Genomic DNA, 115,343 nt, shown 5'->3' with positions numbered 1-115,343 from the left:
CGGTATTCGGCTCGCAATGCTCCGTGTAGATGGAGTTGTTGAGCCGGAACAGCCCCCGGTAGCGATCTGCTTCCTGCTGAGTCGGAAAGCGTTCTTCCTGGGTGCGGGTGACATACAGAATGTCCACGTTGTGAATCCCGCTTTCGAGATGGTCGTATTCCACCACCTCATGGCCACCCGTTTTCAGGTGTTCGAGAATGTCCGCGGACACACCCAGACCCGCGGGTGAAACCAGCTTATAGTGAATGCCATCGTACAGACTCAACAGCTTGCACAGTGAGTGCACGGCTCTGCCGTATTTGAGATCTCCCACCAGAGCGATGCGCAACCCGTCGATACCGGCGCCGCGACTCTCCATCTCTTTGCGAATCGTGTAAAGATCCAGAAGCGCCTGGCTGGGATGCTCGTTGGGCCCGTCACCGGCGTTGATCACCGGCACCCGACTCGCAGCCGCAAATTCCGCAACCGAACCCGCTTCCGGGTGCCGCATCACGATGATGTCGCTGTAGCCCGACAGTACCCGCGCCGTATCGTAGAGCGACTCTCCTTTGGCGAGGGAGGACGCCTTCACTTCGGTGGTTTCCCGGACATCCCCGCCCAGGAGGTTGAAAGCACAACCGAAGGAAATCCGGGTGCGGGTGGAAGGCTCGAAGAACATGTTGGAGACGATAGCCCCCTCGAGGACCCGGGTGATTCGCGCACGATCCGCATACACCCGCATGTCGTCCGCGATCCGGAATATATGCTCGATGTCCGAGCGGGAAAACTGCTCCACCGAGAGAATATGATTGCCAACGAAGTCCAAGCCTGCCCCCAAGCCCGATGACGCGATGTCTGTGGGCGGCAAGTGTACTCAAGAATCCGGGGTCAGATGAATTTCTCTATGGGCTGTGTCTCGAGCAGCGTACTGATTCGCGGGTCCAGCGCCAGCAGACTCACCGGCAGTTCGCCGATGTCACCGGCCGCCTTGAGCTCGGCCCTTGCCTGGGGCAGACGCCCGGCGGCGGCCAGAAACAGGGCGCTCTGCAGATGAAATTCCCGGGACCCCCAGCCATTGCTGCTGGCCCGGGCAAGCAACTCCAGTCCCCGCGCTGTGATGGCGGTGAACTCTTCTTCATTCCCGGTGGAGTGCAGTGCGACCAGCAGATACCCGAGCAGCTGCAGTGAGTAGGGCGGGTAGACGAAGGGCTCGGTATCGAGCACCGCCTTCAGTTCAGCGACGACGCCCTCATACTGCCCACGGCCGATTCGATCTATGGCCTGCCAGGTCTGGGCGAGCTTGCCGTACTTCGGCGACGACTCGATGGACGGCGCAAGGGTTTCTGCAAAAGCATCGAACTCCCGCGGATCCGGGAGGTACGTCCGGTGCTCGAGTGCCGCCAGGTAAATCCTGGCGTCCCCGGAGTCCTGCCGTGCCGCCGCGCGCAGGTGTCGCTCGGCACCGGGCAGGTCGTTCTGCGCACTCAACGCCCGCCAGCGCACCAGCTCCGCACCGACGGGATCATGGTTCATGTCCGCCGCAATCCGCATCACGCGCTGCCAGTTGCCCTGCTCCAGAGCCAGGTCCGCCAGCACCATGTGAATGCCGGGATTGGTGCTCGGGTAGCCACTGCCGATCTTTTCCGCGGCAGCATAGTCGCCCATCATCATCAGTGAGAGCAGATAATTCTGGGCGATGGGGGCCTGGCGGGGATCGAGCCGGTAGGCGCGCTCGTAGAGTTCATGACTTTCTGCCAGCTCTCCCCGGCTCAGCAACAGATTACCCAGCCACATCAGTGCCATTGTGTGGGTCGGCTCGAGATCGATCGCCCGCCGCAGTGCGGCTTCCGCCTGTTCGGGTCTGCCGTTGTGGGTCTCGAGAATGCCCAGTGAAGCATGCACGTCGGCCGAATCCGGATCGAGTTCCAGCGCGGTTGCCAGCAGCGGGGCAGCAAGGGACGCGGCTTCATCCCGGTCCCGACCGGAATAGCTGGCCTGCAGGAGGTAAGTGTCCGCCAGTCCAGCGTAGCCCCGGGCCAGGTCCGGGTCGAGGGCAATGGCCTCGTTGAACAGTTCGAGTGCCCGCTCCAGGCTTTCCGGTGCGCGATCATCCCAGTAATACCGGCCCAGCACATACAGATCGGGGGCTGCCAGGCCTGTCCTGGGCGAAGTGTCTGCAGGTAACAGGCGGGCTTCCGGGTCCTCCCGGATCTCCGCCAGTTGTGGCCGCAGAGGAGCGGCCGATCCGTAGAGCAGCCATGCGGCTGCGATCCCGAGAGTGCACAGGAGAGCGATCGCGACTGCAGATACGATCGGTCGTCCAGCCTGTGTGGCCTCCACACGCGGCAGCTGGAGGAGTCGATAACCGCGTTTCGGCACCGTCTGAATAAATGTTGGATCCCTGACGCTGTCACCCAGGGCCGAACGCAACTCTGAAATACAGCGGGTCAGTGTCTCTTCGCCGACGGTCCTGCCTTCCCAGACCTCGTCGAGCAGTTCCTGGCGGGTGACGACTTCGTCGGCCCGGCCCATCAGCAACGCCAGCACATCCATGACTTTCGGCTCGAGGCGCACTTCCTCCCCGGATCGCACCAGCGCATTGAGCGCCCGCCGGACCTCAATGTCGCCCAGGTATACCGTCTGCACTGCCGGTCTGGAGTGCCCGCGCATGGAGTGCCCCCTCTGGACTGGTCCCGGATTTTTCGATGTGTGTGCCGCAGAAAAGTTCAGTGGATCCTTGCGAACCCCGGATATTCCGGCCCGGGACATTTTCCTGAGCAATTTCTCTTTAAAGGATATGGCTTTCCTTGCCTGACCTTCAGGTATCCACCCGTTCTGAGGCCGATTCTCCTGCTCCTTGGAGTTCTGGAGAGAGTGAATGGGACGCTTCATGCGATTGTCATCCTGCAGCTGCTTCCTCTATTCGATGCTTTTGAGCCCCGTTGCGGTTGCGACCATTCCAACCCAGGTGCTGGATTGGCGCACCGACAGCCTGGTGGCGGGGCTCCTGCGGCTGAAAGACAAATTCCTGGACACTTCCACGCGAACCGATACCGAATATGTGGGTGCGGTCCTCCGGGATCGTGACGGTCGCTACCGGTTTACCGTCGGCAACGGCAAGCCGGGGCAGGATACGGTGACCTTCCGGGTCCGTTACCCGCAATCCTCAGAACTCGTGGGATTCTGGCACACCCACGGCGACGCAGGGCCACACCGGGACAGATTTTCCCGGGCGGATGTCGAACTGGTGCGGGATACCGGAAAAGCCTTTTTTCTGATCACAGCTGACGGACGACTGCTCGTGCTCACACCCGCAGCCGCCGAGGGCTCCGGTGGACTGTATACCGGTCAGGGATCCGGCCGCTCCCGCGCCACCAGAGGCAGTCGAGCGGGGACACCGGTATTGAGCAACGTGTGACGCTGCAACCTGCGGCTCTCCAACCTGTGACGGGGACCGGGGCCTGAACGCAATCTGGTCGGCAGTTCTGCACCCGGACCCGGGCATCGGTCAGGTGCGGGTTATTCCACCACCGCAGGTGCTGATATCATTCGAGCCCAGCCAGTGGAGCTCCTATGAGCGAATCAGCCCCGGGACAGATCATCCCTGCCGACCCTGAAACACAGGGCACCACCTTGCTGCCATTCGCCTTCGCAAAGCGCTTCGGGGTGCTCATCTGCACCGGCGGGCCCGACGGCAAGGCGGCTGTCGCCTACCGGACCCAGCCGAGCCTGACTACTCTGGCAGAGGTGCGCCGCTATGCAGGCAGGCCCCTGTCGCTGCGCGCAGTTGGCGACGAGGAATTCGAAGCCCTGCTCTCCAGCACCTATTCCCGGGATGCCTCGGAAGCCCGGCAGATGGTCGAAGACCTCGGCGATGAGCTGGATCTGGCGAGTCTCGCCAACTCCGTGCCGGAAACCGAGGACCTGCTGGAACAGGAGGACGATGCGCCGATCATCCGCCTCATCAACGCGCTGCTCGCCGAAGCCATCCGTGAAAACGCATCGGACATACACATCGAGACTTTCGAGCGGGATCTGATTGTGCGCTTCCGGGTCGATGGTGTGATGCGGGAAGTGGTAAAGCCGAAACGCCAGCTCGCCCCTCTGCTGGTGTCGCGGATCAAGGTGATGGCACGTCTCGACATTGCCGAGAAACGCATCCCGCAGGATGGCCGCATCTCGGTGCGGATCGGCGGCCGGGAGGTTGATGTGCGGGTATCCACCATGCCCGCGAGTAACGGCGAACGGGTGGTGCTGCGCCTGCTGGACAAGCAGGCCGGGCGACTGCGTCTGGAAAGTCTCGGCATGCTCGAGTCCGATCTGATCCGACTGCGGGATGTGGTGCACAAACCCCACGGTATTTTTCTGGTCACCGGCCCGACCGGGTCCGGTAAGACGACGACCCTGTACGCTTCGCTGGCAGAACTCAGTACCCGCACGATCAACATCCTCACCGTCGAAGACCCCATCGAATACAACCTGTCCGGCATCGGCCAGACTCAGGTCAACACCAAGGCGGACATGACCTTCGCCCGGGGCCTGCGTGCCATCCTGCGGCAGGATCCCGATGTGGTGATGGTCGGTGAGATCCGGGATCTGGAAACGGCGGAAATTGCTGTGCAGGCCAGTCTCACAGGACATCTGGTGATGTCCACACTGCACACCAACACCGCGGTCGGCGCCGTCAACCGGCTCATCGACATGGGCGTGGAGCCCTTCCTGCTGTCGTCGTCTCTGGTGGGAATGCTCGCCCAGCGCCTGGTTCGAGTGCTGTGCCCGGAATGCAAGCGACAGCGGGCGGCCAATGCGTCGGAACGGGACTTCCTCCAGGACGACCAGGCCAGGGTGTACGACGCGGTAGGCTGCGAATCCTGTCAGCAATCCGGCTACCGGGGACGTACCGGCATCTATGAACTGGTGGTGATGGATGATGGCCTGCGTCAGCTCATACACGATCGGGCATCCGAGCAGGAACTCACCGCCTTTGCCCGCCGGCGCGGGCCCGGGATCCGTGAAGACGGTAAGGCCAAGATCCTGCAGGGGGTGACCAGCGTGCAGGAAGTGCTGCGGGTCACGCTCGAAGATTGAGGCGCCCCGGCGCGAACATCGAGGTAACAGCGCCTTTTTAGCGCACATCATGGCGGCTTTTGAATACACCGCCCTGGACGCCCGGGGCAGACAGAAAAAGGGGGTACTGGAGGCAGACAGTCTGCGCCAGATCCGCCAGCTGCTGCGCGATCAGGGACTCATTCCTCTGCAGGTCGATGCGGCCAGCGAACGCAGGGTCCGTTCCAGCACCAGCAGCGGCGCCTGGCGCTTCAGCCGGCGTCTCGGCGCTCTGGATCGGGTCCTCTTTACCCGCCAGCTCGCCACACTGATTGCCGCCAGCCTGCCCATCGAAGAAGCCCTTGCCGCGATCGCTCAGCAGTCTGAAAAACAGCATGTTCGTTCACTGGTGCTCGGTATCCGCAGCCGCGTGCTCGAAGGTCATTCACTCGCTGCCAGCCTGGCGGAATACCCGCGCAGTTTCGCCGGACTGTACCGTTCCACGGTCGCCGCGGGGGAACAGTCCGGGCATCTGGACAAGGTGCTGGAAAATCTTGCGGACTATCAGGAGCGCCAGTTCGAGTCACAGCGCGATGTGCAGATGGCCATGCTCTATCCGGCGGTGCTGACGCTGCTGGCCTTCGCCATTGTCGGCGCTCTCATGGTTTATGTGGTCCCGGACATGGTCGGTGTTCTGGTCAATATGGGGCAGGATCTGCCCCTTTCGACCCGGTTTCTCATCGCTGCCTCGGAGCTGGCCCGGGACTGGTGGTGGCTGCTCATCCTCCTCGTGGTGGGACTGGTGATGTTCCTGCGCTGGCTGCTCTCACAACCCGGTCCCCGGCTGACCTGGGACCGGCAGAAGCTGAAAATTCCCTTAGTCGCGCGGATTGCCCGCAGCAGCAACGCCGCACGGTTCGCCAACACGCTCAGTATTCTCACCAGCAGCGGCGTGCCACTGGTGGACGCGATGCACATCGCCGCCGAAGTGGTCGCAAACGACTGGATCAAGCGTCGCCTGGCGGAGGCCACCCAGCGGGTGAGTGAAGGCTCCAGCCTCCGCATTGCCCTGGAAGGGGTCGGATATTTCCCCCCGATGCTGCTGCACATGGTGGCCAGTGGCGAATCGAGTGGAGAGCTCGACACCATGCTGGAAAAAGTTGCCATCTATCAGCAGGCAGAGGTGGAACGCATCGTCACCACCCTGGTCCGTCTGTTTGAGCCACTGATGCTGGTTGTGATGGGTGGCCTGGTAATGTTTATCGTAATGGCCATACTGCTGCCAATACTCAACATGAATCAATTGGTGTAACTGGATGAAAGGCAAGGCAAATACAGGATTCACCCTCATCGAAATTCTGGTGGTGGTGGTGATTGTCGGCATCCTCGGGGCCATCATCGTACCCAATCTCCTGGGTCGGCCGGACCAGGCCCGTATCACTGCCGCCCAGAGTGACATCCGGGCGCTGGCCAATGCCCTGGACATCTACCGCCTGGACAACTTCCAGTACCCGTCCACCGATCAGGGGATCGAAGCCCTCGCCAGCAAACCCAGCGGTTTTCCGGAACCGAAGAACTACAACCCAGAGGGCTATATCAAGAACCTGCCCACGGACCCCTGGGGTTCACCCTATGTTTATGAGCGCACCGAGTCCGGTTTCGCCCTCTTTTCCCTGGGCGCGGACGGCGCGGAGGGCGGGGAAGGACTGAATGCCGACATACGCTACGAAGACCTGTAGACGTTCCCGTGTTGCGCCAGCGGCGCTGGCCGGAGCAGGTTTTACCCTGCTGGAAATCCTGGTCGTGCTCACCATCGTGGCCATCCTGACCGGCACGGTCGTACTCGGCTTTACCGGCGCCGACCGGGCTCAGGATCTCAAGGGTGCCGCCCAGCGCCTCGCGACCCGCTTCGAGATGGCCCGCCAGCAGGCCCTGACCCGCAACCGGGAGTGGGGCGTGTACATCGAAAAGGACGACTACCACTTTGCGGAATTTGATCCGCAGGCAGCCAGATGGGTCATCCAGGAAGCCCGGCCCTTCGCGACTGCCGATCTGCCCGATCAGGTCAGCCTGCGGCTGCGCACGGAAGGCGTGGGCGAAATTCCGTTCGCCGAGGAACAGGACCTGCCCCAGATCCTGCTGTTTTCGAGCGGTGAGATCACACCCTTTTCGCTGTATCTCGAACCCGGAGAGCGGGCACCGGCCTGGCTGGTGGCCAGTGACGGTCTGTCCCGGGTGACTGCCAGCCGTGACGAGTCCGGCGCATGAGGCGCTGTCTGCGGTTGCTGGCGGGATCCACTTACCGCCCACCCCGGCAGCGGGGCTTTACCCTGGTTGAAGTACTGATCGCGCTGGTGGTTTTCGCCATTCTAGGTTTCACGGTGAGCAGCCGTGTCGGTGAGGTCGTGAATCAGACCTTCAGCCTCGAGCGTCGCACCGTGGCGCACTGGGTCGCCGAGAATCATGTCAATCGGATGAGAATCGCCAGCCTCTCCTCTGGTGAAGCGCTGCCAACCGGCCGGCGCAGCGAGCGGGCTTTCATGAGTGGTCGGGAATGGCGCATCGATGTCGACATAGCGAGCACTTCTCACCCCTGGCTGCATCGGGTCGGCGTGGAAGTTTTCGAGATCCGGGATGCGGAGGAAATCGGCCCCCTGGATCAGCTGACCGTGTTCGTGGGGCGGTACTGAAGGACATGAAGCGTAGCCACAGCGGATTCACCCTGCTCGAAGTCCTGGTGGTGTTGAGTGTCTTCGCCATTCTCGGCGTCATCGCCTCCCAGATTGTCGGGCGCGTCCTCGACAATGAGCGCACCCTGGCGGAACGGGGCGGGCGCCTGGCAGAGGTGCAGCGTGCCATGCTCATCCTCCAGCGCGACATCATGCAGATGAACAGCCGCGGCGTCCGCGATCAGCTGGGGGACCCGGTCGAGCCCCTGATCATCGACGCAGGCGGAATGGCAGAGTTCACTCGCGCAGGCTGGCGTAACCCTCTGGGCCATCCCCGCTCCGAACTCCAGCGGGTGGGCTTCGTGGTGGAAGAGGGCAAACTGTATCGAGCCTGGTGGCCGGTGCTGGATCGCTCCCCGGACACCCTGCCCGAGCTTCAGCAGCTGCTCACCGATGTGGAGAACGTCGAGTTCAGTGCCCTGGATATGAGCGGCAACGAGCACAGCTTCTGGCCCTTGCTCGGCGATTTCCGCAGCGATCCGAACCTGCGCCTGGCTGGAATAATCCTCAGGCTGGAAGTGGCGCCATTCGGGGCGATCGAGCGTTTGTGGACGGTGCCCGAGCTGTGAAGACATGCGCAGCAAAGACCCGCCCTCCCGGGGACGCTCTCCGGGTGCCTGGAGGGCATTGGCGGCCCACCCGCCAGTCGGGAGTGGTCCTGCTCAGCGTGCTGCTGATTCTCGCTCTGCTGTCAGCCATCACATATCAGATGGTGGGGCGACAGTCCCTGGTCGTCGCCCAGGCGCGCCAGACGTTCTCCGGAGACCAGGCGCTCGAATATGCCCTGGGCGGAGAGGCCTTCGCCCGTCAGATACTCTATGAGGACTGGAGCCAGACGGGGCAGGGAGTCGACAATCTGACCGAGGCCTGGGCCCAGCCACTCGCCCCATTCGAAGTGGAAGACGGCTTTCTGGAAATCCAGATTCGAGATCTGAACGGCTGTTTCAATCTCAACAGCGTGGCGCTCAACTCCGGCGGCAGCGGCACCCTCGGACTCGAGCGATTCCGCACTCTATTGCGCCACCTGAACCTGCCCGACACGATCGCCGATGCCTGGATCGACTGGATCGATCCGGACGAGGAGATTTCCGCCTACGGTGCGGAGGACGGCGAGTACCTGCTGCGTGAACGCCCCTATCGAACGGCCAATCGCAGTGCGGGCCATGTCAGTGAGCTCGCGCTGCTGCGGGATATGGAAGCCGAACAGCTCGAGCAGCTTTCCAGCGCAGTCTGTGTCATTCCCAGCGATCGCCTGCAGCTGAACATCAACACCGCCAGCGCGATCGCTCTCGCCGCCCTGCACCCCGCACTGAGCGAGGTACAGATGCTGGCGATCACCGAAGGTGTGCGGACCTATACCAGTGTTAACGAGATCACCTCACAGCAGGTCGAACTGCAGGGCGCCGTTGACGCGCTCAGCGTTACCAGCGAGTATTTCGAAGTACAGATCCGCGCCCAGGTGGGGGAGAGCATTACCGAGCTTGCCTCCGTACTGCGTCGCGCCCCGGAGGATGGTGTAATCACTCTGCTCAGCCGGGATTTCGGCCGGTCATTCCGGTCCCTGTTCAGTGCGGACGACGTCGAGGGTGACGGCGCCGCTCAGGAAGCCGGAACTTGAATTCCATGCCAACCCTCTTCATCCGCCTGAAATCCCCGGCCAGCCGCCACGAAGACGGCTATCGGCTGCAGTGTGAGTGGCTCATCGAAGAGAGCGATGGCAGCGTTCGCGCCAGTGGCACCACTGATTACCGGGGCTTGAGTGATCTGATCGACCCGTCCGCGGACTGGCTGCAGAATCCGGACAATCTGGTAGTGATCGTGCCGACCGAACACGTGCTGGCGGTAAGCTGTGATGTTCCCGGCCGCAGCATCGGCCAGATCCGGCGCGCGCTGCCCTTTGTGGTCGAGGAGTTTGTTGCCACAGACATCGACGGCATGCACCTGGCCCACGCGGCCATCCGCCGCGGACACCCCACCCGGGTGCAGCTGATCGCGCGCAGCTTTGTCGAAGACTGGCTGACCTGCCTGCGCGAACTGGGCCTCAATCCGGGTTACCTGGTCGCAGACGCTGAGTTGCTGCCAACGGAAGCCGGCACGGCCAGCGTGCTGCTCGACCACCAGACCGCGCTGATCAGAACGAAGGATCAGGCAGCGAGTGTGGACAGGGAGAATCTGATCCTGGCGGTATCGGCGCTCGAGGTTGAGCGGCTGCACTTCGTGCATGGCACACCGACGGATCTGGAAAGAGGACAGCTCGATCCGGAGCTCGAAGTTCAGCTGCCGGACGAGCACTACGCCGCGGCGCTGACCTATTTCGCCGCCAGCTGGCGCAAAGGCGCTGAGCGCCTGAATCTCCTCCAGGGGCCCTTCACGCCCGTGCGTCCAGCAAGTGCCAGTTTCGGCCGCTGGCGCGCTGTCGCCAGCCTGGCAGGGATCTGGGTGCTGGTGGGCTTCATCTCGATGATTGCCCAGGGGTTCTGGGCCGGGAGTCGTGCCAGTGCACTGGAAGCCAGCTCCGAAGATCTGTATCGGGAACTTTTTCCGGCCGAGCAGCGTATCGTCAATGTGCGCCGACAGATGCAGCAGAAACTCGGCCAGTCTGCCGGTGGCAGCGCCGGCTTCACCACTTTTCTGGGCTGGCTGGCCCAGGGTGTCGATCGCACCACCGGAGTCCTGAGCCTGACCTACACCGATGCCCGGGACGAGCTGGCAGCCGATCTGCTGCTGGGGAACTACGACGAACTGGAGAAGCTGAAACAGAAACTCGCCCAGATGGATGTGCGGGTGGAAATCACTTCTGCTGAGCAGCAGTCCGGCGGGGTACGCGCCAGAATCCGACTGCTGGGAGGGCAGGGCACATGAGCCTCATCTCTTCCGTGGGCACCTGGTTCGAAAACAGCGCTGCCCATCGCTGGTATCTGGGCCGGGAGCCCGGGGAGCGACCGCTGATACTGGCAGTGCTCACGGCGCTGATCCTGGTGCTCGCATGGTCGCTGCTGTGGAAGCCGATCAGCGACTGGCGCGATCTCGAGGCCAACCGCTACCAGAACGCACAGGAGCTCTGGGACTTCATGCAGGCCAACGAGGCAGCCGCGAGGGCCCGGGGCAGCCAGGCGAGTGGTGCCGGCAGCCAGCGTTCACTGCTCCCGGTGATCACCCGGACGGCAAACGTACAGGGCCTGCGCCTGAACCGGATTCAACCCGAGGCCGACGGTGCGGTCAGCGTGGTCATACAGGCGCAGGCCTTCAACACGGTTCTGTCCTGGCTCGGCGCCCTGCTCGAGAACAACAGTGTGAGCGTGCAGCGCATCTCGGTTGACGCAGAAGGGCAGCCCGGCATCGTCAACGCCCAGATCCGCCTGCTTTAGCGGGCCGCCCGACAGACGCCCAACGACGACAGAATAGGGCACAAATCGGCGCTTTATGACGCGGTTGGCAGTTTCGATCACCATTGATTCAATGTTTTCGACCGCTCATCCCCCTAGACTCTCCTGCGTACGGTTCAGCACAAGAGAGCGCGATGGGACAGCAGTTCGATCCCCGCAACGTCTTCACGGCTATGCATCACAAGGTGACAGGGGAGTTGCTGCATCTGATGGATGGCCTCTATTCAAACATCGAAGATGGCCTGTTTGAGCTCGCCTACCAGCACGAGGAAGACGAACGCCAGCAGCGCAGCTGTTTCGATCTGATGCGGGAAATGCGGTTCCGTCGCTCAAACCTGATCCAGGCGTTTGCCAAGCGCATGCAGCGCGGTCTGGACTACTGGTACGGTGAGAAATACGAATTCGATACCGAATACGATGTGGAAATGGATGCCATGGCCCGGTCCATGGCGGAGAAGTGCACGTCCCACTTCGGGCTGCTGCTGCAGGCGATCACCGAGCGCACCGCAGATGCCACGGATCGTAACGAGCGCAATGTCAGCATCCCGATCAGCCCCTATCAGATCTCCTATAACTTCCTGGCTTCGTGTCGCTCCCTGGACTTCGACAACAACGCCATAGCGCTGGTGCAGAGCCTGTTTGCCCGATTCGTGCTCGATCGCCTGGGCGGGGTTTACGGGGAATGCAATCAGCGCCTGGAGAAGGCCGGCTTCCACACCCGGGAGCAGCTGAAACTGGCTGCCAGCGCCAGAGCCCGCGCCCGAGCCTGAGATACGTGAGGCCAACTGAGCGGCCGTCAGCTCAGAGTCCTTCCGTCTCCGCTTTGAACCTCGCTTCCGCTGCCGCCAGTTCGGCCGCCTTTGCGGCTGCCGCCCGCGCCTCCTGAGCCTTCTGCGCACGAATATCGATCAGTGTGATATCAGTTCGGTCCCTGATCTGCCGCAGGGTGAAGTAGTTGCCGTTGACCCGGAAGATCCGATGACGATCCGTGTCTTTCATAGCAGCACCGAATTTTGCCTGCAGCGCCCCGGTAATTTTTTCGTAATGTCTGCCATCGGGATCCGGGATCGACCCCTCCAGCCTGATGGGCACATCTTCCGGATCCAGTGTCAGTTCGAAGCTGCCGGTGTCGAACGGCGGCGGCAGGCGCGGCGGCCGCATGGCGAAGGGTACGTCTGGCGTATGCGGTACCGTGGTCCTGAACGGTTCGCCGAAAATCAGACCAAGCCCGCCATCCAGGCGGAACTTCTCGCCGTGGGTGAAGGTGTCGGCATAGGCGCGCGCCTCTGCCCGCTCAATCCGCCTGGCCACTTCGACAAGACGCTGGGCCTCGGTCTCCCGCGCGTTTTCCAGCGCCACCTGCTCCGCCTGCCAGCGCCTGATACCTGATGGCAGGGTATAGGCCAGCACCAGATCCCTGCCGCAGGCGAGATCGACGCTCACACCATCGACCTGAAAACTGGCGGCCTGCAGGTAGGGCGGACGCGGCAGCACCGCCGGGTCATCCTTGATCGCGTATTTGCGGGTGAGCGAATCGACCAGCCAGGTATAGGTCTCATTGCAGCCATGGCCCACCAGTCGGGCCAGGATCAGCGCCGGCTGGCCGTTACCGGTCACCAGCACCTGATAACGGGCAGCACCCAGGGGATCCGGGGCGATGACAGGGGTGAAGTAGAACCAGCCGGCACGCTCCGGCGGGTATTCGTCAGCAAAGGGCCGATGGGGCAGATCAGCCGGTGCCAGCGTACTCGCGCCAAGCACCTGTTCGGGAACCGCAGCATCGAAGCGCAGACCGAAGGCGCCATCGAGGGTCTCGGCCGACTGAGCGGAGACGGGTGCCAGGATCATTAGCGCGCCAGCCAGCAGCTGACCAGGCAACAGCGCAGACATCCGCTGGATCAGCACACGTAACGACCCGCCTCACGACGTCGTTCGCACTCGCGCCGGTAGTTGTCGCAACTGATGGCGAACCCGGGCGACTGACTCGACTGGGTATTGCATTCGTGGACGTTGTCCTGGAGTTCGGTATCGCTCAGACCGGCCAGCCTGCTTTCGCAGCCCGCGACCATCGATACCAGAAAACACAGGCACAGAATTCGACCCGGGTGCATCGGTGTGACACTCGTTTGCTTCTGACCTCATTTCAAAAGGTAGTCGAGAAAGGATTATCCGTCGAACCGCGGGGGACAGACGGTCAGCCGGAATCGTCAGGCGGCATCCTGCGGGATTTGCGTCCGAGTTCAGAATTTACGTCATCGAGCTTTCTGTTAATTCCCTTGCCTGCCTTGCTGAGCCACGGATTACTCCGGGCCTCGGAAATGACCCGCTCCTTGAGCGGGGCTATGAAATCATCCGAAGTGCCCGAGTGTTTGCGATAACCGAACAGATTGATCCAGATCTCGGTGCGGCGGCCGAACTTCAGGACCTGGCGGAAGTACCGATAAGGATCGTCTCCGCCGCTGATGAGACCGAGAACGGCGGAGAAAAGGGAGAGGGGACTGAGGAGGACGTCCCGCAGACCGTCTGCTACCAGCTTGAACTGGAAGGCCAGCACATCCCACAGCAGGTGCAGGCGGGAGTCTGCGGTTGGGGCAGTGTCGGTCGAATCTGTGGTCGGGTCTGGATCTGCTTCTGCCATGGCGGCAAGTCTACCCCGATTTGAAGCCGCTTTTCGGCGCCCAGGGAACCTCCGGCCAGAGAACCCTAGCGGAGGATGGTGGGGTAGGGGTCAATGCCGCCATGTTCGCCCAGCGCCATCACTGACAGGGATTCCGGTGTCCTGTTGAGCAGTGCATCGACCAGTGCGCGGGCCAGCTGACGGTCGGTAAACAGGGGCACACCGTTGTCGATGGCCATCCGGCGGATGAGATAGCCGTCCGGCCGGCCCAGCTTGTCGTATTCCCTGGGTACATTGATCACCAGATCGATGGCACCCCGGTCGAAGAGATCGTTGAGTTCCTTCTGGTGCTCCTCGCCCTTGCCGATCACCGAGCAGGGGACGTCCAGACTCTGGAGTATCGCTGCGGTACCCGGGGTGGCATAGATCGTCAGACCGAGCCGTTCCGAGATCACCCTGGCTTCATCTGCAAACCAGTACTTGTCTTCAACGGGGCCAAGTGACAGCAGCACGCCCCGTTTCGGGAAGTTGAATCCCGTGGCGAGCAGACCCTGGAGCAGGGCTTCGTGGAAGTCCACGCCGATGCAGCCCACTTCACCCGTGCTGGCCATCTCCACACCAAGAAGCGGGTCGGCGCCTTCGAGCCGCGAAAAGGAAAACATCGGTACTTTGACACCGACATAGTCGAGATCCAGCGCGTTGACCGAAATCTCCCGGGAATGACCCAGCATCCGGCGCATCGCTTCCTCGGCGAAATTGGTCCCGGTGACTTTGGAGACGAAGGGCAGACTGCGGGATGCGCGCAGATTGCATTCGATGACCTTTACCGCGTTGTGCTTTGCCAGAAACTGGATATTGAAACTCCCGGTGATGTTCAGTGACCGCGCGATCGCCACCGCGATCTGCTTCACCCGGCGGATCGTTGCCATATAGAGGGTCTGGGGCGGCAGCACCAGAGTGGCATCGCCGCTGTGCACGCCAGCATCTTCCACGTGTTCGCTGATTGCCCACAGAATCAGCTCGCCGTCATCGGCAACCGCGTCGATCTCCACTTCCCGCGCGTGGGTTTCGAACTTCGACACCACCACCGGATGTTCTGCGGAAACATCTCTGGCACGCTCGAGAATGCGCCGCAGTTCGTTCGCTTCGTGAGCAACGCTCATCGCGGCACCGCTGAGCACGTAACTCGGCCGGGCGAGCACGGGGAAGCCGCCAAGATCGCCCACCGTTTTTTCGAGGTCATGCATGTCGGTGACATGAAACCAGGCCGGCTGATCGATGCCGAGGCGATCGAGCAGGGCGCTGAACTTGCTCCGGTCTTCCGCCCGATCGATGTTTTCCGGGTGCGTGCCGAGGATGTTGACACCGGCCTGATGCAGGCGCAGCGCCAGGTTGTTGGGAATCTGTCCGCCCATGTTCACAACCACACCTTCCGGCTGCTCGCGGGCATAGATATCCAGCACGGACTCGAGACTGATCTCATCGAAGATCAGTTTGTCGCAGACATCGTAGTCGGTGCTGACCGTTTCCGGGTTGTAGTTGACCATGATGGTCTCGTAACCCAGTTTACTCGCGGCATTCGCTGCGTTGACCGCACACCAGTCGAACTCGACACTCGAGCCGATCCGATAGGGGCCGGAGCCGAGCACCATGACTTTGCGCTTGCCGGAGGGCTGCACATCGTCCTGCAGGGCCGAGTAGGTTGAATAGAGGTAGTTCGTTTCCGCGGGAAATTCCGCCGCCATGGTGTCGATCTGGGAGAACCTCGGCAGAATGTCGTGCTGATAGCGGATTTCCCGGATCGCTGCGGCTTCGGAACCCACCAGCGCGGCAATGGCGCGATCGGAGAAGCCCAACTTTTTCGCTGCGCGGAGCGAATCGGCCGCCAGCGGATCTGCGGTCGTGCGCAGACGCTGGCGCTCTTCGACGATCTGTTTCAGTCCGTAGAGGAACCAGCGGTCGATCCTGCTCGATTCGAATATCGCATCGACGCTGACACCCGACTCCAGGGCTTTCGCGATGGCGAAAATCCGGGTCGGTGTTGGCGTGCCGAAATCCCGGTTCGCGGGATCCGGTGGATCAAAGGCATCCGGATCCAGGCCATCAACACCGATGTCCAGCATGCGCAGCGCTTTCTGAATGACCTCGGGGAAGGAGCGGCCGATCGCCATTACTTCACCGACACTCTTCATCTCACTGCCGATGCGCATTGAAGCACCGTGAAACTTGTTCAGATCCCAGCGGGGGATCTTGCACACCAGGTAATCGAGTGCCGGTTCAAAAAACGCCGACGTCTTGCGGGTAATCCCATTCGGAATTTCCGGCAGGGTATAGCCCAATGCGATTTTTGCGGCCACATAGGCCAGCGGGTAGCCGGTTGCTTTGCTGGCCAGCGCGCTGGAGCGTGAAAGCCGCGCGTTGACTTCGATCACGCGATAGTCGCGGCTGTCCGGATCCAGCGCGTACTGGATATTGCACTCGCCAACGATGCCCAGATGCCGGACCGTGTCGATGGCGATCGTCCGCAGCTGCTGATACTCGGCATCGTCCAGGGTCTGGGAAGGGGCGACCACGATCGACTCCCCGGTATGAATGCCCAGGGGATCAAAATTCTCCATGTTGCACACAGTGATGCAGTTATCCCGGCCGTCTCGCACCACCTCGTATTCAATTTCCTTCCAGCCGCGCAGACACTCCTCCACCAGAACCTGCGGGATGCCGCCGGCAAACGCACGACGCAGCGCGCGCTCGAGTTCTTCGGGTGTATTGACGATGCCGCTGCCCTTACCCCCCAGAGAAAAAGCACCGCGCAGCATCACCGGCAGGCCGATGGTTGTTGCCGCGGTCCGGGCCTCCGCGACGGTCGTGCAGGCATAACTGACGGCCGTCTTCACACCGATTTCGTTCAGCCGATCCTTGAACAGCTGGCGATCTTCGGTATCGAGAATCGACTCGACCGGTGTACCCAGGACTCTGACATTGAGGCGCTCCAGAGTACCGGCCCGGTACAGGGCAACACCGCAATTCAAAGCCGTCTGTCCGCCGAAACTGAGCAGAATGGCATCGATCTTTTCTTTGACGATGATGTCTTCGACGATCTGCGGTGTGACCGCCAGGAGATAGACCTTGTCGGCAAGATCCTTACTGGTCTGGATGGTGGCGATATTGGGGTTGAGCAGCACCGTTGCCACCCCTTCCTCTTTCAGCGCTTTGAGCGCCTGGGAGCCGGAGTAGTCGAACTCACCGGCCTGACCGATCTGCAGGGCGCCGGAGCCAAGGATAAGCACCCGCTCGGGCTTGCGGGGGACGAAGTGGCCGATCATGAGCGATCCCTCTGGGACTTGATCAGCCGGATGAAGTCATCGAAGAGGAACCCGGTATCTTCCGACCCGGGCTTCGCCTCGGGATGAAACTGCACGCCCCGGTAAGGGCCCGTCTTCGATCGAATGCCTTCGTTGGTGCCATCGTTGATGTTGATGAACCAGGGCTCCCAGTCGGCCGGGAGTGACTGGTCTTTCACCGCATAGCCATGATTCTGGCTGGTGATGTAGCAGCGGCGGGAGAGGACATCCTGAACCGGCTGATTCACGCCGCGGTGACCGTAGGGCAGCTTGTAGGTGGATGCACCGGCGGCCAGGGCGAGGATCTGATTGCCCAGGCAGATACCGAACACGGGCATGCGGCGGGGATGATGCAGATACCAGCGCACCTGCTCGACCAGAGGCAGCAGATCGGCAGGATCCCCCGGACCATTGCCGATCATCACACCGTCGACCTCTTCCGCATACTGCTTCAGATCCTGATGCCAGGGCGCCCGGATTACGGTGACACCCCGGCGCACCAGGGAGCGGACGATGTTGTCCTTGGCGCCGACATCGACCAGCAGGACTTTCAGCGACCCTTCGCCGTAGCGTTTCGTGCGCTCCGGTGCGACCAGCTTGAACACGTCTGACTGCATGTTGACGGACTCGGCAGACTGCCGGGCGTCGGTCAGATTCTGCTCCGACGGATACAGCCAGCCCTTCATGGTGCCGTGTTCGCGCAGCCGGCGGGTGAGGGTGCGGGTGTCGACGCCGGTGAGGGCAGGAATGTCTTCCGATTTCAGCCACTCAGCCAGCGAGCGACCGGCCGAATGGTGGCTGTAGCCATCCACATAGTTCTGCACGATAAGACCCTGGACCTGAATCCGATCCGACTCGAAAGGCTCCGCCAGATCATTCGGCGCTCGCTGCCCGGGGACACCGTAACTGCCGATCAGAGGATAGGTGCAGACGAGGATCTGGCCTTTGTAGGAGGGGTCCGTGAGAGTCTCGACATAACCCGCCATCGCGGTATTGAAGACCACTTCACCTGCGACGGTCCTGTCGGCGCCAAAGCCGGTTCCGTGGAGCGTCGTGCCGTCTTCGAGGACTAAAGCCACATGCATGTCGAAATCCTGACCTGAATCACGGAGTCTCAGCGGGCACCATCACCGATGAGGACCACCTCAACGGTTTGAAGTAAAATAATCAGATCCAGCAATAAGCTATTGTTTTTTAAATAATAAAGATCGTACTGCAGCTTCTCCTTAGCGTCCTCCACGGAGGCCCCGTAGGGATAGCAGAGCTGTGCCCAGCCGGTGATCCCCGGCTTCACACGGTGTCGGTGTTCATAGAAGGGAATCGAACGGGTCAGATCTTCCACGAACATGGGACGCTCCGGCCGCGGGCCGACAAAGCTCATTTCACCGCGAAACACGTTGAACAGCTGCGGCAGTTCGTCGATCCGTGTTTTTCGAATGACCGATCCGACCCGCGTTACCCGAGGGTCATTCTGCTGCGCCCACTGCGCCTTGCCGGCCGCCTCGGCATCGGTGCGCATACTGCGGAATTTGAAGACATCGAAGGGCGCGCCGTCCAATCCTGTGCGCGTCTGTCGATAGAGAATTGGTGCGCCTCGACCGCTTTCCAGCCGTATGGCGATGGCCGCCAGCAGCATGAATGGCCAGGTGAAGAGCAGCAGGAAAAGACTCGCCAGCAGATCGAAGGTGCGTTTTGTGAAGGCCCGCCAGGAATTCATGATAAATCCATCGGAGAACACGACCCAGGAGGGCCGCAACAGATCCACATCGATTCTGCCAGCCTCCCTTTCGATGAACTGCTGCACATCGCAGATCTGCACCCCGGCTACTCTGCAGTCCATCAGTTCTTCGAGCGGGAGACCGCCTCCCGCCGTGCGATTCCGACGCCGCTCATCCATGGCGACCACGATTTCGTCCACCCGATTGGTCTCGCAGAAGTCGGCCAGCTTCTGATCGGTGCGGATGATCCTGCCACCAAATGCAGACACTCGATCGTCGATCTCGGAATTGCTGGGATCCATGAAACCCAGCAGTTTGAAGGCCCTCTGGTCCACACGTCGTCTCATCCGCGCGGCTATCTTGGTGGCCCGCTCACCAATGCCGAGCACGACCACCGTCTTCTTGAATGAATCCTCATCCAGGACACTGAAGACAAGCCAGCGAAACAGGGTGATGAGTATGAATGCTTCGATCGCAGCAAACAGCAGCACACCGCGACCAATCTGGAGAGATGGAAAGATGTAGGACAGAACAGCAAGACCCGACGTGCCGAGCAGAAACACCGCAACCGCGGTCCGCAGAGACATCCCCGTCATGCCTTCACGGATCCGGGACTCATAGACGCCCATGGCGATCATGCCGGCGACGAAAACAGCAGAGAGCGTCAGCGCACTGTCAAGAAAAACCAGCGGCTCTGGAAACGACTGGAAGCGGGTGTAGTAACCGAGATACGCAGCGCCAATGCAGATCAGCGCCTCAGAAAAAGCAAGAATGACGAGCGAAGTATGCAGATAGTGCCGCAGGATACGAATATGTGGCACCGTGCAGATCCCTCGTCGAGCAACTGGAGTCCGCGCATTTTCCTACAACGGATGGTCTGGCGTTCCAGAAGTTTGTAAGGTGATGACAGGCAGGGGACTTATTGCAGGGATGAGTTGCTTACAAGGCCGTGATTGGCAGAGCTGTGGAGCATGGGGATGAGGAAATCCGGGAGTGGCGTGAGAATCAGCCTGAGAGGGGTTGGGTGGCTCTGGGATGTGTTCATATTTAACATAATATGTATTATGCGCAATAAGGTGGTGGTGGTTGGCTGATCTGATCGGGCACTTTGTGGTGCCATCGGGGGTTATGGTGGTGCTGCTGGTGGTTGCAGCCCTGCTTGCAGTCTTTCGACGCACCCGGTGGCTGTCCAAGGTTGCCGCCATTTCAGCCCTTGCCGTGTACGTGGTGTTCGGCTCGGGACCTGTTGCGTACTCTCTGCTGGGGCCGCTGGAGCGTGCTTATCCTTCGGTCACAGATATCAAGGACTTAGAAGATATTGATGTCATCGTGGTGCTGACCGGGTATGCGTCCGTTCTGGATAGCGTCTCGCCGCCAAGCTGGCTGAATGAATCGTCCGCCTATCGGGTGCTTGAACTGCTCCGCGTGGAAAACGTGCGTCCGGAAGCTCGGGTACTGGTCAGCGGGACTCTTGGATCCTCCATCACCATCCGAGACGTGCTCGTTTCACTGGGGATGAACCCGGCACAGATTCGCGTGGATCGCGATGCCATAGATACAGGAGTCAGTGCACAGGCCCTGATTGACAGTGTGCAACCCGGGGAACGCTGTGCCCTGGTTACTTCCGCCGGGCACATGCCCAGGGCCATGATGGCGTTCCATCACGCCGGGCGTGACTGCCTGGCGGTGCCGACAGAGTTTTACACGCCGTTTCCACTCGACCCGCTGGGATATCTGCCCTCCCCAGGCAAGCTCAAACTGTCTGATCTTGCGATCCACGAGTACCTGGGTATTGCCTGGTACTGGGTGCGCGGCCGCCTCTGAGCCTGAGTCAATCCCGCGCCCTGGCGAAAGCCCCTATCTCAGGATCTGCGGAATCGAACGCCCGTCCGTCGTAGTCAGAATCGGGCAGGAAGATTGGATCTGCTGAGATCCCGCGCGTCGGATTTCCCGGGCCCGGATGGAAATCACCCCTGGTCGGATCAACAAACAGCGTCTCAGGACTCAACAGATGATGCGTTCCAGCCGGCAGCTCCGCCGGGTCAACCTGGCGCCATTGGGATGCCCAGACGTTATCGATTAATCGGTGAGACTGTCCAGCGGCATCCGCTGAAATCCTCATTCCAGGCTTACGAAATATCCACAACGTATTGAATACAATAAGGTTTCTCGCGAAGATACCTCCACGTCCGGAAGCACGCTCAGCATTCTCCTGAACAATTGCGATCGCCGCCCGATCCTCGTGGACGATGGTATTGTTGACGACCAGGCAGGAATCACAGCCTGAGTAGACGACGGCGGCATCTCCAATGCGCTCAAAGACGTTGGCCTCGACAGTCACCCGGGCAGCCTCGAACTTCGCATCCAATGGTCGGAAATAGGGCTCACCTGTGTGTCCACCCAGATTGACGCCACGCTGGCCGATATCAGAAAACCGGTTTCGCGCCACGATGATGTCGCTGCTGCCACCCTTAGTCTGCACCCCCGTCCCGGGCATCCCCACAAAGCGGTTGGATTCGATGCGACCATGGTGGCAGCCCACCATGTCTATGCCCTCCCCCTGATCACACCCTTCGAAACGGCTTCCGGTGATCAGAAAATCATCAACGCCGGACAGCTTGAGGCAGTCACTGTTCCCGCCCTTCCCTACCCTGCGGATCGTTACGTTACGGAGAACGATACCTGAGGCTGGTGTCGCGTGATCTCCACCATCGTCGATGCTTATGCCGTGGGGGAAGGAATTTTCGATCACTATGTTCTCAAGAACAACGTGAGCAGCATTACCCAGGTGAAGAGCCATTGCGCCGTCGGCATCAATCACCGCATCCGGTTCGGCTATGAGCCGGATGGGCTGTTCTGGAGTGCCTCGCAGACCAGGAATAGAACCTATGGGACCGTGAATCCCCGAAGTCAAAAACAGAACAGAGCCTGGTTGTGCGGCACTCAGTGCGAGATGGATGTTATCCCCAGGTCTGAGGTGGATTTCTGCACTCCAGGTGATCCCAGGTAGCAGTAGAACCAGGACGCCGAGAAGACGGGCGCATTGACCTGCCAGATTTCTTCGGACCATTTGCTCTCTGGAAAATTGCGTGACCTGCCACGATGTACTGAGGTCATCGGCTACAGGTATTGAGATCAACCTAAAACTGATTCATAGATCGCCGAGTAGCGATCAGCCATTGCCGCAACTGTGTATTGGCGCTCGAACTTATTCCGGGCATTAACCCCATATGAATTACGACGGCAGGCATCACCCAGCAACAGATCCACTTTGTCAGCGATAGCCAATGCGTTCCTTGAAGGGACCACATAGCCACAATCAGAATCAACGACGTGACGGCTCTCGCCGACGTTTGTGGTAACAATCGCGCATCCAGCTGCCATAGCTTCCAGCAACACCATGGAATTCGCTTCCCACAGACTGGATTGCACAAACACGTCCAATGCAGGCAGGAGTTTACTCGCCGCACCGGGGAGCCAGCCGACAAACTTGACCACATCGTCTACGCGCAGCTGTTTTGCCTGCTGCTCCAATTCCGGACGGAGTGGCCCGTCACCAGCAATCAAGACGACAAAATTCGAGCGCCGCTGTTTCAGAATGCCGGCCGCATCGATCAGAAAACTCAACCCTTTCTGCTCGGTCAGCGTGGAAATCGATCCAATAATCAGCGGGTCGGTCAGGCCTTGCGTGAATTTGCCGACCAGTTCCGAGTCGTATCCACCGCCCGGAGCAGCGACACCATTGTAAACGGTAGAGACTTTTTCAGGAGAAATCTTCAGTGCATTGACGATCGCATTTTTCTGTTCAGTGCCAACCGCAATCAGCTGATCTGGAAATCGATTGAATACTCGCTCGAGGAACAGGTACTTACCGGGGAGATTCGGGTAGTTTCCAAAATGGAAGGTATGAACATGTTTTACTCGAGCTCCAACGGCCCGAGCCTGAGTAGCGTCTGCAAGGCAGGCAGTATCATGTGAATGGACCAGATCAACGCCTTCTTCTTTCAGCATCTGACGCAGGTACAGGAAACGCCGATACGGCCCCCAGCCGGGGCGCTGCTCTGGTACTCCAAACACCCGAACTCCATTCTCTCTCAGTTCGCGTCCAATATCTCCCAGCGCAACATGCCAGCAAACACTCACCTCAAAACGCTCTCTATCGAGATACTTAGTGAGATTAGCTACCACACGTTCAGCGCCGCCATGATGAAGCCCGGCGATTGTCAGCAAGACATGCCTGCGTGGACATGGCGTAGCTGCTCTTTTACGCAATCGCCGACGATCCAGGCTGAATATGCGCAGCTACCTTCTCGCTCTCAGGGGAAGAGGCGATATTTGTCGCGCTTTCGTCGATATGAAGCATTATCTTTACCGAAGACCCTTCCCGAGCTCTTTTCCAGGCCGTTTCGAACCGTTCCAGTGGATATGACTCATTAAGAAATACGCTGGTATCAATCTTCGGCAACGTCTCTATGGCCTCTGAAAAGTCCTGCCCACTACTACCAACCGATCCGACGATCGTCTGATCTGAGGCAACGACAGATTCGAAGCTGAATGCAGACTCGGCATAAGGTAAGCCCAACAGCAATACCGAAGCTCCCGTATCGGCTCTGGATAGAACTTGAGTAAGTACTTCCTGATTGCCCGTTGCTTCGATGATCCAGTCAAAACCCCGCAATTCGTCCATGACGTCAGAGGTCTCTGCAAAACTCCGGAGGTTCTCCAATCGCTTTCCGTTCCTATCGAACACCGTTACAGAATGCCCTCGAATTGTCAGAACCTGAGCAGCAATCTGCCCGATGGTTCCAGCCCCCACTACCGCGCAGTTTCTTCTGTGGGAGTCCGACTTCGAAGAGCCCAATCTACGCAGGCCTTTCAGAACGACCGCCACAGGTTCTGTCAGCGCAGCAGCGTCGAGACCCAGGTTGTCAGGAATCCGGTGTACGTATCGGCTGCGGGTAATCACATAAGCCGCATATCCACCATCCTGCCCGAATACCCCCACTTCCCTCCTATCGGAACATTGGATAGCACTGTCTGACGCACATGCCTCACATTCTCCGCAACCCTGAATACACTCAACAACTACTCGATCGCCCTCCTCCATATCCGTGACTCTCGGCCCGAACGCAACCACGGTGCCTGAAAATTCGTGACCAGGAACGATCGGATACTTTGCCAATCCAGAGCGGTAGTAGCCCAGCGATCCCTCCAGGATCTCGAGATCCGTCCCGCAGATTCCAACATAGGCGACTCGCACCAGCAGCTCTCCGGGTTTGAGGCTTGGAACCGCACGCTCTTCGATCTTCGCCCTGTTCGGCCCTCTGATGACGACTGCCGGAAAACCCTTTCGAAAATACATTTCAGATCTTCGAGCAGGATTGCTGAGACCTCGGCTATCGATAATTCCACCAACCGTACCCATCATCTTTTCGTATCTGAACCTCAAGATCTCGACAACCAGATTTCTATTCTGTCGAAAGGTCGGTGCCCGCCATAAATCCTGGAGACACCAAACAAACTCGCGAAATACTTCAATTGGAATGTGCCTTAGCAGACGAGTACCCACCCAACGTGCAGCCATCGCTTCGCGATAATATCGGCGACGAACCTGCTCCCAAGACTCCGTATGTACATGAATAACAGTAGCGTCTGGTTGATAGCTAACCTTCATGCCACGTTCGATCCAGTGTTTTGCCCAGTCAATGTCTTCCAGCCCAGGTAATCCTTCGTCGAATTCATACTGTTCCCAGCAAATCTTCTTCACTGCTGAGTTTGCGTTGTTTGCAAACGGGTGATCTTCATCAACAACCATAGGACTAAACGGAAAAGTCCTTTCAAAATCGACAAACTCGGGGAACTTTGATAGCTCATGACCTCGTTGACTACCGAAAACCATTGCGGTTTCGGGATCTCGAAGAGGATCTATCAAGCTGTTCAACCAATGAATATTCGCAGGGATAGCGTGTGCCGAAAGAATGGCCACAAACTTACCTGTCGCTACTTGGCACCCGAGATTGAGCGAATGACCGAACGTGAAATCCTCTGATCGAAGACGCACAATTCTCGCGCCAAAACTCTGGGCAATTTCCCTGCTCCTATCCACTGAGCCTGAGTCAACCAGAACAACCTCAAAATTCTGGTAACTTTGATCCTTCAGAGATTGAAACACTTCAGGCAGCCAACGCTCCTCGTTAAACGAACGAATGACTATCGTAGTTTCAGGACAACTACTCTCTGCCACTATTTGAGTACTCCCATTAGCATGAATGACATGCATTTAATGAGCGATGAGCCACTAGACCTAATAACATGTGTCGCCATGGAAATTCTCTAGCTCTGCAGTTAACTACATGAAACGGAATGCAAAATAGCAATCGTTATCTGCTTGCGATTTTTCATCTACTGACTGTCGTCCCTGTTGGGAAAAAACACTTCTGTCAGAAAGAGCTTAAGCGCAATAAAAATGGATTCAAGCGAATATCTCCAGTCCTTCCAATCGAGATCGTAGAACGCCAATGGAGGTTTGTACGAATGCAGCAACTCATTCCATCCCAATAGCCCTGCTCGTCTGTACGCAGGAATCGCTTTTCCGTCGGGACGCAGCATTATGTGCCGAAAGTCACGTGTCGAGGGTGCAACGGGGCGTACAGGCTGGCCTATCAAATCGAGATAATTGAGCCAACAAATATCTACTCCAGAATAGGGTGCGGCGTCTCCACCTCCGGATAATCTCGGATTGGCCTCTATTAGCTTCACTCTCCCATCTCGATCATCCCACTTCAATTCGATTTCGCAGATCCCCACATATCCAATCGAACGCAGGAATTCATCACACAAAGAATCAACCAATGGATCAACCACGGGTTCACTTACCGTTGCAGGACCGAACCCTACTGGATCGCAACGAAGTTCTCTAAACAACGCGTTCGCGATACGCGCTCCATTCCGATCGTAACAGGATAGATAGACCCTCTTATTTGTATCCGGTCCTTGAATGATTTCTTGCAGCACTACTTTCGGATTCAGCGTGGAAGCAAGGCGATATTTCGCTGTCAGGTCGGTTGGTGAATCCGAAATATGTATCTTCTTGTGCGAAAGCGGATGTCCAATCGGAAATCGCTCCCATTCCCGAAAATGACCAGGCTTCATCAGACAGGGAAACTGCGCTTTTTCGGCGAAACTTTGAACCGAATATTCATCCTCGACGATAGCAGTTTCTGGCATAGGCAATCTATGCATACCAGCCAGGTGATACTGAGTGAACTTGTCTGCGAGTTCTCCCTGAAGATCAACCCGAGGTGAAAACAAGAAACACTCTCTTAGACGTTCTTCACCCTTCGCAATCGCGCTCACATACCGATCTGAGCTAGGTATCAATACCGGCTTAATAGCGTACTGACAACCAACATTCAGAACGAAATCCATCCAGGACTCAAAATCAGTATCCGGATTGGGGCAGCGCAAAGCTGGCCCGTAAACGGAGCGGAAACCAGGCATCGACGAATCACAATCAAAGAGACTTGTCCTGACGCCGCGGCGCTTTAACGACCGGGCGCCGAGGACCCCAGTTTGAAAGGCCCCAGCAATAACCGCCGCAGGCCAATCCCGCTCCGCTTTTGTCGGATTGCCACAATGATCCTCTCTACCTAAAATGCTCATCACACCTATTTCCAGGCTCGTCGCAAATTAACACTTCTTGGCGCCGGCCGCGTACTCTGATTGCAAGCGAATTGCACCCAAGAATCAGAGTGCATTCGTTGGCCTAGATAGAGAAGTGAATTGGCGTCTTCGCGGTCGAAAATCAGTTGCAGAGAGCATCTGGAGATATACGGACTCACGCAATGCATCACGCCAGTACTCTGATTTACGCGATGCATCACTACAAAATGCAATAGCTGTATAGATCAGTTCATAGCATTTCTATTCCAGTCACGACATCCTAAGCGCGTTTTGCCTTCGACCGGTGAGCTGCCTCCTATTCCTTTGCGTACTCCAGAATCGCGCCAACATACTTGGAGAACGTATGGGAACCGAGGACCGTTTCCAAGGCAGATTTTGAGAGCTTCTCTGCTGTTGACACATCTCCCACTAACTCAATCGCACGCACCATTGAATCGACATCATCAGGATCAACCAGCAATCCATCGACCCCATCCTTTATGTAGTCTTCGGTCCCAAGTACTTTCGTACAGATGATCGGCTTGCCCAGCGCCATTGCCTCGAGCAGCGCAACCTGGCCAGACGAGTATGCATGCACCCGAAGTGGCACAACAACAATCCGCGCATCTTCTAGGAGCTCTCTGTATCGTTCATAGGGGACATCTACAAAAACTTCAACGTTTTCCGGAAAACATACTTGAGCACGATCGCTTTCTGTCATGACAACAACAAATCGAGTATTCCTGCACTTTTTCGCAGCAAGTGAAAGTGTCTTCCAGTCCCGCCCCGTCCTGCCAGCTGAAAACACATAGTTGCCACGCGTGGGAATGATCTTTGGTTCCACGATGTTTGTGTGCCAAGGAACAAAACGTATTTTTCCATCCGGCAATCGTAATCGTTCTGAATATATACCGATCTCTCGACGCGCGGAAACACACACAACATCGAACTCGGCGAAAGCAACTCGTTGGAAGTACAGCTTTAACGCCCACAGAATCCCCGGACGCGGATCATCAAACCTTGTCTCGAGAGAAATCAACCGAGGATTCCACTTCGGATGAATGGCCTTTAACATTCCTAACAAAGCAGCAACACGCACATTCCCTGTTATCAATGTATCTGCGTCATTGCTACAAGCCACGATTCTTACTGAGTGGAAGACTGAACCGATGATCCCACCGAAACGCTGCTGGGGAATTCTTTTTGTCAGTCTCTCCCACCGAGCTTCCTGTGAAATCACCACGTCAGTCAGGATATTTCCGCCACGCGCAGTAGATAAATATTCGATTCTGGATGAGTCACTCATTCGAGGGAGCCGCGGCAACACAGGCCGGCGCAGTTGAATTTAGCAACCCGGCAGCTAAAAGTTTCGCAGCCACCTCTATACCGTTTCGATTCCAATGAGTGTCGTCCGGCCAGAACGTGAACTCACCGGATTCGAGCAATACTCTTGAACGCTCCTCCAATGCTTTGGTGGAGTCTATCAATTCAATCCCTAAGTCGGAGGTGACTCTACGAAGCAAACTGAGTTGAGCATCTGGAAGCTGCTGAACCGGGCGATTCATAAGCGCGGAATACACTCTATACTTCTCCGGAATGAATAAAACCAGATCTGGTCTGCTGCTGGCCAATTGGTTTTCCAAAAAACCAAAATCATCATATTCCTCTCTTCTGGTGACTTCAGCATAACCGCTCAGGAAAGCCATCGATGTTCCACCAACTTGTTCCACAATAGTTTTACTTTCTGAAAGTAAGTTTCCACTGCTGGCCTGTGTACTTGCAATGCTCAAACGGATTTTTTCCAGGGATTGCGTATAAAGTCCGTAGAATACCTTTGATACCTCAAACCACTCCTTGAGCGTGGCCGAGTAGTTCTTGGCAACCGTACGCAACAGGGACGGTGTCATCTGCCTTAGCGCAAGGTCCTGCTTGTCGATTGGCTGGAAGTCATTTCCCTCGAAAAAGGCAATCACCAAACAGATATCGGGCCCAAAACGCGTTCGAGCTTCATCCGCGATCCTAGAGTATCCAAGCGGTCCGTTAGGGAACGCCATACTATAGGATGATATTCCTTGTTCCCTTCGCATGATCTCCGATAGAGAATCAGCTTGTGTATTACCGTTTCCTACTACAAATGAATCACCGATCAGGATTAGTTTCTCTCCTCCATAGTCAGTGACGTTCCTGTATCCAATCGAGTCTGTCTTGAATTCAAGCTGCTTCGGATACGCCAAAGCACGGTCCAATGTTGGATCGATAGCAAGTAGATCCCCATGAGGGGACAACATGGAAACGTCTTCGTTGGACCTGTAGCGATCCCCCTCCACTAGAAACTCATGCGGGCGATAGTATGGACTAGGCAGGACCCCGCCTGTTAGACGGAGCAATGCTTCCAGAATGAGGGTGCAAACTAAAGCGCTTGAAGCGAAAAGCACCCCATTTGCATAATTAAGTAGTAGTAATAATGCGCTGATCAAAGCAGCGATTAACATTCCAGACGCGGTTGATGGCATGTATATTACAAGAACGTTAAACAACAGAATCGACGAGAACACGCGCAGTAGTTTACTTTTCATCTACTAGATTTCGTTTAAACTGACTAAATGAGTATGGCTGAGCCTTTCCGACGCTTTTGCGATTTCTGAAGTAGTCATAGGTAAACAACCGATGCGTGCAACAAGTTGTTCTGCCACGTACTGGTGCCCAGAAAAAGAAAGGTGATCATCAAGCGTAAAAAACATACTAGGTTCAAATCCAGCCGATATATCCAGGATTTCCAGATGCGGAAGACGGTTTCTAAATACCCCTGATGTCAACTCGCTCTTCACCGCCAAACTAAACGAATTTGAATTCTTACCCCTCTAGATTCAACTGGTCGCTGCAACACTCTCTTGGAGCTTATCTGCCGGCGTTTGATACGCCAACCTTTTTCTCGGCCGCTGATTCAACCTTCTTGCGATAGCGTTGAGGTCGGACTGCGTGTGCACGGACAAGTCCGTTTGCTTCGGCAGGTACTGACGAAGCAAACGGTTCGTGTTTTCGTTGGTACCACGCTGCCACGGACTCTGCGGGTCACAGAAATAGACGACCACATCTGTCGCCACAGAAATTTTCTTGTGTTGAGCCATTTCTGATCCCCGATCCCAAGTAATTGTCTTCAGAAGCTCATCCGGCAGCTTTTTGATTTGTCGGATGAGCGCACTCACGACACTGTTCGTATCCTTGCCTTCTACTTTGACTAACAAAGTGAAGCGAGATTGTCGCTCAACCAAGGTGGCGATGTGTGTGTTACCGGAACCACTGATCAGATCACCTTCCCAGTGTCCTGGGACCGCTCTGTCCTCAACCTCCGGGGGACGTTCTCGAATCGATATAGCATCAATGATTCGACCTCTCGGCTTTCCCTTCGTCGAATATCTTTTCCCATGCCGCATGACCCGCCTGGATCTCAGATGCTTCATGAGCTCTTTCTTCAATACCCCCCGAGTCTGAACAAACAAGCTTCGATAGATTGTTTCATGAGACACATGCATACCGGCTTTCATTGGGTAGCGCAGTTTCAACCAACCAGAAATCTGTTCTGGCGACCACTCAAAGCTCAGTTTTCTAGCGACGATTCTCTGCAGTTTGATATTGTGAGCCAGCTTACAACGCTTCGGTCTGCTCCCGCGATTCCAGGTAGCTTCTTCCGCCTCCGAGGCCCGGTAGCGTCTGATTCCACCGTTTCTCTCAATCTCTCGTGATACGGTAGACGGTGCACGATTGATATGTCGGGCAATTGCCCGCATGGAGCAACCCGCCGAAACACCCCGAGAGATTTCTTCCCGTTCGCTCAGGCTCAATTGTGTGATTGCGCGGCTTCGAGGTGGGCTATATATCCCGCCGCCCGTTCTGAGCACCCCGAAAACTGAACCGGCATGTTTGCCAATTGCATCGCCAATTTCAGTGAGTGATTCGCCTTGCTTCCATCGTTCCCAGAGTTCGGCTCGCTGGGAAGCGCTTAATCCTGGTCTGCCGAGTCTCGTCATGTTGAACACCCCGTGTTGATTTCCAGATACTAAGGGTGTTGCACTGATCCATTGAATTCACCCCTTCCATTTATCCTGAATACGACGATACGCGTTCGCTTCGGGAAATCAAAAACGTTTGCCATCGCATTCAGGAAATAGAATGCTGCTTTTGACTCTTGAGATAGCAACGTAACTTCGTGAGTGTCTGTTCCTGAACTCATAAAATACCGGCTTACACGTTTGGACGACTTCCGAGCGAGAAACGGAATAAACTGAGCGACATGCTTTCCAGGATAGTAGGTTAAGCTGGAGACATGCTGTGATTGCATGTCGTGGAAATCCGATTCGCTCATAACCTGAAGTTTGTTCCCTCTTTCAAAATATAGTCTGTTTTCGTCGTAATCGTTGTCAGAATATTGAATAAACAGAGTAGTGAGAGCTTCGATGTTGATTCGTCTTAGCAGGTGAAGAGATCGCACTGTTCCATATGAGGAAATGCCGGCATTTAAGGTTTTAGTCTGGCAAACGCGTTCATATATGCTTGGGAACGAGTCTGATTGATTCACTCCCCAACCCATGGTGAACGAATCGCCCAGCATCACGACTCCTGGTCTATCAATACTTGCCTCATCATCCCGCAATCCCAAGCTATTAACGTCAACGGCCGTTTCAAAATCATAGTTGCTAAATTGGCACGATCCTGGACGAAGCACGTAGGCAACAACTCCATCATACTGAGCGCAATCTGGAAGTGCTTGCACTATGCGACGATCGTGTTCGGTGTAGTATGAACTAAGTACTCTGAGCAACGGTTTCATCGGCGGAGGCCAATGCAGGAGAGCAGCGATCATTCCTTCCATGAGCAACAGCACACCCATCAGCACCATTGCGTTTACTAGTATTGTGGCCGCTTTCGGTCTAACCAGTTCAGCCTTTGGAAAATCCACCTTTTCGATGAACTCACGTGAGAAATGTTTCTGTATTGACGCGCATTTCCAACCTATTTTTTGGGATCAATCCTCACCGCCTTTTCAAATGATGATCTCCACGAAGCCTTCGCCCGCACATCCGATTCGATTTAAGCAATATGAGTCGAACCCAAAGAGGCGAGGCATGAATCACCAATCAACACCGAATTGGAAGCGTTCTTGTCGCAGCCTATTGTCGGGTCGAATTACCATTCGCGAACTAGCAGGCTATTTGATGCGTGAAACGTTTAGCTGTTGCACCGCAATCAGGTCAGCATCAGGGCTACAACTTTACCTCCGAGCCATTGGATTTCTGTAATTCAGATGTGACGAATTAGCTTGAATATTTGAGCAAAAATCGCACTCTATCCAAATTTAGGATAGTAACTAAGGTCAAAATAGATTCGGGAGTATCGTGAACACCAACCAATCTATATCGGTTGCTATATCGGTTGGTCCAAACACGGCTTCCTGAGATTTGCTGGTGTGTGAGAACTGTTAAAACTATCCGAACGATTGTAACTCCAGCTCTGTATTCTGACCTGTTGAGATACCTGATTACTCAGCACCTGCTTTTAGATCATTACGCCGAAGCAACCACACTTTCATCGTCCTGGTGGTCGAGATCAGACCGACGAATTTCCGCCCCACCAGCCGATACAACTGCATGGATTTAGCTCAATGGCTTATCTTGCCGTACCAGGTATGGACTCTCCTGCCTCTTTCCAGACGAAGTTTCGTTGGGAATAGATCTGATGCTGGGAGATGTCTACAATCGAAAGTTTTCCTGCTCAGTTGGCTAGCTGACATTCCTGCGCATGTTACGTGACTAACTTTACAATTTCCGCTCTCAACTACACCTGTTGCGTTTTTTTTGTGAATCATATCGAAGCAATTTGTAACGGGATCTTAGAAGATTGTTTTCGACATGCTTGATAGGATTCTCATCCTTTTGTTCAGGGACCAGATTTGAAAATAATATTGACTAATGGGAAGTCCGGCAAACCCTCCAGAACAGCGATCAAACTTAGCTTTCTAGGGAGCTCATCGTGAACCGACGAAAATTACTAGTTTCTTCTTCTGGCATAGCTGCACTTCTGGCAAGCAAAGGTGTGTTAGCAGTCCCCATGCCGCCGGTAATAGCTGGCGGCAACATTGGGAATAGTGGGTATACGCCCACTCATTTCGCGAGTGCAAATGCAAACGGTGGAGGATCCGGATCCGCCAGTTCGCCATGGACGCTCGAAGAAGCGATGAGAAACGCAGTTGCTGGAAATCGAGTGCAGGTCGAACCTGGTATCTACGTCGGTAGAGGTACGGTAGGACGCTGGGCGTCTGCTTTCGCCCCTAGCAATAGCGGAACAAGCGATAATCCAATAGTCTTTTTCGCCGCGAATCGATCCGGACTCTCATACGTTGCTGGTCTAACTACGGAAATACGTTCTGGCGGAACCAGCGGCAGCAATGGGAGCCCTGCATTTGGGGCCCCAGACAGGAGCTATATCATTTTCGATGGTTTTTACACGGACAACAATGCAAACAACAACAAGTCGAGCAGAGACACGGGTCCAGTAAACCTGAACGGGTCGGTTGGATGCGAAGTGCGGAATTGTGTGATCAAAGGTGTAGAAAACCAGGTTACCGGCGATAACTACTGTGGTGTCCGATTGGAAGTTGCCGCCGACTGTATAGTATCGGATTGCTACATATCTGGGTTTCGAAGTGACGGGGGAAGCGTTAGTCAAAACCACGCTGGTGTAATGAGCTACGACGCGCGAAATTGTGTCGTAGCAAACTGCGAGATAGTCAATTGCGGGTGCGGAATTTTCTGGAAAGGGGATCATTCTGGTGACGGCGCGCCTCAGTATGGGTTGGACACGCATCACAATATTTTCAGAAACAATCGCTGGGCTGACGTACGCTTCGGAGGGGTATCAGGAGACGAGCAAAATCGCGTCTTTCAAAATCATTTTATTAGCGACGGTACACCGTCAAGCGGAGCGGTTGTATTTACGTCTTACGTCGCGGGGTCGCCTACTAACGTCTGGGTTGCAAACAATACTTTCGTTGGACACCACAAAGCGATCTTGACGCAAGCGACAACTCCCCTTTCAAACAGGATATACAACAATATTTTCTACGGTGTCCAACACGTCTACGGATCGTACTCCACATCCGACGTTCCCACGTTTTTGAATGCATTTTCTGCCATAAACTACAACCTGTATCGGGGCATATCCAATTTCAGCTATACAGAGGGGTCAGGTTCGATGACTCAACTGACTTTTACGTCGTGGCGCTCTTCATATGGTATGGATCAGCAGGGAATAATTGAACAGGATCCCAGACTCGCGTCAGTTCAGGCTGAAGATTACTCCTTGCTCTCAGGCAGCCCGGCCCAAAACGCAGGTCTTGATGTTCTCAATTTGCTTGGATTCGGTACAAGTAGCCAGATCAATATTGGGTCTGATATCGGTAATGGTGATGTTATAGGAAGGAGAGCCTCTTAGAAAAGATAAGACGAAATCCCGGACCAACAAGTTCGTCGTTCAATGTCCGCAACGCGGTGTTTTTTTGAAGCAGATTGCAGTTTGTCGCAGCCACAGTTCGCGACGAGATGCAGTAGGCGTCCCTTCGCCTACTTGCTCTGGCGGGAGCACTCACATTGGAATCGACTGATGGAACTTAGTGGATACGAATCCCAGGCTGCCTTGATAAGCGCGAAGGTTTGAAAGCGCGGGCAAATTTGAGAAAAGAGCCAGCCAAATCTCGCTCTTTTTTTTGAAATCATTGGTTTGCTTCAAAACGACCGATTCCGACGTCGCTATGGTAGTAGCACTCGTATACCATCCGGTGGATTCTGGACTCATTGCCCATCTCCATGAGTTCCCGCAGCACGCTCGCCTCTGCAGCTTCTAAATCATTAAGCACTAAGAATTCAGTTCCCTCAGTTTCGTCGTCGGATGGAAGATGTATAGCAACGGGGATCGTCCCAGCAGTCGCTTCTCCTTTCGTGAAAGCCCACATTCAGCGTCACCCTTTTACTTCCACTGTCCTTAACAGACGATCTAGGTTCCTCTAGAAAGGCAAGAGAGCGTCTCGAAACAATGTGCTCATCAGGCAGTTCCTGCGCTCTGCCATATACGAAGGAGCGAATCAACCGACCGACGTTTCGGTAAGTAATGCTCGCTGTCAGCTGAGTGGGTGTACATATTTCCAGAACCAACATCGTTCGCTCAGCATAATAAACCTGAAAATCTCAGATACCGTGGACTATAAGCGAAAGTTAGTGGCGACATTAATCCCGGATATTTATCCGATTGAACGCTGGACCCAAATATTAAGAGCCCACACTCGCCCCATGAAAATGCGCACCCTGCCTATCTGGAACCTGCGAATCGCCTCCTCGGATTATCACACCGATTCAGAGATCCCAAGATCGAGGAAACGACACGACTGCTCGATCAGTAACAAGATTACGGCTAGCGGTAGATCCAGTATTTCTTCATGTGACGCCATGGGGTCCAGCCGAAAGCTAGATTGGACATCGAATCCTAGTGACGACACTACAATGGAGCGCGTACGCATTCGAGTTAGAATAAATTAAAACCGGCAGGTTAGAGTCGAGAGCGATTGCGAACGCTCATAAACGGACGCTCGACCAGAGTATAGAATACGTATGCGACGACGATTGTACCCGAGATAGTTAATACCGGATATAAAACGCTGTTAGGTTTAGATATTTGACGCACAAACATCTCAGCAAGCGGATATACGCGCCCATGTATCAAGTACAGAGAATAACTGGACGCCCCAAGCATGGTTAAAGGCTTTAGTAGCAGCCTGTGCTTCTTCTCTGCCGCCTGAAAGGCGATAGAAAACCATAAGGCAAAGGCAGTAGCGAGCCCTGCAGTCAGGAATTCGATACTACCGGATAACAACGACAGCTCCTCTGCACCGATTCTTACCACATTCATCATGAACAGAGATCCCATCACAATGCCCGCAATCATGCTGCCGCTTATTACCGGAGCATACTGTTTGAATAGACTACGAGGCGTCATGTCTAACTCTTGCAAACGCCGTAAGATCACGCCCAGCATGAATACAGGCCAGTAGACAAGAAAAAGACCGGAGATCTGAAAGAAATGAATAAACAAGGCAACCATCGATATGACAGTGACGGCCCGCAAAACCATGCGCCAGTGCTTCCCACTCGCGACAGCCGCAGCCATCACTATATAGAACTGCACTTCGATTCCTAGTGTCCAGAACACTGCATTCACAGGACTGAAGGCAGCTTGCAGGTCTCCGTTCTCTGAAAAAAAAATGCGGGTAAGTGTCAACACCTGCAACCACTCGCTACCACCAAATTCAAGCCATCTGGGTTCAGGCGGTAAGTAGATACCGGATTTGAGTGCGCTAACAATTTCGATGACAAAGGGTACACTTATAGCGACAACAACTGCGCCCCAAAACGGAGGATAGATCCGTAATAGACGGCGTCTCATGAAAATTCTCCAGTTGCCACCTAGTCGGATCTCGCGTTCGGCAGATGCGGATATTGCATAGCCCGAAATCACAAAGAATATCGGAACGCCCAGGAACCCTTTCGCTGCAAGTAGTGCTAGGCTCGGACATGCCGTCGCAATCATCGATTGAACATGAAATGTGAATACCCACAACGCCGCCAATCCCCTACCGATCTCAAGCCTAGTGTTCATATTCTGAGTAAATCCGCTTTTCCCATAATGACCTTGTTGCGAGGTCTAAAATTTCACAAAATACCGACCTCCCGTTGATGCACCCGTTCTCCCGACTTGTTCTTAGACACTAATCTTGTAGCTCGCCTCCCTATTCTAGGGTACCGTGCGCACTCACTGGATACACAATAGTGCTACTTTTCCTCCGTACTCTGTTTATTTAACGTGTAAGATCTCCTTTTTGCTTTGCCTTAATGCAGGTCGCCAATCAGCTTGATCCAAGCTCCATGAAATCCTACAGCCTACCCCTCCCCGCCCTTTTATAGCGCTGCTCTATTCAGCGGATCTACGTCCCCATTACATTGTCCGCCACATCGAACACCTGACATAAAAAGGGGACAAACTTAAGCACCCTGGAACCGGCATCGGTGGGTTTTCTACTAGAGAATAGCTGCAAGCCTCAAGGGACCAAGAGAGAAGACCCCACGGTTCAAGGCGGGTTTGTTAGCAATGGAAATTCGCTCTATCGAAAGAGCCATCGGGGTGATTCACTGGGCGAGCTCGGCGCCACTTATATACTTAGACTCATGCAACGGGTGGGAAATGAGGCGATCGATCATCACCCGCCGAACGGGTCGGCTACATCGCTGCCACCGGCGTATTCCCAGTCGCCCATGTGGTCATGCTACCAACATACCGATTCAGCTCCTAGCACTTGGAATTACCAAGGTACCAATGAAACGCAGCTCAGTATTCCTGCTGACGGGAATTGATTGGGCGAGCCGACGACTGCTGACCGGCCAGATTCTATAGTTGTCAAACTAGAGGTCCCTGCCCACGGTTGCAGAGATCGGATGAACTATATACAAAGTCGAATTTCGCACTGCGCAAGAAGTACCATACAATCACAGAGCAGCGGCTGTGAGCCACAATGGCAATAGGCTAAAGTCAATGTCATCGAAATTAGAGAATAAGGTAGCCATTCTAGCCTCCATCATTGTGGTCACCCACCTCTTTCTATTGTACGGCCTTCCTCCTATTGTCTTCATTGTATTATTAGCAATCGCTGTTTGTCTTTTAATCTTTAGCGGCGGTCTCAATTCGGTACTGATTTCCCTATCGTTCTTAGTTGTCACAGCGGTACTTTGGTCGACGATCAAACTGACCGGCCTTGAAGATTCAATCTATTACCGCCCTCATGAAAAGTTCGCATATTTTGACAATGGACTTGGGAGAAAAACTTACTCAAAAAACGTAGACTTTGAAATGGACGTACCTTATGGAGACCTAATCGCTCTATCCAAACTGACCACCGTCCCACCGAAACCCAGGCGGGTGATATTCAAAACCGATTCTCAAGGCAATAGAAACGAACACGATTTTCATGGCCAAGAGTACGCGCTGGTCGGAGACTCTTTCATAGCAGGTAGCGGACTTTCACAGCAGCATACGATTACCAGTCAACTCCTGCAGATTTACTCAATCGACACCTACAACCTTGCCCATCCTGGCGATGTCCAGGACTACATTACGTATATCAAATCATTCAGAAAAAACGTTGAAAGCGATGATACAAAGTTTCTGCTGTTTCTCTTCGAAGGTAACGATTTTCCCAAGCATCACGCAGATACAGCGTTTCTTGCGCATTCAAACGAATATCTTGAATCAATGCGCTATGCAATGTGGCGCTACTACAAGGTTTTTAGCGATACATCAATCTATCGATTTATATACTCAACATCTCGAAGTGCGCTAGCACTAAACAAGGAAACGCAATCAGTCGTTGTAAAGGAAATAAATGGAAAACGAATTGCGTTCTTAGAGTCCTATATCAGGACCACGGTAAATGAAGAACTCTTAGTAAACCCAGAAACTGAAAACGCAGTTCGGAGTGTAGCAGACTCAGTATCACACCTAGTTTTTATCCCGACGAAGTACCGCGTCTATTACCAGCTATTATCGACTTCACAGAGCGGGGAGTTGTCCGACCTTCCTAACAAGCAGTGGGAGTATGTCCAAGTTTTGGGTAGGATGTTCGACATACCAACGATAGATCTGACACCGGACCTCTCCGCGAAATCCGCCGAACTGTTAGCAGACGGCAGCTTCACCTATTGGGAGGACGACACGCACTGGAACCAGAATGGCGTTGCCGTAGCAGCTAAAATTCTCTTTGAAAAAGTCTTTGCAAACCAAGTCTATCCAGACTAGCGCAATAATTATACGCGAATGCTTTTTTGTTGCCTTTTAGTGTACTCCGGAATGCACGCATTCAGAGAAACCTATTTGGTGAACTTTCTATCATAAGATCCTGGTGGGTCATTTCGAACACAACCACCGAATATGCTTCTGCCTGTTGAACATGAATGTAACTGGAAAAGCGGGGCCTGGTTTCATTGAGAAGAGTTCAAAGTGACCCAAACGAATAGTGATATCTCAAATACAAATGCTTGCGCATTGGTAGTAACCCTGGGACTACCCCATGAAAGACCTTGGTGGTGGAAAGACCTGGAAACCAACGGACAAATTGCACATGTTGGGTATGAAAGGCTGAACTTCCGCAACAAGCTATCACAGCAGATCTCGCTGATTGAAACTCCATTCTTTATGTTGAAGGTACTTGTTCAGCTACTCAAGTGGCGGGGTCGACACGAGTACGTTTTTTCGTTCGAGTGTGACCTTGTTGGTTTGTCTATCTGCTTTTGGCAAACAATTCTTAACATGAGCCGCCCAAAACACGTAATCCTGCACTTCATCATGAGGGAGAAAAATTCATCGCTAGCGTCTATTGCAAAATATCGGTTCTTACGGTTCGTCTTTTTTTCAGTTTGGCGGGTATTTGTGTCAACGCGACACGAAATCAACTACTACAAGGATGCGTTTGGTTGGGCAAAGGAAAAAACAGTATTTCTACCGCTCTTCACTGATCCCGAACTGCTCATTCGTGAACCAAGGGAAAGTCCAGAAAACTATGGAATCGCCGCTGGTCGAACATTTCGGGATTATGATACGTTAGTCAAGGCTGTTGAAGGCACCACCACAAAAATAGTAATCGTTGGTGGAGAGGGTACAGTCGAAAGGTATGGGAAGCACCCCAATATACGCGCACTGGAGAACATTCCATCAGCGGAATTGGACGAACTAATTTCACTTGCGAATTGGGTTGCTGTACCGCTCCATATGCGTGAGATCTCAATTGGCCAGAGCGTAATCCTTCAGGCTATGGCACTAGGAAAACCCGTTATCGCGAGCGAAGTGCCGGGTACGTCTGACTATATAGAAAGTGGCGTTGATGGGCTTCTTGTTCCCCCTTACGACCATCTTGAGCTCAGATCAGCAATCGCCTCTTTGGAGTCAATCGAACTCAGACAAAGAATTGGACAAGCCGCGCGCGAAAAAATAGCCCAAAATCACCTCCCCCACCATTTCACTGCCCAACTACGCTCGTATATCTCCACAACCTGAACGAGCAACAAGGCTATCCCATAACGCTCTAGAAAAAATCCGAGTCGTGCCAGTCAGTAGCCTTCCCTGATCGCGCCCAATCGACCGTTCTTCGAAAATCTCTGTTTGAGTACGGCAATAGAGAAATCAATCGACGTACAATCCGTTCGAATAGCTTTTGGGAGGGGATGAAATGCGTTCCGCCTAGATTTGCCAATAAATCGTACTGCCGATACGCAGCTAGAATCAAAAATCCTTTCTCAGATGCGAGCAACGACTGCCGCAGATACAATGCATCTCCGTGCATCAATTGCCCTCCGAAGGGTTGGTCTACGCGTGCGCTGTTTCGCCAGAAATCCCGACGTAAGCCGCGAAGAAAAAAACCGTGTGATCGGAGAAAGGAATCCACATCCGCGAAAAGCGGCTGATCCTTGTACATTTCTACAAATTCGACTTCTACCTCAATGGCAGTTACGTTGGATAGCAACTCCTCCGACCCTTCCAGGATCTCTAATTCCGTGCCTTGCGTATCAATCTTTATGACATCAGGCGAGACTTCCAAAATCGAATCTAAACGATTTACAGCCACCTCGACTTGTCGAACGACCTCAAGCTGTTTTCCATACTCAAAGCCGCTTAAAAATTCCGTATTGGGTATCAGGAGACTCGAGCATCCTGGCTGCCTTGTGATATGCAGTGTTCTCTTTTCCTCCTGGACAGCTCCTAAAGCATACGGAAGATATGTGATTCGATAGTCGTGCTCGATATCGTTCAACCGATCACACTCAACTGGATCCGGCTCGAAAGCGTAAATCGAAAGATTCCCGACAAAAGGCATCCACCGCCTATCGATACCGTCTCTCGCACCAATATCTACCAACACCACTCTATCGGCATCACTCACTGAACACTTCCAACCATATTAAATGAAAAACATACCCAATGAGTGGCATGGATACGATACCGAGACTCTAGAAAATCGTGCACATGCGTCACCTAGATTGCTACTAATCATCCTTTGTAGAGTTTGAATAGCGCTTCATCATACACTTCCTCAATCTTCTGAACATTTATAACATCCGTATAGCGTTCAGATACCCTTTTCATCCCAGCTATACCCATCTCCGATCTTTTCTCGTCCGATTCGAGCAAGTCTGAGATTCGAGCAGCTAATTCAATGACATTGCCAGGTTCAACCAAGTAGCCACTGACTCCGTTCAGTACTATCTCCGCAGGCCCTCCGAAGTTAGTTGCAATAACCGCCTTTCCACATGCCATAGCTTCAAGTATCACGATTCCAAACGGTTCAGGTTCAATGGAGGCATGTACAAACACATCAAATGCCGCAATATAGTCAATTGGGTTTTGGGCATACCCGGTGAAACGAACGCATTGACTCAATCCGTGTTTCAAAACGTAGCCCTCTAATTTCCGTTTGAATTCCAGATCGGCGAACGACCCTACGAAAAAGCAAACGAGATCCGGAAATTTCTTCAACAACAAAGGAAGTGCAGCCAACAAAACATCTTGCCCTTTCCACTCTTTGATATTTCCAACAATTCCAATAATTCTGGATTTCCGCGAAATTTCCCACTCTTTACGAATATCTACTATGTTTTCACTAACTCGAATTCGCTGCAGGCAAATTCCATCATCGATTCGAAATAAGCGATCTGACGAAATGCCACCATCTATCAGATTGCTGTTTACAGCATCCGAGATAGTGATAATGCGTTGAGGAAAACGAGAGAAGAAACGAGTTGAACCTGAAATCTCAGATTGAATACCTCGCTCGTGCACCACAAATGGTATTCCGGAAACTACACATGCTGTCATCAGATCGTGATCGTAACCACAGGCGTTGTTGAGATGAACTAAGTCAACCCTATTTCGTTTTAAGAACCACATCCATTTGGAAGATCGGAAAACATGCATCTTTGCAACATTGAGCAAAGACTGTAGGCCATGAATGGCCGCACTTTTCTGACTGCCTGGAACTTTGATAGGCCTCCATGCTGCAAATTCGAGTATTTTTACTCCAGCCTCCTCAAAAGCTGAATAGAGTGAATTCCTTTGGAAAAAGCATACTAAAGGTTCAAATTTTTCTCGGTTCAATTGACCAACTATATCCAGCAGGCAGCGATGTGAGCCCCCAATTGTTCCATCTGTATTGTGTTCTACGTAAAGAATTCGCTTCATGAGGAATACCGCCGGCTGCCAAGTGCACGCTTCCTTGTCAAGTGGAGACTAAGTGAATCATAAACTGGTTGAAGGCGTCTAACAGACTCTCAGCTTTGCTCAGAATCGACGTCAATCTCTGAGCTTTCAACCATTTTTCTAAAATCACTATTTCGGGAAAGCAGTTCCTCAAATGTACCCGAGGCTGATACATTTCCGTTCTTCAGCATGTGAATAACGTCACATCCGCGGACCGAACTTAGTCTATGGGCAATCAATACTATCGTTTTCTGTTTACCTAAGCTTCGTACTGATTGCATTACCTTCTGTTCGGTTATTGAATCTAAGGCGCTAGTTGCTTCATCAAGTATCAAAACAGCCGGGTCATGATACAAGGCTCTTGCAATTCCTATTCTTTGGCGCTGCCCACCTGACAGCCGAACCCCCTTCTCACCAACTCCTGTATCAATGCCATACGGCAATTCATCAACAAATTCGTCCAGCTGGGCAGAACTGGCAGCGCGTGCAATTGCATCAGAATCGATATCACGTTCTGATACACCAAATGCGATGTTACTCGCTATGCTCCCCTCGCTAAGTACTATGTTCTGTGATACGTAGCCAATTGTTCGCTGCCACGCTAATCGGTTGTCACCCGTTATTGTCTGTCCATCCACAACCACCTCTCCTACATTCGGCAGCAATAGTCCGAGTAATATATCGACCAAAGTGGTTTTACCCGCGCCACTTCCCCCAACAATGCCTACCATCGAATTCGCCTTAATGTCCAGATCCAAGCCCTCCAAGGCTGGTAAACTGGCTTGATCGTATTTAAAGGTGATACCGCGTAACTGACAAATCGTTCGCAGTCCCAAAGGTCTGGAGCGACGATCCATTCCAACCCTCTCTTTCCACGACTCAGTACTCGTTCTCAAGCCGATAAGATCGGAATGCAATGTATCCAGCGAGGGAAGATTGAAACGCATCTGAGAAAGATTCCGATAGATACCCTGCAACGCCGGCAACAAGCGATACCCAGCAAGCGCATAAATAGCTACTACCGGCATTGCATTCTGCAAACTACCGTAAGTAGCAATTAGATACAGGAGCAGCAAAATCATCCCACCAAAGACGAGTCCCTGAAGAACAAATGATGGCATTTCTGCTATCACTGCTCCCCTTACACTCGAATTCGCCATTCTCTGAGATGGGGAGAAAAACAACCCCAAAAATGTTTGTTCCAATCCGCTTGCCTTGACGTCTTTAATCGCTCCAAACGCTTCGTTTAATATTCTATAGCGTTCGTGATTGGCGCTAATTCTCTCCTCACCTATGCGCACCAACATACGACGTACGAAAAGGAATATCGCCCCATACATACCACCCAGGATTAGAAAAGATGCAAAGGCAAGCTGCGGGTCTACCAGGAAAAGAAATACTACAAGAAACAATGTTACCAACGAATTCGCAATGATCAGCATTGCAGGATAGAAAGCCCCTTGAAAAACATTCGTAACCTCAGACAACACTCTCGTACCTAGATCCGCGCTATGCCTGTCCAAAAACCAGGAATATGGTTGATGAAGATAGGTTTCCACGACACGACAAGCAGTGTTGTGTATCCCCATATTAGTAAAACGAAGCTGGGCCCATAGCGTAAGAGAACGGAACAGCACCGATGCCATCAGCGTCACAAAAGTGCCGATACCAAGAAAAATCAGGAATTGTTGCTGGCTACCAAAGCCAAGATATGCGTATGTTGATGCGAGAATACGGTTAGTAGACAGGATTTCCGGATTGGACAATACAGATATGAATGGCATCACAGAAGCAATTCCAATGGTATCCAGAATGGCCATAGAAAGCGTCAGCGCGACCAATCCCCACATTCCCTTTCTTTCGCTGGAACTTAGGAGTTCGTAGAGCTTGAAGTAAGGCGTAAACATCGGATTCATTTTGCGACTTTACCGCACGCGTATTTAACAATCATACAAATCAATATTCAGCCCTAGTCGAAAAAAAGAGATAGTTAGCGCCAATCTATAGTTTTCCCTATGGAAAATTACTCGCTTCGATTTCCCGAGAACTCAAGCGGCATCGCAGTTAAGAAATGTGGCAAGTGCCAGTGTGTTGAATCGTTCGCTGATTACCCGTTTAGAACAGCGCTTCCTATTCAACTGCATAAACTTTACAGCAATCAAATCCTGGCTTTGATGATTCAAGACCCGTCAGCCGCTCTCGGCAAACTCATTTCTGATCTCATTTTGTCAAACGCTCGACGATCATATTTTAGCGACGCAAATGCCGGATAGAACTGAAATGACGGTACGCGCCCAAAGCTTATCTTAGATGCAAAAAGTAAAACCAAATCCAGCGCCTGAAACAGGAAACCAGGCACCCATACTACTTTCAAATCCGGACGAGTTGCTCTAGATCTTTGTATTAGATCCACCCGTGTAGGTGCAGGAGATTCGATTACGTGGATGACTCGTGGAAACTCATTAGGGCAAGAAACTAGGTGAACAACTACATCGGCCGCGGTGTGTACATCGCAGACATTCAGTTCTGAGCTTTTTCGCCCCACCGCCAAGTAGATTGGTCCAAGTTCACGCCCAAGTCTTCCAGGCGGAACAAAGTTTTTGTAGTCAACCAAAGGACCTACACGCAGGGTGCAGACCTGCATCTTCTGGATCGCCATATGTTCATTGACTAAGTCTTCCTGGAGTGCTTTCGCAAAGACATATGGTCCACGAGAAGCATTGTTTAGATCAACGGGTGAAGTCTCAGACAGATTTTCCCTAGGGGATCTCGGCGGCTTCAAAACAGCCAAACTACCAATCTCGATCAGACGACTGACTCCCGCCAAGCTCATCGCGTCCAACAAATTCCGCGTTACCTGAATCGTATTGAGTTCATGTTCTTTGGTGCCTCCACTTGTCTCTGCGGCGCAATGAACCACCAAATCAATCCCGCCAAATATTGCTGGTGAAAATTCTCCGCTGAGATCACAGTGAAGATACTCAACGCCCGCCACCCGTTCAGAGTAACTCGGTAAGCGGCGGGCGGGTACAACAACGCGAAACCCTGCCACTCTCAATCTTTGCGATATCACACGCCCTAAAAATCCTGTACCTCCCGTTACCAGCACCGACTTACTGTCTTTCGCCAGCTTTTTCAATTCTCGCTCAGTACGTTCCAGAGACTGACGAGCCGACAGTTCAACTTGCGCTTCTTGTTCACGTAGCGCTTCAGTTATTGACTCACACAACGAGACAGTCTGCAAAATATCTGATGACGTTACTGGTATCCCCCGATCACCTGATACTCCTGAATAAAATTCCTCAAGCAATTCAACCAATCCCGGATAGCTCTTGTGTTTTTTAAACAATGTCCGAAAAACGTTCGCTATTGTGTGTACCGTTTTCTGGATGGCATGACTGAATGGCTGCAATACTACCGAGATAGCGGAATGGCCTGGGCCAAGATGGCTAGTCAATCCTGAAATGACAAAATCCGCGAGCAATGATCCATTGGTTCCGACGATCCTGAGATAGGATTCTATCGGCCGTCCTCGAAGCGATACCACCAACACACCAATACGCTCTCCGAATGAAATGACTGCTCTGATGTCGCCCATTACCGATACATGAGCAGATTCGAGCCTGAATGAATTCGTAGTATCACCGTCCGGATTCATTACGCTCAACAGCAGGTATACCGGATGCGGAAGTATGTCGATCAACTGATCGACAGTACTGATCCTGGCTTTGCCTGCGGTCCGAACCTGTCTGAATGAAAAGTAGCTCTCCACGTGTACAACGTCGCCAATGAGTCTGAGCGACTCACGAACTCGATAGCCAACATCCTGAAACAGCAACTGATGAGCTGCGCAGACTTTCAAACCTCTTTCTTCCGCAGCACGAATAACCAACTGTGCATCTGCAGCTGTTAATGCGAATGGCTTTTCAACGTACACATTTGCACCCAACCTGATTGCATGTAGAGCCAGTTCAACATGCGTCCGTGGCGGAGTGACGATATGCGCAACGTCAGGTTGAATACGCTCAAGCATCACGACCGGATCAGAAAAAAACTCCAGATCCTGTCCAAACTTTTCAGCCAACTCACTCACGGGCACGACTGGGTCAGCTACCGCAACAAGTCGAGCGTTTCTGCACAACGAGATAGCAATCGCATGCTGTTGGGCCATTTTGCCCCCGCCAATCAACACTACACGTAAAGTGCCATCGCTGGATTTGATCATTGAATTCGCCCTCTCGGGAGATCCATGTTCACTTTTGGGACATCAAACGCCTTTGCCCAATTGCTCAGGCTGAGCATTGTCCAGAGCAGATCAGAGTAATCAGCACTGCCTTCACGATGATCCAGATGGAGTCTGTTCAGCAAATCAGCACCGAATAGCGATGATATGAAGTCATCATCCTTCAGCGTTGAAATCATCGTACCCAGACCGCTGTCAGATCTGAACCAGTCGGGGAGAGGAACACCAAATCCGGATTTACGACGATAGATCAGGTTTTCAGGCAGGTATTTTTCCGAAAGCTTCTTAAGAATGACTTTGTTTTCCATAAACCCCATCTTGAATTTAAGAGGCAGGCTGTTAGCAAACTGAACCAATCTGGTGTCTAGAAACGGGACTCTTGATTCGATGCTGGCAGCCATGCTCATCTTGTCCTGACGATTCAGGATGGAAAGCAGGTACGTTTGCTGATCTAACAGCCCCAGTTTTTCTACCGGACCATAACTACCAGCTAACGCCTCAAGCAGCATACTCCGTACGGGAGTAACGCTGCGCCCGAGATTTCCTACTATTCCCTCAGCCTCATCCAGATTCGCAACCGCGGAATTCAGTAGAATTGCCATACTCTCAGACTGACGGCCGTATCGTTCGATCTTTGCTATACGATGATCCCCGGAGAATTTTCCAATGGACACAAGCATCTGCCGGAATACACGTGGAATCTTTAACCAGTACGATCGAACTGCCGGTACATGATATCGCGGGTAGCCACCGAACAACTCATCCGCTCCTTCACCGGTCAACACCACTTTCACATCTTGGCCCGCCAACTCGCTGATCGCATGAATATGAACCGAATTAGGGAAATTCAAAGGTTCGTCGTTATTCCAGGACAGCTTTTCCAGCTTTGCAGCAAATTCATCATTAGAAACAGTAAGTTCATGATGAGTTGTGCCATATTGCCTTGACACCTGTCTGGCGAACTTACTTTCATCGTAGTCGGATTCCGCAAAGGAAACGCTGTATGTGTTCAGACCACCATGTGCAATTTCAGATGCGATGGCTGTGACCAGGCTCGAATCCACACCCCCACTGCAGAACGTACCAAGCGGCACATCGCTGATCATCTGATCATGAACCGCTGTGCGAACCAGTCTATCCGTTTCACTCAAGGCATCGTCAAAACTACCTTTGAATCCGAAATCTGATCCGGAAAGCGTCCAGAACTGTCGACTGGAAATCGATTGATCATGCAAGGTTAACGTACACCCTGGAAGCAATCGTTTAACACCACGGAACAATGTACTCTCTCCAGCGATATCGCGGAAAACCACGAACTCAGCCAACACCTCGCAATTAAGCTCTGCTTGCACCAGGTTTGAAGCTATCAGCGCTTTGATCTCCGAAGAAAAAGCGAACCCAAATTGACCCTCGACATAGTAGAGTGGTTTCACTCCCATATGATCGCGCGCGAGATGCAATTCCTGTGATCTTGCATCCCAGATAGCAAAGGCGAAGATACCGTTTAATTTCTCGGTGCAGCCTATTCCTCGCTGCAGATAGAGATTCAATAGAACTTCAGTATCCGAATTTGTTTTAAAGGAGTATCCCTTGTCTACAAGTTCTCTTTTGAGCTCTCGGAAATTGTATATTTCACCATTGAATACAAGGCACACAGCCCCGTCTTCACTCAACATCGGCTGATGTCCGCCCTCTACATCGATGATGCTTAGACGTCTGTGACCCAGCCATACTGGCCCATCGATAAATTCCCCCGAATCGTCCGGACCTCTGTGAGCAATGGAGTCCAATCCGTTCTGCATTCGACTTCTGTCCACCATGAATGGTGCCTTCGCTATTACTCCTAGAATTCCACACATATAGGTTTCTCTGATATTTCGATGGGAATTCTAATGGAATCGGGGACTGCTAACGCCGATCAACTATTCGGCATTCGGATGGAGTTTTTTACATTAGATACCACCCACTTGAACTTCCCACTGGCTGTTCGCTCGATTTTTTCCACCAGTTTTACGGATACCGACACATTCTTTCCAAGGCGCTTACTGAACTCAGACAACAGGTGTTCGGTGTCTGCTGTGGAGTATCCTTCCCTTGGAACGATTCGGATTTCAATCGAATCTTGTGTGTTCTGAACAATCTGGCTTTCAGAAACGGAATGCATGGGCTTGAAAGGATGGGTCAACACCGACGGAGAAATGAGGCGACCATCCGACAGGGAAATTATATCCTCAGCTTTGGTCGTGACATCCGACATCAATGGCAGGGCCCTCCCGCAGGAACACGGGTTCTCCAGCAGCGAGGAAACATCACTTGTAGCGTATCGAATCAGCGGCATTGCCATATTGTGCAGTGACGTGCAAAGCATCAGGCCTTCGCTGCCCGCCGTGACTGGCTTGTTTTCCTTATCAGCAAATTCAGTGATGCCGTACTCGAGCGCAATGTGATGCCCTTCGTGACGGTCGCATTCCGTGCTGAATATCACCCTTTCAGCTGCAGCCAGATAGTCGAAAACTTTGCAGGAAAAAGCAGACTCAATCGCCTCACGTTGAAATTCATACAGTGTTTCGGATGCGCTGATCACCGCCCTGACCGGGAATACCAACCCGTTTTGAAGAAGGTACCTGGCCAGAACGTAAAGCGTCGACGGATAACCATCGACAATCGCCGGATTGAATCTTCGCATTTCTTCGATGTATGCGGGGATTGTAGTATCCGAAAGATGAAATGCAGAAAGAAGCAATTGATTGTGATATCTGTTGTATCGCCAGAACGGTGCAGATTTCTGACTCAATGGAACGATCACGTTACCCCGGAGAACGGCAACTCGATCTCCACGATGGCCGAATCGAGCACTTGCCCATCTATACTGCCGGTCAAGCATCGCGTAGGTCATCTGAGTGGTACTGGCGTCGTAGTAAACCTGCAACGGCGATCCCGTCGTACCGCTGGTATGCCCCATTGTGAGACTTGCTTTATCGGTGGTTACGGATATCAGGTCAGCCGCCCTTTCTATGACATCCTGTCGGGTCAGCACCGGTAGAAACTGCAGGTCTTCCTGACTACGCAGGTCGTCAGCAGTTATCCCAAGCGCACCATACCGCTCTCTGTACAACGGCACGTGGGCGATGGCATGTTTGACGATTTCCCTAAGCCGGGTATTCTGCCATTCCCATAGACGTTCGCCGCTCCACCACTGCGATTCTTCGAGAAACTGCACATACTCGCTGAAACGGCCGCTATAGCGTTTACGATCCAGCCACCAGCCATAGGCTGAAATCGCAGCATTCTGTACTGCGACAGGCAGTACGGAATAGGCTCCTTCAAACGGAACGGCCACGGTGCTCCAGAGTTATCTGTGCCGGTTTTTTCGAAATATACTGATATGCATCCACCAATCGCGCGGCAATCGGCCTCCAGGAATAGGAGGCTTCAGCCAGAAGCCGCGCCTGCCTTCCCAACTGTTGCCGATCAGTGCCGCTCGAGAAGAGCTCCAGGACCGTGGACGCAAACGACCTGGTGTCATCGGCGATACGGATATTCAACCCGTCCACCACATCGATACCTTCACATCCAACGCTAGTAGAAACAATTGCTTTACCCGACGCCAGCGCATCCAACACCTTGAGCCGTGTACCACCTCCGACTCTGATTGGAACAACGTAAACCGATGCCTGCTGGATGATTGGTCTGACGTCGTCTACAAACCCATGGATCTTCAATGATGTATCGTGTTTCGCCATTTCCACCAGTTCGGCCGGCGGATCCTGGCCGACTATGTGAAAAACAGCATCTGGTTGAGCATCCGCGATTACAGGCCAGATGGACCGAGTGAAATGCATCACAGCATCGCTATTTGCGAACATGTTCATTCCGCCTGCCCAGACCACGGAGTGACCTGCAGATTCAGTACCGGGTCGAAAGTAGTCCACATCGACACCGTTCGGAACCACAACGGTGTGCAACCCTGGCACATTTTCCTTGAGCACACGCTCATCGATCGCAGAAACGACAACATTCGCATCGAACTTCACGCACTGGTCAGATTCGTATCTCAACAGTTTTTTCGCCTGCAATGACGCATAGAAGTTGCGCGGCCACCGTTCATTTCTCGATCGTCGGGCCATGAGCTGGGACTCGATATTGTGATGGGTCAGTACGGACGGGATTTCGGGAGCAAGTTTCCGATAGTGTGCAAGCCCGATCGTGTCATAGTGAATGACATCAATATCTTCTTTCTCCAGAAGCTCTCTTATGTAATCCTCAAGATCGACGGATTCGTGCGCAATGGCACTGAAAGGCCGCCTGTCGACGACTCCCGCTATGACCGCAGCCCATTTGTACAGCGAAGAGCGTTTCGTCCGCAATTCGAAATATGTAATTGACCGGCAGTATGGAGAGAGAACTCGCTTACTTTCTGCTATCTGTGCTTCGCTGCAAAGTATGTCCGGATGATTGAATGCAACCAGATGAAGATCCACTCGGCTACCCAGTTCACGTATGAGGTTGAAACCGCGTTGTAGAACTCCTCCGTGCGGCGGATACGGAACTATTTGACTGATGAAAAGGACTTTCATCGCTGAAGTGCGCCGAGTCGCAATTCGGATACCTGCTTCCCAGCCTTCGCATCAGATGCTCCCGATCCAGCCTTTTCCGCCTCGAGCATTGCCTTCATCCGACTATCAACAATCTGATTTACCGCAAGACACAATCCACCCATGACATACAGATGCGGGTAATAGAACACCGACAGGAAAGCAGCCGCAATCGAGAATCCAATAAGACTAGCGTTCATATAAACCAGCAGGGATCGCTCCTTCTCCAGTTTCCCGCGCAAAGCCCATGGGTTCACATTTCTTATCTGACGTTGAATCATGCGATACGCATTGATGAGAAACATGAGAAGCATTACCAGCCCAACGTATCCATACTCACCCAGTACATGAAAATACATGGAATGCGCGGCTTTCGATTCCCCATGATGGTAGGCGGCGTGTCCCATCTGAAAACCACCGGCTCCGACACCAAAAACCGGATTATGATTAGCCATCCAGATGGCCGCCTTCCACGCTTCGATACGTCCTACAGCGGAGCCCTCCTGTTCGTACTGTGAGATCGTAGAGAGGCGACTCAGATAAACATCAGATGCAAAAACCAGGACTACGCCCACGACAAGTCCGCCGATCAGTATTCCAACTCCTTTTCGCCGGCTTTGCGTCCAGAGATAGATCCCCACACCTCCCAATGCCAGTGTCGCACCTCGAGATTGAGAGCCCATTATGGAAAACAGCAGCAATCCGCCGATAGAAAGCACCAGGAGTTTCAGAACTTTCGACCTCGATGAGGAAAAAATATACAGACACATAGGTATGACGATAACTACGGAAAGCGCAAAATCGTTTCCGTCACCCAGAAAGGCGACGTGCTGAATGTAGTCTCTGACATCCGGGCTGAGAACGATATCCGGATTTCGTGCGATGAGATAAACGTGAATCGCAATCAGCATGACAAACAGCCCTCTCACCCTTTCGGTACTGTCTATCGATTTTGCGACCAGAAAGAAGAGAAGTAGATAACCAAGAATGGTTGTAAACATCTCCTGGGCCATCATTCTGTTCCAGCCCAAACCGATTGCGAGCAGACTCATCAACAGAAAGACAATAAGCATCTTCGCCTGCAGCGAACTCCAAACCTGGGCATTGGAGATCCTGCTTCGCTGAAAACTGGCTGTAAGGAATAGAAGAATGGGAAGGACGGAATACAGCTTGATGGTCACAATAAAAGGCAGCAGATCATGAGGTCGTGTGTATTCCAGAAAGAACACGATCAGTAATCCAATATAGATCATGCCGGGGACTCATGGGCGCGACCCGTCAATGATGAATAGAGGTTTTTCAGCATCTGCACGCGGCGGTTATGATCGAAATCCTTTCGGATCCGAGCTCCGCCTTCGCATGCCATAATCCGGTGCCGATCGCGGTTTTCCAGAAATTCGCCCATCGCAGCGACTAAGGCGGACACATCTCCCGAAGGAATCAGTACCCCATGTTGCTGATTCACTATGATTTCCTGTGTTCCGCCAACCGCAGTGGCGATAACCGGAGTATTCAACAACAGCGACTCCAGTATGACGTTTGGCATGCCTTCCGTGTAGGAGCTTTGAACGACCAGATCGAGAGCCGGATACACCTGGCGCATGTCCTGAACAAACCCGAGAAAACGTACTTTCGCCAGTATCCCGAGCCTGCTGGCCAGTTCCCGCAGCTTAGACTCGTCCTGACCTATCCCTATTAATACCAGCCTGGCGTCTCTGCAACGCTTGAGAATCTGCTCGCCAGCATTCAGAAACAGTGCCTGACCTTTTTCCGGACTCAACCTGCCGATATTCGCGATCAACACATCGCTTTCTCTGAATCCGTTCTCCGCTCGAAATTGCGAAGCATCGTTGCCGGACAGATAGTTCTCGGTGCGCAGTGCATTGGGTATCACTATTGTCCTGGCCTTTGGAAAAGAATGGCCCAGCTTTTCACGGGTATCTTCGGAAACGGCGATGACACAATCCATTCTCCTCAGCAGCCGCTTATCCAGCCAGTTAATAAATCTGGCTTTTACCGAATTAGAAATCCAGCCATGGACAGTACTTACCAGAACAACGGGACGTCGGCGAGCCACAACCACTCCGAATAAGTCCGTCCTCGCATCATGTGTATGGAGTATGTCCACTTGATGCTTATCAATCAGGTGAATGATCTGGCGTGGTATCGAAGGGTCAAGAGGACCCGATTCGTGAATTATTTCCACAGGGAGGCCGCGTCTGCAGGCATCTGACGCATAGGCGCCGTTAGCCGCCGCCCCTCCATCAAAGGTACCGATCACTACTCGAACTTTGCCTGGATCCATCGACTCTGCACAATCAAGAATAGTACGCCCAGGACCGTCCACCCAGGGTGAGTCTCTCAGGTCCAGAACAGTGATTGGCCTGACATTCACCGTGACGGATCCAAAATTTTGCGATGCGATTGAATCCACGTTCCCAGAATGTCAAACAATGCCTTCTGACCAGCCAAATCAGACACAATGTGATTGGCGTTGGGAATGGTTCGTATCTGACAGAGGTCTCCCACTTCTGAAAGCTCCTGGGGAAATCGGGCCGAAAACTTCTCTTCGAATTCCCATGCCAGTCGATCTCCCCCACTGAATATCAGCAGAAGCCGCCTGTCCATGTCTGTGAATTTGAAGAAGGCTGGTGCGAACAGAGGATTACTGTTGTCTGCCCCCATGCCCGCTGTGTTGCGGGAGGGCGTGTGAGCAACCCGTTTACCGAATAATGATCGAACCAGCAACCGGATATCCGTCTTCATCGTAAGGAGCCGTATCCAGGATTTTGCGTCGAACACTTTTCGAAGATAGGTCCGCTTCAACTGATTTCTCTGCCCTTCAGTTATCGTACTGAACTGATCCAGATCGCTTCCATCAAGAATGACAGGGATACCGATGCCTACAAGTCCCAGAACGCCTTCAATTTTCTGACTTGCCAGAAGGCCGGTAATCGCCCCGCCACAAAGACCAGCCAGTAGAAACCGATCAATTCCGAGGTTTTCGCGAATCCAATCTACTGCCGAGACGACATCGGAACAGTAACGACCAAGTTGAACCTGGCGGTAAAAATCAGCCATCAGCCGCTCAGGCAAGCTCCCTTCGGAATCACCCAATCCATAAAAATCAAAGCGCAGTACCGTGAATCCCTGATCCACAAACCACTTCGACAGTTTATTGTATAGACGGTGGGGGGCTACCCTCATTTTCACGCCGGGGGACAACATCACAACAGCCACGTCGCTGCTGGCTGAGTGCGGCATTTCGAGCACACCGGTGAGGGTGATTCCATCGGCATTCTTGAAACTTACGGGCCTTCGATTAATCGACGAGTTCATCTAGCCAGCTTTGTGTCTGTCTATAAAGATCATCAGCCCTTTGATAAAAACTGCGGATTTCACGCCAAAAAGGTTCTTCCTTTGCAATCCGCAGGTCCACTCTGTGTATGCCATCAGCATTCAGGGATTCCGAAACCACCTTTTCATAGGCGGACGTTGTGCCTTTTTCTGACCTGTTTACATTAACGATCAGCAGCGGGGTGTCACCAAGAGCGGTAATGCTTTCTGCCAGCGAGATGCTCTCAATACCCACGTATAGTGGTAGGGTGATCTCATAGCCCTCAACGTTGACGTGCTTGCCTGACCGAAGATCTTCTACCAGCGCCTCCCTGTTTTTTCTTACCTCTCCAAACGTCGCCATTTGAGCCGCGATATTGGTACGCAGTATCTCCTGACTGTAACGTCCGCCATCAGTTATAGGCTCCCAGGCAACTACTGCATCAGCCCCATAACGCCGAGCAGCTCCAAGGGCATTGTTGGCACCCATCCTTAAGCCTAGAAAAACCACGCGTTTAACCCAACTACACTTATCTATCATGTGTTTCTTTGCATGATGAATTTCGTTGAGCATTGAGTCGACGGAAACCCCGGAAAAGTCGCCATCGCTGTCTCCGTGCCCGAAGTGGTCGAAACGCAAAGCCACTGATCCACCCGCAGCGAGTTCACGCGCGAAATTTACGAAAACTCGATGGCTCCAGAGTTTCTCCTCGGCCAAAGGATGACAAAATACATATCCGACATCGTTCAGCGGCATCTCAGGCAGGTGAGTAACGCCGAACAGATCGCCCTCCCCTCCGGGAAAAAATTCCATGGATTCAGTAGTTGATGGCTCTTTCATTACTGAACACTGCTATCCTGCGTTGCCAGGAATGGCGGTAGTTGCCGATTCGCCTGCACTGTCAGAGCCTGGTATGCGCTCTCAGTCAGATGACTTCCATCCTCCTGAGTATAGTTTGCCAACCTCGCCCCATGCTCGTCGCCAAGTATTCGCTCTATGTCCAGAAGTGCGATCTGTTCATCGGACGCGTATCGCCTTAGCCACTCGTTGGTTGCCAGTACATATCTGTTTACATGAACGGGGTAAGTAACCTTTCCCAGCAACTGATAGACGTAATGCACTATTCGCTGGTCCCAGGTTCGATAAAGCGACAAGGTAACTTCAGTAGCAAGAATTGGACGCGCACCGAAACTGGAGACGTTTTCCACAATCTTTAACAGATTCGCCTTCACAGTTTCGAGCTTTTTGTCCAGTTCGGTCGCGTCTGTCCGTGTGATGTCATTGATGAATCCCCAGATCAGCACTGCATCGGGACGCGTCTTCGCAAGTGCCTGATCCAATCGCGCCAGCATGTCTTCTGTCTCATCACCACCAACGCCGTGATTGATAACCTGGTATCCACCTATCGACGTAATCTTCCAATCTCCCGCATAGGAGGCCCCGATAACCATCAGCTTTTTCACTTGTTCACTCTCTCGCAGTGACGTGACACCGTTCGATTCGGCCAGCGCTGCTGAATCGCAGAAACTGAATGCAATAAGCAGGATGGAGCACGTTCGAATTAACCCGATTCTCATCAGATGTTCTCCCTGTCACAGTTGACCGAAGCTAGCGCCTGTTCGTCGGTTGCCAGATTTCGATCCTTTGACCACTCAAAAACATCAGCCATGCCTGCAGAATTGCAACATTAGAAGAGATAAAGAATGTCAGTATTCGCACGGGATGGTATCGCTCGACGTCTATCACTCCCACCCATGCGGTAAATGCAATGCCATATGCAAATACCTGTGTCAGGAAGCAGGCTACCCAGAAAAGCCCACCCTCCATAGCCAGGATCATACTGCTGACAAAGGCAACGATCATGAATATTGGAACCAGCCAACGAATGAGCTTGTGAGACAGCAATGAAATCGAGAACCGAAGACGGCCTGGAAGAAACAGCGCAGTTCGAAAGTCCCAAAGCATCGCCATTCCGCGAACCACAGTCCGCACTTTTCGCTCAAATTCCTTGTCGGTTGATACGGTAGCGATCATTCTGCCTCTGGCTTCCGGACAGGTAACCGCACGATATCCACTCTTCACGGTTTCCAGGACCGAGAAGAAATCCGGTGCTACACCTTCTGGGAAAGCCTTTGTTGTCTCAACTCGCTGCGCGTAAAAGCAGCCACTGGCGCCAACTATGGAATCAACCTTCGACTCAAGATTGCGCAACCAGAGCTCATAGCGCCCATACATACCTTCTCCACTGCTACCCAGGATGTGGTCCTCTCCTGATACACACCCGATTTTCTCATCTGCGAAAGGCGCGACTATTGCGCGCAATGCACCTTTTTCCAGCATGATGGAAGCATCGCTGAAGACGATGACATTTCCGTCAGCAACTTTCACGCCCGCATTCAGCGCTTTTGCCTTTCCACCACGCTCCTGCAGGGCGACAAACTTGAATCGATCACCATCCTCATACTCGCGCACGATGTCGTTGGTCGCGTCCTGAGAACCATCTGAAACCACGATGATCTGACGAAGTCCAGCTGGATACTCCAACGACAAGGTGTTTTCGATCTTTTGGCGCAGGACCATCGCCTCGTTGTGCGCTGGAATTACAATTGAGACTCGCGGGAGCGAATAAGCAGAGGCCGCCTTACGGGTATTTACCGGCCATCTGGACATGACTACCAGTACAAGGGGATAAAACGCATACGCATAAACTACGGATAAAAACGAAAACCAGAACGCGGTTGCAGCAATCACGGAATACTCTTCGCTATAATTGGTCCAATCGTTCGCGTGGCAAACAGCGGCAGTTTCTTCCAGAGTTCTATCGCACCCGAAAACCTGGGATTTCCTGTATTCAGATTTGGCATTCGGTCGCGCTTTACCAGATCGTAGTACCAATAAAGCTGCTCCGGCACCGCATTCCACTTTTTCTTGAACACTTCGCCACCGGAATCAGCGCTCGATCTTCCAAGATGGAATGACTTTCTCCCCTGCAGGCAGGCGTCTTTCACCATCTCCCAATAGAGCACATAGCTGTATTGAAGGTGTCGCCCCGCAGGCTCAGCGCCTGCCCACATACCTTCAACGGTGCCTTCATGAACACCATTCATCGCGACCGCAATTGGCTGGTTACCATGCAGACACAGGAATATTTCTATCGAGTCCTGGAACTCATCCAGAACGTGACCAAAGAAAGAGCGTGAATAGAAAGGTGTGCCAAGAGATCTCCAGGAAAGCGCCATGAGTCGATAGTAGTCTTCAAGTAATTCAGGCCCACCTTTCTCCACTCGAAGTTCGTTCTTATAGGCACGCCTCACGCTGGTACGATGCTTCGAACTGAATGCGGTCCAGAGACGTTCTGGATCAGAATCGAGGTCAATCGTCATGCTCACTTTGTGCGTGGAAGGCTGGATTCCTTCGATGGGTAGCTTGTGTCTGGACCGAAGCTCCAGGAAATCCACATTGAGCTCGCGGGCCAGACGACGCGCTGATTCAATCAGCAGGCTTTCCGCGGCATCGGAGGTCGCAACCGGGCCACCATAGTTCAGAAAAGGCATGGAACACATGATCCGGCCAAAGAGCCGACTTTCTATCAGTACCAGGGGCAGGACGCCCTGCACATCCCGCTCATCCTCGCACAGCAGCGGATACACATCGTGCCCGAACGCCTGACTGATCACCCGCATCCATCCGTAACGATGGTAAAACGACGCTCTATTGAAGCGCCGGACAAACTCATCCCAACGCGGGGAGTCCACGTCGGTTGCCTGCCGAACAGCCAGTCCGTTCATTCGTTGCATACTGTTACTGGATCAACCACGTTCTGAATCAGGCCGGATGCCACCCGGCTCTGCCCTGTTCCTGCAGCTCCGAGTGCAGGCGGCACCTTATCACCACCCCAGCTGCGTCTTGTTTCGGACATGTAATACCGGCCCTGCCGGAGTGGTTTCAGGTGCTATGCTTCTCCGCTTTAGGCTCGCCACGAACAGCATGGCCCACAACCGCCTCGTCGCACCGGCGGGAACTCCCGTCGACCCTCGGGAACTTCTCAACGCGCTCCGCTGTGCCGCGCTCTCGCAGTACAATCCGACGCTGCTCGAGCAGACGATGTCGCCCCTGGTTGGTGATGGGCGACAATTCTATTTCAACACAGGACGCTCTGCGTTAGCCGTGATGGGACGCGCATTGCATCGGTATCTGGCGCAGAGCGGCAAAAATGATCTCCAATCCGAAGTTATTCTGCCTGGCTACACTTGCTATTCCGTACCTGCCTCACTGCTCCGAGCAGGCCTCAGGTTACGTGTTTGCGACGTGGATCCGGCCACACTCGACTACTGTCCGCAAGCGCTTGAGCGGCTTGATACGAGTCGGGCATTTGCCATCGTCAGCTCGAATCTGTATGGACTTCCCAACGACCTGCCTGCTCTGACCGCCTTTGCGAAGGAGCGTTCGTTACTCGTTATCGACGATGCCGCTCAAAGTTTAGGCGCCAGAATCGGCGGTGGCCCATCGGGAAGCTTCGGGGCAGCCGGGCTGTTCAGCTTCGACAAGGGCAAAGTCGTGACATCGATCCAGGGAGGTGTACTCGTCGTCCGGGATCCAACTCTTGAAAAACTGCTGTCTGAAGAGTACGAAAAGACTCGTCGCCCCCATCGCCTCCAGGTTGGGCTTGATCTTGCCAAGTTCATTGTCTATGCACTGATGCTGCCGCCCAATCGCTACTGGCTTACTCAGCAACTGCCATTTCTCGGACTGGGAATTACGCGATACGAAACTGACTTTCCGATCACGCGGTATAGTGCCCGATTATCCGGACTGGTGTTGACCCTGCTGAAGAAACTCCCCGCTTTGCAGCAGGCACGATGTGAGAATGCCAGACGCTGGACGCTGACTCTCTCTGACACAGAGCTGACACCACTGCAGACGCCGCTCTCAGCCAAGCCGGCATGGACCCGATATCCGGTACTGGCCAAGGATGCTGAGCGGCGTGACCGGATCATTTCGCAACTGCTCGATATCGGAATCGGAGCGAGCCGGAGCTACCCGAACAGTCTTGTGGATGTTCCGGAGCTGCAGAGTGCGCTGAGCGACAGCGCTGATACACCTGGCGCCCGGGAGGTGTCTGAGAGACTGCTGACCCTGCCCACGCATCCCTACCTGCAATGCCAGGATCTGGATCGCGCGCGCGAAGTGTTAGCATGGCAGTCGAGAAGATAATTGACAGAGTCAGCTACTCAACCCCAGCGAGAACTGGTGATGGTCACCGACTGGCAAAGTCTGCCGGTAACTCCACGTCAATGGGATCAAATTGCAGAATCAGGCTCGGTCGCGACGGTGTTCCAGACCTGGGACTGGCACGACACCTGGTTGCGATGTTTTAAAAAAGGGCGCGAACTAAAAATATTCGTCGGCTTTGAAGGGGGCGAGCCTTTTGCGATCGCGCCGCTCATCTCATCCGAGTCGGACCCCAGGGTCGTGGAACTCATTGGCATGGGCTACGCTGATTACCTCGATATGATGTGCCCACCCGATCACCTCGATGATTTCCTCTCGAGCACGCTCACGGCACTTGACGCATCTGCCGGTCAAATCAGCCGGGTGAATTTCGTCAATATTCCGGACTATTCACCGACAAACGACTTTCTTGCTTCCGCGCCACCAACGCTTGGCTTCCGATATCTCAAATATGCGAGCGTCCCTTGCCCGACACTGCTCATTCGTGATCATGAAGTCGAAGTAAAGAACTTGCTTGCTAAATACAGCATGAGAAGGCCAGAAAACATTCTGCGGCGTTCGGGACAGCTGCAGACGCTGGAGATATGCGGCTCAGAGAACATCGCGTCGCATCTGCCAAAGTTCTTTGAACAGCACGTCAAGCGCTGGCAGAACACCAACACGCCGAGTCGTTTTGAGAGTTCGGAGTACAGGAACTTCTTTGAACAGCTGGCATTTCAGCTCTCCCGGAAAGGCTGGCTCAGCTTTTCAACGACCACATTGAACGATCAACCCATCGCGTATCATTTTGGCTTCGCATATCAGCATCGCCTGACCTGGTACAAACCGAGCTTCGACATCTCACTGAAACAGCGCTCACCCGGTCTGGTCCTGCTGCGCCACTTGATCAACTCCGCGTTGACCCGGGGTTTTCATGAACTGGATTTCACAGTGGGCGATGAGGAGTTCAAACGCCGCTATACCAATCACTGCCGTCAGAATCACTATTGGCAGGCTTACAACAGCAGATCGCGATACCAGAGCGCACTGCTTAAGAACGTGGTTCGGAGGACCCTGAAATCTATTCGGGGTGCATTAAGATCGGTCCTGAATCAGCAATTGGTTTTTAGACCCCAATCAACAAAAACCACACTCTGACAACCTCTGCTACGGAAACTGAAATTGCTGCCAATCGCGAAGTTTCTTCTGAAATTCCTTGCCGCTGGGCTGCTGCACTATTCCGGTGCGCTGTTCCTTTATGGGCAATTCGCACTCCGAGGACGAATAAGCTGCCTCCTCTACCACCGCGTGCTTCCGGAAGATCTGATTGCGACCAGTGACTCCAACCGAGGACTGATCGTATCAAGCGCGACCTTCGAAAAGCAGATGCGTTTTCTGAAGCGATGGTACCCGCCCAGTGATTCAGGCGTACTGGACGATCAGGGAAACCCGTCAAAAATATCAGTACTCGTAACCTTCGATGACGGATGGCAGGACAACTTCGATCACGCCGCGCCCATCATGAGGGCACACGATATCCCTGGAGTGATCTTTCTTGCAACGGACTATATCGGGACCGACAACCTGTTCTGGCAGGAAAAACTGATAAAGGCCGTTCGGCGTATCTGGTCAGCCAGTGGTGGAGAGGATCCCAGGTTGGAACGCATCATTCAGAGAAAATCCAGGTCACGAGAATCCCGTACCGCCCGCGCCTTGATCAGTGAATACGTTTCCGACCTCAAAACCCGAGGGGAAGGTGAGATTCGCGCAGCGCTCGACGTCTTCGGTGCAGCATCCCGCAATATTGTCGCTGCAGATGAAGTGGATCGATTCATGACCTGGAGCCAGGCCAGGGAACTCCTGGCATCTCAACGCATTGAATTCGGATCTCACACTGCAAGCCACCGTATGATGACTCAACTCGACGATGAGAATATCGAAGAGGAGTTATCTGTCTCTCGACAGAAACTGGAGAGAGAACTTAGTCGTGAAGGCATACTATTCGCATACCCTAATGGCGATAGGAATGAGCGGGTGGAACGGATCCTCGACGGATCGGCCTATCGCTATGCCTTCGAAGTTCGACCGGGTTTCGCGGATCCTGTTCGAGAGCCAGTCTCATTGAAGCGGATGATGATTCACGACGGAATCGCTCCGAATATCCCCATGTTTCATTGTCATCTGCTGGGAATTATCTGAGGCCAGACGGTCCTCAGATACCCGCCTTCCCGCTAATCCTGAACCATCTCCGGAACCTCGCCTACCAGATACGCCCTGGAGTGCAGATAGCGGGTCGTCTTGCGCTTCGTTTCTATATCGCGATAGACCAGATCCGCCTGCTGCTCAGTAATACCCAATGCAGGTGCGAGTTCCGCAGCTGACACCCCGTTGTTCAGACCCCAGAGCGCCATATCCATTTGCTGGTAGGGTAGCGCAAAGTAGAATTCGTCCTGACCCTGAGCGAGGCTGTACGTGTCCGTGGTGGGAGCTGCACTGCATATTTCATCAGGGAGACCCAGATGTCTCGCCAGATTGTAAACCTGGGTTTTGTAGAGATGAGCAATCGGTTTCACGTCCGCCGATCCATCACCATTCTTAACAAAGAAACCCTGATCATATTCGAGCCGATTTGGCGTCCCAACTACCGCGTAGTTCAAGCGATCAGCATGAAAGTATTCCAGTGTTTTCCTGATTCGCTGTTTGAAATTAGTCGCCGCGACAATCTGCAGGTAATCCCTCAGTGGGAGTCGCTTCTCGATCCTCTTTCCCTGTGGATCTTCAACAACCAGTTTGAAATGATTGATCTGCCCTTCCAGCCCGCCGGACAGGACGATCTTGTTGCGCCACCCTGCCGAATACTGCGGAAATACGTTCCGAATTGCTTCATCACGCCAGCTGTAGCAGCCGACTGCTTCCAACGCCGGCGCGATATCACATATCAGGTAATCGATGCCGAGATGTTCGGCGAGAGCCTTACCCCGACTCAGACTCTCGTCGGAAGAGTCTGTCTCAGGCAGGAGCAAGCCGAATACCTTTGAAGAACCCAGCGCACGCACTGACAACGCTCCCGAGACAGAACTGTCTATCCCACCCGAAAGCGCAACAACCAGCCCACGCCGGTGGAGTTTCGAGCGCAAAATATCTCGAAGCGAAGACCCAATTCGCTCAACTTCAGTCTCGAAGTCCATATCGAGAACTCTGGGATCAAGGATCTTACTGGCCATATAACTAAACTCGACTTATCTGTTGTCTATCTGGGGAGATCAGTGGCTTCTGTTCCACGGCTTTGAGGCTGATTCAGGAGGTGTCGCTGAACTTTCCCGGAAGAGGTCTTTGGAAGACTATCCAGGAACTCAACCTCTCTTGGCACCTTATAGAGCGCAAGTTGAGATCGACAATGAGCAAGTACGGCTTTGGCTGAGATGGATGAGTCGCGTGATCTGACAACACAGGCCTTAATAGCTTGTCCCAGCAACGGGTCTTCCACGCCGACCACTGCTGCTTCTTCGATTCCGTCCAGTTCCACTAGGACCTCTTCAATGTCCAGTGGGCTGACTCTATGCGCGCCCGTCTTGATCATATCGGACGAACGTCCAACGATAAAAAGAAATCCTTCATCATCCAGATAGCCAAGATCCCCGGTCTTCAACCAACCGTCTATCAGTTGATTCTGCGTCGCCTTAGGGTCCTTCCAGTACCCCATCATGACATTCGGCCCGCGCACCCAGATCTCTCCCGTCTGCTCACCAGCCACCCTGAGACCATCTGAATCGCGAATCTCGAGGCTGACCCCGCTCAACGGCAAGCCTACTGATCCCATTTTGTCCGTAAGCCTCTCCGGTGGCAGGTAGGTCAAACGTGCCGTGGCTTCTGTCTGGCCGTACATCACAAATATTCTGGAACTGGCAGGCAGTGCGGATCTGAGGCGCTGGGTCAGCGCTTTGGACATCGCACCACCTGCCTGCGTAACGTACCGAAGCGCGTGTAAATCGTAATCCTTCGGATTCACACGACTCAACAGGAGCGCGAACGTCGCCGGGACCCCTGCCAACCCGCTCACCTGCTCACGTGCCAGACCTTCCCACACTCTTGCAGGAAACGCTGCCTTGTTCTCAATGACGATACGCCCACCTGCCCAGAGATGCGTCTGTAGCACCGAGTTTCCGTACGAGTAAAAGAAAGGGAGTACATTGAGTACCGAATCGTTCTCGCCAATCTCCAGGTACTCGATGATGGCTATCGTATTCTTTGCGAGATTTCCATGACTGAGCATGATCCCTTTAGGAGTTCCGGTGGTTCCCGACGTATATAGAATTGCGGCCAATTCTTCAGAGCCGCGCCTCGATGTCAATTCAGTTGGATAAGATGATTCATATCCTGAATAGTCATGAACTTTATCCAACTCCACCACGCCTAGACCGGTTATTCCAGCCTTCACGTTGCTGGTCTCCGGATGGTCCTTATCGGCCATCAGCAACCGACTGTCTGAGTGTTTGATCCAGGCCTGAAGGTCCCGCGATCTGGTCTGACTGTTCAGCGGGACAACCACTCCTCCGGCATTCAGGATCGAACAATACGCTGCAATGTAATCCGGTGAATTTTCACTCAGAATCGCGACTCGGTCACCCTGGACCAGTCCCAGCTCAAGCAGTTCGCCGGTCAGCTCCAAAACGCGCCCCCACAACTGCCGATAGAGAACGTTCATCTTTCCAGCAGTGATCGCAACCGCCTCCGGGTTCCGTACTACATGGCCGGCAATTCGATCTATCAGGTGAGGGGAGCCGGACATCGTGTCGATCAGGCAGCTGAGGACTGCTTACTTTGAATGTAATTGACGATGCGAGAAACGGAATCGAGATTTTCCGGTATCATTTCCTCGTCTGCTACCGATACCCCGAATTCCTCTTCAATAAAGTAAATCACTTCGAGAATCCCGGTGGAGTCAAGAATCCCCTTGTCCAGGAAAGAATCCTCATTCCCCAGTGATGACTCATCGTCGCTGAAGAGATAGTTCTCAAGTATGTAACACCGGATTTTGGATTCTATTGACATATCAGATTTCCGCATATTTTCTGTTTGAATTATTCAGGCGCCTGTACCGCGTGAAAGGGACGATACAGAAACACCGTTCACAAAGAGCTCGTGCCACATCTGCGTGGTGAGTACTCCCATGAGTGCCATGCTGTCCCTATTGGATACAGCGCGTCCTCGCAATGCCTTCTGCAGCAACCGACTGACCTTCTGACCATTAAAGTAGCCTGCCCGATCCACAGCCAGCGGAGACAACAGATCGTTGGCCAACGCATGCTTCTTTGCTCCGAACAGGGTCTGTATATCGGGAGCACGATAGGGTTGCTTGTACCGATTCACAATTCCGCTCGGAAGCAGCTGAGAGACTGCGCGCTTGAGCAGATATTTCTCATTCAGTACTTTCATCTTGAGACGTGGATCCAATCTATTTGCAAATTCAATCAATCGATGATCCAGATATGGGAACCGTCCTTCGACTGAATTCTTCATCAGCATCCGGTCACCCTGCGAACTCAGCAGATAGCCAGACATCAAAGTGCGTGCTTCCAGATACTGCGCACGATTGAAGCTCTCCCATCTGGAAAAACGCTCTGGTAAAGATCCAACTAAAACTTCTTCCGCCGATCCACGCAACTGTTCACCAACAGAGTCAGAAAAAAACAGTTTGCAGTGAGAGGTGTTCAACGCACGAGGTAAATGAGAGAACAGCGGCTGCTCAGGATGTTCAATCCCGATTCCAAAAAATCGCTGCAGGTAGACTTCGTCCTGCTTCTTCGACAGATTGAGGTAAGGGTACAGGCGTTTGAGCAGAATGGGTCGAGACTTCGACTGCGGTTGTCCGGACCAGAATTTTCGAAGCTTGGTTTCCTTGAACAGATCGTAGCCACCAAATACCTCGTCAGCACCCTCTCCGGTCAGCACCACCTTGTAGCCCTGCTCTCGAACATGACCAGAGAGAATACCCATGGGTACCGGGGCCGTCCGCAGCATTGGTGACTCCGCATGCCAGACAACTGAAGGCAGGAGGTCAATTATATTCGAGTCTCTGCAGGTTACGGCTGTATGGTCAGTCGCAATATGCTGAACCATCGCCTGCTGATGAACACGCTCGTCAAGATCGGCGTTTTCGAACTCCAACGAGAAAGTTCTTAAATGGGAATCGCCATACTTGTCGATCAGCGCGACTAGAGCAGAAGAATCCAGCCCGCCGGAAAGATATGCTCCAACAGGCACATCCGCCCGGAGTCTTATTTTAACCGCATCAATAAGCAGGTCCCGGGCCCTGTTCGAGAGTTCATCAACGCTACCATTCAAGTAGTCCCCCGGAGCAGCAAATTCCCAGTCCCAGTAGCGCCGAGTCTGGATCCTGCCTCTTTCGACAATGAGCTGCGTACCCGGAGAAAGCTCCAGTACCCCATCAAAAAGAGTTGCCGGGCTTACGGGAGCCCAGAATGTGAACAACTGATCAAGTGCTGCAGCGTTCAGTCTCGGGCGGCGGCTCAACGCGGGAAGTATGCTTTTCACCTCAGACCCGAACAGCAGCCGGTTATCGTCTATGGTGTAAAACAGGGGTAGAATTCCAGCGCGATCACGGGAAAGAACCAGTCGTTGCAAACGTGCATCCCATAACGCAATAGCGTACTGCCCATTCAACTCATCCACGAAGTCAATACCGCGCTCTTCATAGAGATGAACGATGACCTCGGTATCCGATTCAGTGTAGAACTTGTGTCCTCTCTGCTTCAGCCCCTTTCGAAGTTCAACGTAGTTGAAAATCTCGCCATTGAACACAACCCAGATATCTTCTGATTCGTTGTGTATCGGTTGGTCGCCTGTTTTCAGGTCGATAATCGAAAGGCGGGCGTGCCCCAGCGCAATCGGCGGCTCAATCAGAAAACCGTCCCCGTCCGGGCCACGATGCCGGATCTGGGAAACCATACGCTCTACTTCAGCCCTGCTCGGGGGAGTGTTGGCCGGCTCGAGATTATGAATACCCGCTATACCGCACATGATGCCGGCTCAAGATTCCCGCTCACAAAAGCGCGAGCTGGAATCCCTGCAGAAACGAAATTGCAACAACGAGGTAGGCTGCGAACAACAATGCAATCGCCATGACGAACCGGAGGTCCATCCTCCACAGCGCTCCACTCGAAATCGCCAGAGCAGAGCTGACGCTGCCGATCACGGGCCGGCCAAAAACCTCCGCCAGTCGTGCAGTGGAGCCAATCACTGGATTGATCTGGCTCATAAGGAAGGCGACACCTACCCCGACCAGCATAGCCAGAAGGGTAGCCAAAGCGCTGAACATAAGACGGTTGGGGAAGAAAGGAACCGCAGGCAGGACTGGTGGTTCTACGATTCTGAAATTGACGTTCTGCCCTGTACGATTTGCTTCGGTTCGAAGTTCGGCGGACTCCAGTCGGCCAACGAGTTCATTGTAGTTCGTCTGGGTGATCTCGTAGTCTCGATTGAGAGCAGCCAACTCTGCTTCGATCTGCGGAAGAGTTTCCACCTGACCCTGGAGCGCGTCGATTCTGCGCAGATATTCGTCGCGACGAACGGTTATAGCCGCGATGTTAGCCTCTACCTGACCAAGCTGCAGGCGCAGCTCCTGATACATCGGATTGGTCGCTGACCCGGGACTTGAACTTGTCGATTCGGACTCAGCAGCTTTCCTCCGCAACTGCTCGAGTGAATTTTTGAGGCTGACCACTTCCGGATGGCTTTCGGTGTATTGAAGCAGCAGCTCGTCGAGCCGCTGTTCCATACTGTTTACGCGCTCTTCCAGAGGCGACAGGACGATCGTACCATCGGGTGACACGCTTCGTTGAACTGGATTGACCCCCCGCAACTGCGCCTGCAGAGAACGAAGTCGAAACTGCTGCTCCCTCAGCTCCAGTTCGGTGGTTGCCAGCAGTTCACGTTCCGACCTCAAGCGCGCAAAGTAGTCCTGACCACGTTCAGGCAGGCTATCCATATTCGCCTGTCTGAACTCGGTCAGGCGCTGCTCCGCTTTGAGCAAACGCACTTCGTACTCGGCGATTTGCTTTTGCAGAAATTCCGTTGCGGCACCCGTATCCTGCTTAGTGCTGCCGATCGCATCTTCCACGAATGCGTCCAGCAAAGATCTGACAATGAGTAACGCCCGCTCCGGATTCTCGTCCCTCGCTCCAAGAGTGTACAAATTGGGTGGGCGCGGCGGCCAGGAAACCCGGCTCAACTGCTGCGCTTCGACGTTCACTTTGCCGCGCAGGCTGGCGATAATCTCTCCCATTCCCGCTTCACCAGTGGTACTGAGCCCGAGATCTGAGTCCAGGGCTACCCGCTCCAGTACCGGTCTGCTCATCAGACGGGTGGCCACGAGCGCCATCTTCTCTCCGACATCCATTGAGTCGACGGTAATTCCTGCCAGGAGCGGTTCAAGAAAACTCTCTGTATCGACATATACCTTGGCAGTCGCCTCGTACTGATTGGGGATCGCAGCCACAACCAACCAACCCACAACCGCGACAATCCAAGCGGCGGCTGAACCCCACCACCGGAATCGCCAGCAGCCATGAAGCAGGCTGAGGTATCTGTCGAATGCTTCCTGCACAAAAAACTCCGTGAAACGGTTAACCGTAGCTGACCCGGATGTTACTGATTGCAGACGGGAAATTCAGTATTGGCTTGTAAGGATTCTCATTCCAGCAAAGCAAGCGCCTCAGTTACTGCATCTCTGGCTTGTGACCAGAATGTCACCAATCTGCCACGGGCAGCTTTCCGATCTCCCGAGTATGGGGTAGCCACGGTCAGAAACAGCACGCCATCTCCGCCCAGCAGTCTTTGCTCCAGCTCCATCAGCTTTGCAGTCAAATCATGGCTGGTTGCGCGGCCATCGACCTGATACCAGGCCCACACAATCACCCTTTCTCCCGCACTACTCTGAACGATGAGTTCTCTGACGTCTGTTAGCCCGTGCTCATCAACGAGCAGGCTTGTCGCTGGCTCGGCGTAAGACCATTGATTGACAGGAGCGAGTTCATGTTCACTGCTTACCGCTTCCCGACCCTGGGTCTGTACATAGTAAGCACCACCATTCAGGTACACCTCTTCACCTTCGGGACCCAAATAGGTCGCGCTGATGTACCGTTCCGGCATGGCAAACCTGGGCTGGTAGAGACTCCCACTGTCACGAATCCAATCCGTAACAACTACGGGCACCTGGACGGGATCCTGAATGGCTCTGGCGTCACTATCTGTGAATGAACCAGGCCCAAGCACAATCTGCAAAGCCGGTCCGAGGCAGATGGCCAGCAAGAGAAGTGCCAACCCCGATACAGCCTTCCGCTCTTGAGCTGGCGCGGCTGATTGCTCCCTGTCATGGAGGCGTTCCGGAACTGTCATTCGAGCCGCTATTCCCTGCGGAAGGCGCGCGGTAAGATACAAAAAGGCACCCATAAAGACTACGAACAGCACCCATCCCAGACTAATGTGATCATCGGTGACGAAATAGTGCTGCATTTCCGTGAGATACCCGGATACAACCACAATCAGAATACGAATCGTATTGACCAGGATCGCCAATACAATACCAAGACACGCGTACACGACGGACGCCCACCAGCGAAAGCCATTGAGATAAGCAGAGATCAAACACAATGGGATAGCGACCACAATTTGGCGCATGCCGGAACAATTTTCCGCCACCCGAAAAGTACCGGCAGGTACCTGCAGTACCACACCATCCTGCAATACCGAAAATCCCAGCAATTCCATGTACAGACGCACAGCTGATGCAGTCAATACCTGCAGTTGGCCCTGATTGAGGATGTCCCAGATTGGCACCGCGCAGATCGGCAGGGACAACGGTATCAGCAGCGTCTTCAGTCTCGACCATCCGTATAAAGCCCAGAAAAGCGCGGGTATCATGAGTAGAAACGCGAGTTGCTGGGCAACCATCACGTTGACCAGCCCACTCAACAGCCAGATTAGCGACAGCACGGCTACCGCGAGCGCACCAGACCAGCTATAGCGCAAACTCATTGGCGCTCTGCGCCATGCAAGCAAGAGAATAACGACGGAGGCGAAGAACAGCAGGAGACCGTGGGAATAGTCTGTGTTCTCAGATCCTGTCCAGACGAACAGGATGTCCTCAGCGGTTGAATGGTACAGAAAGGTGAGCACCAGCAGAGACAAGAGAAATATAAGCCAGTGAAGATGGATTGAAAGCGGAAGCGAGACGGGCGATGAACTGGTCACGCGCGGCTCCCACAACACCGCGCGGTGACCGCACGACCAGCCAGGGAGAGCAGGTTCGTGACGCCCGCAGTGGAGAATGGAAAATAAAGAACATTATGGAACTCATGAGCATCCGTCGTCCAGGCGCGAAGCCAGGGTTCACTGGAACCTAGAAATTCCACACCGTCCAATCCCTGGTCGAAGGCGAATCGAATAGCTTCCGTCATCAGATAATTTCCAGGAGAGGCTCTCGCCCATTCACTGTCGTACCCGATTTTGAGTATCCAGTATCGATTTCTGTTGAGCACTCCAATCTGCATGGCGACCGGATATCCAGAGACCCTCAGGAAGCCCAATACCAGCTCATTGTTCAGAGCATAGCGACAGGCAATCAACTCGAGAAACCTCTGCATAGACTCGGACTGGAGAATCGCTGTCCCGCTCGTCGATTTCCAGCTTCTAGACTCAACAGAGAAAGCGTCCAGGAGTGACTTCTCGAGCGAATCAACCGAGGGACGCTCAAAATCTACCGTTATCAGCCCCCCTTCCTTCAGGCGCCTGTTTGATCGACGATAATCATAGCGGCGCTGCGAACTCATGGAGGCATAGTAATCAGGCCAGGTACCGCTCAGTTCTAGTTTCGGTACCGATGGCCTGCCGGGATAGAGGAAAAGGCCGGCCTTTCTCACACGAGGACCGGTCGATGGATGAGAGAGTCCGCCAAACGCCACTTTCTCCAGTGCTATCGGGTGACCCAGTTGCCAGATGCCGACCAGGAGTAATCTCAAATCGTCGAGCGTGTCGTAAAGAAATCCGCCGGCTTCATAAGTCGCTGAAGCGCCGATCAACTCAAGCCAGGGGATCCCGTCTCGTTTGCATCTGGCGAGTGGTGCGATTCCCACAACACGCTCCCCTTTTGAAAGTACTGCGACGAATAACTTGCTCTCCGCATAGAAGCACTCTGCATTCGCCTGTACCCAGTCAAAATCGAGCATGGGAGCTTCCCAGGTTCGATTCAGCCCATTCCACGAAGATCGCAATTCGCGGAGTTGATGCAATTCTGTAATAACTGACAATCGCCCATCCCTAACTTGCGAGTTGGGCATCAATTCAATCATTCGAGCCTTGAAGCGCCCGCCGGGTGATTGCTAACGCTTCTCCTCCCCTTGGAAATGAAATCGCCGTGCGCAGTACATAGGATTTCAGCCCCGGCCTCCAGCCTGATTTTCGCATCGCGCCGAAGACCTCGATAGCAGATTCAGAGCGACCTGCGAGGGCATGCGTCCTGAACAGTGCTTCCTGCAGCCTACCCTGGGTTTCGAAAAGCTCAGAATTCAGAATTTCGTCCAACCGGGCGCTGCTCTCCCAGACGCGTTCGATCATGTCCAGCCGCTCACGAATGCGGATAGCAGCATCCGTTCGAGTAAGCCGCACATTATCGTGACTTCGATTGAGGGCAGTTTCGAGATCCACGTATACGGCTCCACAGGTGCGGGACATCTCCGCAAAAAATTGCCAGTCTCCACATATCGAAGTGAATTCGGGAAACGGACCGACCCTTTGCAGCGCTTCGCGCCTGCAGATAGCTGTACTCGGGAGTACAACCGGCTGCACCAGTGAAAGGCCATAGATATCGCAGAGATACGAAGCGACCGACCTTTCGCCACCTGCATCCAGATATTCGACACGAGGAGATTCAGCAAGGATTGTATCCATGCCCCACTCAGCCTCCTGCCAACCGCGCAACCCACCCGACGAACGCTTTTCGCCCCGCCAGACAAAAAAATCAGAGAAAACAAAACCAGCTTCCGGAAACCGGCTCAGCGCCTCGATCTGCACAGCGGATTTGTATGGCAACCAGACGTCATCATCGTCCAGAAAAGCCACAAGATGCCCACTCGATCTGGCGATGCCGAGATTGCGGGCCGCGTTGACACCTGCATTCGTCTGTTTCAGATAAGTCACAGCATCACCGAACTGTGCAATCAGGTCTGAGGTGTCATCCGTAGACCCATCATCAACGACGATTATCTCAAGTCCCCGTACCGTCTCCTGTCTGAGTACGCTGTTGATCGCCTCAACGAGCATGCCGCTGCGATTGAACGTGGGAATGATTACGGACAGCTCGGACATTGGTTAAAACGATGCCTGTTTTCAATTCACGACGATGTCTGCCCAGACAACGCTCGGGGGGTGGTGTATCGGGGGATACGGGCACTGATTGGTTCGGAGAACTTCACTGAGATTACAGGTACTTGTCGACACCGGCATTACCGAGGATGTAAGAACGCCCGCGCAGATTGCTACAGGTTCAAAACAGGCAACGATTGAAACGACACTATACTTTGCAGCTCCAGAATCGTAGACCCATAATCCCCGGAATGCCGATTTCGATGAATTCAGGCAGCACGGAAGTACACATTCTGCCAATCAGGAACCAGACATGAAGAAGCTCTTTCTGCTCCTTCTACTAGGAACAGTGGCCGTACTGACGATGATCGTCTACGAACGATTTATCGTTCAGGGTATGTTCGGGCCAACTTCGCAGCTTGCAGCAGTGCTGCTGACTGGCACAGCGCTTTTCCTCATCGCTTCGTACTGTTTTTACGACACGCAACACCGCGAGCGGGTGAGAATGACGTGGCTGGCCCTGATGTCCATTGTCGTCAGCTACCTGGCCATCGACCTGATTGCGGGTGCTGTATTGATTCAATCGCTGTCACCCCAGCTGGTGCCCGACGAAGTGCGGCACCACAAACTCGTGGCCAATGCTTACTCCAAATTCGAGCAGCAGGATTTTTCCTATGTTCAACGCGTGAACAACTTCGGCTTACGTGGCCCGGATATCACTTCTGAGAAATCGCCCGATCAGTACCGGATACTCACCATGGGCGACTCGTTCACGATGGGCAAAGGTGTCGAAGATCATCAGACCTTTTCAGCCCGGTTGGAAGCTGCGCTGAATGAAAATCGTCCTCAATCCTGTCCACGCACTATCCAGGTCCTCAACGGCGGCGTCGACAGCTACGCGCCGGTGCTCGAATATCTTTATCTCCGTCATGAACTGATGAGTTTGAACCCCGACATGGTCATCCTGAACCTGGATGTCAGCGATCTGGTCCAGGAAGCTGCATACCGGGCACAGGCGGTGTTCGACAATCAGGGAAATGTGCTCAGAGTGCCGGGTAGCGAGACCCGAAGGCTTCTTAACGAGCGGATTCGAACCTGGATCGACCAGAACCTGTATATCACCAGACTGCTTCTTTTCTATACGAACAAGTTGCTTGGCTATCGAGATCTGTCGGTACGGGGAGTTGTTACCCAGGCCAATATGGAGACTGCCAAACACACACTCGTTACTGATGACCAGGACCGTACCGAACAATGGCAGATGATTTTTTCAAGCCTCAGTCAAATTAAGCAGCTTTGCGATGAACAGGGTATCGAATTTCTGCTGACCATTTACCCATGGGGCCATCAGGTTTCCCCTGACGAGTGGGTCCCTGGCAGAGATTATTTTATTCCCGAAGGTGCGCAGCCTTCTGAGGCGAGCGAGCGAACGGTTGTCAGTCTCTCCGCGGAGCACGGTATCAAGCTACTGAACCAGTTCGATCTGTTTCAGACCTACACGGGGTCGGAACCGCTGTATTTCGACAATGACCCCCACTGGACGGTAGCCGGACAGCGGCTCATGGCAGATGGTCTGACCCATTATCTGCTGGACCAATATTCCGCAAACTGGTGCCGTTGAGCACCGCTGGACTGACCTGTCTGCTTTTCATCAGTCTTCAGTCGCTTGATCCAGATACCGTAAGGCGGGCATTACAGTTTCTGAGCCAAAACTCGTTAAAGTGTCGGATTTTCTTACATCCACTTCCGATATCGGACTTATCACTTTGATATTTAAAGTTTTTTCTACTTGGCACACTCCGTGCACAGTACTGTTCACCATAATCAAACTCACGGTCGCCATTCGACTCTGAGCGCCTCAAACCAGAAGGTAGTCAACAAAGATGTTTAAAAAGCTAGCTGTTTTACTGATTCCCGCCCTGATCGCCCCGGCGGCATCGGCCTTGCTTATCACAGACACTCATTGCCTCGATTACCCGACCTGCCACGAACCCGCACTGATCGATGCCGCGACAAGTACGACCTATTCGTACACCCATGATCTGACAGACGATGGCTTCACACCTGGTGTCGATTTTGCGAAAGAGGCCTGGCTCTCGATTGAGGTGCGCACCGGCAACAGCCCGGATACGGAGATCATCCGCCTGAATCTGGGCGGCGGCGTAGAACTCTCCGACTCGGTGCTGGTCGATCACACTCCTATTACGTTCAATGTGGGTATGTTCGCGATCAATATCATCAATGACACAGGCATGCTCGCGGTCACCGTGTCCGCAGACTCTGGATGGTTCGCATTCAAGCGATCTGATCTGACGGTCGCTGTTCCGGAACCGGGGACAATCAGTCTGCTGGGAGCAATGCTCCTGGGCCTGGGTCTGATCCGGCGCAGGGCGACTTCCTGAGTTTTCAACCCTGGTCGACAACCACGCCCACCTTCACCTGGGTGGGCGTGCGCTACCTCGAGACGCACCTTTCACTCCTGAAACCCACTGCCCTGGCCTGACCTGTCCACCAATCCATCCGATTTTCCGGGCAGCAGCCGCTTAACATCGAACTTACAGCCCTGCGCCCGTCAATCCAGTACTCTTCCCGCCAACGTAACATTCAGCCCTCTGGCTCTCTTTCTATGAAGGTATTCGTTACCGGTGGCGCTGGATTCATCGGATCAGCCCTGATCCGGCATCTGATCTCAACCACCGACTGTTCGGTGGTGAACATCGACAAACTGACTTACGCCGGAAACCTCGAGTCCCTGGAGTCAGTAGTCGGATCAAAAAAATATCTGTTCGAGCAGATCGACATATGTGATCGCGAGCGGGTGGAGCATCTCTTCAGCACGCATCAGCCAGATGCCATAATCCACCTCGCAGCAGAGAGCCATGTCGATCGCTCAATAGACGGCCCCGAAACCTTCATCGAAACAAATCTGATCGGAACCTTTCGACTCCTCGAGTGCGCCCGCAACTATCGAGACAGACTCCCGCAGTCACGGGCAGAGAGTTTCCGTTTTCTCCATGTGTCCACCGATGAAGTATTCGGCGATCTGGCAGAATCGGGTGAACGGTTCCATGAAACGACGCCTTACGCACCCAGTTCGCCGTACGCTGCCACAAAAGCGGGCTCGGATCACCTCGTCCGGGCGTGGACCCGGACCTACGGACTACCAGCTCTGATCACCAACTGCTCCAACAACTACGGACCTTATCAGTTCCCCGAGAAGCTGATTCCGCACATGATTCTCAATGCGCTCGCTGGAAAGCCGCTTCCGGTCTATGGAGACGGCAATCAGATAAGAGACTGGCTGTACGTGGAAGATCACGCCAGGGCGTTATGGCAGGTGCTTCAGAATGGTGATATTGGATCAACCTACAACGTGGGCGGAAAAAACGAAAAGAGAAATCTCGAAGTTGTGCAACTGATTTGCAAGGTGTTGAACGAGCTCGCACCTGCTCCGACCGGTCAAACCTGCTACGAGGATCTCATCACCTTCGTGAAGGACCGCCCCGGACATGATACGCGCTACGCGATCGATGCCACGAAAATCGAAATGGAATTGGGCTGGTCACCGCAGGAGTGTTTCGATACCGGTCTGCAGAAAACGATCGGCTGGTATCTGAAGAATCGCGCATGGTGGAGCCATGTGCTCGACGGCAGCTACAGACTCCAGCGCCTGGGAAAGTTGAAGAAAGCCTGATGAGCCGAAGAGGAATCATCCTGGCGGGCGGGTCCGGTACGAGACTGCATCCGATCACTCTCGGAGTCTGCAAACAGCTCCTACCCGTCTACGACAAGCCAATGATCTACTATCCCCTTTCGACCCTGATGCTCGCGGGAATAAGAGAGGTCCTGATCATCTCGACACCAATGGATACTTCCCGTTTCGAACAGATACTGGGTGACGGCAGCAACTGGGGAATGCACATCGAATACGCCGTGCAGCCATCTCCGGAAGGTCTGGCCCAGGCACTGATCATCGGCGAGCAGTTCATCGGGGGTCACCCCAGCACGTTGATTCTCGGAGACAACCTGTTTTTCGGGAGCGGGTTCAGCGGTCTGCTCCATCGTGCGGGCGAAAAGACTCAGGGCGCTACCGTATTCGCCTACCCGGTAAGCAATCCGGAATCTTTCGGGGTCGTTGAATTCAATGAGCACGGGAAAGCGGTTTCCATTGAGGAAAAACCGGGTAAACCACGGAGCCGCTACGCAGTCACCGGTCTGTATTTCTACGATGAACACGCCTCAGAAATGGCTCGTTCGATCAAACCCTCTGCACGCGGTGAGCTCGAAATTACCGATTTGAACAATCTGTACCTGAAAGGTGGAAATCTGGATGTGCAGATGATGGCTCGAGGCATGGCCTGGCTGGACACGGGTACACACGATTCACTCCTGGAGGCTTCTCATTTCATTCAGACACTCGAGAAGCGCCAGGGACTGAAAGTCGGCTGTCCGGAAGAGATCGCCTGGCGCCTGGGCTGGATCGACGACAGCCAACTGGAGCGCCTGGCGGCACCGTTACTGAAGAGCGGGTATGGAGATTATCTCAATGACCTTCTGGAGTTCCGTCATTGAAGATCAGCGAAACCCGATTGCCGGGCGTTCTCCTGATCGAACCCCGGTTGTTCGGTGATTCGAGAGGGTACTTCCTTGAGACCTTCTCTGCGGAGCGTTACAGGGAGCAGGCCGGGATTGATTTGCCGTTCGTGCAGGACAACCTCTCCCGCTCCCGCCGCGGAGTATTGCGTGGATTGCACAGTCAACGCGTGCATCCACAGGGCAAGCTGGTGCGGGTTGCGAGGGGTGTTGTGTTCGACGTCGCCGTAGACATCGATCCGGACTCACCAAACTTCGGCGTTTGGACCGGGGCAACTCTCAGCGACGAAAATCAGCATCAACTCTGGATCCCGCCGGGATACGCGCATGGCTTCGCCGTATTGTCGGAAGTCGCAGACTTCGAGTACAAGTGTACCGACTACTACCATCCTGAAGATGAGATCGGAGTCGTGTGGGACGATCCCGATCTGGCGATTCCGTGGCCGGTTTCGGCTCCTGAGATCTCTTCAAAAGACAGGGCACTTCCCCGGCTCCGGGAGTTGAAGGCAGCTCCATGAGCGTTCTGGTTCTCGGTTCAACCGGGCAGGTGGGTCAGTATCTTCAATCGATTCGCCCACAGGATACTTTCTGGACTCGCGATCAACTCGACCTTTCCCGAAATACGACAGTTGAGTCTGACATCGTGGATCACGCGCCTTCGCTGATCGTGAATGTTGCGGCGTTCACCGCAGTGGATCGTGCCGAATCAGAGTCAATTGAGGCGTGGCAGGTCAATGCGGAGTCGGTTGCAGCGATAGCACGAGCAGCACGGTCTCTCGATGTCCCGCTTATCCATGTCTCGACCGACTATGTATTCGGAGGTGAGGACACCTCAAAAGAACACCATCCAGGCGATGCAACTCGGCCTTCGAACACCTACGGCAGATCTAAGCTCGCAGGTGAACTCGCTGTAGCGACGCTTGCGTCCAGGTACTGGATATTGCGTACCAGCTGGGTTTTCGGCGCGTTTGGCAGCAACTTCGTAAAAACCATTCTGCGACTGGCCAGAGAGCGGGACTCTCTCTCCATTGTCGATGATCAGTGGGGGCGACCAACTTTCGCGGGTGATATCGCCTCTGCGATCGATTCTCTCATAGCGGCCTATCAGTCCGGGTCGTTCCCACCTTTCGGCACTCACCACCTGGCAGGAGATCCGGCAACGACGTGGTGTAGATTTGCAGTCGAAATCGTACACCGGGCTCAACAGATCGGGCTCATCGCTCGACTCCCGGAAATTCACGGGATCACTACCGACGAATATCCGACTCCAGCGAAGAGACCCATGAACTCAATGCTGGCTCTCGACCCGGAGTTCATCGCGCAATTGCAGGTCAATACTGACTGGCGGGAAGGACTGGAGCACACACTCCGCGCCCTGCACTAGTTACAACGCATCCAGAGGTGCGCAGTCTGTTCTCACTCCCAGACTCTACGGCTAAAGCCCCAACACCAGCTTCGCCATGATATTCCGCTGAATCTCATTGGACCCCGCGTAAATGCTCACCTTGCGCGCGTTGAAATACTCCTGCGCCACCCCGTTTGCATACCCGGGTCCCACTGGTTTGAAGTTGTCCCCTTCCACCGGCACCGACTGATCCAGGGGGGCTGCGTAGTATCCCACCGCCTCGAGTGCCAGTTCCGTCACCGCCTGCTGCAGCTCGGTACCCCGCGCCTTCAGCAGCGACGACTCAGGCCCCACGTTCTGCCCCGCCGCCAGCGCACCGAGAATGCGCAGCTCCGTGAACTCCATGGCCAGTACCTGAACTTCCACGTCGCGGATTCTTGCCACGAAGTCCTCATCCTGCAGCAGCGTGCCGCCATAACCGTCGGCCTCACTGGCCGCAATCGACCGCACATGGTCCAGTGACGCCTTCAGCGCTGGGGAATAGGCATTGCCCCGTTCGAACTCGAGCAGATACTTTGCGCAGGTCCAGCCCTTGCCCTCCTCGCCCACCAGGTTTTCCTTGGGTACCTTCACATTTTCCAGGTAGACCATGTTGATCTCCTGAAAGCCTTCCTGGGGCTGATCCAGTGTGATGATGGGGTTCACCGAGATACCCGGCGTCTTCATGTCGATCAGCAGGAAGCTGATCCCGAGCTGGCGGATACTTTCGGTGCTGGTGCGCACCAGGCAGAAGATCATGTCCGCATACTGGGCCATGGTGGTCCAGGTCTTCACGCCGTTCACCAGGTAGTGGTCGCCCTTGTCCTCGGCCCTGGTTTTCAGCGAGGCGAGGTCGGAGCCGGAGCCTGGCTCCGAATAGCCCTGACACCACCAGACATTGGAGTTGAGTATGTCCGGCAGGTATTTGTCCTTCTGGGCCTGGGTACCGAATTTCATGATCACCGGAGCGACCATGCTCATACCGAAAGGTATGACGCCAGGTGCGCCGACCCGTGCCCGCTCGAGATCGAATATGTAGTTCTGGGTGGCCGTGAAACCGGCGCCGCCGTACTCCTTTGGCCAGTTGACCGCCGCCCAGCCCTTCTCCGCCAGGCGCTTCTGCCAGCCGACGATGTCGTCTTTGCTGAGCCGCCCCAGCGCACTGCGCGCCTGGCGCTGGCGCAGCTCCTCCGGCCATGCCTGGGCAAGCCAGCTGCGGACTTCCTGTTGAAACCTGCGGTCTTCCTCGGTGAAGCTGAGATCCACGAATCGCCCTCTCGCCTGCTGCAAAGCCGGAATCATCGCAAATACTGGCGCTGCGGACCATGCCGGTGTCGGTATACTTGACCCCGCAGACACGCCCGCCTTCAATGTGGCGCCTGGTCTGACCAGATTAGACGATGATGCCGATGGATTGATTGCATGACTGACATCAGGAAACAGCCCACGATGCCCAAATCACAGCCCGATGACCTCGCAGCCTGGCAGGCCCAGGTCGAAGACGAACTCCGCGGCCGGCCGCTCGACTCCCTCTACTGGCAGTCCCCGGAAGGCATCCAGATCAAGCCGCTCTACACTCTGGCCGATCTGGAAGCGGCTGAACAGGTAAACACACTACCCGGCCTTGCACCCTACCTGCGGGGCCCGAGGGCGTCGATGTACGCCAACCGACCCTGGACCGTGCGCCAGTATGCGGGCTTCTCCACGGCCGAGGAATCCAACCGCTTCTACCGCGACAACCTTGCCGCGGGCCAGAAAGGCCTGTCGGTCGCCTTCGACCTTGCCACTCACCGCGGCTATGACTCGGACAATCCCCTGGTCGCCCAGGATGTCGGCATGGCGGGTGTTGCCATCGACACCGTCGAAGACATGAAGATCCTCTTCGACGGCATTCCGCTGGATGAAATGTCCGTCTCCATGACCATGAACGGCGCCGTGTTGCCGATTCTCGCCAGCTACATCGTGGCGGCCGAGGAACAGGGCATCGACCCCTCGAAGCTCTCCGGAACCATCCAGAACGACATTCTGAAAGAGTTCATGGTGCGCAACACCTATATCTATCCCCCCGAACCGAGCATGCGCATCGTGGCGGACATCATCGCCTACACCGCCGATCATATGCCGAAGTTCAACTCGATCTCGATTTCCGGCTATCACATGCAGGAAGCCGGGGCCAACTGCGTGCAGGAACTGGCATTCACCATCGCCGATGGCATTGAATACGTGCGTGCGGCCATAAAGGCCGGTCAGCCGGTGGACAAATTTGCGCCACGCCTGTCGTTCTTTTTCTGCATCGGTATGAACTTTTTCATGGAAATCGCCAAGTTGCGCGCCGCCCGGGTGCTCTGGCACGAAGCCATGGCCCAGTTCAATCCGAAGAACCCGGCCTCGAGCATGCTGCGCACCCATTGCCAGACTTCAGGCGTATCACTGCAGGAGCAGGACCCCTATAACAACGTGGTACGAACCACCATCGAAGCCCTGGCGGCTGTGCTCGGCGGTACCCAGAGCCTGCATACCAACGCCTTCGATGAAGCGATTGCGCTGCCCACGCCCTTCTCTGCCCGTATCGCCCGTAACACCCAGTCCATCATCGCCGAAGAAACCCAGATCACCCGGGTGGTGGACCCGCTCGGCGGCAGCTACTACCTGGAGAGCCTGACCCACGCCATGGTGGTGGAGGCGCGCATACTCATTGCGGAGGCGGAGGCCGCGGGCGGCATGACCCATGCCATCGAACAGGGCATTCCCATGCGTTATATCGAAGAATCCGCAGCCCGTCGTCAGGCCCGGATCGAACGTGGCGAAGATGTGGTGATCGGCGTCAACAAGTATCCGGTCAAGGACGACATGGAGATCGATGCGCTGGACATCGACAACTCCAAGGTGCTGAAGAATCAGATCCGGCGCCTGCAAGCCATCCGCGGCACCCGCGATCAGGCCGCAGTAGAAAAAGCCCTCAGCGCGTTGTCTGCAGCCGCATCAGATCCCGGCAAAAACCTCCTGGCGCTCGCCGTGGAAGCGGCCCGTCACCGGGCCACGGTCGGTGAGATTTCCGAAGCGCTCGCCACCCGGTGGCAGCGCTACCGCACCACAGCGCCCATCCGCGCCGGTATTTTCAACGAAGCCTACGGTGATGACCCCGGCTACACCCGGGTACAGGAAGAGATCAAGCTGTTCACCGAACTCGAAGGCAGAAAACCCGGCATATTCGTAGTGAAGATAGGCCAGGACGGCCACGATCGCGGTGCCAAGGCGATTTCCAGCGCCTTCAACGATACCGGCTTTGCCGTAACACTCAGCGAGCTCTTCCAGTCTCCCGCCGAAGCCGCCCGGCGCGCGGCCGAACTCGACGTGCATGTGGTGGGTGTGTCAACACTGGCAGGGGCGCATCGCACCATCGTGCCGGAACTCATCGAACAGCTCAAACAGGCGGGCTGCGAAGACACAGTGGTCGTGGTGGGCGGCGTGATTCCGAAGCGCGACTATCAGTTCCTCTACGATTGCGGCGTCAGCGGCATTTTCGGACCCGGCACCAATATTCTGGATGCTGCCAGCAGCATCCTGCAGATGATTCCAGGTAAAAACAGGTAACTCCATGATCGGAAAACTCAATCACGTGGCCATCGTGGTGCCGGATCTGGCCGCGGCGGCCGACCTCTATCGAACCAGCTTTGGCGCCGATGTCTCGGAGCCGAAAGACCTGCCCGCACAGGGGGTTACCACTGTGTTCGTGAATCTGCCGAACACCAAGATCGAACTGCTGCATCCGCTCGGGGAGAAATCACCGGTCGCGAAATTTCTCGACAGCAATCCGAAGGGCGGCATGCACCATGTCTGCTATGAAGTCACGGACATCCATGCGGCAATCAGCAAGCTGACCGCGGAAGGCTTGACCGTACTGGGGGATGGCAAACCGAGCATCGGTGCCCATGGCTTACCGGTGGTCTTCCTGCATCCCAAGGATGCATTCGGCACACTGGTGGAACTCGAAGAAGTCGGCTGAGCCGGGCGCCCTGCATCCTGCGTCGGTCGGGGGGTACGGGCGTACCCGACCGGCAAATTGCCAGGCGCCTGCGACGGCCGTCAATCCAGCTCGAACGCATCCTTGTAATCGATCTTCAGTGCCGGGTCCTGATCCGCCTTGTGCAGCACACAGTTGCCAACCGCCAGCACGTCCATTTCCGTACCCATGAAGCAGCGGAACGCATCTTCCGGTGTGCACACGATGGGTTCCCCACGCACATTGAACGAGGTATTCACCACCACCGGCACACCGGTAAGTTCGTCCACCTTGCGGATCAGCTCGTGGTAGCGGGGATTGGTTTCGGCGTGCACGGTTTGAATCCGGGCCGAGTAGTCGACGTGTGTTACCGCGGGAATCGTCGAGCGGGCCACATTGAGCTTTTCGATACCGAACAGCTCTTTCTGTTCGTCACTCATCGGAATCCGGCGCTCGTCGGTCACATCCTTCACGAGCAGCATGTACGGACTGTCGCCATCCAGCTCGAACCACTCGCCGACCTTTTCACGCAACACCGATGGTGCGAAGGGCCGGAAGCTCTCCCGGTACTTGATCTTGAGATTGATCTGCTTCTGCGCACTGGCAGACACCGCGCTGCCTATGATGGATCGCCCGCCGAGGGCCCGCGGCCCGAACTCCATGCGCCCCTGCATCCAGCCGATGACTTTGTCTTCTGCAATGGCGGCTGCACAGGTTGCAATCATTTCTGCTTCGGGCAACACACTGAATTTCGCCCCGGCGCCTGTCAGGGCCTGTTCGATCTCGCTCTGGGAATACTCCGGCCCCAGATAGCTGCCGGACATCGCATCGAGGGCCTTGTGATCGACCGTTCGCGGCTTGCCGAGGTGATGATAGTAGGTGGTTAATGCCGCCCCCAGCGATCCCCCGGCATCTCCGCTGGCCGGCTGCACCCAGAGGTTCCTGAATCCGCCAGCTGCTTCCACCTTGCCGTTCGCCACACAGTTGAGCGCCACCCCGCCAGCAAGGCACAGATTCGGGCAGTCGTACTCTCTCGCGAGTGCATTGACGATTTTCAGCACCACATCTTCGGTGACCTGTTGAATGGAGGCCGCCACGTCCATGTGGAACTGGGTCAGCCGACCTTCAGCCAGCCGTGCCGGTTCACCGAATATTTCGGCGAAGCGGTCGTTGGTCATGGTCAGGCCGGTGCAGTAATTGAAGTAATCCTGATTCAACCAGAAGGAACCATCCTCTTTCACGTCGACCAGATGCTTATAGATCAGATCGACATATTTCGGTGCCCCGTAGGGCGCCAGACCCATGAGCTTGTATTCCCCGGAATTGACCTTGAAACCGGTGTAGTACGTGAAAGCCGAATACAGCAGCCCCAGAGAGTGGGGGAAGTGGATTTCCTTGCGCACCTCGAGTTTGTTGCCCGAGCCAATGGCGACCGAGGTGGTCGCCCACTCCCCGACGCCATCCATCGTGAGCACCACGGCTTCCTCGAAAGGTGACGGATAAAATGCGGAAGCCGCATGGCTGAGGTGGTGCTCAGAGAAGAGCAGTTTGTCCTCCCAGTTCGTCGCTTCATCGAATTTTTTGAATTCATCGATCAGCAGACTTTTCTGGAACAGCTTTTCCCGCAGCCAGACGGGTACCGACAGATTGAATGATCGAAAGCCCTTCGGTGCGAAGGCGAGGTAAGTTTCCAGCAGCCGCTCGAACTTCAGGAAGGGTTTGTCGTAGAAGGCGACATGATCGATCTCCCCAAGCGTGCAGCCCGCTTCACGCAGGCAGTATTCAATCGCATGTTGCGGGAAACCACTGTCGTGCTTCTTGCGCGTGAAACGCTCTTCCTGGGCGGCAGCGACGATTTCACCGTCGCGAATCAGTGCCGCCGCGCTGTCGTGATAAAACGCGGAGATTCCGAGAACCTGCATCTGGGACTGCCCTTAGCCTGTTTAGAACAGGGTGTAGATGAATGGTGCGACCGCGGAGCCTTGCGTCAACACGATGAGTCCGCCAAACAGGGCCAGTACCAGCAGAATCGGGGCCAGCCAGAATTTCTTCCGCACCCGCATGAATTTCCACAGCTCACGCACAAACGACATAGTGTTTCCTCGCTCTAAAACTGATCTTTCAGGCTTTCCGGGGGCGGACCCGGCGGGGTTCGCTCGATCCAGTAACTCTCATGGGCGGCTTTGCGCTTGAGTCTGAGCAGGTCCTTACCCGATGCGCGCAGGATCAGGCCGATCGGCACGATGGACACCAGGTACACCAGAAACATGACCACGGGTGTAACGATGCGCCCGAGCAGCACACCTAAGTGAGTCCACGCCAGGTTGAGCGGGTGTAAAGCCCGCGGCAGGATCAGTCCCCCGGCGACTAACACAGTCCCGATACCCGCGAACCAGGGATACAGACTGTTGCCCGACCAGTACTGGTAGGCGCCGATCGCGGCGAGAATGCCGCCCACGATCAGGCCGAAGCTGCGATCGCTGCCGGGTTCAATGACATCATGTCTGACGATGGTTTCGTGACCGCTCACGCGCTGCCTCTCCATACGAAAGTCGCAGCCTACGGACTCCGCACCGGCAACCTCAAGGCTCAATTTGTATTTCTGTGCATGAATCTGTGTGCCACAGGATTCGGCGTCTGCCAGTGTCGACGGCACGAATGACCAGATTGATGACATTTCATCCCAGGATTGGCCGCGACAAAGGGCAGACGGCCCACTGCCATCGGATCGGGACGGCGGCGTGCCGACAAACTGAGGCGATTTGTTGACCGGCCGCTCACAACATTCCTGCTGAATGCGGGTAGTATGCCACGCGCATGGATGCAACCACCGTCAGCACGGCCTCGATCGTCAACGCCCTTTCCTTCGATGTGGAAGACTATTTCCATGTGGCCGCCTTCGATGCCGCCATCGATCGCGCATCCTGGAACGACCGGCCGCGGCGCGTCGACGCCAACACCCGCGGGCTCCTCGATCTGCTCAGTGAAGCCGGCACCAGGGCAACCTTCTACGTGCTCGGCTGGGTGGCGGAGCGGGAACCGGATCTGGTGAAGGCCATCGCCGCCGCCGGTCACGAAGTGGCCAGCCACGGCTACAGCCACAGGCTCATCTATCGCCAGGACCCGGCGGAATTCCGTGAGGAAACCCGGCGCTCGAAAGCACTGCTCGAGGATCTCACCGGTACGCCGATCACCTCCTATCGCGCGGCGAGCTATTCGATTACCGCACAATCCCTGTGGGCGCTCGATATTCTTTACGAGTGCGGCTTCCGCACGGATTCGAGCATCTTCCCCATCCGCCACGACCTGTACGGGCTGGCAGGGGGTCCGATCTACCCCCATCGCCTGCAGCTTGACGGCGGCGGTGAGCTGCTGGAATTTCCCATCTCCACCCTGAAGGTCGCCGGCTTGACCCTGCCGGTCTCCGGAGGCGGCTACTTCCGTCTGTACCCCTACGCCCTGAGCCGCATGCTGGCCCGGCGGGTCAATGCACAGCACCGGCCCTTCATGTTCTATCTGCACCCCTGGGAAATCGATCCGGAGCAGCCACGCATCGATGCCGGTGCCTTCTCCCGCTTCCGTCACTACAACAATCTCGAGAAGTGCCGCAGCCGGCTGGTGCGGCTGCTGCAGGACTTCCGCTTTTCCACGGTGAGCGACAGCATCGCCCGCAACTATCACGTGGCGGATCTGCCCGTGCACTCCTACTAGAGAAATTTCGCGCCTGGGCGCCCTGCCCTGCTTACCGAACCTGAGCCGATGACACCAGTTGCCAGCAGCACGGACGGAGTCTGTTCCCGAGCATCTGCAGCAGGCAGGGCGTCAGTTGCCGATCGGCTCAGTCACAATGCCTGTCGCGCAGTGATTCATAGTCGATCTTGGCGTTGGCCGTCTTCGGAACTTCTGCGAGCAGACCCACCTGATTCGGCACCATGTATCTGGGGAGGTTGCGGCGGCAATGCTGCAGGAGTGCCTCCACATCGACCGTGCCACCGGCGGGTGCGGACACAAAGGCGATGACCTGACTGCCCCACACCGGATGCGGTCTGCCGACCACCGCGGCATCCAGCACCAGACCGCTGCTGTGCAGCACCTCCTCGACTTCGGTCCGACTGACACGATAGCCGGCGGTCTTGATCAGATGGTCGACCCGACCCATGAAGTAGTAGAAGCCGTCTTCATCACGCCAGGCAAGGTCCCCCGATCGCACCCAGTCCGCATGCAGACCATCGGATTTCGTCGGCGCAAACTTGGCGCCGGTTTTCATCGCGTCCTGCCAGTAGCCGCAGGTTACCAGCGGTCCCCGCTGCACGAGTTCTCCCACTTCTCCGGGCGGCAGACTCTCGCCCGAGTCATCGATAATGTCGAATTGCGAATGGGGCACCGGTTTACCGATGGAGTCCGCGTGGGTGTCGAGCAGCTGCGGATCGAGAAAAGCGCCGCGGAACGCTTCGGTGAAACCATACATCAGGAATATGCGCGCATCGGGGAGCCGGTCTCTCAGGATGGCGAGGGTGCGCGGCGGCAGCCGGTCACCGGAATTGGTGATATAGCGCAGACTGCGGGCAACATCGCGCGGCCATTCCTGGGCGGCGAGCTGCACCCACATCGTCGGTACACCCGCAAGTGCCGTAATGCGTTCGCTCTCCACGGTACGCAGCACCTGTTGCGCGTGGAAGTAATCCAGAAGCACCGCACAGGCTCCCACAGCCACCGCACTGAGCAACTGATTCAGGCCGTAGTCAAAACTGAACGGCAACGAACAGAGGATTCGATCGGTGTGATCGATTCCGAGATACGTCACCACGCTGTCTACACCGAAAGCCAGATTGCTGTGGCTGACCATCACGCCTTTCGGCAGACCGGTGGTGCCGGAGGTATAAAGCAGTGCTGCAAGGGGTGAGGCGAGCTGGAAATTTTCCTCCCCGCCCGTACCGGTACGGTTGAGTGCCACCCAGGCATTGCCATCGCGACGCTCCGGACCCGAGGGTGAATCAACTCTCACCACCACGGGGCCCGGCGCTTCCGAATCCAGATAATGGGCAAGCCCTCCGGCACGATCTTCCAGTGTGATCAGAACTCTGGGTGTGCAGTTGCGGAGAATGTGCTCGACCTGGGCCGGCTTCAGTGCAGGATTGACCGGCACGAGCACCGCATCGGCGGCAAGCACGGCCAGCATCGACACCACGGTCTCTATCCGCTTCGGCAGAAACACGGCGACCCGGTCGCCGGATACCACACCCAGGCCGCGCAATCCGCGGGCCAGGTGCTGCACCTCCTCCTGGAGCTGCCGATAGTTGAGTTCCTTTTCGCCTGCGCGCACTGCCGGGCTTTGCGGCCAGCGTTCGACAGACCGCGCAAACAGCGCAGGCAGCGAACCCGGCGGCCCGGTTGCTTCAGCTGTCACGGCAGACTGCCCTATTGCCAATTGTTCTTCCTGGCATTCAGTGTGCTTTCTCAGTCGTATCCCGTTTCCAATGGCAGCCAGTTGCTGACCGGACCAGATGTTACAACGATACAGACCCGGATCATGCGGATTTCTCGGCATAACGGGTATTCGGTGATGTAAGTTGTCGCGGGCGGCTACACTAAGCGTCCGGTGCGGCAGCCGCACCAGAGCACTCGAAAGATGACCAGCAAAGCAGATCACCAGGACGATGAATAACATGCCCCCCGACATAAGCGCCGTGCGCAGCTACTTCATGAGCCTGCAGGATCGGATTGTCGAAACGCTGGAAGCGCTCGACACCCGTAACACCTTCCGCAGGGAGGATCTGCCCGGCCCCGGCGGCGCCCTGTCCCGGCCTCGCGTCCTGGAAGACGGCCTCCACATCGAAAAAGCGGCCGTCCAGTTCACCCACAGTCTGGGTGCTGCACTGCCCCCCGCCGCCACCGAGCGTAATCCGCAACTGGCGGGGCAGAGCTTTCAGGCCGCCGCCATCTCCCTGATCGTGCACCCGCGCAACCCCTATGTGCCGACAACCCACGCGAATCTGCGGTTTTTTCTGGTCGAGGCAGAGGAACCGGTGTGGTACTTCGGGGGTGGCTTCGATCTCACCCCCTGCTATGGCTTCGTCGAAGACTGCGTGCACTGGCACACGCAGGCCCGGGCCGCGACCGGCGATCACTACCCGCAACTGAAGAAAGCCTGCGATGAGTATTTCTACCTCGCTCACCGCCAGGAGTGCCGGGGCATTGGCGGTGTGTTTTTCGATGACTGGACCGAAGGCGGGTTCGAGCCCGCCTTCGCCCTCACCCGGGCTGTCGGCGATCACTTCCTGCCCGCCTACCAGCCCATCTTCACGAAGCGCATGAACACCGGATACGGCGCCCGGCAGCGCGACTGGCAGCTCTACCGCCGCGGCCGCTACGCGGAGTTCAATCTGGCCATCGATCGCGGCACCCGCTATGGGCTGCAGAGTGGCCGCCGGGTGGAATCCGTGCTGGCGTCGCTGCCACCACTGGTGGTCTGGAAATACGACTTCCAGCCCGAACCCGGAACTCCGGAAGCCGCCCTCTACACGGATTTTCTGCCGGCGAAAGCGTGGCTGTGAGACTTGTGGATAACTCTGGGGATTAAATCGGGGAGAAATGAACATCCGTGTAGCATGGGGTCAATTTCGCCAGTTTGGATTCAATTTATTTCTTATTTATTAATAAGTTATATATTTTTCCTCTAACAATTCTGACAACACCTCGGTAACTCGGCCGATTCCAGGAATGTGCATAACCCAGGTTCAGCGACCTGGTCTTCTGGTAACACTGCACCCCGAATCCCTGTTTCGATCAGTAACAGATCCGGCGTGTTTAACGAAACTGGCAGAGAACGCATCTGTCGGTTCCAACCCCCGACCCGGGCCCGCTAGAATGCGCGATCCCGCACTACCGGACGGATCCCGATGACAGAGCCCACCCTGGTCGCCGAAGGCCTGCGTTTCCCCGAAGGTCCGATCGCCCTGCCCGACGGCAGCGTGCTGCTGGTGGAGATCGCGCGGGGTACCCTGTCACGGGTGGTGGACGGTGAGGTGTCGGTCGTCGCGAGACTGGGTGGCGGACCCAACGGGGCGGCCATCGGTCCGGACGGGCGCTGTTATGTCTGCAACAACGGCGGCTTCAAATGGATCGAACTTCCGGATGGACGACTGCTCCCCGGTGAGGAACCGGAGAATTATTCCAGCGGCCGCATCGAAGCCGTCGATCTGGAAACCGGCCAGGTGGAGGTCCTCTACACCAACTGCAACGGCCAGCCGCTGCGCGGGCCCAACGATCTGGTATTCGATCGGACCGGCGGTTTCTGGTTCACCGATCACGGCAAGACGCGCGCCCGGGAGCGGGACCGCACCGGCGTGTATTACGCCAAGGCCGATGGCAGCGCGATCGAAGAGGTGATCTTCCCGCTCGAAGGACCGAATGGTATCGGCCTTGCACCGGCTGAAGACGAACTCTACATCGCCGAAACCACCACGGGCAGGCTCTGGGCTTATACCCTGTCGGCTCCGGGCGTCGTCGACAAAAGACGCCAGGACAGGCCGGATGGCGGCCGTCTGATTCCCGGTCGCAGCGGCTACTTTCTGTTCGACTCCCTTGCGGTTGATGCCGAAGGCCGGGTCTGCATCGCCACCCTCATCGACGGCGGGATTACCATTCTCGACCCACGGGGCGGTAAACCCGAACATATCCCCATGCCGGACATCCTGACCACCAACATCTGTTTCGGCGGGACCGACCTGCGCACGGCCTTCATCACCCTTTCTACAACCGGTAAACTGGTCTCGCTCCCCTGGCCCAGCGCCGGCCTCCCCCTGAATTTTCTGAACCGATGATGACCCCGGGCCGGGCCGAATTCCGGGCGGGGACTTTGCGCTTTTTTTAGCTGAGGAAATGACTGATGGCCTATCTCGACCGCGACGGTGTACGCATTTTCTACGAAGCAACAGGCTCCGGTCCCACCGTGCTGCTTTCTCACGGCTACAGTGGCACGGGCCACATGTGGCAGGGCCAGGTCGCCGCACTCGCAGACCGTTATCAGGTGGTGGTCTGGGACATCCGCGGCCACGGCCGTTCCGATTCGCCAACAGATCCGGCCTGCTACACCGAGGCCCACACCCTTGCAGACATGCAGGCAATTCTGGACGCGGTCGGCGCGCAAACGGCGGTGATCGGCGGCCTCTCGCTGGGCGGCTACCTGTCACTGGCGTTTCACGTGAAGCATCCGGAACGGGTTCACAGTCTGATGCTGTTCGACACCGGTCCGGGATTCCGTAAAGCGGAAGGCCGGGAGGGCTGGAACGAAATGGCCAGAGGCCGGGCGCGCTATTTCCGCCGCAGAGGTATCGATAGCCTCGAAGGTCAGTTCGAAGCGCACGGCGGACTGCACCGGAGCGCAGAAGGTCTGGCCCTCGCCGCCGAGGGCATCCTGCCCCAGGCGGATTCCACCGTCATCGACAGCCTGCCGGGCATTTCAGTGCCGACCCTGGTCCTGGTTGGCGCCGACGACAAGGCGTTCCTCGGCGCAACGGATTACATGGCCTCGCGTATCCCCGGGGCGGTCAAGGTGATACTCGAAGGCGCCGGTCACGTGGCCAACATCGATCAGCCGGAGCGCTTCAATCAGGCGGTTGGCCGCTTTCTGGAAGGCGTCTTCCCGGCCGGTGCGAGCCGGCCGGCCGATTGAACGGCTGGTCCGCTCTGAGCAAGCCTCACAGAGACTAGGCAGAGCGGATCGACCTCAGTACACTACATCGCTTGTTCGAGGGCTTTCGGGGGGAAAGCAGTGCGAAGACCATTCGGAAACAGCCGGGACGACGAACACGACGAGCAGATCAACCTGACACCCATGCTCGACGTGGTGTTCATCATGCTGATTTTCTTCATCGTGACCGCCACCTTCGTCAAGGAAGTCGGCCTGGATGTAAACCAGCCTGACGATGACAAACCCAAGACCGTCGACCCGAATAAAAAGAGCATCGTCGTACGGATCACCGACCGGGACCGGATCATCATCGCTCAGCGGGATGTGGACTTCCGCTCGGTGCGGGCCAACATCGAGCGTCTGCACGCCGAGAATCCGGAAGCACCGGTGATCATTCAGCCCCACCCGGACAGCCGTACCGAGACCATGGTTCACGTCTTCGACTCGGCGCGCCAGGCAGGCGTCTATAACGTGTCACTGGCATCCAACTGACGAGCCCGAAGATCTTAAGGAAAACAACTACCAGGCCGGGTTTCCCGGCCTTTTTTTTGTGTCGAATCAGAACAGGCGGTTACTGATCCGCAGCAATTGCCACCATCAGGCACCCTCATGAGCGACCACTGGATTGATCTGCGCAGCGATACCGTGACCCGGCCGAGTCCGGGCATGCGGGACGCCATGTACCGGGCCGAGGTCGGCGACGATGTGTACGGCGAAGATCCGACCGTCAACGCACTGGAAGCTCGCACAGCGGAAATGCTGGGGAAACAGGCCGGTCTGTTCGTCGCATCCGGTACCCAGTCCAATCTGATCGCCCTGCTCACCCACTGCCAGCGCGGCGACGAATACATCGCCGGCGCGACAGCGCACACGTTCTGGTATGAAGGCGGTGGGGCGGCCGCCCTGGGCGGTATTCAGCCCCAGACCCTGCCCTTCGCAGCGGACGGCACTCTGGACCTCGCCACTGTGGAAACACTCATCAAACCCGATGACGTGCACTTCGCCCGGACGCGCCTGCTCTGTCTCGAAAACACCCAGGCCGGCAGAGCCGCGGGCCCCGACTACTTTGCGCGGGCGCGCGCCCTGGTCTCGAAACACCAGCTCGCACTGCATCTCGACGGCGCCCGTTACTTCAACGCCGTGGTGGCAACACAAAGCGCCCCACAGGCCATTGCCGCGCATTGCGACAGCGTCTCGGTATGTCTTTCCAAAGGCCTTGGCGCACCCGTCGGATCGGTGCTGGTGGGTACCCGCGACTTCATCCGCGCCGCGCGCCGCTGGCGCAAGATGGTGGGCGGCGGCATGCGCCAGGCCGGTGTCATTGCGGCGGCAGGACTCTATGCCCTCGAGCACAATGTCCATCGTCTCGCAGAAGACCATGACAGAGCAGCACGGATCGCTGCGGTGATGAACGAACACCTGGCCGGATCGGCCCGGGCGCATACGAACATGGTATTCGTGAAATGCGCGGAAGCAGATATGCAGCGCCTCATCGCGCATTTCTCCCAGTTCAGTATCCGGATTCGAGGTCCAAGATGGGTCGTACACCTGGACGTCAGCGACGACGACGTCGCCGCGATCGAGGCAGCCATTCGCGCCTTTCCCCGGAGTGCAACCGGCTGCTAGATCAACCCCGCCAGTGCCACCACCGCGCCGGTAATGCAGGTAACAATAGTTCCTGATATCAACGTCTTAGGAGCTATGTTTAATATTTCACTGCGTCGTTCGGGGACGAGGGTATTGAGCCCGCCGAGCATGATCCCGAGACTGCCGAAGTTGGCAAAACCGCACAGACCGTAGGTCATCACCAGCACGCTGTCCTTGCTCAGGGTACCCTCGGGCAGCGCCGCCAGCTGCAGATAGGCGACCAGTTCGTTGAGAATCAGTTTGGTGCCGAGCAGCGCACCGGCAGCCTGGGCCTCGGCCCAGGGAATGCCCATCAGCCAGGCCACGGGCGCAAACACCCAGCCCATGATGCGCTCCAGTGTCAGCGGTGCGCCGAGCACAATGACTGACTCGAACGCCTGGTTCACCAGCGCCACCAGACTCACCAGCACGATCACCATCGCGCCCACGTTCACTGCCAGCCGCAGGCCGTCTGCGGTGCCCTGGGTGATCGCATCCATATTGCTCGAATAATGCAGGCCGGTCTCTGTTGCCTGGGCTGGCACCCCCGCCGGTGCCGGAATCATGAGTCGTGAAATGAACACCGCACCAATCACGTTGATGACCGAGGCGATGAGCACATGACCGAGCGCCCCCGGGATCACCGGAAGCAGGACGCTGGCGTAGAGCACCATGATCGAACCGGCAACGGTCGACATGCCACAGGTCATCACCGTGAAAAGCTCGGAACGCGACATGCTGGCGAGATAGGCCCGCACAACGAGCGGTGTCTCAACCATACCCAGAAACACACTGGATGCTGCCGCAGTACCCAGGGGGCCGCTGATGCCCATCAGCCGTCGCAGCACGGCACCAAAGCCCCGGATCACCGCGGGCAGAATGCGCCAGTACCAGAACAGGGCGACCAGCACACTGAAAAGCAGTATCTGGGGCAGAACCCGAAAGGCGAAGAGATACAGCGCGCCACCCGCCGTAACCTCGAACGGCTGCGGTCCACCACTGAGGTAGCCGAACACGAAGCTCGCACCCACCATGGTCGCCCGCTCGATCGCGTGCACCACCGAGTTGAGCAGCAGCAGCCACTCGCTGAAAAACGGCACCCGCAACAGCACAAAGGCGAGCAACAGCTGAATGACCAGACCCACTACGACCACGCGCCAGCGCACCTGTTCTCTGGCTTCGCTCAGAATCCAGGCAAGACCCACCAGAACGCCGACGCCGAGCACTGCCTGCATGTTTTCACGAATCCGCTGAACGATCAGCGGATGATAAACAGGCTCAGCACATAAGGCCCGCAGAACAGATAGCGGCCGCTGCCCTCCTCCATCACCGCGCTGGGGGTGTGATCTCCCAGATAGCGGAACCCGAAGCGTTGCTGCTCCTGGTCAATGTCGATTTCAGCATCCCGGAACGCGACAAAGCGCGGAGCCAGGGCACAGGTGGCTTTGTAGCCCGCCTCCTTGGCGCTGAACATCAGTCCCGCCAGGCGTCTGTCACCATCGATCGCACTCAGCTCCGCAGGCCGGAAGAGCTTCGGATAGAGCTCCGGACCGACCCGATCCGCAATCTCGATATCGATGCCCAGGGCGCGGCACTTTGCGCTGGTTGCGAGCGCTGCCACCGCGACCCGCTCGGCATGGGTCAGGCTGCCGACCACACCGGCAGGCCACACCGGCTGTCGCTGAGCGCCGCGCGGTATCGCAGCAGGTGCAATGCCCAGTTCGCCCATCAGTCTGCGCGCCAGTGTCCGGCCGGTGGCGAATTCCCGTTGCCTGCGCCCGATCGCCTGGGCCACAGCCACCTGCTCCTCCGGATAGAGCGCATCCACACAGTCGACGATGTCACCTGCCAGAAGCCGGCAGTCATCGATCGCTGAAAACGCTGCCGCGATGGCCTGATTGATCTGCTCCGCATCCATGTCTGAATTGTCGTCCAGGCCGCCAGCAGATACCATCCGAGGTCATGGGGGTCGGCAAAATCATCTTTCTCAACGGGTCGTCCAGTGCCGGCAAAACGACGCTGGCCATCATGCTGCAGCAGCTGCTGGACGAGCCCTATCAGCACATCGCTCTGGATCAGTTCCGGGATGGGATGCCGGGTCGCTATAGAGGTCTGAATTCACCCTCCGGCACTCCGGGACACCGCGGTCTGAATGTGGTGCCCATGGAAAAGAACGGCGAGCTGCTGACCCACATCCGCTTCGGAGATCATGGTGAACAGGTGCTGCGCGGGATGCGTCGGGCCATCGCCGCGTTCGCCAGTGCCGGCAACAACGTGATTATCGACGACCTGCTGTTTCGCCCTGAATATCTGCTGGACTACGCACGGGCATTGCGGGACATACCCACCTGGTTCATCGGTGTGCGCTGCAGCCTCGATGTGGTAAACGCCCGGGAGAAGAAACGCACCGGGCGCTTCCCCGGCACGGCAACTTCGCACTTCAGCGCCGTGCACGCCCACGGTGCCGGCTATGATCTGGAAGTCGATACCAGCAGCAGTACCCCGAAAGCCTGCGCACAGCAGATCGTCACCCGGCTCGGCTCTCCTCCTGTCGTTCTCCCCGCGCTGCTCTGTCAGGTTGCGGAGGACGAAGCCCGGCGCTGATCGACTTCGGTCAGCCGCTCAGCCGCGAAGTCCTTTACGCTCACCACGTTTGCGCCGCAGCATGCTGAGGCCGAGCAGCCCTGCACCGAGGAGCGCAAAGGTGTCAGGCTCGGGAACGGATACCGACCCGCAGGTGCCGCTGGAGATCGCCATATTGCCTACACCCCATTCAAAGGGCTCGGGGTCGATGACGATGCTGGTGATCCGCGAACAGGCACCACCGGCGGCTGCAAACACACCAAAACCCGGTGTCCGGGCCGGACTGCCGGTACCCACGGCGATGCCGCCTGCATAGAGCGAACCGGTAGCGCCGCTGTCATCTTCGAAGAACGCGCGTATCCACGCACTCGCCGGCATATTCGCGCCGAGATTGAACGCAAAGCCGAAAACATCCATGCCTTCAAAACTGATGGTGATGGTGTTTGAACCCGTGGTGAAGACCGGACCCGTGCTGTTCCACCATGCGGGTGACGTGCCGTCCGGGTTACGCATGGTCAGTCCGTCTCCGGCGACGTCATTGAAGCGGATGATGCCATCGGGTGCTTCGTGAACGTACTGCAGGAGCGGATCATCCGTCGGCTGAATGCCGACCATTCCGGTACGATCCGGATCGGACTGTATGGACCCGAATCCGCTGCTCGAAATGATCGTTGCGGACGCTGCACTAGCAGCACCCATACCACACAGAAAGACTGCAACTGCAAAACCGGCTCTCAGGTTCATTCAGACTCCAGGACTCAGATTCGAAAACAGTGCCGAAACCCTCGGATTCGACCTGTCTATGCTCTCGAATCGGAAGTCGGGAAGCTGTAGTACAGATGTAACCTGTCAGATTTTTCGACGCCCCGACGACACCCGCTCAACGGCTGAGTTTCGCCTCGATCAGCACAATCCGATCGTTGCCGAAATACATGTCATCACCATCGAGAAACAGGGTCGGTGAGCCAAACCCGCCACGCCGCACACACTCGTCGGTGCTCTCCCGCAATCGATCCTTGTATGGCTGGCTGCTGATCTTCGCAAGAAAGTCCGCTTTGCCCATGCCCGCGGCTGCCGCGATTTTGAGGACTTCTTCCTCCTGGGAAATGTCCGCCAGCTCTCCCCAGTACCGCTCGAATGCACGCTGCGCGTAGGCCTCCAGACACCCCTCTTCAATCGCCACGAAAGCCCCACGCATCACCTTCACACTGTTGACGGGAAACACGGGTGGCTGACCGATCTTCACACCTCCATACGCAGCCCAGTCCTGCAGGTCTTTCTGGTAGTAGCGCGCCTTCGCGGGCACCGGTTTCGAGCGGTTTTCATAGACACTCGGATTCACGCTGTTGAAGATTCCCCCGACCAGGATCGGCTTCCAGATCACCTCGATATCCGCCCGGGCCGCCAGCGGTCTGATGCGCTCGAAAGCGAGATAAGTCCAGGGACTGGAGCAGTCGAAAAAAAACTCGATACGGTGCATGGTGCGTCCTCGCCTGATGCAGTGAACGAGCATAGTTGACAGCATTTTCGAAAGCACGTTTGATCGCTACCCTGGGGGAGCCGCTATGAGTCACGACGAACTGGAAGACTTCCGGTCTCTGATCGAGACGTCCCGGCGCATTGTGTTTTTTACCGGCGCCGGTATCAGCACCGAGTCCGGCATCCCCGACTTCCGCAGTCCGGGTACCGGGCTGTGGACGAAAATGAAACCCATCCAGTTTCAGGACTTCGTGGCCAGCGAAAGCGTGCGTCAGGAATCCTGGCGCCGGCGTTTCTCCGGCGAACGCAGTATCGAAAAAGCCGTACCCAACAAAGGCCACTATGCGGTGGCGAGGCTGGTCGAACTCGGCAAGTCCCCGGCGGTAATCACCCAGAACGTGGACAACCTGCACCAGCATGCCGGGGTGCCGGACGATCAGGTCATCGAACTGCACGGCAATGCCAGCTATGCCACCTGTCTGTCCTGCGGCACCCGCTATGAACTCGCCGACCTCGAAACCCAGTTCCGGCAGCACCAGCGGGTAGAACCCTGCAGCCGCTGCGGCGGCATCATCAAATCCGCCACCATTTCTTTCGGTCAGGCCATGCCCGAAGACGCCATGGCGAAGGCACAGGCCGTGGTGGAAACCTGCGATCTCATGATCGTGGCCGGCTCTTCGCTGGTGGTCTATCCGGCCGCCGGTTTTCCCGAATACGCCAAGCGCCTCGGCGCCGGCCTGGTCATCCTCAACCGGGAAGAAACGCCCCTCGATGGCATCGCCGATCTGGTCCTGCATCGGGAGATCGGTCCGACCCTCGCCTACGTGGTCGGCATCAACTGATGGGCGTCTGAGACCTCCTTCGGCGTGCAGCCAGGCTTCGACCCGGGGCCTGCCTCAGCTTCAGCGGGTCGCGCTCAGCAGCCGGTCAGCGAACCGTTCGATATCCTGCAGATCGCGGCAGACGTCCACCCGCAGACAGTATGGCGCGTAGTGGGGCATCACCGAATCACCCTCCCCCCAGCGATCCCGGGACTCGGGGTTGAGCCAGAACACCTGCCGTACCCGGCGTGCCAGTCCGCGCAGTACGTCCACCCGGGGATCGTAGAAGTTGGCCCGGGCATCGCCGAGAAAAATGAGGGTGCTGTGCCGGTCCAGATCCGCGCCCACCTGGTTACGCAGATCGGTCAGCGCCGCACCGTAATCGGTGGCACCCTTGCCCCAGTCGAACATCGCCGCGGCCACCGCTGCGTCGACGTCGCTGCCGCGTAAGTCCTCACTGATTTCTCCGAGCCGGTTGGAAAACGCAAAGGCCCGCACCTGAGGCAGCGCGTCTGTCAGTCCGTGCAGCAGCAGCAGCAGAAAGCGCGCAATCCGGGAAACCGAGTTGCTGACATCACAGACCACATACACCGTAGAGGGCTGGCGATGGCGCTGGCGCCAGTGCAGATCGAACAGCGCACCGTCGTAGGCGATGTTTGCGCGCAGTGTGCGTTTGATGTCGAGATGGCCACGCCGGGTTTTCTTTGCCCTGGCACGGTGACGCTGACTCAGTCGCTGCGCAAGTTTGGCCACCACCCGATCCACTTCACGATAGTAGTCCGGTGGCAGCTGATCGAGATTACCCTTGAGCGCCGCCGCCAGGAGAGCGCGTCGGCCTGTCGCATCCACCGCCAGCTGATACTGGAGATCCACATAGTCGCGGACCTGCTCCTGAATGTACTGGCGCAGATAACGCAGCGCCGGCAGCTGCGCTGCGGGAAAGTCTTCAGATCGACTGAGCAGCTGCTCGAGCTCTCTGCCACCTAATGCAAGACTCAGCAGATCACCGATCCGGGCCTTGTCTCTGAGTGTCTGCATGCCGGATATCTGCAGGCGCTCTGCTTCCCGCTGCACCCGGTAAGCGAGTGCGGTGCGATCTCCGTGCAGGATTTCGTCGATGACCTGGCGGATCACCGGCTGTTTTTCCGGGTCCAGGATTTCCAGCAGCTTCGCAGAATCCAGTCCGCGCAGCGGTGAGCGTTTCGGCGCGCGCCGGAACGCCAGCTGATGGAAGAAGCGCTCGAAGCATTCCGCAAAGCGCTGCTTCTCCTCCCGGGTCTTCGCCAGGGTCAGGGCCAGCGCATCCTGCAGCAGGCGCGGATCCATCAGACCCACCGCCTGCACCACGGCAAACCCATCCAGGGTTTCCGCCGGTGAGACCTGCAGATCGGCGCTGCGCAGCGCGTGCACGAATCGGGTGAGGGTGACATCCATCGGCGCCGATTGTATCGGTCTCACCCCAGCGCTGCGACGCGCCGGACGCGCTAGACTCCCGGTCACCGAGAACAGGGCAGAGGTCCGCCGGGCCGATGGCAACACCACAGCTACCCGACACTGAGCGGGTTCGCAAAGAAATCGCTGCGCTTGTGCCGGACTGGCCACCTGCGGCCATCCAGTCCATCGCCCATCTGGACGGCGGCTTCAGCAATCACAACTTCCGTTTCCGCTGTGACGCTGTGGATTACGTGATCCGGGTGCCGGGCCGGGAGCGACCCTATGTCGACCGGCGCGCGGAACTGGAGCTGCTGCGCGGCGGACAGCTCAGCAGCGATCCCGCACTCGAGGCACCCAGCCTCATCGCTTTCGATCCCGACACCGGCAGCATGATCACCCGCTGGGTCGACGGCCAGCTGCTGAGTGAAGCACGGCCCGATGAAGCTGACCTCATCGGCTACCTCAAACGTCTGCACGCGACGCTGCCGGTGACTTCCCGCACCTATGACCCGCTGGAGTTGTCCCGTCAGCTGCTCGCCGGAGCCCGGGGTCCGCGCTGGCTGACGCGCCTGCTTGCCTCCCTCGCCTGGCAGCCCCGGAAGCTGGTTCCCGCACACAACGATCTCAATCCCTGGAATGTCATCCGCACCGTTACCGGGACCTGGTTGACCCTGGACTGGGAGTGGTTCGGCAACAACGACCCGCTGTTTGATCTGGTCACCCTGCAGCAGGGCCTGGGTCTGCCTGCGCAGCGACTGCACCCCCTGGCCGAGCGCCTCCTCGACCACAGCGTAGCGCAGGAGCGCATGGAACGCTGTCTGTGCCTGTTCTGGCTGCGGGAGTACGCGTGGGCCCATGCGGAACTCGCCCAGGGTCACGATCAGGAAGGCATTCGCGCACAGCTCACCCTCTCGACAGAGCGGCTGCGTCAGATGATGTGAACCCGAGCGGCCGCCGTCTTTTCAGACCAGCCCGGGGCCGCCAATCAGGCGCTCGAACTGGTGCAGCGCAGACTCGAGCCGGCTGTCGTCGAGACCTTCGACGATGCCGTAGCGAAACGGTCCCCGGGTCAGCTCCGACTCATGACGCGCAAAGAGCCGCATCCGGTCTGTCGGATTTTCGCGCAGCGGGTCCGGCTCCCAGGGCAGGTCCGGGTAGGTGAGCAGATAGATGCGTGGCGTGCGCGCCGCCATGCCCTCACGGATCAGGTCGGGCGCGGGTCCGAATTTCTCTTCCCACCAGATCTGCAGCACCAGCAGATCCGTATCACTGATCAGCAGCCCGTCATGGCTGCTGCGGGCATCCCGCTCCGCCGCTATCTGCAGCCGGGCGATCTCCAGAAGGTCTTTTTCCCCATAGCCCTGCCGCGCACCCAGGTAGTCGCGAGCCGCTTCGGCCACCATCGGCACATTGAAATGTGCGGCAAGCGAGCGGGCGAGGGTCGTTTTGCCCGTCGATTCCGGCCCCGTGAGGCACAGGGTCAAACGCCGGGTGCGCATGCCTGCTGCTGTTGCTGTTGCTGCAGCGTCTGCTGCCATGCGCGCCATCCGATTACCGCCATGCCGAGATAAACGCCGTAGAGCACCGCATACAGCTCGATGCCTTTCACCAGATAGATCCCGGTGGCGATGACATCCACCACCAGCCAGACGATCCAGTTCTCCAGATACTTGCGCGCCGTCATCCACATGGCGGCGAAGCTCATGCAGGTGGTGGCGCTGTCCCAGTAAGGCAGTTCGGCCCCGGTGCGGTTGTCGAAGAACCAGCCCATGGCCAGGGTGGCGGCCAGGATCCCCAGTCCCAACAGGACGAGCACCTGTCGCGGTGTACGGGTCACCGGCAGCTCATCGGTCTGCTGCCCCGCCGCCGACCCTGCGCCATGCTGCCTGCCACCATACAGCCAGTAGTACCAGCCATAGCCGTTCATGAGCACGTAATAGCCGGACAGCAGGACGTCTGCATACAGCCGCTGCTCGAAGAACACCGCCACCGAGACGAAGGAATAGATCAGGCCGATCGGAAAGGTCCAGACATTCTGCCGGATCAGCAGCCAGACACAGAGGAGACCGGAGCCGAGACCAACAGCCTCGAGCCACGCCATGTCCGCAAATGCGGCGGCCAGGGCATCCGGCAGGTAGTTCAGGAATACATCCAAAGGCCGGCAGGTCCTTGCGTCGGATCGGTCGCCTACCTTAGCGGCGGGTCAGTCGACCCGCAATCGCACGAACACATTCGCGTGAACGTATTCGCGTGAAGACGGTTCGCAGAGTCCCGGCAGGCTCAGGCGGGCTGTTCGATCTCGACGTCGCTCCAGCCATACTGTCCGGCGGGCTCCGCCAGACGCAGACAGGTGTAATGGCTGCGGAAAGGTACCAGATCGCCAAGACTCGCGCCGTGGCGTGCCACAAGCGCTTCACTGAACGGCACGAATACCTTGGCTGCGTGTACCTGGGTGGCGTGGTTTTTCCCCAGGGCGGCAACGCCGGTATTCACGGCGCTGCCCGATGGGGTCAGAGCACAAGTATCGAGGTCGTTGGTTACACCAGACATATCTACCGCATACCCGCAAAGACCAAAGTCAGAGTCGCTATTTGACCCTTCCCGGCTGGAAATGGGGTGCAGAAACAGTGGAGCGCTCCATGAGGTTCATGGAGAAAGCCTGCAAGGCCGGACGCTTTGCGATGCCGGGCACGGGAAATCTGAGCAGGAGGTCACGAATGGCCGTGGCGGGCGGAATCCGGCAGAATCCGGCCCGTACGAATCAACACCGAGAGCCCAATGGCCAAATCCATAGCCATCGTCGAAGACGACCCGGATCAGCGGGCCAACTACCGTGACGCAATCACCAAGAAAGGCTATCAGGTCGCCGCCTACGGTACCCGGGCGGAAGCCCTCGCGGGAATCGAGCAGGCCATGCCGGACCTGGTGATCCTCGACATCATTCTCGGCGACGAGGTCGATGCGGGATTTCAACTGTGTCGTGACCTGCTCGCCCGAGCGCCCGCCCTCCCGGTGATCTTCCTGACCGAACGCATCGACGAGATCGACAAGATCTCGGGACTGCGACTGGGCGCCTGGGACTACCTGCCGAAACCCATCAGCCTGGATTATCTGGCCGAGCGCATATCCTCGCTGCTGCGCATACACGAGTTCCGCAAGGATCAGGACCAGGTGGAGTCCCCGACCGCCAAAAAGATTGGAGACCTGACCCTGGACCAGGATGCCCTGCTGGCTTCCTGGCAGGGTCAGCGCATCGACCTCTCCGGTACCGAGTTCCGCATGCTCGCCAAACTGGTCCGGCAGCCGGGTCATGCGGTGAGTTACGAGACCCTGATGAACGCCACCATGCAGTCACTGGTGACCAACAACACCATCAACACCCACATGCGCAACATCCGCAAGAAGTTCGAAAAGGTGGACGCCAACTTCGCGGCAATCAAAAGCGAATACGGATTCGGCTACCGGTGGTCGAACTGACAGGCAGTTGAGGGTGAACGCCTGGCCCCGTAACCGATGAGATTCTTCAAACGCATCACCGGGCCGCGCATCGGCACCAAGCTCATGATGCTTGGCCTCACCCTGCTGATCGTGCCCTGGTTCAGCTATCGGCAGCTGGTGGAAATGGAACGCCTGCTCATCCAGGGTCAGTCCCACGCTCAGCTGCTTACTGCGGAAGGCATTTCCACCCTGTTCAACGGCCGCGAAGACCTCTTCAACGACCTGCCGGTCACCATCGAAGACTTCGAGAGCCTGTACGCACACCCTTTGCAGAACGCCATCCAGCTCAACGGCAAGGTCGACGACTGGGGCGCGGAACTCATCAACAAGATGATCCCCTTCGGCAGCGAAACCGCGAGCAAAGACGGCGATTTCGAACTCCTCCTCGGCGAGCGCAACGGTCAGCTCAACGTTTTCATGCGCATCAGAGACCCCCAGCCCGTGTACCGGGATCCGGGCTACCTGCGGCTCGACAACGCGGATCACGTGCGTCTGAACTTCATCCGGGCCGACGGCGAAGACGGCCGCATCCTGGTCACCCTGCCCGGGCCCGGCGTGACCACAGCCTACGAAATGGACGCCGACTGGCGATTTGCTGAAAACGGCAGTCCGTTGAGCAGTGTGCAGGGCTTTATCGAACGCACGGACGAAGGCTACGCGGTGGAGTTCCGGCTGCCGCTGTCGCTGCTGGGTTCCTCCCGTTATTTCGGACTCGCCTTCGTCGATGTGGACGACCCCGGTACCCGGGCGATTGTCTCCATCACCCAGACCCTGCCCACCGCCGGCAAGGAGAGCTTCAACCTGGTGGTGCTGCGCTCGCCGGAACTGCTCAACATCATCCAGGGTCTCGGCTACTCGGGCGCCCGTATCCTGGTGATCGATGCCCAGAAGCGGGTGCGTGCTGAAACCGGTTCCAGTCTCACCGTGGGTGACGGTCTCGAAGACGACGAGCGTTTCCAGATCGTGCGCAGTCTGTTTACCTGGATTCGCCCGTTCATCCACCGCATCACCACCTTCGAAGAATGGCAGCCGCCGAAGAGCGTACCGGAGGACTCACAGGCCACTGCGGACGCGGCCATCGCCACCTCCCTGGCCGGCGACCCGATCACCCTGCGACGCAGCATCAGTGCGGAAAACGAAGTCATCATGGCCGCCCACCCGATCATCGCCGCGGATTCGGTGATCGGCACGGTGGTAGTGGAACAGAACATCGACGAAATCCTGTCTTTCCAGCGCTCGGCCCTCGAGCAGGTGATTCTGCTGTCGGTGCTGAGTCTGTTCGTGGTGTTCGTCGCCCTGCTCGCCTTTGCCGGCCGCCTGGCCTGGCGGATCCGCAATCTGCGCCGGGAAGCCAGCAATGCCATCGACCAGCATGGCCGCCTGCGCACCAGTTTCCTGCAGAGCGAAATGTATTCCGGCGACGAGATCGGCGACCTGGCGCGCAGCGTATCGAACATGCTTTCCAAACTGCATCAGCACAACACCTTTCTGGAAAGCATGCCGCGCACCCTGCGCCACGAGATCAACAACCCGCTCAACACCCTGAGCACTTCACTGCACAATCTCGCGGAGGAACATCCGAATGTCAGTGGCAGCAAGTATCTCGCCAGCGCTCAGCGCGGTGTGGCCCGCATCGGCACCATCGTGCAGAACCTGGCAGACGCCGCCAGTCTCGAGGAGTCACTGGAAGCCGAAGAACTCGAAGTGATCGACATCGACCAGCTCCTGCAGAGCTATGTCACCAACTGCCGCATCACCCACAAGAAGTGCGAGTTCATCTATCGGGGCCCGGGCAGACCGGTGCTGGCCCGGGTGGCCGACTATCGGATCGAGCAGCTGCTCGACAAGATCATCGACAACGCCATCGACTTCCATCGCGCCAACTCCCCCATTCGCGTGCAGCTCGACACGCTCCGTAACGCGCTGCAGATCACGGTCGCCAACCGGGGCCCCACCCTGCCCGCCAAGGCGGAAGGCACGCTCTTCGATTCAATGGTCAGCCATCGCGGCCCGCAGAATCAGCTGCACTTCGGACTGGGACTCTATGTGGTGCGCATCATTGCCGAATACCATGGGGGCTTCGTGCGGGCGATGAATCTTGCGGACGGCTCCGGAGTGGCCATCGTCGTCCACCTGCCGGCCATCTATCACCCGGAGGACGAACGCCAGCCCTCGGGCCAGGAAAAAGCGGCAGTCGGCGTCAGCGCCGGCTGATCAGAGGACGGGGCAGCGCCCGGCGAAGGTGCTCGGCGCGATTTCGTGGCGGCGCTTCCTGGGATTGCGCGGTCTGTGCTCAGCGCGCCAGTGCGTAATGCGCTTCGAGGGACACCTGGTCATCGGTGACCAGCTCGCCCCGCTGCACCAGATACTCGATGGCAGCGAGCACGCTGCGCGCTGCTGCCGGATACATGAATTCCGGGGTGCCCACATACATTTTCGGCACCATGTCCCGGATCAGCCCGACCCCTTCACCGATGCAGGCGAGAATCTGGGCTTCCCGCTCCCGGCGATGCTCAATGAAAGCCCGCACGTGTGTGGCGGTGTCTTCGATGCAGGGTCCGTGGGTGGGCCAGTAGACCCGGTCATCCCGCTCCAGCATGAGCTCGAGACTGACCATGTAGGCCATCATGTCACCGTCGGGTGGTGAGATGATGCTCGTCGACCAGCCCATCACATGATCGCCGGTAAACAGGGCCCTGGATTCCCGCAGCTGGAAGCACATGTGGTTGGAGGTGTGGCCGGGCGTGTACACGCATTCCGCACTCCAGTCCCCGCCGCTGATGACTTCACCATGCCGGACCCGTACATCCGGATTGAAGGCCATATCACCGCCTTCTTCCACCGGTACCCCTTCCTCCATTTTGCCCGCGCCGTGTGGCCCGAATGCGTAGGTGGGGGCATCGGTGTGATCGCGGAGCAGCGCACAACCGGGCGAGTGGTCCATGTGGGTATGGGTGACCAGCACATGGGAAATGGTTTCACCCGGGATCGCATCGAGGATGGCTCTGATATGCGCGGGATCTGCCGGGCCCGGATCGATCACGGCGACCGAACCGGTACCGAGGATGTAGGTCCCGGTGCCATACAGCGTAAACGGGCTCGGATTGTTGGCGATCACCCGGCGGATACCGGGCTCGACCTGGTCCACCCGGCCGTATTCGAATTCGAGGTCACGACGGTAAGGAATCTTCACACCCAAAGCTCAAGCACCTGACACGAAATTCCTGGGGGCGGCAAGGATAAGCACAACGCGCACCTACAACAACCACAATAGGAACAGGCCAACCGCCATCACCAGCGACGCGCCGAGCAGCAGCCACTGGGCGCTGCGCAGCCAGCGTCGATCCGACTCCTGGGCCGCCACATCCTTGAAAACCAGACTCACCCGGCCGATGCGCAACACGTCGCCATCGGCAAGCTCGGCACTCTGGATGATCTCGCCGTTGACCCGGGTACCGTTGGTGGCCATGAGGTTTGTCACCGTGGTCGATTCCGGCCGCACCACGATCTCTGCGTGGCGTGCCGACACGGTCGAGTCCCGGATCACCACATCGCAGGCCTCATCCCGCCCGATCACCGAAGCGCCAATACCGGTGCGGAACGTGAATCCGCTGACCGGTTCGCTGACACCGAGCAGAAAGGCGCCGGTCTGGCGGCTGTCCGGCACCACCAGCGGTGGCTCGGCCAGGTCGACGGCGGCGATTTCGGTCGTGTCCGTGCGGCGCTCATTGCGGGTCGCGATGCGGATGATCTCGGTCGCCGTCTGCTGGCGTCGCACCGGGGTCAGATCCTGGCCCTTGCCGACCAGCTGAAAGCGCAGGGTATCAAAGCTGATCTCATCGCCGTGGTAGAGCCTGCAACCGCCGCTCAGGCGCTCCCCGTTCACAAAGGTGCCGTTGGCCGAACCGTAGTCGCGCAGCCAGACCACACCGTCTACCAGTCGCAACTGGGCGTGCTGGCGGGAAATGTGATCATCGAGCAGGAGGACTTCGTTGTCTTCGCTGCGGCCTACATCGAGCACCCCGGTGACTTTGTATATGGACTCTTCCCGGTCTGCGTAGAGCCACCATTCGTCCGCCTGGCGATCACTGTCCGGGGTGGCGGTGAACTCGATGTCGTTCTGTCCGACCTGCAGTCGATCACCGACCAGCAGCGCCACCGGATCGGCGCAGGTGGTGCCGTTTACCGACAGGCTGGCCTCACCCAGGGGGAAGGCCATGGCCCCCCGCTCGTTGGGTTCGACACGCAGATGGAAATCCAGCACGTCTTCTCCGGCCACCACCAGATCGTTATCCAGATGGCGACCAACCGTTGTGCTGCCTTCCAGGTCAAACCGCTCGCTGTCGAGCACTAAATAATATTTCATATCAAGGAGTTGCGGGCGCTTTCTCCCAGGATGCTCTCAATTCACGCCAGGCAGTGACATCCGGCGTTACCGTCAGAGCGAGCTCCAGGTAGTGCTTGGCTTCCTCCATCATTCCTACCTGATAGGCCTCTTCGGCGACCCGGGCCAGCCGCTCCGCGGACTGGCGCAGCAGGTCCGCGGCGATGGGATTGCCGGGGTCCATCCGCTGTACTTCCCGGAGCACGGTAACGGCGGAATCCGCCTGGGGTTCGGTGATGTAACCCTGGCTCAGCAGCGCGCGAGCCCGCTCGATATTCTTCTGCACGGTGCCCACCCGGGACACCTCGGCATCCAGCCGGCGTTTCAGTTCACCCAGGGTCTCCGGATTCAGTCCCACCGCCCCGGAACGCTGCAGCAGCTGCTGCACTTCCTCGATACGTCCCTGATTGAGCATCTGGGTGGCACTGCCGAGTACCTGGGTCTGCACCTCGTTCAACCCCTGCAGCGCAATCACGTTGCCCGGGTCGGTGGCCAGCACACGATGATAGATTTCGGCCGCATTGCCTCCGGGAGGGTTGATCAGCGACCCACTGGCCCGCAGCGCGCCCGCCTGCTGCAGCATATCGGTGATCGCCGCCTGCAGGGTGGTGGCCTGACGGATGCTGTCACGCACCGTGGCCAGCACCGGCAGCGCGGGATTCGCCGCACTGGCCCGATCCAGGAAGTTGATGGCATTGTCGAACTCGCCCGCTGCGACCGCTTCTCCCGCGAGGGATGCGTAATACCGGGCCAGCGAGTCCAGCTCCTTGAGCGCCACCGGATGTTGCGGTGCGAGCTGCAGCACCTCCTGATAGGCCTGGATGGCGGCCGTAGCCGCCGGAATATCCGAGATGCCGTGGCTGCGCAGCAGCGCCTGGGTGCTGCTGAGCAGCCCCTCGGCCCGGCGGCGATCGTTGAGCGCATTGCGCAGACTGGGGAGTTCCGGGTCGTTGGGAAAGGCGGCCGCCAGCTCGCCGAGTTTGGTCTCGGCCTGATCGAAACTGCCCTGGGCCATCGCATTGACCACGGTCAGCCGCCACTGGGTCGCCAGCCCGGCAATGGCATTGCGGGCATTGGGATGCTCCGGATCCAGATCGATCACCCGCCGATAACCGGCCACGATGGTGGTCAGACTCTGGTTGGGGTCCTGGTGCAGCGACTGGGCATTGCTCCAGGCAACGTTGACCATCGGATCTTCGATGATGCCGACATAGGTGAGCACCCGGACCGCCCAGGGCGGCTGCTCCACCGCGATGTACCCGCCTGCACCCACAAGCAGAGCGACAAAAAGCAGCATCACCAGGCTACCGAGGCGGGCCTTGCGGCGCTGCCGGCGGGCGTGTCGTTCCGATCTTCCCGGATCCCGAACCGTGGTCAGCAGATCACTGCCCACTGCGAGGATCTCCTGGGTACTCACCGCCTGGGCGCGAATGGTCGCATTGGGTAACTGAGCGTCCGAGCGGATGGCTTCCAGTGCGGCGCTCAGCTCTGCGCCGGTCTGGTAGCGCAGCTGGGGTTTCTTTGCCAGGCAGCGGTCGATGACAGGCTGGAAGGCGGCCAGATAGTTGGGCAGCCGGGGCACCGGCTCCTGCAGATGCTTGATGCCGATACTGACCGCGGAATCCGCTTTATAGGGCACATCGCCGATGAGCATGCGGTAGAGCACTACGCCCAGGCTGTAGAGGTCTGAACGTCCGTCCAGCTCCCGTCCGGAGGCCTGCTCCGGAGACATGTACTGCGGTGTGCCGACCACGGTACCGACCTGGGTCAGCGACGGGCTGGTGTCGGCGAAGCGGGCGATGCCGAAATCACTGAGCACCGCACTGCCGTCTTCCCGGAAAAGAATGTTTTCGGGTTTGATATCCCGGTGCACGAAGCCCTTGGCGTGGGCGTAATCCAGTGCCTTGCAGATATCCGCCACGACCCGGATCAGTTCCTCGAGATGGATGCCCCGGTTCAGGCGCGCGATGAGATCGCCGCCACGCACATACTCAAGCACCAGATAGAGCAGGTCGCCGTGATTGCCGACATCGTAAACCTGCACGATGTTGGGGTGGGTGAGCCGCGCATTGATGCGGGATTCCCGTATGAAGCGCTCCCTGAAACGCGGATCCCGGGCGTATCCGCCGCTCACCACCTTGAGCGCCACGAGACGACCGAACTTGTTCTGCACCGCGAGATAGACGTGTGCCATGCCGCCACGGCCGATCTCTTTCTGCACATCGAATCCGGGGATCGATACCAGGCTGTCAGGCGATGCCAGACCGACCATCAGCTGTTGCCCGGTGCCAGACGCTCGGGCTTGCCTTCCACCAGCCGGCCGAGCACAAACAGGCCATCCCGGACAATCTGTTCTCCATCGAGTCGCACCGCGAGCCCACGTCCGTGGGCCAGTCCGTTGACACAGTCAGCGCTTTCAAACATCCAGGGCTGCTCATCGATATTCAACCGGCAGCGCGACTGGGCGACGAGGGGGCGGTTGAAGATGAGCGCACCGTTGGACCACTGCTGTACTTCCAGCGGCCCTTCCGGCTGCTTCTTGATGCCGTAACCGTGCATCTTGTCGGTTGAGAACTGCCCCCGGTAGACGGTGCCATCACGCCAGTAGAAAACCCCGAGACCCTGGCGGGTGTCGTTTTCAAAATTACCTTCGTAGCGATTGCCGTTGGGCCAGGTGAATATGCCGCGGCCGGATTTCAGTCCCTGATCGAAGCGACCTTCGTAGGCGCGACCGTCCGGCCACTGAAACAGTCCATCTCCCTGCAGCACACCATCGCGGAAACCGCCCTTGTAGCGCTCACCCGTGTGCCAGATGAATTCACCCTCTCCGGTACGGTTGCCCTCCACGAACTGGCCACGGTAAACGTCGGCGTTCTGCCAGATGAATTCACCCTGACCGTGTATCTGGTTGTCACGGAATTCGCCTTCATAGCGATCGCCGTTGGTCCACTCCAGCACTCCGAGGCCTTCGCGCCGATCCTCCACAAAACCGCCGGAGTAGGTCCGGCCATCGGGCCAGTAATAGACCCCGTCCCCGTGCATGTGATTGTCGAGGAACTCACCTTCATAGCGATGGCCATCGGCCCAGGTGTAGACGCCATAGCCCGTGCGCGCCGAGTCGACAATGCGCCCCACATAGAGATCACCATTGGGGAGCTCGATGCGTCGTTCCGCCGCCCAGGCGGCGCCCGTCGGAAGCAGGATGATCAGACACAGTACGACACAGACCGGCACGAACCAGCCCGTTCCCGGAGTTCTCCCCAGGCTGGTTCCGGCATCTGACGCGATGGCTCGTTGCTGGCCTGTCTGCAAGTTCAGTAGACTCCGTCCACAATTCGATCAGTTGTCTTCATTGGCCCATTTTCTGTTCTTTAGTTCCTGCGTTGCAATCGGCACGCTCAGCGGCTTCCTCGGCGGTCTGCTGGGCATCGGTGGCGGTGTGGTGATTGTGCCAGCCCTCATCCTGCTGTTCGATGCTCTGGACCTGATGCCCCCGGAGGTATCCACACCCGTGGCCGTGGCCACTTCTCTGGCTGTGATCGTCTTCACTTCACTCTCCGCCGCCTGGGCCCAGATTCGCGCCGGCATGGTGGAGTGGCACATTGTACGCCGCTGGGCCATTTTTCTGATTCTTGGCAGCCTCTGCGCCGGCGAACTGGCAACCGCCCTGCCCACCCCGGTCTTCCGCGGGTTTATCGGCGCCTTCCTGCTGTTCGTCGCCGCAGTCATGCTGACCAGCTGGAAACCTTCTCCCCACCGCGACATTCCCGGTTTCGGGCTTTCCGCACTGCTGGGTGCCGGCGGCGGCCTGATTTCAGGCATCGCCGGGATCGGCGGCGGCAATGTGATCGTGCCGACACTCGTCTACTTCAATACGCCCGTGCATCGGGCCACCGCGACCTCCAGCACCCTGGGTGTGCCGATCGCGCTCGCCGGCACCCTGGGATACGTTGTCGCCGGGTGGGGCCTGGCGGACCAGGACGGTATGGCCGGCTACGTGTACCTGCCCGCCTTCGCAGCCATCGTGATCGCCAGTGTGATCGCTGCACCGGTCGGGGTCAGAACAGCCCACCGGGTGGCACCCCTGCCGCTGCGGCGCGCCTTCGGTGCCCTGCTGATCCTGGTCTCGGCGCGGATGCTGTATTCGGCGCTGACGGTGTGAGGCCGGCGGCTCAGTTCAGACTGCGCAGCTGAATCGCATCCGAATTGAATTCTGCCAGCACGTCAGAGATCACCACCACCTTGTCGCCGGCTTCGAAGCCCTCTTTTTCCCGCAGAATACTCAGCGCCCGCTGCAGCGTCTTCTCCGGTTCGCTGGAAAAATCCATACGATAGGAAATCACCGCACGGTTGAGGACCAGCCGTCGCCGGGTCTGGGAGTGGTTGGAAAAGGCAAAGATGGGCACCGTCTGGGGACGCGCATTGGTCACCAGATCGGCAGTGATGCCGCGCCGGGTGATCACCACGATGCCGGCAGCCTTGATGTCTTCGGCAAGGGTCACGGCATTGTTGGCAATGTGCTGCTTGTCTGAGCTGGGCACCAGATCTTTCTCATAGCCCAGTCCGGGCCAGGGCTCGGTGTGCCGCGCGATGGCGTCCAGCTGCTCGACACAGCGGATCGGATAGGCGCCGACGCTGGTTTCACCGGAGAGCATCACCGCGTCCACCCCTTCATAGATCGCGTTAGCCACATCCGTGACCTCGGCGCGGGTTGGAATGGGATTCTCGATCATGGATTCGAGCAGATGGGTGGCGACGATGCTGCGTTTGCCGGCTTCCGCTGCGGCATGCACGATGCGCCGCTGCACGTTCGGCAGGTCGGCGATATCGGTCTCGATACCGAGGTCGCCCCGTGCCACCATCACACCATCTGCGGCAGCCACGATGCGGTGGACGTTGCGCACCCCTTCCTGATCTTCGATTTTGGCGATCACCCGGACATTCTTGGATTTGGCCCCCATGAGCTCACGCAGCTCGTGGATGTCCTCCTCCGAACGCACGAAGGACAGGGCAATGAAATCGACGTCATTCTCCAGACCGAACGCAATATCGAGCCGGTCTTTCGGGGTGATCGCCGGCAGATTGACCCGGACCCCGGGCAGATTGACGTGGCGCCGGCTGCCCAGGGTGCCGCCGTCGAGGACCCGGCACACCAGCTGCTCGCCCTGCTTTTCCAGCACTTCGAAATTGATGAGGCCGTTGTCTACGGTGAGCCGGTTGCCCACCTCGAGGACCTTCACCAGATCCTGATAATTCACGTGGATCGAGCTCTTCTCCACATCGCCCGGACGCACCGACACGGTGACCACCTGGCCGGTCTTGAGGTTCATCGGCTCGCTCATCTCACCTGTGCGGATCTCGGGACCCTGGGTGTCGAGCAGCACCGCTGCCGGATAGGGCACCTTGCGGTTGATGGTGCGGATCCAGTTGATGATTTCCTGGGCGCCTTTGTGGTCTGCATGCGACATGTTCAGCCGCACCACGTTCATACCGGCCAGGGTCAGGGCTTCGAGCTGTTCATAGCTCGCCGTGGCAGGGCCGATGGTGCAGATGATCTTGGTGCGTCGCACCCAGGCAGGTCGGGTCAACTCGTCTCTCTCAGGACTGCTATCGCGGCGCAGTCTAGGGAGCCTCTGATCAAGTAGCAACGTCCCAGAACGCCTGGAGTCGTCCGGGGACGTCCCGGGCGCGGAGGACCTCGGGCTGCCAGTGCACGGGGAAAAAGTTCCGGTAGTCGGCCTGCCGGAAGCGTGGATCGATCAGACACAGCACCCCGCGATCCCCGGGACCGCGCAACAGCCGACCGGCCATCTGTACGATCTTGGTCATCGCGGGCTGCTGGTAGGCGATGCGGCGCCCATCACTGCCCTTTTTCCCGGTTCCAGACACCGCCTTTCCGATTTCCACCTTCTCGAAATAGGCGGCAGCAGCCTCACGCTGAACGGTAACCGGCGGCAGACCCACACCGATACAGATCACGCCTGCCAGCGGCGCGTGGCTGAAGTCCACGGACTCCCCGAATACCCCTCCCAGCACCACGATGCCAATCCGGGTCGCAGGAGCAGGCAGGAAGGCGGCGACAAAATCCCTGCGCTCGGTGTCGGCCATACCTCGACGCTGAATATCGAGCGGCAGCTCCGGGTGGCGCTCCCTGAGACGGGCAGCGAAAGCATCCAGATACTCGAAGGAAGGCAGTGCAATCAGATAGTTGCCCGGCTGCGCCTGGTAGATGGCTGCTGCGAGATCGGCGATCGGGGTCAGCGTTTTCGCTCTTTCGCGATAGAACACCGGCAGGTCGTCGACAATGAGGGTCGCCAGTTGTCCGGCGTGGAAGCCGCTGGCCACCCTTTCTGCCGCCGTGTCCGCATGACCGTGCAGTGCCTGAAACAGCGGCAGCGGGGTGAGGGTACCTGAAAACCGGATGTGCGCACCGTAGCCATCGAGGACCTGGCGCAGGTAGGTGGAAGGGTCCAGGCAGGAAAGCGTCACGCAGACCGCATGGCCGTCAGCACTTGCGAAGTAGCTGAAGGCGCCGGGCACCCGCCAGGATTCGGAGCGGACCCAGCGCGACAGCTCGAAGACCAGCATCCGGGTGGCTGGAAAGGCTTCCAGTTCGAAGATTTCTTCGCCGAGCGCCTGCATCACCCGGGCAATTGCTCTGAGCAGCGCACCCGGCTCGTCGATCTGTGTTTCGCCTGCCAGTGCCAGGGATCTGCGCAGCGCCAGCAGGGCCCGATCGAGTCCGCGCAGGCGACGGGCGATCGCCTCCGGCGGTGACTCCTGCAGTGCTGCCCGGACCCGGCTCCGCTCGAGGCGCAGCGACAGCATGTCCCGGACCCGATCTGCCAGCTGATGACTCTCATCGATGAGAATCCCCAGATCCCGCGCCTGGGCGAAACGCTGCAGCCGTACGATCGGATCCAGCAGGTAGTTGTAGTCACCGATGATCACGTCCGCCCAGAGGGCGGCATCGAGTGAGAGTTCGAAGGGACAGGTCCGGTGCTCGTGGGCCACCCTGGCGACCGTCTCCGGATCCATGACCGGCTCGCGCAGCAGCGCGCGCACCGCAGCATGGATGCGGTCGTAATAACCGCGCGCGTACTCGCAGCGTTCTGCAGCGCAGGGCATGCCGGGCACCGGGCAGGCTTTTTCCTTCGCGATCAGCTCGATGTGACGCAGACGCTGATCCGCTTCAGCGAGATCCGTACAGGCATTGCGGGCGGCGATGGCGCCGGTGGAGCGGCTTGTCAGAAAGAACAGCTGGCCGATGGCCCCTTCTGCCAGCACCTTGAGCGCCGGAAACAGCAGTCCCATGGTCTTGCCACCACCCGTCGGGGCTTCGAGCAGCAGACGCTCGTCGTTGCGCAGCGCCTGATAGGCGCGCTGCGCCATGGCCCGCTGGTGCGGCCGGAAGCCGTCGTAAGGAAACGTCCGGTCACCGAGCCACTGATTCCGGCGGGATACATAGGCAGCCTGATCGGTCAGCCAGGTTTCGTAGAAGGACAGGGTCTGCGCCAGAAACTCCGCGAGTGACCGGGGATTCTCCAGGCGTTCGAAGTCGACACTCTCGCCGCTGTCCGGATGACAGTAACGCAGACGCAGACGCCAGGCTTGCGCATCCCGCTCTCTTGCGAGCAGTGCCGCATAGAGCCGCAGCTGTGCCCAGTGGGCACTGCCCAGGTATGCTTCGGCATCTGCCCCCTGAGCCCGGGTCGCCTTGATCTCCTCGACCAGGCACTCCGCACCACCCCGGTATGCGCCGTCACAACCATCCACCCGCCCGCTGACGGTCAGCTCACCACAGGCCAGTTCGAAGCGGGCCTCCACCGGGACCTCGCGCTCATAGCTCTCCCCCCGGTTGCGCTGGGCAAGCCGCTGCGCGGCGATACCCTCCTCGCCAGTCACCCGGCCCCGCAGGGGGGGATAGAGGTCGCCGCGCTGATGCACGAACTCCGCCAGTCGGCGAACGGCAACACGGTGGGTCAGAGGTGGAATTTCAGCACCCTCGCCGGCAGCCCCAGCCGATCCAGCGTCTCGAACCAGATCCGCTGTCCGGGCTGCAGCTGGTCGGTCGGGCCCTTCACTTCCACGAACTCGAACTGGCCGGGGCCATAGATCACCAGCAGATCGGGGAAGCCACGGCGGGCCCGGTTGAGATTTGCAATCACATAGCGGGCAAGATCGAGTAGCTGAGAATGCGGCAGACAGTCGATCACCGCCTGCAGGACCGATGCATCGAAGCTCGACCAGTTCACCAGCCTGTTAGCGATACCCGCCTTGGACCTGTAGGTTCGGGTCAACACGTCTCTCAGTCCGCCCGGCGCGTCGAGCTGAGCCTGCCGCAGCGCCAGTTCATCCTGGCGCACTCTGCAGAAATCCTCGCTCATCAGATCCAGCGGACCGAACTGAAAGGGATTCACAAAGGCACCCGCAACCGGCGCGAAAACCACCGTCCAGTAGGCGAGGCCCGCAAGACCCAGGGGAAACTGGTTTTCCAGATGCCAGACCAGACCGCCACTGGCGCTCAACAGTCCCGCTGCATGGTCTTCGATAGACCGATCACCCTGACCCTGCAGGGGGATCCGCATCTGCTCGATGCGGTGCCGGCCGCGTGCTGTGGAGCCCGCCTGCCGCCTGTGCACAAAGTCTTCCTCTTCCGCCGCCCTGGGGGAGTCCGCAATTCTGGCGAGCAGCGCTGCAACACCGGTTTCATCACCGAGCCGCTCCAGGATGCGCACCCGGCGCTCCCGCGCCGGTGGCAGCCGAGCGCGGCCATAGCAGCACAGGGCCTCATCCAGTGCCCCTTCCCGCTCATAGCGGTAGCCGAGACGATACAGCGCTCTGTCCCGATGGCGGACTTCGAGACGGTTGTGCGCTGGCGCCCACAGCGCCCGCGACAGCCAGCGGTCGAGGCCGGCGACCTCTTCTACCCTGTGCGTAAGAAGACGCAACCGGCGCAGCGACAGATAGCGTTCCAGCGACGCGCGATCGCTGAACATCCGCAGCCCGGGATCGAGGGAATAGGATTCGAATTGCAGTACACCGAGGTCCTGCAACACGAAGGTGGACGTATCCTGCTGTTCAGAACCGAAGAACAGCAGCTGACAGAGTTTGATGTGCGCAAAGTCGGCGATGCCGATCCAGGGATACTGGCCGGCGATAACCGAGCGGATGCGGGTGTCGGCACAGCGCGCCACACACGCCCGGATCCAGACCGCTTTCGTGGCGCGCGGCAGCTGGGGAAACAGCCGCGCCCGCT

At 56.4% G+C, this 115,343-nt stretch carries 97 protein-coding genes (2 of these 97 running past the window's edge); 38 read left to right on the top strand and 59 right to left on the bottom strand.

The features are described 5' to 3' along the window. Both R3E82_05670 and R3E82_05665 read right to left on the bottom strand, forming a co-directional pair. On the bottom strand, window positions 1–805 hold the 5' portion of the coding sequence (locus R3E82_05670) for an aspartate carbamoyltransferase (protein ID MEZ5550356.1). Its footprint begins 218 nt before the window's first position; the window shows 805 of its 1,023 coding nt (coding positions 1–805); its start codon is at window positions 803–805; its stop codon lies off the left edge, out of view. A gap of 62 nt (window positions 806–867) precedes the next feature. Next, window positions 868–2,649: a winged helix-turn-helix domain-containing protein gene (locus tag R3E82_05665; GenBank protein MEZ5550355.1), complete on the bottom strand. Its 1,782-nt coding sequence runs from the start codon at window positions 2,647–2,649 to the stop codon at window positions 868–870. A gap of 208 nt (window positions 2,650–2,857) precedes the next feature. Between R3E82_05665 and R3E82_05660 the strand changes: the two genes are divergently transcribed. From R3E82_05660 to R3E82_05610, 11 genes are all read left to right on the top strand, one after another. Further along, the gene (locus R3E82_05660) at window positions 2,858–3,397 is read left to right on the top strand and encodes a DUF4329 domain-containing protein (GenBank protein ID MEZ5550354.1); all 540 of its coding nucleotides are present in this window, start codon (window positions 2,858–2,860) and stop codon (window positions 3,395–3,397) included. 155 nt (window positions 3,398–3,552) lie between these two features. Then, window positions 3,553–5,067, top strand: a complete 1,515-nt coding sequence (gene gspE, locus R3E82_05655) for a type II secretion system ATPase GspE (GenBank protein ID MEZ5550353.1) — start codon at window positions 3,553–3,555, stop codon at window positions 5,065–5,067. Between the two features lie 49 nt (window positions 5,068–5,116). Continuing rightward, window positions 5,117–6,337 (top strand): type II secretion system inner membrane protein GspF, encoded by a 1,221-nt coding sequence (gene gspF / locus R3E82_05650; GenBank protein MEZ5550352.1) that lies wholly within the window; start codon window positions 5,117–5,119, stop codon window positions 6,335–6,337. 4 nt (window positions 6,338–6,341) lie between these two features. After that, window positions 6,342–6,764 carry a type II secretion system major pseudopilin GspG gene (gspG, locus tag R3E82_05645; GenBank protein MEZ5550351.1) on the top strand — a complete coding sequence of 141 codons (423 nt, stop codon included), beginning with the start codon at window positions 6,342–6,344 and terminating at the stop codon, window positions 6,762–6,764. After that, window positions 6,736–7,293 (top strand): type II secretion system minor pseudopilin GspH, encoded by a 558-nt coding sequence (gene gspH, locus R3E82_05640; protein ID MEZ5550350.1) that lies wholly within the window; start codon window positions 6,736–6,738, stop codon window positions 7,291–7,293. The genes gspG and gspH overlap by 29 nt, the downstream gene beginning before the upstream one ends. Next, entirely contained in the window at window positions 7,290–7,715 is a 426-nt protein-coding gene (gene gspI / locus R3E82_05635; protein MEZ5550349.1) for a type II secretion system minor pseudopilin GspI, read from the top strand. The genes gspH and gspI overlap by 4 nt, the downstream gene beginning before the upstream one ends. Before the next feature lie 5 nt (window positions 7,716–7,720). Then, the gene (gspJ, locus tag R3E82_05630; protein MEZ5550348.1) at window positions 7,721–8,323 is read left to right on the top strand and encodes a type II secretion system minor pseudopilin GspJ; all 603 of its coding nucleotides are present in this window, start codon (window positions 7,721–7,723) and stop codon (window positions 8,321–8,323) included. A 44-nt stretch (window positions 8,324–8,367) separates the two neighbouring features. Then, window positions 8,368–9,372: a type II secretion system minor pseudopilin GspK gene (gspK, locus tag R3E82_05625; GenBank protein ID MEZ5550347.1), complete on the top strand. Its 1,005-nt coding sequence runs from the start codon at window positions 8,368–8,370 to the stop codon at window positions 9,370–9,372. Between the two features lie 5 nt (window positions 9,373–9,377). Next, window positions 9,378–10,616, top strand: coding sequence for a type II secretion system protein GspL (gspL, locus tag R3E82_05620; GenBank protein ID MEZ5550346.1), 1,239 nt, complete (start codon window positions 9,378–9,380; stop codon window positions 10,614–10,616). Continuing rightward, complete coding sequence (locus R3E82_05615; protein ID MEZ5550345.1) at window positions 10,613–11,122, top strand: type II secretion system protein M; 510 nt, start codon at window positions 10,613–10,615, stop codon at window positions 11,120–11,122. The genes gspL and R3E82_05615 overlap by 4 nt, the downstream gene beginning before the upstream one ends. A gap of 152 nt (window positions 11,123–11,274) precedes the next feature. Next, complete coding sequence (locus R3E82_05610; protein ID MEZ5550344.1) at window positions 11,275–11,910, top strand: DUF1631 family protein; 636 nt, start codon at window positions 11,275–11,277, stop codon at window positions 11,908–11,910. 31 nt (window positions 11,911–11,941) lie between these two features. On the opposite strand, the gene R3E82_05605 is transcribed toward R3E82_05610, so the two are convergent. The 6 genes from R3E82_05605 to R3E82_05580 form a co-directional block, all read right to left on the bottom strand. Next, window positions 11,942–13,030, bottom strand: coding sequence for a hypothetical protein (locus tag R3E82_05605; GenBank protein ID MEZ5550343.1), 1,089 nt, complete (start codon window positions 13,028–13,030; stop codon window positions 11,942–11,944). An 8-nt stretch (window positions 13,031–13,038) separates the two neighbouring features. Further along, complete coding sequence (locus R3E82_05600) at window positions 13,039–13,251, bottom strand: hypothetical protein (protein ID MEZ5550342.1); 213 nt, start codon at window positions 13,249–13,251, stop codon at window positions 13,039–13,041. A gap of 83 nt (window positions 13,252–13,334) precedes the next feature. Next, window positions 13,335–13,778 (bottom strand): hypothetical protein, encoded by a 444-nt coding sequence (locus tag R3E82_05595; GenBank protein MEZ5550341.1) that lies wholly within the window; start codon window positions 13,776–13,778, stop codon window positions 13,335–13,337. 65 nt (window positions 13,779–13,843) lie between these two features. Then, window positions 13,844–17,080, bottom strand: a complete 3,237-nt coding sequence (gene carB / locus R3E82_05590; protein ID MEZ5550340.1) for a carbamoyl-phosphate synthase (glutamine-hydrolyzing) large subunit — start codon at window positions 17,078–17,080, stop codon at window positions 13,844–13,846. Beyond that, window positions 17,077–18,183, bottom strand: coding sequence for a glutamine-hydrolyzing carbamoyl-phosphate synthase small subunit (carA, locus tag R3E82_05585; protein ID MEZ5550339.1), 1,107 nt, complete (start codon window positions 18,181–18,183; stop codon window positions 17,077–17,079). Before carA ends, carB begins: the two co-directional genes overlap by 4 nt. Before the next feature lie 29 nt (window positions 18,184–18,212). Beyond that, entirely contained in the window at window positions 18,213–19,637 is a 1,425-nt protein-coding gene (locus R3E82_05580) for a TIGR03013 family PEP-CTERM/XrtA system glycosyltransferase (protein MEZ5550338.1), read from the bottom strand. 265 nt (window positions 19,638–19,902) lie between these two features. On the opposite strand from R3E82_05580, the gene R3E82_05575 reads away from it, so the two are divergent. Continuing rightward, window positions 19,903–20,640 carry an ElyC/SanA/YdcF family protein gene (locus R3E82_05575; protein ID MEZ5550337.1) on the top strand — a complete coding sequence of 246 codons (738 nt, stop codon included), beginning with the start codon at window positions 19,903–19,905 and terminating at the stop codon, window positions 20,638–20,640. Window positions 20,641–20,647: 7 nt separating this feature from the next. On the opposite strand, the gene R3E82_05570 is transcribed toward R3E82_05575, so the two are convergent. The 8 genes from R3E82_05570 to R3E82_05535 form a co-directional block, all read right to left on the bottom strand. After that, entirely contained in the window at window positions 20,648–21,637 is a 990-nt protein-coding gene (locus R3E82_05570; protein MEZ5550336.1) for a right-handed parallel beta-helix repeat-containing protein, read from the bottom strand. Window positions 21,638–21,951: 314 nt separating this feature from the next. Next, a complete protein-coding gene (locus R3E82_05565) occupies window positions 21,952–23,046 on the bottom strand; it encodes a glycosyltransferase family 4 protein (protein MEZ5550335.1) in 1,095 nt (364 codons plus the stop codon). A 34-nt stretch (window positions 23,047–23,080) separates the two neighbouring features. Beyond that, entirely contained in the window at window positions 23,081–25,060 is a 1,980-nt protein-coding gene (locus tag R3E82_05560; protein MEZ5550334.1) for an alcohol dehydrogenase catalytic domain-containing protein, read from the bottom strand. A gap of 158 nt (window positions 25,061–25,218) precedes the next feature. Next, a complete protein-coding gene (locus R3E82_05555; GenBank protein ID MEZ5550333.1) occupies window positions 25,219–26,478 on the bottom strand; it encodes a hypothetical protein in 1,260 nt (419 codons plus the stop codon). Between the two features lie 316 nt (window positions 26,479–26,794). Next, a complete protein-coding gene (locus R3E82_05550) occupies window positions 26,795–27,784 on the bottom strand; it encodes a glycosyltransferase family 4 protein (protein ID MEZ5550332.1) in 990 nt (329 codons plus the stop codon). Further along, entirely contained in the window at window positions 27,777–29,054 is a 1,278-nt protein-coding gene (locus R3E82_05545) for a hypothetical protein (protein ID MEZ5550331.1), read from the bottom strand. Before R3E82_05545 ends, R3E82_05550 begins: the two co-directional genes overlap by 8 nt. 291 nt (window positions 29,055–29,345) lie before the next feature. Next, window positions 29,346–30,506 (bottom strand): IS30 family transposase, encoded by a 1,161-nt coding sequence (locus tag R3E82_05540; GenBank protein MEZ5550330.1) that lies wholly within the window; start codon window positions 30,504–30,506, stop codon window positions 29,346–29,348. A gap of 29 nt (window positions 30,507–30,535) precedes the next feature. Further along, on the bottom strand, window positions 30,536–31,435 hold the full coding sequence (locus tag R3E82_05535) for a hypothetical protein (protein MEZ5550329.1): 900 nt from the start codon (window positions 31,433–31,435) through the stop codon (window positions 30,536–30,538). Window positions 31,436–32,505: 1,070 nt separating this feature from the next. Between R3E82_05535 and R3E82_05530 the strand changes: the two genes are divergently transcribed. Further along, window positions 32,506–33,966 (top strand): right-handed parallel beta-helix repeat-containing protein, encoded by a 1,461-nt coding sequence (locus R3E82_05530; GenBank protein ID MEZ5550328.1) that lies wholly within the window; start codon window positions 32,506–32,508, stop codon window positions 33,964–33,966. 1,107 nt (window positions 33,967–35,073) lie between these two features. Here the strand turns inward: R3E82_05530 and R3E82_05525 are convergent. Then, complete coding sequence (locus R3E82_05525) at window positions 35,074–36,180, bottom strand: acyltransferase (protein MEZ5550327.1); 1,107 nt, start codon at window positions 36,178–36,180, stop codon at window positions 35,074–35,076. Between the two features lie 930 nt (window positions 36,181–37,110). Between R3E82_05525 and R3E82_05520 the strand changes: the two genes are divergently transcribed. Next, window positions 37,111–38,370 carry a hypothetical protein gene (locus R3E82_05520; GenBank protein ID MEZ5550326.1) on the top strand — a complete coding sequence of 420 codons (1,260 nt, stop codon included), beginning with the start codon at window positions 37,111–37,113 and terminating at the stop codon, window positions 38,368–38,370. Between the two features lie 201 nt (window positions 38,371–38,571). Then, entirely contained in the window at window positions 38,572–39,624 is a 1,053-nt protein-coding gene (locus R3E82_05515) for a glycosyltransferase family 4 protein (protein ID MEZ5550325.1), read from the top strand. Window positions 39,625–39,652: 28 nt separating this feature from the next. On the opposite strand, the gene R3E82_05510 is transcribed toward R3E82_05515, so the two are convergent. From R3E82_05510 to R3E82_05445, 14 genes are all read right to left on the bottom strand, one after another. Beyond that, complete coding sequence (locus R3E82_05510) at window positions 39,653–40,507, bottom strand: FkbM family methyltransferase (protein ID MEZ5550324.1); 855 nt, start codon at window positions 40,505–40,507, stop codon at window positions 39,653–39,655. Between the two features lie 107 nt (window positions 40,508–40,614). Further along, window positions 40,615–41,802 (bottom strand): glycosyltransferase family 4 protein, encoded by a 1,188-nt coding sequence (locus R3E82_05505; GenBank protein ID MEZ5550323.1) that lies wholly within the window; start codon window positions 41,800–41,802, stop codon window positions 40,615–40,617. A gap of 89 nt (window positions 41,803–41,891) precedes the next feature. Beyond that, window positions 41,892–43,736, bottom strand: a complete 1,845-nt coding sequence (locus R3E82_05500) for an ABC transporter ATP-binding protein (GenBank protein MEZ5550322.1) — start codon at window positions 43,734–43,736, stop codon at window positions 41,892–41,894. A gap of 263 nt (window positions 43,737–43,999) precedes the next feature. Then, complete coding sequence (locus R3E82_05495; GenBank protein ID MEZ5550321.1) at window positions 44,000–46,045, bottom strand: Gfo/Idh/MocA family oxidoreductase; 2,046 nt, start codon at window positions 46,043–46,045, stop codon at window positions 44,000–44,002. Next, the gene (asnB, locus tag R3E82_05490; protein ID MEZ5550320.1) at window positions 46,042–47,922 is read right to left on the bottom strand and encodes an asparagine synthase (glutamine-hydrolyzing); all 1,881 of its coding nucleotides are present in this window, start codon (window positions 47,920–47,922) and stop codon (window positions 46,042–46,044) included. The genes R3E82_05495 and asnB (R3E82_05490) overlap by 4 nt, the downstream gene beginning before the upstream one ends. Window positions 47,923–47,981: 59 nt before the next feature. Continuing rightward, entirely contained in the window at window positions 47,982–49,403 is a 1,422-nt protein-coding gene (locus tag R3E82_05485; protein MEZ5550319.1) for a hypothetical protein, read from the bottom strand. Then, complete coding sequence (locus R3E82_05480; protein ID MEZ5550318.1) at window positions 49,387–50,640, bottom strand: glycosyltransferase family 4 protein; 1,254 nt, start codon at window positions 50,638–50,640, stop codon at window positions 49,387–49,389. The genes R3E82_05485 and R3E82_05480 overlap by 17 nt, the downstream gene beginning before the upstream one ends. Then, window positions 50,637–51,911, bottom strand: a complete 1,275-nt coding sequence (locus R3E82_05475) for an O-antigen ligase family protein (GenBank protein MEZ5550317.1) — start codon at window positions 51,909–51,911, stop codon at window positions 50,637–50,639. Before R3E82_05475 ends, R3E82_05480 begins: the two co-directional genes overlap by 4 nt. Beyond that, window positions 51,908–53,005 (bottom strand): glycosyltransferase, encoded by a 1,098-nt coding sequence (locus tag R3E82_05470; protein ID MEZ5550316.1) that lies wholly within the window; start codon window positions 53,003–53,005, stop codon window positions 51,908–51,910. Before R3E82_05470 ends, R3E82_05475 begins: the two co-directional genes overlap by 4 nt. Window positions 53,006–53,049: 44 nt before the next feature. Continuing rightward, on the bottom strand, window positions 53,050–53,997 hold the full coding sequence (locus tag R3E82_05465; protein ID MEZ5550315.1) for an alpha/beta fold hydrolase: 948 nt from the start codon (window positions 53,995–53,997) through the stop codon (window positions 53,050–53,052). Then, window positions 53,981–54,835 (bottom strand): alpha/beta hydrolase, encoded by an 855-nt coding sequence (locus R3E82_05460; GenBank protein ID MEZ5550314.1) that lies wholly within the window; start codon window positions 54,833–54,835, stop codon window positions 53,981–53,983. Before R3E82_05460 ends, R3E82_05465 begins: the two co-directional genes overlap by 17 nt. Then, on the bottom strand, window positions 54,835–55,572 hold the full coding sequence (locus R3E82_05455; GenBank protein ID MEZ5550313.1) for a GDSL-type esterase/lipase family protein: 738 nt from the start codon (window positions 55,570–55,572) through the stop codon (window positions 54,835–54,837). The genes R3E82_05460 and R3E82_05455 overlap by 1 nt, the downstream gene beginning before the upstream one ends. Window positions 55,573–55,603: 31 nt before the next feature. Then, window positions 55,604–56,746 (bottom strand): glycosyltransferase family 2 protein, encoded by a 1,143-nt coding sequence (locus tag R3E82_05450; protein MEZ5550312.1) that lies wholly within the window; start codon window positions 56,744–56,746, stop codon window positions 55,604–55,606. Then, entirely contained in the window at window positions 56,743–57,783 is a 1,041-nt protein-coding gene (locus tag R3E82_05445) for a FemAB family PEP-CTERM system-associated protein (GenBank protein ID MEZ5550311.1), read from the bottom strand. Before R3E82_05445 ends, R3E82_05450 begins: the two co-directional genes overlap by 4 nt. Window positions 57,784–57,829: 46 nt before the next feature. On the opposite strand from R3E82_05445, the gene R3E82_05440 reads away from it, so the two are divergent. Genes R3E82_05440 through R3E82_05430 form a run of 3 tightly spaced genes read left to right on the top strand, consistent with a single transcriptional unit; the run spans window position 57,830 to window position 61,405 of the window. Continuing rightward, on the top strand, window positions 57,830–59,209 hold the full coding sequence (locus R3E82_05440; protein ID MEZ5550310.1) for a DegT/DnrJ/EryC1/StrS family aminotransferase: 1,380 nt from the start codon (window positions 57,830–57,832) through the stop codon (window positions 59,207–59,209). A gap of 39 nt (window positions 59,210–59,248) precedes the next feature. Then, window positions 59,249–60,364 carry a GNAT family N-acetyltransferase gene (locus tag R3E82_05435; GenBank protein MEZ5550309.1) on the top strand — a complete coding sequence of 372 codons (1,116 nt, stop codon included), beginning with the start codon at window positions 59,249–59,251 and terminating at the stop codon, window positions 60,362–60,364. 24 nt (window positions 60,365–60,388) lie between these two features. Beyond that, window positions 60,389–61,405, top strand: a complete 1,017-nt coding sequence (locus R3E82_05430; protein MEZ5550308.1) for a polysaccharide deacetylase family protein — start codon at window positions 60,389–60,391, stop codon at window positions 61,403–61,405. Between the two features lie 32 nt (window positions 61,406–61,437). Here the strand turns inward: R3E82_05430 and nadE are convergent, their stop codons facing one another. The 8 genes from nadE to R3E82_05390 form a co-directional block, all read right to left on the bottom strand. Next, entirely contained in the window at window positions 61,438–62,430 is a 993-nt protein-coding gene (gene nadE / locus R3E82_05425; GenBank protein ID MEZ5550307.1) for an NAD(+) synthase, read from the bottom strand. Window positions 62,431–62,456: 26 nt separating this feature from the next. Next, the gene (locus tag R3E82_05420; protein ID MEZ5550306.1) at window positions 62,457–63,995 is read right to left on the bottom strand and encodes a class I adenylate-forming enzyme family protein; all 1,539 of its coding nucleotides are present in this window, start codon (window positions 63,993–63,995) and stop codon (window positions 62,457–62,459) included. A gap of 8 nt (window positions 63,996–64,003) precedes the next feature. After that, window positions 64,004–64,258 carry an acyl carrier protein gene (locus R3E82_05415; GenBank protein MEZ5550305.1) on the bottom strand — a complete coding sequence of 85 codons (255 nt, stop codon included), beginning with the start codon at window positions 64,256–64,258 and terminating at the stop codon, window positions 64,004–64,006. 33 nt (window positions 64,259–64,291) lie between these two features. Beyond that, window positions 64,292–66,247 carry an asparagine synthase (glutamine-hydrolyzing) gene (gene asnB, locus R3E82_05410; protein ID MEZ5550304.1) on the bottom strand — a complete coding sequence of 652 codons (1,956 nt, stop codon included), beginning with the start codon at window positions 66,245–66,247 and terminating at the stop codon, window positions 64,292–64,294. Window positions 66,248–66,269: 22 nt separating this feature from the next. Next, window positions 66,270–67,832 carry a GNVR domain-containing protein gene (locus R3E82_05405; GenBank protein MEZ5550303.1) on the bottom strand — a complete coding sequence of 521 codons (1,563 nt, stop codon included), beginning with the start codon at window positions 67,830–67,832 and terminating at the stop codon, window positions 66,270–66,272. A gap of 86 nt (window positions 67,833–67,918) precedes the next feature. Beyond that, complete coding sequence (locus tag R3E82_05400; protein ID MEZ5550302.1) at window positions 67,919–69,478, bottom strand: EpsI family protein; 1,560 nt, start codon at window positions 69,476–69,478, stop codon at window positions 67,919–67,921. Beyond that, window positions 69,475–70,452 (bottom strand): GNAT family N-acetyltransferase, encoded by a 978-nt coding sequence (locus R3E82_05395; protein ID MEZ5550301.1) that lies wholly within the window; start codon window positions 70,450–70,452, stop codon window positions 69,475–69,477. Before R3E82_05395 ends, R3E82_05400 begins: the two co-directional genes overlap by 4 nt. Window positions 70,453–70,567: 115 nt before the next feature. Further along, the gene (locus R3E82_05390) at window positions 70,568–71,590 is read right to left on the bottom strand and encodes a glycosyltransferase family A protein (GenBank protein MEZ5550300.1); all 1,023 of its coding nucleotides are present in this window, start codon (window positions 71,588–71,590) and stop codon (window positions 70,568–70,570) included. A gap of 310 nt (window positions 71,591–71,900) precedes the next feature. Between R3E82_05390 and R3E82_05385 the strand changes: the two genes are divergently transcribed. The 6 genes from R3E82_05385 to rfbD all read left to right on the top strand — a co-directional run bounded on the left by R3E82_05385 (window position 71,901) and on the right by rfbD (window position 77,564). Beyond that, a complete protein-coding gene (locus R3E82_05385) occupies window positions 71,901–73,208 on the top strand; it encodes a hypothetical protein (GenBank protein ID MEZ5550299.1) in 1,308 nt (435 codons plus the stop codon). Between the two features lie 262 nt (window positions 73,209–73,470). Continuing rightward, window positions 73,471–73,989 carry a PEP-CTERM sorting domain-containing protein gene (locus R3E82_05380; protein MEZ5550298.1) on the top strand — a complete coding sequence of 173 codons (519 nt, stop codon included), beginning with the start codon at window positions 73,471–73,473 and terminating at the stop codon, window positions 73,987–73,989. Between the two features lie 224 nt (window positions 73,990–74,213). Further along, window positions 74,214–75,281 carry a dTDP-glucose 4,6-dehydratase gene (rfbB, locus tag R3E82_05375; GenBank protein MEZ5550297.1) on the top strand — a complete coding sequence of 356 codons (1,068 nt, stop codon included), beginning with the start codon at window positions 74,214–74,216 and terminating at the stop codon, window positions 75,279–75,281. Continuing rightward, entirely contained in the window at window positions 75,281–76,159 is an 879-nt protein-coding gene (gene rfbA, locus R3E82_05370; GenBank protein ID MEZ5550296.1) for a glucose-1-phosphate thymidylyltransferase RfbA, read from the top strand. The genes rfbB and rfbA overlap by 1 nt, the downstream gene beginning before the upstream one ends. Next, a complete protein-coding gene (gene rfbC, locus R3E82_05365; GenBank protein ID MEZ5550295.1) occupies window positions 76,156–76,698 on the top strand; it encodes a dTDP-4-dehydrorhamnose 3,5-epimerase in 543 nt (180 codons plus the stop codon). Before rfbA ends, rfbC begins: the two co-directional genes overlap by 4 nt. Then, window positions 76,695–77,564, top strand: coding sequence for a dTDP-4-dehydrorhamnose reductase (gene rfbD, locus R3E82_05360; GenBank protein ID MEZ5550294.1), 870 nt, complete (start codon window positions 76,695–76,697; stop codon window positions 77,562–77,564). The genes rfbC and rfbD overlap by 4 nt, the downstream gene beginning before the upstream one ends. Before the next feature lie 51 nt (window positions 77,565–77,615). On the opposite strand, the gene R3E82_05355 is transcribed toward rfbD, so the two are convergent. Beyond that, window positions 77,616–78,830 carry an acyl-CoA dehydrogenase family protein gene (locus R3E82_05355; protein MEZ5550293.1) on the bottom strand — a complete coding sequence of 405 codons (1,215 nt, stop codon included), beginning with the start codon at window positions 78,828–78,830 and terminating at the stop codon, window positions 77,616–77,618. A 183-nt stretch (window positions 78,831–79,013) separates the two neighbouring features. On the opposite strand from R3E82_05355, the gene scpA reads away from it, so the two are divergent. Further along, complete coding sequence (gene scpA / locus R3E82_05350; protein MEZ5550292.1) at window positions 79,014–81,158, top strand: methylmalonyl-CoA mutase; 2,145 nt, start codon at window positions 79,014–79,016, stop codon at window positions 81,156–81,158. Window positions 81,159–81,162: 4 nt separating this feature from the next. Next, on the top strand, window positions 81,163–81,570 hold the full coding sequence (mce, locus tag R3E82_05345) for a methylmalonyl-CoA epimerase (protein ID MEZ5550291.1): 408 nt from the start codon (window positions 81,163–81,165) through the stop codon (window positions 81,568–81,570). An 80-nt stretch (window positions 81,571–81,650) separates the two neighbouring features. Here mce and R3E82_05340 read toward each other — a convergent pair whose 3' ends face one another. From R3E82_05340 to R3E82_05330, 3 genes are read right to left on the bottom strand one after another with little or no spacing between them, the layout of a single operon-like run. Further along, window positions 81,651–83,489, bottom strand: coding sequence for a carbamoyltransferase (locus R3E82_05340; protein MEZ5550290.1), 1,839 nt, complete (start codon window positions 83,487–83,489; stop codon window positions 81,651–81,653). A 21-nt stretch (window positions 83,490–83,510) separates the two neighbouring features. Next, the gene (locus tag R3E82_05335; GenBank protein MEZ5550289.1) at window positions 83,511–83,660 is read right to left on the bottom strand and encodes a DUF5989 family protein; all 150 of its coding nucleotides are present in this window, start codon (window positions 83,658–83,660) and stop codon (window positions 83,511–83,513) included. Between the two features lie 14 nt (window positions 83,661–83,674). Next, on the bottom strand, window positions 83,675–84,097 hold the full coding sequence (locus R3E82_05330) for an SxtJ family membrane protein (protein ID MEZ5550288.1): 423 nt from the start codon (window positions 84,095–84,097) through the stop codon (window positions 83,675–83,677). A 287-nt stretch (window positions 84,098–84,384) separates the two neighbouring features. On the opposite strand from R3E82_05330, the gene R3E82_05325 reads away from it, so the two are divergent. Further along, window positions 84,385–85,278 (top strand): DUF3473 domain-containing protein, encoded by an 894-nt coding sequence (locus R3E82_05325; protein MEZ5550287.1) that lies wholly within the window; start codon window positions 84,385–84,387, stop codon window positions 85,276–85,278. A gap of 127 nt (window positions 85,279–85,405) precedes the next feature. Here R3E82_05325 and R3E82_05320 read toward each other — a convergent pair whose 3' ends face one another. Beyond that, the gene (locus R3E82_05320; GenBank protein MEZ5550286.1) at window positions 85,406–86,974 is read right to left on the bottom strand and encodes an AMP-binding protein; all 1,569 of its coding nucleotides are present in this window, start codon (window positions 86,972–86,974) and stop codon (window positions 85,406–85,408) included. Between the two features lie 250 nt (window positions 86,975–87,224). Between R3E82_05320 and hemF the strand changes: the two genes are divergently transcribed. The 5 genes from hemF to ltaE all read left to right on the top strand — a co-directional run bounded on the left by hemF (window position 87,225) and on the right by ltaE (window position 91,885). Next, complete coding sequence (gene hemF / locus R3E82_05315; protein MEZ5550285.1) at window positions 87,225–88,121, top strand: oxygen-dependent coproporphyrinogen oxidase; 897 nt, start codon at window positions 87,225–87,227, stop codon at window positions 88,119–88,121. A 345-nt stretch (window positions 88,122–88,466) separates the two neighbouring features. Continuing rightward, window positions 88,467–89,390, top strand: coding sequence for an SMP-30/gluconolactonase/LRE family protein (locus R3E82_05310; GenBank protein MEZ5550284.1), 924 nt, complete (start codon window positions 88,467–88,469; stop codon window positions 89,388–89,390). A 65-nt stretch (window positions 89,391–89,455) separates the two neighbouring features. Next, a complete protein-coding gene (locus R3E82_05305; GenBank protein ID MEZ5550283.1) occupies window positions 89,456–90,241 on the top strand; it encodes an alpha/beta fold hydrolase in 786 nt (261 codons plus the stop codon). 99 nt (window positions 90,242–90,340) lie between these two features. Next, window positions 90,341–90,751, top strand: a complete 411-nt coding sequence (locus R3E82_05300; protein ID MEZ5550282.1) for a biopolymer transporter ExbD — start codon at window positions 90,341–90,343, stop codon at window positions 90,749–90,751. Window positions 90,752–90,868: 117 nt separating this feature from the next. Further along, the gene (ltaE, locus tag R3E82_05295) at window positions 90,869–91,885 is read left to right on the top strand and encodes a low-specificity L-threonine aldolase (protein MEZ5550281.1); all 1,017 of its coding nucleotides are present in this window, start codon (window positions 90,869–90,871) and stop codon (window positions 91,883–91,885) included. On the opposite strand, the gene R3E82_05290 is transcribed toward ltaE, so the two are convergent. Together R3E82_05290 and R3E82_05285 are read right to left on the bottom strand one after the other, a co-directional pair. Then, a complete protein-coding gene (locus tag R3E82_05290) occupies window positions 91,882–93,120 on the bottom strand; it encodes a nucleoside transporter C-terminal domain-containing protein (protein ID MEZ5550280.1) in 1,239 nt (412 codons plus the stop codon). The two genes, ltaE and R3E82_05290, sit on opposite strands and share 4 nt — an antisense overlap. 23 nt (window positions 93,121–93,143) lie before the next feature. After that, window positions 93,144–93,839 (bottom strand): 4'-phosphopantetheinyl transferase superfamily protein, encoded by a 696-nt coding sequence (locus R3E82_05285; protein MEZ5550279.1) that lies wholly within the window; start codon window positions 93,837–93,839, stop codon window positions 93,144–93,146. Between the two features lie 8 nt (window positions 93,840–93,847). On the opposite strand from R3E82_05285, the gene R3E82_05280 reads away from it, so the two are divergent. Further along, window positions 93,848–94,489, top strand: a complete 642-nt coding sequence (locus R3E82_05280; GenBank protein MEZ5550278.1) for an AAA family ATPase — start codon at window positions 93,848–93,850, stop codon at window positions 94,487–94,489. Window positions 94,490–94,507: 18 nt separating this feature from the next. Here R3E82_05280 and R3E82_05275 read toward each other — a convergent pair whose 3' ends face one another. Then, a complete protein-coding gene (locus R3E82_05275; GenBank protein ID MEZ5550277.1) occupies window positions 94,508–95,212 on the bottom strand; it encodes a PEP-CTERM sorting domain-containing protein in 705 nt (234 codons plus the stop codon). A 136-nt stretch (window positions 95,213–95,348) separates the two neighbouring features. Next, the gene (locus R3E82_05270) at window positions 95,349–95,948 is read right to left on the bottom strand and encodes a 2-hydroxychromene-2-carboxylate isomerase (protein ID MEZ5550276.1); all 600 of its coding nucleotides are present in this window, start codon (window positions 95,946–95,948) and stop codon (window positions 95,349–95,351) included. Window positions 95,949–96,033: 85 nt separating this feature from the next. Between R3E82_05270 and R3E82_05265 the strand changes: the two genes are divergently transcribed. Then, on the top strand, window positions 96,034–96,789 hold the full coding sequence (locus R3E82_05265) for a Sir2 family NAD-dependent protein deacetylase (protein ID MEZ5550275.1): 756 nt from the start codon (window positions 96,034–96,036) through the stop codon (window positions 96,787–96,789). A gap of 60 nt (window positions 96,790–96,849) precedes the next feature. Here the strand turns inward: R3E82_05265 and R3E82_05260 are convergent, their stop codons facing one another. Beyond that, window positions 96,850–98,226: a VWA domain-containing protein gene (locus R3E82_05260; GenBank protein MEZ5550274.1), complete on the bottom strand. Its 1,377-nt coding sequence runs from the start codon at window positions 98,224–98,226 to the stop codon at window positions 96,850–96,852. 71 nt (window positions 98,227–98,297) lie between these two features. Between R3E82_05260 and R3E82_05255 the strand changes: the two genes are divergently transcribed. Beyond that, window positions 98,298–99,143 carry a phosphotransferase gene (locus tag R3E82_05255; GenBank protein ID MEZ5550273.1) on the top strand — a complete coding sequence of 282 codons (846 nt, stop codon included), beginning with the start codon at window positions 98,298–98,300 and terminating at the stop codon, window positions 99,141–99,143. A 21-nt stretch (window positions 99,144–99,164) separates the two neighbouring features. Here R3E82_05255 and R3E82_05250 read toward each other — a convergent pair whose 3' ends face one another. The 3 genes from R3E82_05250 to R3E82_05240 form a co-directional block, all read right to left on the bottom strand. Further along, window positions 99,165–99,701, bottom strand: a complete 537-nt coding sequence (locus tag R3E82_05250) for an ATP-binding protein (protein ID MEZ5550272.1) — start codon at window positions 99,699–99,701, stop codon at window positions 99,165–99,167. After that, a complete protein-coding gene (pnuC, locus tag R3E82_05245; protein ID MEZ5550271.1) occupies window positions 99,683–100,357 on the bottom strand; it encodes a nicotinamide riboside transporter PnuC in 675 nt (224 codons plus the stop codon). The genes R3E82_05250 and pnuC overlap by 19 nt, the downstream gene beginning before the upstream one ends. Window positions 100,358–100,482: 125 nt before the next feature. Continuing rightward, a complete protein-coding gene (locus R3E82_05240) occupies window positions 100,483–100,752 on the bottom strand; it encodes a hypothetical protein (protein MEZ5550270.1) in 270 nt (89 codons plus the stop codon). A gap of 228 nt (window positions 100,753–100,980) precedes the next feature. Here R3E82_05240 and R3E82_05235 point away from each other — a divergent pair, with 228 nt between their 5' ends. Together R3E82_05235 and R3E82_05230 are read left to right on the top strand one after the other, a co-directional pair. Continuing rightward, window positions 100,981–101,679 carry a response regulator transcription factor gene (locus tag R3E82_05235; GenBank protein ID MEZ5550269.1) on the top strand — a complete coding sequence of 233 codons (699 nt, stop codon included), beginning with the start codon at window positions 100,981–100,983 and terminating at the stop codon, window positions 101,677–101,679. A gap of 36 nt (window positions 101,680–101,715) precedes the next feature. Further along, on the top strand, window positions 101,716–103,914 hold the full coding sequence (locus R3E82_05230; GenBank protein ID MEZ5550268.1) for an ATP-binding protein: 2,199 nt from the start codon (window positions 101,716–101,718) through the stop codon (window positions 103,912–103,914). A gap of 79 nt (window positions 103,915–103,993) precedes the next feature. Here the strand turns inward: R3E82_05230 and R3E82_05225 are convergent, their stop codons facing one another. The 4 genes from R3E82_05225 to R3E82_05210 all read right to left on the bottom strand — a co-directional run bounded on the left by R3E82_05225 (window position 103,994) and on the right by R3E82_05210 (window position 109,396). Beyond that, on the bottom strand, window positions 103,994–104,893 hold the full coding sequence (locus R3E82_05225) for an MBL fold metallo-hydrolase (protein ID MEZ5550267.1): 900 nt from the start codon (window positions 104,891–104,893) through the stop codon (window positions 103,994–103,996). A 63-nt stretch (window positions 104,894–104,956) separates the two neighbouring features. Beyond that, on the bottom strand, window positions 104,957–106,066 hold the full coding sequence (locus R3E82_05220; GenBank protein MEZ5550266.1) for an FHA domain-containing protein: 1,110 nt from the start codon (window positions 106,064–106,066) through the stop codon (window positions 104,957–104,959). 1 nt (window position 106,067) lies between these two features. Then, complete coding sequence (locus tag R3E82_05215) at window positions 106,068–108,356, bottom strand: protein kinase (GenBank protein MEZ5550265.1); 2,289 nt, start codon at window positions 108,354–108,356, stop codon at window positions 106,068–106,070. Next, window positions 108,356–109,396 carry a hypothetical protein gene (locus R3E82_05210; protein MEZ5550264.1) on the bottom strand — a complete coding sequence of 347 codons (1,041 nt, stop codon included), beginning with the start codon at window positions 109,394–109,396 and terminating at the stop codon, window positions 108,356–108,358. The genes R3E82_05215 and R3E82_05210 overlap by 1 nt, the downstream gene beginning before the upstream one ends. Window positions 109,397–109,436: 40 nt before the next feature. Here R3E82_05210 and R3E82_05205 point away from each other — a divergent pair, with 40 nt between their 5' ends. Then, window positions 109,437–110,246 carry a sulfite exporter TauE/SafE family protein gene (locus R3E82_05205; GenBank protein ID MEZ5550263.1) on the top strand — a complete coding sequence of 270 codons (810 nt, stop codon included), beginning with the start codon at window positions 109,437–109,439 and terminating at the stop codon, window positions 110,244–110,246. Between the two features lie 10 nt (window positions 110,247–110,256). Here the strand turns inward: R3E82_05205 and pyk are convergent, their stop codons facing one another. The 3 genes in view from pyk to R3E82_05190 are tightly spaced (at most 49 nt apart) and all read right to left on the bottom strand, a layout consistent with a single transcriptional unit that may run on beyond the window. After that, window positions 110,257–111,672 (bottom strand): pyruvate kinase, encoded by a 1,416-nt coding sequence (pyk, locus tag R3E82_05200; GenBank protein ID MEZ5550262.1) that lies wholly within the window; start codon window positions 111,670–111,672, stop codon window positions 110,257–110,259. Window positions 111,673–111,721: 49 nt separating this feature from the next. Then, the gene (locus R3E82_05195; GenBank protein MEZ5550261.1) at window positions 111,722–114,031 is read right to left on the bottom strand and encodes an ATP-dependent DNA helicase; all 2,310 of its coding nucleotides are present in this window, start codon (window positions 114,029–114,031) and stop codon (window positions 111,722–111,724) included. A gap of 35 nt (window positions 114,032–114,066) precedes the next feature. Further along, window positions 114,067–115,343, bottom strand: partial view of a VRR-NUC domain-containing protein gene (locus tag R3E82_05190; protein ID MEZ5550260.1) — the 3' portion only. 334 nt of this gene lie beyond the right edge of the window; the window shows 1,277 of its 1,611 coding nt (coding positions 335–1,611); its start codon lies off the right edge, out of view — the gene reads right to left on this strand; the stop codon is at window positions 114,067–114,069.

This window comes from Pseudomonadales bacterium (assembly GCA_041395945.1).
GTDB lineage: Bacteria > Pseudomonadota > Gammaproteobacteria > Pseudomonadales > Azotimanducaceae > SZUA-309.
Note: the sequence above shows the minus strand (reverse complement) of the source record. Positions and strands in the feature narration are given on the sequence as shown.

Bases quoted from the DNA above. Each gene is read 5' to 3' on its own strand.
- R3E82_05665 (MEZ5550355.1), bottom strand. From the start codon at position 2,649: ATGCGCGGGCACTCCAGACCGGCAGTGCAGACGGTATACCTGGGCGAC.
- R3E82_05660 (MEZ5550354.1), top strand. From the start codon at position 2,858: ATGGGACGCTTCATGCGATTGTCATCCTGCAGCTGCTTCCTCTATTCG.
- gspE (MEZ5550353.1), top strand. From the start codon at position 3,553: ATGAGCGAATCAGCCCCGGGACAGATCATCCCTGCCGACCCTGAAACA.
- gspF (MEZ5550352.1), top strand. From the start codon at position 5,117: ATGGCGGCTTTTGAATACACCGCCCTGGACGCCCGGGGCAGACAGAAA.
- gspG (MEZ5550351.1), top strand. From the start codon at position 6,342: ATGAAAGGCAAGGCAAATACAGGATTCACCCTCATCGAAATTCTGGTG.
- gspH (MEZ5550350.1), top strand. From the start codon at position 6,736: ATGCCGACATACGCTACGAAGACCTGTAGACGTTCCCGTGTTGCGCCA.
- gspI (MEZ5550349.1), top strand. From the start codon at position 7,290: ATGAGGCGCTGTCTGCGGTTGCTGGCGGGATCCACTTACCGCCCACCC.
- gspJ (MEZ5550348.1), top strand. From the start codon at position 7,721: ATGAAGCGTAGCCACAGCGGATTCACCCTGCTCGAAGTCCTGGTGGTG.
- gspL (MEZ5550346.1), top strand. From the start codon at position 9,378: ATGCCAACCCTCTTCATCCGCCTGAAATCCCCGGCCAGCCGCCACGAA.
- R3E82_05615 (MEZ5550345.1), top strand. From the start codon at position 10,613: ATGAGCCTCATCTCTTCCGTGGGCACCTGGTTCGAAAACAGCGCTGCC.
- R3E82_05610 (MEZ5550344.1), top strand. From the start codon at position 11,275: ATGGGACAGCAGTTCGATCCCCGCAACGTCTTCACGGCTATGCATCAC.
- R3E82_05605 (MEZ5550343.1), bottom strand. From the start codon at position 13,030: ATGTCTGCGCTGTTGCCTGGTCAGCTGCTGGCTGGCGCGCTAATGATC.
- R3E82_05600 (MEZ5550342.1), bottom strand. From the start codon at position 13,251: ATGCACCCGGGTCGAATTCTGTGCCTGTGTTTTCTGGTATCGATGGTC.
- R3E82_05595 (MEZ5550341.1), bottom strand. From the start codon at position 13,778: ATGGCAGAAGCAGATCCAGACCCGACCACAGATTCGACCGACACTGCC.
- carB (MEZ5550340.1), bottom strand. From the start codon at position 17,080: ATGATCGGCCACTTCGTCCCCCGCAAGCCCGAGCGGGTGCTTATCCTT.
- carA (MEZ5550339.1), bottom strand. From the start codon at position 18,183: ATGCATGTGGCTTTAGTCCTCGAAGACGGCACGACGCTCCACGGAACC.
- R3E82_05555 (MEZ5550333.1), bottom strand. From the start codon at position 26,478: ATGAGCATTTTAGGTAGAGAGGATCATTGTGGCAATCCGACAAAAGCG.
- R3E82_05550 (MEZ5550332.1), bottom strand. From the start codon at position 27,784: ATGAGTGACTCATCCAGAATCGAATATTTATCTACTGCGCGTGGCGGA.
- R3E82_05545 (MEZ5550331.1), bottom strand. From the start codon at position 29,054: ATGAAAAGTAAACTACTGCGCGTGTTCTCGTCGATTCTGTTGTTTAAC.
- R3E82_05540 (MEZ5550330.1), bottom strand. From the start codon at position 30,506: ATGACGAGACTCGGCAGACCAGGATTAAGCGCTTCCCAGCGAGCCGAA.
- R3E82_05525 (MEZ5550327.1), bottom strand. From the start codon at position 36,180: ATGAACACTAGGCTTGAGATCGGTAGGGGATTGGCGGCGTTGTGGGTA.
- R3E82_05520 (MEZ5550326.1), top strand. From the start codon at position 37,111: ATGTCATCGAAATTAGAGAATAAGGTAGCCATTCTAGCCTCCATCATT.
- R3E82_05505 (MEZ5550323.1), bottom strand. From the start codon at position 41,802: ATGAAGCGAATTCTTTACGTAGAACACAATACAGATGGAACAATTGGG.
- R3E82_05500 (MEZ5550322.1), bottom strand. From the start codon at position 43,736: ATGAATCCGATGTTTACGCCTTACTTCAAGCTCTACGAACTCCTAAGT.
- R3E82_05495 (MEZ5550321.1), bottom strand. From the start codon at position 46,045: ATGATCAAATCCAGCGATGGCACTTTACGTGTAGTGTTGATTGGCGGG.
- asnB (MEZ5550320.1), bottom strand. From the start codon at position 47,922: ATGTGTGGAATTCTAGGAGTAATAGCGAAGGCACCATTCATGGTGGAC.
- R3E82_05480 (MEZ5550318.1), bottom strand. From the start codon at position 50,640: ATGAAAGTCCTTTTCATCAGTCAAATAGTTCCGTATCCGCCGCACGGA.
- R3E82_05475 (MEZ5550317.1), bottom strand. From the start codon at position 51,911: ATGATCTATATTGGATTACTGATCGTGTTCTTTCTGGAATACACACGA.
- R3E82_05465 (MEZ5550315.1), bottom strand. From the start codon at position 53,997: ATGAACTCGTCGATTAATCGAAGGCCCGTAAGTTTCAAGAATGCCGAT.
- R3E82_05460 (MEZ5550314.1), bottom strand. From the start codon at position 54,835: ATGAAAGAGCCATCAACTACTGAATCCATGGAATTTTTTCCCGGAGGG.
- R3E82_05455 (MEZ5550313.1), bottom strand. From the start codon at position 55,572: ATGAGAATCGGGTTAATTCGAACGTGCTCCATCCTGCTTATTGCATTC.
- R3E82_05445 (MEZ5550311.1), bottom strand. From the start codon at position 57,783: ATGAACGGACTGGCTGTTCGGCAGGCAACCGACGTGGACTCCCCGCGT.
- R3E82_05440 (MEZ5550310.1), top strand. From the start codon at position 57,830: ATGCCACCCGGCTCTGCCCTGTTCCTGCAGCTCCGAGTGCAGGCGGCA.
- R3E82_05435 (MEZ5550309.1), top strand. From the start codon at position 59,249: ATGGTCACCGACTGGCAAAGTCTGCCGGTAACTCCACGTCAATGGGAT.
- nadE (MEZ5550307.1), bottom strand. From the start codon at position 62,430: ATGGCCAGTAAGATCCTTGATCCCAGAGTTCTCGATATGGACTTCGAG.
- R3E82_05420 (MEZ5550306.1), bottom strand. From the start codon at position 63,995: ATGTCCGGCTCCCCTCACCTGATAGATCGAATTGCCGGCCATGTAGTA.
- R3E82_05415 (MEZ5550305.1), bottom strand. From the start codon at position 64,258: ATGTCAATAGAATCCAAAATCCGGTGTTACATACTTGAGAACTATCTC.
- asnB (MEZ5550304.1), bottom strand. From the start codon at position 66,247: ATGTGCGGTATAGCGGGTATTCATAATCTCGAGCCGGCCAACACTCCC.
- R3E82_05395 (MEZ5550301.1), bottom strand. From the start codon at position 70,452: ATGCTCGATTTTGACTGGGTACAGGCGAATGCAGAGTGCTTCTATGCG.
- R3E82_05390 (MEZ5550300.1), bottom strand. From the start codon at position 71,590: ATGTCCGAGCTGTCCGTAATCATTCCCACGTTCAATCGCAGCGGCATG.
- R3E82_05385 (MEZ5550299.1), top strand. From the start codon at position 71,901: ATGAAGAAGCTCTTTCTGCTCCTTCTACTAGGAACAGTGGCCGTACTG.
- R3E82_05380 (MEZ5550298.1), top strand. From the start codon at position 73,471: ATGTTTAAAAAGCTAGCTGTTTTACTGATTCCCGCCCTGATCGCCCCG.
- rfbB (MEZ5550297.1), top strand. From the start codon at position 74,214: ATGAAGGTATTCGTTACCGGTGGCGCTGGATTCATCGGATCAGCCCTG.
- rfbA (MEZ5550296.1), top strand. From the start codon at position 75,281: ATGAGCCGAAGAGGAATCATCCTGGCGGGCGGGTCCGGTACGAGACTG.
- rfbD (MEZ5550294.1), top strand. From the start codon at position 76,695: ATGAGCGTTCTGGTTCTCGGTTCAACCGGGCAGGTGGGTCAGTATCTT.
- scpA (MEZ5550292.1), top strand. From the start codon at position 79,014: ATGCCCAAATCACAGCCCGATGACCTCGCAGCCTGGCAGGCCCAGGTC.
- mce (MEZ5550291.1), top strand. From the start codon at position 81,163: ATGATCGGAAAACTCAATCACGTGGCCATCGTGGTGCCGGATCTGGCC.
- R3E82_05340 (MEZ5550290.1), bottom strand. From the start codon at position 83,489: ATGCAGGTTCTCGGAATCTCCGCGTTTTATCACGACAGCGCGGCGGCA.
- R3E82_05335 (MEZ5550289.1), bottom strand. From the start codon at position 83,660: ATGTCGTTTGTGCGTGAGCTGTGGAAATTCATGCGGGTGCGGAAGAAA.
- R3E82_05325 (MEZ5550287.1), top strand. From the start codon at position 84,385: ATGGATGCAACCACCGTCAGCACGGCCTCGATCGTCAACGCCCTTTCC.
- hemF (MEZ5550285.1), top strand. From the start codon at position 87,225: ATGAATAACATGCCCCCCGACATAAGCGCCGTGCGCAGCTACTTCATG.
- R3E82_05310 (MEZ5550284.1), top strand. From the start codon at position 88,467: ATGACAGAGCCCACCCTGGTCGCCGAAGGCCTGCGTTTCCCCGAAGGT.
- R3E82_05305 (MEZ5550283.1), top strand. From the start codon at position 89,456: ATGGCCTATCTCGACCGCGACGGTGTACGCATTTTCTACGAAGCAACA.
- ltaE (MEZ5550281.1), top strand. From the start codon at position 90,869: ATGAGCGACCACTGGATTGATCTGCGCAGCGATACCGTGACCCGGCCG.
- R3E82_05290 (MEZ5550280.1), bottom strand. From the start codon at position 93,120: ATGCAGGCAGTGCTCGGCGTCGGCGTTCTGGTGGGTCTTGCCTGGATT.
- R3E82_05285 (MEZ5550279.1), bottom strand. From the start codon at position 93,839: ATGGTATCTGCTGGCGGCCTGGACGACAATTCAGACATGGATGCGGAG.
- R3E82_05280 (MEZ5550278.1), top strand. From the start codon at position 93,848: ATGGGGGTCGGCAAAATCATCTTTCTCAACGGGTCGTCCAGTGCCGGC.
- R3E82_05275 (MEZ5550277.1), bottom strand. From the start codon at position 95,212: ATGAACCTGAGAGCCGGTTTTGCAGTTGCAGTCTTTCTGTGTGGTATG.
- R3E82_05270 (MEZ5550276.1), bottom strand. From the start codon at position 95,948: ATGCACCGTATCGAGTTTTTTTTCGACTGCTCCAGTCCCTGGACTTAT.
- R3E82_05265 (MEZ5550275.1), top strand. From the start codon at position 96,034: ATGAGTCACGACGAACTGGAAGACTTCCGGTCTCTGATCGAGACGTCC.
- R3E82_05255 (MEZ5550273.1), top strand. From the start codon at position 98,298: ATGGCAACACCACAGCTACCCGACACTGAGCGGGTTCGCAAAGAAATC.
- R3E82_05250 (MEZ5550272.1), bottom strand. From the start codon at position 99,701: ATGCGCACCCGGCGTTTGACCCTGTGCCTCACGGGGCCGGAATCGACG.
- R3E82_05240 (MEZ5550270.1), bottom strand. From the start codon at position 100,752: ATGTCTGGTGTAACCAACGACCTCGATACTTGTGCTCTGACCCCATCG.
- R3E82_05235 (MEZ5550269.1), top strand. From the start codon at position 100,981: ATGGCCAAATCCATAGCCATCGTCGAAGACGACCCGGATCAGCGGGCC.
- R3E82_05230 (MEZ5550268.1), top strand. From the start codon at position 101,716: ATGAGATTCTTCAAACGCATCACCGGGCCGCGCATCGGCACCAAGCTC.
- R3E82_05220 (MEZ5550266.1), bottom strand. From the start codon at position 106,066: ATGAAATATTATTTAGTGCTCGACAGCGAGCGGTTTGACCTGGAAGGC.
- R3E82_05215 (MEZ5550265.1), bottom strand. From the start codon at position 108,356: ATGGTCGGTCTGGCATCGCCTGACAGCCTGGTATCGATCCCCGGATTC.